Here is a 112,980-nt window from a genome sequence, read left to right on the forward strand (position 1 = left end):
CTTGTTGATGTTGCTGGCGGCGCTGGCGCTGGAGGCAGCGCCCGAAGACGGGGTGGCACTGGAGATCTGCATGCAGGCTTTATCGGCAATTCGGCGGCAATCTCAAGGGTTGCGCTGGCGCATTGTGTTTACCGGGTGCCATGGGGGCGTCATGCCCGTCGCTGCGCCGCAAACCAGTCCCGCAGGAAGTCTGCCAGCGCCCGCGTCTTGGCCGACAGGTCGCTGCGCGTGGGGTACACCAGCGTCACGTCGGCCGCAGGTGGGACCCACGCGGGCAGCACGCGCACAAGGCGGCCTGCGGCCAGGTGGGTCGCCACGTCCCATTCGGAGCGCATGAGCACGCCGTGGCCTTCCAGGGCCCATGTGGTGGCGGCCGCGCCGTCGTTGGTGCTGAGCATGCCGCGCACCTTCACGGTCTCCTGCCGCGCGCCCTGGTGCAGGTGCCAGGTGCCGTAGGTCTCGTCGCTCTCGCGGATCACGATGCACTGGTGGGCCAGCAGGTCGGCCGGCTGGGCGGGCTCGCCGGCCTGGGCCAGATAGGTGGGCGATGCGCACAGCAGCCGCTGGTTGGCCATCAGCCGCCGTGCCGTGAGGCGCGAGTCCGGCAGGTCGCCAAAGCGCACGGCGGCGTCCAGGCCTTGCTCCACCAGGTTCACCGGCCGGTCCGTCAGGTGCAGTTGGACCTCCACCTCGGGGTAGGCCCGGGCGAACGCCGACAGCGCGGGCGCGATGTGCACACGGCCAAAGCCCAGCGTGGCCGCCAGCTTGATCAGCCCCCGGGGCGAGCTGCGAGCGCCGGCCACCGTGCGCTCCAGCGCCTCCAGGTCGCCAAGGATGCGGGCGCCGTCGAGCAGGTAGGTCTCGCCCTCGGGCGTGAGGCGGATGCGCCGGGTCGTGCGGTGCAGCAGGCGCACGCCCAGGCGGTGCTCCAGTTGCGCCAGGCGCCGGCTCACCGCCGGCGGGGTGATGCCCATTTGCTGCGCGGCCGCCGCCAGGCTGCCTTCCTTCATGAGGAGCGCAAAAAAGCGCAGGTCCGAAAAGCCGTCCATGGTGCTTGATTCATGCGTTGAATTTATGAATGAAGTAATTTTGACGGTATTTATGGCTTTGGACATCACTCCTAAGATCCAAACCACAACACATACCGCAGGAGACAAGCCCCATGACGACAGTTCCGACCCCCCGCCGCCGCCTGGCCAATGCCACCGTGGCCGCCGTGGCCGCCGCCACGCTCGCCCTGCTGGCGGCCCCCGCCGCCCTGGCCCAAGGCGCGGGCTACCCCGGCAAGGCCATCAAGCTGGTCGTGCCCTACGCCCCGGGCGGCAGCGCGGACATCGCTGCGCGCATGGTGACGGACGAATGGGGCAAGGCCTTGGGCGGCTCGCTGTTCATCGAGAACAAGGGCGGTGCGGGCGGCAACATCGGCGTGGACATGGTCGCCAAGGCGCAGCCCGACGGCTACACCATCGGCCTGCAGACCGTGTCGCTGGCCATCAACCCCGCCCTCACGGCCCGGATGCCCTACGACACCCTGAAGGACCTCGCGCCCATCGGCATGGTCGCCAGCTCTCAGCACGTGCTGGTGGTCAACAACGCGGTGCCGGCCAAGAACCTCAAGGAGCTGCTTGCGCTGCTCAAGGCCAAGCCGGGCCATTACTCCTACGGCTCGGCCGGGCCGGGCAGCACCTTTCACATGTCGGCCGAGCTGTTCAAGGCCGTGGCGGGCACGCCCATCGTCCATATTCCGTACCGTGGCGGCGGCCCGGCCATGATCGACACCATGTCGGGCCAGGTGGCGATGAGCTTCCCCGTGCTGTCGGCCGCGCAGCCGCACGTGCAGGTCGGCAAGCTGCGGGCTCTGGGCGTTACCGGCACGAAGCGCTCGGCGCTGATGCCCGATGTGCCCACCATTGCCGAGGCGGGCCTGCCGGGCTATGCGTTTGAAACCTGGTTCATCGTTTTCGCGCCCGCTGGCACGCCCCGCCCCATCATCGAGCGGCTCAACACAACACTGAACCAGGCACTGGGCACCCCCGCGCTCAAGGAGCGCATGGCCAAGGACGGCTTCGACCCCATCCCCTCGACCCCCGAGCAGGCCCGCGCCCGGCTGGAGACGGAGATGCCGCAATGGGCCAAGCTCATCAAGGAGCGCGGCATCACGGCCGAATAGACCACTGCGACGACACCATGACCACGACCCCGCTTTTCCCCGGCTTCAATGCCCACCGCCTGCCCACGCCCGACGGCCAGCACATCCATGCACTGGTCGGCGGCACGGGCCCGGCCTTGCTGCTGCTGCACGGCCACCCGCAGACATCGGCCATCTGGCACAAGGTGGCGCCCGTGCTGGCCCAGCACTTCACGCTGGTGCTGGCGGATTTGCGCGGGTATGGCGACTCGGCCAAGCCCGCCGGCGATGCCGAACATCTGCGCTACAGCAAGCGCACCATGGCCGCCGACATGCTGGCCGTGATGGCGCACCTGGGCCATGCGCGCTTTGCCGTGCTGGCCCATGACCGGGGTGCCCGCGTGGCGCACCGCCTGGCGGCCGACCACCCCGAGGCCGTGCAGCGCATGGTGCTGCTGGACATCGCGCCCACGCTGGCCATGTACGAGCAGACCAGCCAGGCATTCGCGCGCGCCTACTGGCACTGGTTCTTTTTGATCCAGCCCGCGCCGCTGCCCGAGCGCCTGATCGAGGCCGACCCCGCCGCCTACGTGCGCGACGTGATGGGCCGGCGCAGCGCCGGCCTGGCGCCGTTCGACGCACGGGCCCTGGCCGAGTACGTGCGCTGCCTGGGCCTGCCGGGCGCGGCCCACGGCTTGTGCGAGGACTACCGCGCCGCCGCCGGCATTGACCTGGTGCACGACAGGGCAGACCGCGATGCGGACCGCCAGCTCGCCATGCCGCTCCTGGCCCTGTGGGGCGAGCAGGGCGTGGTGCACCAGTGCTTCAAGCCGCTTGCAGAGTGGCAGCGCGTGGCGGCCGACGTGCGCGGCCACCCGCTGCCCTGCGGCCACTACATCGCCGAAGAGGCGCCCGAGGCGCTGCTCGGCGCCGCCTTGCCGTTCCTTCTCGCTGGCCAGTAGCAGCACACAAAAACACACACCACGATGACCATGACCACCCCCACCACGCTCTACCAGAAGCTGGTCGCATCGCACACCGTGGCCGTTCTCGATGAACAGAACGTGCTGCTCTTTTGCGACCTGCACCTGATGAACGAATACACCAGCCCCCAGGCCTTCGCCGGCTTGCACGAGGCCGGGCGCGGCGTGCCTGTGCCGGGGCAGAACGTGGCGGTGGTGAGCCACATCATCCCCACCCACCCCGTGCGCTGGCGCACCATCCAGGACCCGCCCTCGGCCCTGCAGGCCAGCAACCTCAAGGCCAACTGCGACCGCCACCACATCCCGCTGTTCGACACCAACGACCCGCTGCAGGGCATCGAGCACGTGATCGCGCCCGAGCACGGCATGGTGCGCCCGGGCATGGTCATCATCTGCGGCGACAGCCACACCACCACCTACGGCGCGCTGGGGGCGCTGGGCTTCGGCATCGGCACGTCCGAGGTGGAGCATGTGCTGGCCACCCAGACCCTCGTCTACCGTCTCGCCAAGGACATGCGCATCCGCGTGGACGGCGCGCTGCCCACCGGCACCACGTCCAAGGACCTGATCCTCCTCATCATCAGCCGCATCGGCGCGCAGGGCGCGCGCGGCTTTGTCGTCGAATTCAGCGGCAGCGCCATCAGCGCCTTGTCGGTGGAGGCGCGCTTCACGCTGTGCAACATGGCAGTGGAAGCGGGTGCACGCGGCGCGCTGATCGCCCCTGACGCCACCGCCATCGACTACGTGCTGGCCAAGGCCCCCGACATCACCGGCGGCGTGCGCGCGCAGGCCCTGGCCCACTGGGCCACGCTGCACAGCGACGAAGATGCCGTGTTCGACGTGGAGCATGTGTTCGACGCGGCCGAGGTGGCCCCCTTCGTCACCTGGGGCACCAGCCCCGACCAGGCCATGGCCGTCAACGCCACCGTGCCCCGGCCTGAGGACATCACCGACGACGTGCAGCGCGGCAGTGCCGAGCAGGCCCTGCGCTACACGGCCCTGTCCGCCGGCCAGCCGCTGGCGGGCGTACCGGTGCAGCACGTGTTCATCGGCTCGTGCACCAACGCCCGCATCGAAGACCTGCGCGAGGTGGACCGCATCGTCGGCAGCCGCCGCGTGGCCCCGGGCGTGCGCGCGATGGTCGTGCCCGGCTCGGGCGCGGTGAAGGCCCAGGCCGAGGCCGAAGGCATCGCCGCGCGCCTGGTGGCGGCCGGCTTCGAATGGCGCCAGCCTGGCTGTTCGATGTGCCTGGCCATGAACGACGACGTGCTGGCCCCGGGCCAGCGCTGCGCATCCACCACCAACCGCAATTTCGAAGGCCGCCAGGGCAGGGGGGCGATCACGCACCTGATGAGCCCGGCCATGGCCGCCGCCGCGGCCGTCACGGGCTGCATCACGGACGTCAGAACCCTGGAGGTGACCGCATGACCGCCGACCACAACCACGCCGCCGTGCGCGGCCACGCTGCCGTGCTCGACATCGCCAACCTCGACACCGACCAGATCATGCCCAAGCAGTTCCTGCGCGGCATCGACAAGTCGGGCCTGGCGCCGGGCCTGCTGTACGACCTGCGCTTTGACGGCGCCGGACAGCCGCGCGAAGACTTCGTGCTCAACCAGCCAGCCTTTGCCCGCACCGACGTGCTGCTGGCCGGCAGCAACTACGGCTGCGGCTCCAGCCGCGAGCATGCGGTGTGGGGCATGCAGCAGTACGGCTTCAAGGCTGTGGTGGCGTCGAGCTTTGGCGAGATCTTCTACTCCAACGCCATGAACAACCGCCTGCTGCTGGCGATGGTGAGCGAGGCCGATGCCCAGGCCTTCATGCGCGAGGCTCGCGGCGCCGCCGGCCCGCTCGCCGTGGAGATCGATGTGGAGCAGCGCCAGGTGCGCACGGCAGGGCACAGCGCGCCCTTCACCATCTCCGAGCGGCACAGGCGCATGTTCCTCGACGGGCTGGATGTGATCGGCGCGTCGCTCACCTACCGGGACCAGGTCACGGCGTTTGCCCAGCGCCACTGGGAGGCCCAGCCCTGGGTGAAGGATGTCGCGCTGCGCACGCGCGAGCGTCTTGCTGCGGCGGCCGGCCCGGCTTGAGCGGCCCAGGTGCCCGGGCCGTGCGGCCCGCGTGCCTGGCTACCTGGCTACCCGGTGGCAGGCTTGGCCGCCTGCTGTTTACCTGGCGGCAGGCTTGGCCGCCTGCGCAGCCTTCTGGGTCTTGTTGTAGACCTCCATCACGGTGGCGAAGTCACGCTCGAAGTTGATGGGCAAAAAGGTGTCGTTGCCCGGCAGCAGCTGGCGCAGCTTGGGCGAGAAGCTGTAGCTGTACGAGCACTTCTTCACGCGCGCCTGCAGCTCGGGCGACACGTCCTTGCCCAGGGTCCAGGTCTCGGTCATGAAGGGCGGGCTTTCCCACAGCGTGCGAATGCTCGACCCCTTCACATCGCCCTTCACCACCATGCGCTGGTACAGGTCGCTGGCCACCGCAGCGGCGGGGTAGAAGCCGTGCATCACCCCGGTCACCGAGCGCTCGTGGCCGTTGGAGAACACCACCTCGTAGTTCTGGTCCGGCACCAGGCCAATGGCCGGGAACAGCGCGCGCGGTGCCAGGTTGCCCGAGTTGGACGTGGGCGTGGTGTGCGCGATCTTCTTGCCCACCAGGTCCTGCGGCTTGGTGAACGGGCTGTCCACCCGCGCGATCAGGATCAGCTTGTACGAATTGCGCTGCCCGCTGGCCTTGTTGCCCGGCACGCCGAACGGCGCGGGCTGGCCGGCTGCGATGAGCTGCGGCACCAGGCCCGGGTTGACCTGGGCCAGTTGGGCCTTGCCCGCGATCAGGTTGTCTATGAGGTCCTTTTCGGGCAGCACGTCGATGTTGGTGCTGCGCTCCAGCGACTCGCCCTGCAGGTTCTGCAGGTCGATGTTGCCGCAGCGCGCCAGGTGGTTGAAGTAGTCGCCCCACAGCAGCATCGTCTCGCTCTTGGCATAGGTCTTGGGCATGGCCACCACCAGCTTTTCGCGCGGGCCGCTGAAGGCGGGTGCCGGGGCCGCCGCGGCGCGTGCCGCAGCGGCGCGGGCCTGAGGGGTGGCGGCTGCATCCGTCTGTGCCAGCGCGGCCACCGGGCCGAGCGTGAGCGTGGTGCAGATCAAAAGTGCGCCGGAACGGGCATGGCAACGCATGGTGTGTCTCCCTCAGGTGTGTGGTGGTGCTGCTGCCCGCGCGCGTGAATCGCCGGCCAGCCGGAGCCCGCCCTCTCTGGCGGGTTGTGCACTGCCGGTCCGACGGGCTGGCCCGATGGCTGGCGCGGCCGGCATGCAGCCACCGAGTATGCATGAAGCCTTCGCTTACAAATGCGCACGGCCATGGGCCGGGGTAACACGCGCGACTTGGGGCTCCGTGCGCGAGGGCGGTGCTCGGCAGCGTGGTTGACACCGCGTCAAGCGTCCTCGAGCGCGCTCTGGACAGGGTCGCGGGGGACAGTGCAGTGCAGGGCGGTAACAATTCGTGTACTCCAACGCACCGCTTGTTTTCTTTCAGCCATGTCGCAAAACACCCATACCCTGCACCTCTTCTTTCAGGACCCCATCAAGCTCAAGACCGCCCAGCTGGTCTACCAGTACCTGAGCGCGGACAACACCGAAGAGGCGCAGCGCTGGGCGGACAAGCTGGGCGTGACGGACCTGGAGGCACTGTGGGACACGCAGTGGTTCAACCAGCAGGTGTCGGTGGCGCCCACCCATCTTCTGCTGTGCTTTGATACCGGCACGCATGACGACCTGCCCCTGCGCGCCCTGGAGGCCCTGTTCGTCCATGGCCTGCAGGCCGCCGTGCTGGAGGTCTTCTACGACCAGGTCGGCGAGACCGAGCGCCTGCACTTCGACCAGGGCCGCTGGGTGTCGCGCAAGGACTTCTTCGCCACCCACCCACAGTGGCGCGCCGTGGTGGAGCCCGCGCAAGAGCGCCACACCGCTGCCGAGGGTGGCGGGCGTGACGATGAGGGTGATGAGGACGACCGCTACGGCTGCTCGAGGGACCCCAAAAAGCCCGTCGCGGTAGGCCAGATGCGCAAGGAAGCGGCCCAGCGCAAGAAAGAAGCCGAAGAAGCCGCGCAGGCCTTCATCGACATGGCCCGCGCCATGGGCAAGAGCGGCAAGTCGCCCGTGCAGGGTCTGATCGGGGTGCTGCTGCTGCGCGCAGCGTTCAAGGGCCTGCTGCAGGCGATGGCCTTCACGGTAGTCACCATCCTGCTTTTCAAGGGCATCTGGCTGTGGCTGGGCCTGGGCCTGGTACTGGCCATTGCGCTGCCGCTGTACTACGTGATGAGCGAATACAAGGACATCCACGGCGATGAGGATGAGGATGACGATGACAACGACGCCGAGGGAGGTGGCGGCGACGCGCCGCAGACCCTGTTGTCCGCTGGCGACGACACAGCCAGCACTCCCAGGCGCGCGCACTGAACACGACGACTGACGACGAGGGAGCGATTCAAAGATGCTGACACAAATCGAATGGTGGGGCGGGCTGATCTTCGTGCTGGGCGCGGTCACGTACAAGCTCGTGATGGGCGCGCTCGAAAAGAAGGAAGAGGGCATCGACTGGTATCGCTGGCTGATGCACGCGTTCTTCCTGATGCCTGCGGTGGTGCTGGCCGGGTACTTCTATCCGCTGGAGCAGACGGGGCTGCAGTATGGCTACCTGGGGGTGCTGGCGGCTTCGCTGGCCGTGGTGCTGGCTATGCTGGTGCAGGAGATCACCGGGGACGGACCTGAGGATGCGCACGACAAGGCCGACGGGGTCGAGAGGGAGGGAGAAGAAGAAAAAGAAAAAGAGAAGGAGCCGCAGCCGTCCGAAGAAGATGAAGAAACCGGCTGGCTGATGACGGTGGTGGGCGCACTGGTGCTCTACAGCCCGGTGCTGGTGGCCTGCGGTCTGGGCAGCCACAAGGCCTGGCCCATGGTGCAGCGGCTGCTGTGAGACAGCGCTGAGCGTGTCCCTGGAGGGCCGGGCGGCTGTGGCGCAGATCACAATCAGCGGTTGCCGGCCGGCCTTCTTTTTTTTCACATCTCCGATGCCCGGCGCTTGCGCGCCGACACCCCAGCCCATGGCCCAAGATTCCTTTTCCGACCTGCTATCGCTGTACATGCGGCGTATTCGCGCCAGCGCCTCCGGCGTGGCCACCGAGATCGGCCTGAGCCGCGAGGCCGTGAACAACTGGCGCAACGGCCTCTCGGCGCCCAACCCGCGCTCGCGTGACAAGCTGGTGGCCTGTACGCGCTACCTGCGCCTGACCGAGACCGAAGCCAACCGCTTGCTCAGCGCGGCGGGCCTGGCGCCCGAGTTTCCGCTGCAGGCCGAATCGGCGGGCGCGGCCCAGCCCTTCGCTGCCTTCCTGGACCGGCTGTTCGCGCAGTTGGCGCAGGCCGTGCCGTACCCCATCTCGCTGCTGTTGTCGCCCGCGCACTGGGGCCAGCCGCCGTTTCGGGTGGAGCTGCTGCAGCGCGCCCGGGCACAGTACGGCGAAGGTGCGGTGCTGCACATCCAGCCGCCCTACAGCGTGAGCACCGTGCCGGCCGAATACTTTGCCGCCATCGGCCGCCAGTGCGGGCTGGGCGACGTGGCCTCCGACTATGAGTTCGAGTCCGCACTGGAGCGCCGCCTGGTCGCGGGCGAGCGGCTGTTCTGCCTGGTCAGCCGCTTCGAGCAGGGCACGCCGCAGCTGCGCGAGACGCTGGCCGGCATCCTGCGCAGCCTGAGCGAGATGCACAGCGGCCGCCTGCACTTGCTGCTGTGTGGCGGCGAGGCGCTGGCCGACCTCAAGTACCGCAGCGGCGACCTGTCGCTGCTCAACATCGCGCAGGTCAACCACTGGCCCGATCCGACGCTCGAAGACCTCGCGCAGCTGGCCCGCCAGCGCTGGCCCGGGCAGGCCTGGCCGCAGCCCGTCATCGCAGCCCTGCAGGCGCTCAGCGGCGGCCACCCCGCGCTGTTCGAGGAAGGCCTGCAATGGCTGGTGGAGCAAGGCGTGGACGAGGGGCAGGCTTGCTGCGCCGCATTGCGCAGCCACCTGGCTGGCAGCCCTCGTCTGTGGCAGACCCTGTTGCCGCTGGTCCAGTCCCCTGCCACGCGCCAGCGCCTGGCGCAGCTGTTGCAGGCCGACGAGCTGGGCCGCGCGCGCCCCTATCTGCAGGACGATGAGCTGCGGCGCCTGTTCTGGGGCAACCTGCTGCAGGTGCGCGGCGTGGGGGACGCGGCGCGGCTGCATTGGCGCAGCCCAGCCATCCGGGACGCGGGCCTGATGGTGCTCGAATCCTCCACGTCCCTGTCATGAGCATGCGGCCTTCCAGGACTCTGGTTCGTGCCCTCGTGATCGGGGCCATCACCTTGTTCGTGGGCAGCGCATTGCTCACGCCCCAGCTCAACCCGGTCACGCGCAGCGCGGTGCTGGGCGCCGAGAATGCGGGCATCGTCTGGGACGAGCTGGTGCGGTGGCGCGTGGCGATGGTGCAGGCCCACAATGAGCTGGACGGGTGGCCCGAGGACATCCGCAAGTACGCTCCGCCCATCGCCAATCCGCAGTTGCGCGTCACCTCGCCCCGGCCTTACGTGCTGCAGGCCGACATTGCCGAGAACCCCGAGCTGGGCAAACTCGCCGGCACCCAGGTCGTGGTGCAGCTGCAGCCGGGCACCACCACCTGGAACTGCCGGCCCGGGCGCCCCCCGATGCCCGCAGGCTACCTGCCCATCAACTGCGGGGGAGGGCAGGCCGACGATTTCAAGCCGCCCCCCGTGCCGGAGTACGACCCCTTCGCGGGCCTGCGCAGGCTCATGTACTGGTGCGCGGCGATTTTCGTGGCTGGCGCCGTGGCGTGGGTGGTGAGGCACCCGCTGCTCGGTCCCGCGCAACTCAAGCCCGCGCGCCTGCGGCGCACGCCGCTCGCGCGGCTGCCCCGGCTGGACCGCCTGCTGGCGTGGACGGGGCGGCGTGAAGCCGCTTTGCTGGCGGCCGACATCCGCCTGGTGGACTGGCGCCGCGCAGTGCAATGCGCGCACCCTGGCGTGCGCGACGCGGCTGTTGAGCTGGTGAGTGCGCTGGCCGAGCGCGTGTCCGCCCGCAGCCAGACCAGCACGGGCTGGGCGCTTGAGGGTTCGGTGTTCGAATGGCAATTTCCGCCCGACCTGCCCGTGTCGCTGGACCGCTGCCTGGTCTTCGTGCCCGCGCCCGGCGTGGACGAGGCCACGGTGCTGCGCCAACTGCGCGCCGCGCAGACCGGCAGCGATGTGCTGTTGATACTGAGCGCGCACAGCGTGGACGCTCCCATGCCGCTGCTGCGGGCCCACGCGGACGACCGCGCCAACCTGCATGTGATGGTGGACAGCGCCAGCCAGACCGAATGGCTGGTGGGCGGCGAAGCCCTGCATGTGCTGCTGCGTCTCTTGGCCGCGCAACTGCGCATCACCCGCATCTCGCCATACCAGACCCGCGGCGGCATCACGCGCGAAGGTTCGTTCTTCGGCCGGTCCCAGCTGCTGGCCCGCGTGATCAGCCGCGAGAGCGCCAACTACCTGGTGGTGGGCGGCCGCCAGCTGGGCAAGAGCAGCCTGCTCAAGGCCGTGCAGCGCCGGCTGCAAGGCCACCCGCACACCGTGTGCCACTATGTGTCGCTGCGCGACCACCGCCTGGCCCCGCGCATGGCGCTGCAATTCGGCCTGCCGGCCGACACCCCGCTTGAAGCCATCGTGGACCACCTGCAGGCGCAGTACCAGGGCAAGCGCCTCGTGCTGCTGATCGACGAGGCCGACCTGTTCTTCCGCGACGAGTCGCACAGCGGCTACCCGCAGCTGTCCATCCTGCGCGCGCTCAGCGAGGAAGGGCGCTGCTGGTTCATGCTGGCGGGCTTCTGGGACCTGTACGCCGCCGCCGTGCTGGACTACCAGAGCCCCTTGCGCAATTTCGGCGAGGTGCTGGCCATCGGCGGACTGGAGCGCGCCGCCTGCCGCGAACTGGCCATCGAGCCCCTGCGCCGCCTGCGCCTGGGCTTTTCCAGCGAGACGCTGGTGGACAAGCTCGTGGACGCCAGCGGGCAGCGCGCCAACCTGGTGGCCATCCTGTGCCAGGAATGCCTGGAGGCCCTGCAGCCAGGCGAGCGAACCATCGAGGCGCGACACCTCACGCAGGCCCTGGGCTCGCAGGCCGTGCAGGATGCGCTGGCCGGCTGGGGCCGCCTGAGCCAGGACGATGCGGCCTGCCGGCTGGACCGCGTGGCCGTCTACCACACGGCGCAGGCCGGGAGCAGCAGCCTGGCAAGCCTGGCCCAGCTGCTGCAAAGCCACGGCATCACGGGCGATGCGCAGGCCCTTCGCCAGTCCCTGGCGCGCCTGCAACTGGCCTACGTGCTGCGCAAGCAGGACGCCGAGTACCGCTTCGCGATCCCTCTGCTGCAGGACCAGTTCGAGCCTGCGGAGGTGGAGTTGCTGCTGCATCAGGAATTGGCGGTGATGGCGCGCAGCGCAACGCAGGGTTGACGTCAAAGAATGCCGGATCGGCTGCATGCCCCGGATACTCCCTGTCCGTCCGGGCTGAGCCCGTCGAAGCCGGGGCTTGCCCCATCCGTGCAAGGCTTTGACAAGCTCAGCCTGAACGGTGGGAAGGCATCTGAAGCACGGGGTAAGCCGGCCATCAGCAAAAACGGCGCTGCCGCATACCCTTCAAGCGTTGACAGCTATGTTTTTCATAGTGCCAGTGCCAGTGCTACGCCGTGATCCTGCAGCCCGCAATCCTCACCGCTCGATCATCTCCTGCACCTTCGTGGCCAGCGCTGCCACGTCGAAGGGCTTGGTGATCACCTCCATCCCGAATGCCAGCAGGCCGTTGCCCACGGCGGCGTTCTCGGCGTAGCCCGTGATGAACAGAACTTTCAGGTCGGGCCGGGTCACGCGTCCGGCATCGGCCACCTGGCGGCCGTTGAGGCCGCCGGGCAGGCCCACATCGGTGAGCAGCAGGTCGATGCGGCGGTCGGACTGCAGCACGTGCAGGCCTGCAGGGCCGTCGCCCACCGAGATCACGTTGTAGCCCAGGTCTTCCAGCTCTTCAGCGATCAGGCCGCGGATGGTGGCCTCGTCCTCGATGAGCAGCACGACCTCGCCATCGGCACGGTGGTCGAAGCTCGGCGGCGTGTTGTCCACGGCCTGGTCCGCCTCGCCCATGTAGCGAGGCAGGTACAGGCACATGGTGGTTCCTTCGCCGGGAACAGAGTAGATGCGCACCTGGCCGCCCGACTGCCGAACGAAGCCGTACACCATGGACAGGCCCAGGCCCGTGCCCTGGCCCATGGGCTTGGTGGTGAAGAAGGGGTCGAAAGCGCGGGCCGCCACCTCGGGTTCCATGCCCACGCCCGTGTCGGTCACGCACAGCGATATGTACTGGCCCGGCGGCAGTTCGCGCTCGGCGGAAGCGCGGTCGTCCAGCCATTTGTTGGCGGTCTCGATGGTCAGGCGCCCGCCGTTGGGGGCCATGGCATCGCGCGCGTTGATGCACAGGTTGAGCACCGCGTTCTCCAGCTGCGACGGGTCCACCTGCGTGAGCCACAGCCCCCCGGCGCCGACCACCTCCACCTCGACGGAAGGGCCCACGGTGCGGCGCACCATCTCCTCGATGCCGCCCACCAGCCGGTTCACGTCGGTGGGGCGTGGGTCCAGCGTCTGGCGGCGCGAGAAGGCCAGCAGGCGTTGGGTGAGCGCGGCCGCACGGCGCACCGCACCCTGGGCCATGCCGACGTACCGCTCGGTGTTGTCGAAATTGCCCGCGTTCAGGCGCTTCTCCAGCACCTGCAGGCTGGCGCTCATTCCCGCCAGCAGGTTGTTGAAGTCGTGCGCGATGCCGCCGGTGAGCTGGCCGATGGCCTCCATCTTCTGCGACTGGCGGAATTTGGCTTCGACCTCCATCAGCTCCTGCGTGCGCTCGGTGACCTTGCGCTCCAGCGACTCGTTCATCTCGCGCAGTTCGGCCTCGTTGTCGCGCAGGGCGGCCTCTGTGCGAACGCGCTCTGTGGCGGTGCGCGTGCGGCCGGCGATCTCGCGCATGAACTCGATCTCTTCCTGTGCCCAGTGACGCACCTCGTAGCTCGCCACGAAGAGCATGGCCACCAGACGGCCCTGTTCCACCACAGGGGCGTTCATGAAAGAGCGGGCGTGCAGAGGCTCCAGGCGCTCTGCCTTGCCAGCCGTGCGTGGGTCGGCGCGCACGTCCGCAATGGCCACAAACTCATCGCGCTTGTGGTCGTCGACGAAGCTGCCGAAGTCCCGCAAGTGAAGCGTGCCCTGCAGCGAGGCCACGCCGGGGGAGGTCCAGTCGCATTCCACGCACAGGGTCTCGGCGTCGTGGTCGATGGTGCCGTATCCGGAACGGCAGGCCTTGAGGGTTTCGCCCAGGATGCGTGCGGCGGCCAGGCTGATGTCGTGCACGTTGGTGAGCACGCGCAGCTCGTTGGTGAACTCGATGAGCGCGTCGCGCTTGGTCTCTGCGGCCACGCGCTCGGTCACGTCCAGGCCCTCCACAAAGATGCCGGTGACCGTGCCCGCGGTGTCGCGCAGGGGCTGGTAGACGAAGTCGAGGTAGCGCTCGCTGATGGGCTCGTCGGCATGCTGGCGGATGTCAAAGCGCGCGCCGAACGCGGTTGCGGCCTTGCCGCTGGCGTACACACCGTCCAGCATGGCCACGTAGCCTTGCTCGGCCGCCTCGGGCAGCGCATCGGCGATGGCGCGGCCCAGGATGCTGCGGTCGCCCACCAGCTCCAGATACTTGGGGTTGGCCAGCTCGATGCGGTGCTGCGGCCCCTGCAGCAGCACCATGAAGCTGGGGGACTGCTCGAACAACTGAGCGAAGCGCTCGCGCTCCATCAGCAGGCGGCGGTCGGCCAGCACCTTGTCGGTTGTTTCCACCACCAGCGCCTGTGCGCCCACGGGGGTGCCGTGGTCGTCCACCAGGGGCGAATAGTTCAGGTCCACCCACAGCGGGCGGTAGGCCCCGTCACGGTTCAGGCTCAGTTCCTGATCGTCGTAGTGCAGCGTGCCGCCGGCCAGGCACACCTTGAGCACGCGGTCGTTCAGGTCGGCGGCTTCGGGCCATGCCTCGCGAATCTTCATGCCCAGAAGACCGGGGTGGCGCGCCCCGGAGAAGCCTGCATATGGGTCGTTGTAGATCAGCACGCCGGATTCGCCCCACAGCGTTGCGATGGGCATCGGGCAGCGCAGCATGTTGACCAGCGCTCCGGTGAGATATGCCGGCCATTGGTCGATGGGGCCCAGCTCGGTGGCGGCCCAGTCGAATCGGGCGATCAGGCCGGCCATTTCTCCGCCGGCCGACAGGATGAGAGAGGTCTGTGGTGTGGTTGTGCCGTTGGCCATGTGCCAGTTCCTGTGGGATGGTCGTGCCCGGGGCGATGGTGCGGCAACGTCGTGCTGCGATCATAGAGACAATTGGCTGCCTCCATGTAGGTGCGATGCCCGTGCCTTCATCGGATGTACCGGTCTTGCGCGCTCTGGGCGCCTACCGGGCGCAGGGGGCGCGGGCGGTGAACAGCGCGTGAAGTGCCTGCGCGGCCACGGACAGGCTCTCGTCCCGCCGCCGTACCAGGTAGATCTGCCGTGTGAGGCCGGGCAGCGCAAGCGCCCGCGTGACCAGGCCCGGCTGCTCGAAGTGAAACAGCGCAAGCGCCGGCACCACGCTGATGCCAAGGCCCGCCCGCACCATGCCCATCACGGTCGCAAGTTGTTCCACCTCCATGAGCGTGTGCATGGCCTGTGGGTGCAGGGCCGCCTCCAGGTACTGGCGCACGCTGCTGGTGCGGGCCAGGTGGATGAAGGGCCAGGCCGCCAGGTCCAGGGCTGTGACGGGCTTGCGGCGGCGTGCCAACGGGTGGCCTTCGGGGCAGACGAGGTGGAAACCGTCGCTGCAGAACGGCTCGGCCTGCAGGGTCGGCGTATCGGCGCGGATGGCGGCCAGCGCGAAGTCGGCATGGCCGCTGGCCACGCGCTCTATGCAGGGCTCCGACAGCACGTCGGCAATGTCGATCTCGATGCCCGGGTGCGCGGCACGGTACTGCGCCAGCACCCCCGGCAGCCAGCCAGCCGCCAGCGATGGCAGCAGCGCCACGGCCACGCGTCCGCGCTGGAGCGTGGCGGCGTCGCGCACGGCCGAGAGCGCGCTGGTGATCTCGGCGCGGATGCGCAAGGCCGATTCCAGGAAGTTCCGCCCCTCGGGCGTGAGGTCCACATGCCGCGTGCTGCGGTCGAACAAACGCACGCCCAGGCCGTCCTCCAGCGCGCGGATGAGGGCGCTGAACGCGGGCTGCGACAGGTGGCACAGCGTGGCGGCACGTGTGAAGCTGCGCTGCTCGGCCAGCGCGATGAAGGCGTCGATCTGGCGGCTGGAGAGGTGGGCTGAATTCATGGGCCTCGGCGGGTGGGGGACAAGCCGTGCGGGCGACTGCAGGCAATTTATCTGCAAAGCAGATGGATTCATTTCAAATATCGATTTCACAGAATACCGCAGTCTCTCTACAGTGGCACGAGGAGACAAGGAACCCATGGCGAACCCCGCTCACAACCTGCTGGTCGGCTGCGCCGCCGGCTTTTCAGGCGACCGCACCGACGCGGCCTTGCCCGTGGTGCAGGCGCTCATCGCCAGCGGCCAGCCCTCGGTGCTCATCTTCGAGACCCTGGCCGAACGCACCCTGGCCCTGGCGCAGCTGGCCCGCCGCACCGACCCCGATGCCGGCTACGAGCCGCTGCTGGCCGACCTTCTGCGCCCCGTGCTCGGGCTGTGCCTGGCGCACGGCGTGCGCATCGTCAGCAACTTCGGCGCGGCCAACCCGCACGGCGCCGCGCGCCGCATCCACGCGCTGGCGGCCGAGCTGGGCCTTGCCCGCCCGCGCATCGCCGTGCTGCAGGGCGACGACCTGAGCGGCCCCGCGCACCGCGCGCTGCTTCAGGATGCCCTGGGCGAAGCCATGCCTACGGAGCCCATCGTCAGCGCCAACGCCTATATCGGCGCGCAGGCCATTGCCGATGCCCTGCGTGCAGGCGCCGACATCGTGGTCTGCGGCCGCGTGGCCGACCCGTCCCTGGTGCTGGGCCCGGCGCTTGCCCACTACGGCTGGGCGGCGGACGACTGGGACCGCCTGGCGCGCGCCACCATGGCCGGTCACTTGCTCGAATGCGGCGCGCAGGTCACTGGCGGCTACTTCGCCGACCCCGGCTACAAGGACGTGGCGGGCCTGGCGCAACTGGGCTACCCCATCGCCGAGATCGACGCAGACGGCCACTGCACCATCACCAAGCCCCCGGGCACTGGCGGCTGCATTACCGAGCGCACGGTGAAGGAACAACTGCTGTACGAGCTGCACGACCCGGCGGCATACCTCACGCCCGACGTGGTGGCCGACATCACACAGGCCCGCGTGCAGGCCGTGGGCACCGACGCAGTGCGGCTTGGCGGCGTGCGGGGCCATGCGCGGCCTGCCACGCTCAAGGTCAACGTGTGCTTTGAGTCCGGCTGGTTCGCTGAAGGCGAAATCTCCTACGCCGGCCCGCGCGCCGAAGCCCGCGCCCGCCTGGCGGGCGAGGTGCTGCGCGAGCGCCTGCAGGGCCTGGGCCCGCTGCGCATCGACCTGATAGGGGTGACCAGTGTCTTTGGCGACGACACCAGCCGCTGGCTGAACGGCCCCGCAGCGGACGATGCCCGCCATGACCCCCGAGATGTGCGCCTGCGCGTGGCGCTGCAGCACCGCGACCAGGCCAGCGCCCAGCGCCTGCTGCGCGAGGTGACCGCGCTCTACACCTGCGGCCCCGCGGGCGGCGGCGGCGTGCGCACGGCGCTGCGGCCGCGCCTGGGCACCGTGTCGTGCCTGGTGCCGCGCGATGCGGTGGCGGTGCGCTTCGAGATGGTGGAGCCCATACCGCAGTCACTGGAGGTATCACCATGACCGATGCAAAGAATGCTTCGCTGAATCCGCTGCCTGCCAACATGGCGCAGACTCAGCCAGCGGCCGCCGTGCAAGGGCCGCCCCGCCGCACGGGCGGCGTCCCCCTGGGGGGGGATGACGCACAGCGTCTGAGGGGGGGCTTCCTTTCTGTTCCGCTTTATCGCCTGGCCCACAGCCGCACCGGCGACAAAGGCAACCGCTCCAACATCAGCGTCATCGCCTGGCACCCTGCGCTGTGGGACGTGCTGGTCGAGCAGGTCACCGAAGCCGCCGTGGCGCGCCAGTTCGCGCAGCGCCGCCCGCGCCAGGTCACGCGCTACCTGCTGCCGCAGCTGCAGGCCATGAACATCGTGCTGGACGACGTGCTCGACGGCGGCGTGAACGACGCGCTCAACCTCGACAGCCATGGCAAGGCGCTGAGCTACCTGCTGCTGGAGCTGCCCATCGAGGTGCCCGCATCGCTGCTGCCGCACCTGGCGGGTGCCGCCGCGTAGCGCCCGACTTTCCCTTTCTGTTTCGATTTCGCTTTCATACCTACACACAAGGAGACAAACATGAACCGATCCACTTCTTTGATGAACCTGGGCCGACGCCACGCCATGGCCGCTGCGGTGCTGGCGCTGGGCGCGATGCAGGGCGGTGCGGCCTTTGCGCAGGCCTACCCTGCCAAGGCCATCACCTTCGTGGTGCCATTTGCGGCCGGCAGCGCCACCGACCAACTGGCCCGCGCGCTCGGGCAGTCCATCACCACCGACACCAAGCAGCCCGTGGTCATCGACAACAAGGCCGGCGCCAGCGGCATGATCGCCGCGTCCGCCGTGGCCAAGGCACCGGCTGACGGCTACAGCGTGCTCATCACCACCAACACCACGCATGCGGCCAACGAGCATTTGTACAAGAAGCTCTCGTACGACCCGGTCAAGGACTTCGTGCCCGTGACGGGCCTGGGCAAGGGCGGGCAGGTGCTGGTGGTCAACGCCAGCGCGCCGTACAAGAACGTGGGCGAGCTGCTGGCCTTCGCGAAGAAGAGCCCCGGCAAGCTCAGTTTCGGCAGCGGCAGTTCATCCAGCCGCATGGCCGGAGAAATGCTCAAGCAGCTGGCGGGCGTCGACATCCTGCACGTGCCCTACAAGAGCAACCCGCTGGCCATCACCGACCTGCTGGGCGGGCAGATCGATTTGATGATCACCGACACCTCTACCGGTGTGCCGCAAGTCAAGGCGGGCAAGCTGCGTGCGCTGGGCTACTCCACGCAAAAGCGCAGCGCGCAATTGCCCGACGTGCCCACGCTGGACGAAGCGGGTGTGAAGGGCTACGACATGGGCTACTGGTTTGCGGCCTATGTGCCAGCAGGCACGCCAGCGCCGGTGGTGGCACGCCTCAATGAACTGCTAGGCGCCGCCACCAAGAGCGCTGCCGCCAAAAGCTTCTTCGACAACGCGGGCTCCGAGGCATGGACCACCACGCCCGATGAACTCGCCAAATTCCAGGCCGCCGAAACCCAGAAGTGGGGCAAGGTGATCAAGGCTGCGGGCATCGAGGCGGAGTAAGCTGCGGGCCAGGTAGCGGGGCTCTCAACACGCGCCGCCCCCGGCCTTCACTTCCTCTCCCGCAAGGGGAGAGGGGGCAAGAAGGCCCTGCGTGTCTCCGTGCGTTGCTGAGGGTTCAAGAAAAAAAGCCCGGAAAGCCCGTCCATAAAGCGCCAAAAGCTATCAAAAATATAGCTTTTGCCTTATCCGTACTCCCTTACCACGGCACCCCTTCAAACCGCTCCACCAAAAAATCCAGCAGTGCCCGCACCGCAGGCGACAAGTGCCTGCGCGACGGGTACAGCGCGTGGATCGTCATCACCGGCAAGTCCCACGTGGGCAGCACGGCCTGCAGCTCGCCGCTGTGCAGCAGGGGGTTGACCAGGTACGTGGGCTGCATCGCAATGCCGCCACCGGCCAGCGCCGCGCGCATCAGCGTGGTGGCCTCGTTGGCGCTGAAGTGGCCCGCCACGCCCACGCGCTCGGTCTCTGCGCCGCGCGTCAGCGCCCAGACGCTCTTGCCGAAGTTGGCATAGCTCAGGCAGCGGTGTGCGGCCAGGTCGGCGGGCACCTGGGGCGTACCGTGCGCGGCCAGGTAGGCGGGCGATGCCACCAGCACGGAATCACACCGCGCCAGCGGCCGGCCGATGAGCAGCGGGTCGGGCTCGGCGCTGATGCGGATGGCCAGGTCGATGCGTTTTTCCACCAGGTTCAGCGAGCCTTCGCTCGCGTCCAGATCAATCTTGAGCTGCGGGTGCAGCGCCAGAAAGTCCGCAATCGCCGCGCCCATCTGCGCGAACGCGAACGACACGCTGCAGGTCAGCCGCAACTGGCCGCGCAGTTCGCCCTCGGTGGTGCTGGCGGTCTCTTCCTCCAGGTCCTGCGACAGCGCCAGCATCTGCTGGCAGCGGCGCAGGCAGTGCTCGCCCGCGTCGGTCAGCGTCACGCTGCGGGTGGTGCGCTGCAACAGCCGCGCCTCAAGCCACTGCTCCATCTCGCCCACATAGCGCGTGACCATGGCGCGTGACATCTCCAGCCGCTCGGCGGTGGCGCTGAAGCTGCCGCTGGTGGCCACTTCCACAAACACGCGCATGGCGGTCAGACGGTCCATATTTGATCTATTGGTGCAACAAATATGCGCATTTTACGGGGTTTATTAGATCGATTGGCGCAAATAAACTTTGCTTTGACATCAACACCCACCCTCTCGAAACCCTGGAGAAAACGCCATGTTCCGCACCACACTCATCGCCGCCACCCTCGCCGTCGCCTACACCGGCGCACAGGCTGCCCAGCCCCTGCAAGTCAAGGTCTACAACGCCGACGGCAACAGCTTCAACGTCAACTCCACCCTGGTCTACGGCGAGAAGGAGGCCATGGTCATCGACGCCGGCTTCACCCGCGCCGACGCGCTGCGCATTGCCGCCAACGTGCTCGACACGGGCAAGGAGCTGAAAACCATCTACGTGAGCCAGGCCGACCCCGACTACTACTTCGGCGTGGAAACGCTGAAGGAGATCTTCCCCAGGGCCGATGTGGTGACCACGCCTGCCGTGCTGGAGAAGATCAACGCCAAGCTCGCAGGCAAGATCGCCTTCTGGAGTCCCAAGATGGGCGCGAATGCACCGCGCACCCCCGTGCTGCCCAAGGCCGTCACGGGCAACACGCTGAGCGTGGACGGCCAGCCTGTCGAGATCCGTGGCACCACAGGCTTGCTGGCCCACCGCCCGTATGCGTGGATCCCGTCGATCAAGGCCGTGGTGGGCACCATCGGCGTGTTCGGCACCAACACCCATGTGTGGACGGCCGACACCCAGACCGTGGCCGAGCGCAGCGCCTGGGTGGCCCAGCTCGACGAGATGGCTGCGCTGCAGCCCGCGCTGGTCGTGCCTGGCCACATGCCCGCTGGCGGCGCGCTGGATGCAGCCAACATCACCTACACCAAGGGCTACCTGCAGGCGTTCGAGAAGAATGCGGCAGCCACCAAGACCAGCGCCGAACTCATCGACGCGATGAAGAAGGCCTACCCCGCTGCGCCCATGGGCCTGTCGCTGGACATCGGCGCCAAGGTCAACAAGGGCGAGATGAAGTGGTAAACAGCTGACTTGCGGAAAGGTCAGCGATGACCTGCGTTCCATCCGTCACCTCCGTTCGGGCTCGCACAACCGTTCAGGCTGAGCTTGTCGAAGCCCCGCGTGGCGCTTCGACAAGCTCAGCGTGAACGGGTGGTGGGTGCTTGAGCGCAGATAGATATACAGACGGATAGATAAAAGACGTCGTTCCACAGAGCCAGCGCCTGCCATCCTTTTCCCAAGGAGCCCGCCATGTCCACGCACTCACTTCAGCAAGTCCTGCAGCACCTGCAAGCCGGGCGCTGGAACGCGGCGCACGACCTGGTGCAGCACGACGGCACCATGCTCGGCGCCTGGCTGCACGGCATCCTGCACCTGCAGGAAGGCGACCTCGAAGACGCCGAGAACTGGTACGACCGCGCGGGCCGCCGCTTTCGCAGCCGGGGCACGCTGGCCGAAGAGATCGCGCTGTTCGAAGCGGCACTTGCATCACCAACATCCCCTTCAGATTCTGAAAGCCCCTGACCCATGTCCACCTCGGTCACCTATCTTTTCGACCCCCTGTGCGGCTGGTGCTACGCCGCCGCGCCTGCGCTCCAGCACCTGCAGGGGGTTGACGGCATCCAGGTCACGCTGGCGCCCACGGGCCTGTTCGCGGGCGCGGGCGCACGGCCCATGGAAGCGGACTTCGCGGCGTATGCCTGGTCCAACGACCAGCGCATCCAGCAGCTCACCGGCCAGCCTTTCACGCAGGCCTATCGCGACAACATCCTGGGGGCCGCCAACGGCCGCTTCGACTCAGGCCCCGCCACGCTGGCCCTGACTGCCGTGGCCCGGACCGCGCCCGAGCGCGAGCTGGAGGCCCTGCACGCGTTGCAGCACGCACGCTACGTGGACGGGCGCGACACCGCAGAGCCCGCTGTCCTTGCGGATGTGCTCAACACGCTGGGCCTCGCCGACGCCGCCGTGCTCACCGTGGCGCCCGATGCGGCGCTGCGCCAACGGCTGGCCGAACGCGTGGCCCAGGCCCAGTCCACCTTGCGTGCCGTGGGTGCGCGCGGCGTGCCCCAGCTGGTGGTGGCAGGGCAGGGTGGCGCGCTGCGCCTGCTGGGCGGCGATGCGCTGCTGGGGCCGCGCGAGCAATTGGTGGCGCAGGTGCGCGCGGCGGCTTGACGAGAGCGCAGCGCGATCGTCTTCAGGCACCCAGCCCCCGTTCACGCTGAGCCCTTCGACAAGCTCAGGACAGGCTTGTCGAAGCGCGGTGCAAGGCTTCGACAGGCTCAGCCCGAACGGGTGGGGGTGGTCGCAGGTGGCGTCACAAACAACCGGTCACGCTGACCTTGTCAAAGCGCGGTGCAAGGCTTCGACAGGCTCAGCCCGAACGGGTTGGGGTGAGTGAAGATGGAACCCCAAATACCGTTCACGCTGAGCTAGTCGAAGCGCCGCGCAGAACGTCGAAAGGCTTTGCCGGAACGCCCAGCAGCTCACTCCATCGAAGGATCGATCAACACCTTCGCACCCGTGTTCCGCGCACCATAGAACGCAATCGCATCGGCGCTGAGCGCCCCGGCCAGCGACACCGTGCGCGCATAGTGGCTGGCGAACGTGGTCTTCAGTTCCGCCGCAACGCGCGCGCGCAGTGCCTGGGCTGCGGGCTCGCCGATCTTGGCGAGGAACGGAAACAGCAGCCAGCCGCCCACGCCCCAGGCCATGCCGAAGGTGCGCTGGATCTCGGTCGGGCGCGTGTCCAGGTGGCCGTACAGGTACACCTGCTTGTGCACGGCCGACCCGTACCGGCTGTACTCCTGCGCCTTGCGGTTGATGGCCGCTTCCATGCACTGCAGGATCTGCCCGGCCAGCGTACCGCCGCCCGTGGCGTCGAACGCGATGGTGGCGCCCGTGGCGGCCAGCGCTTCCGTCAGGTCGGCCATGAAGGTGGGCGCGCTGCTGTCGCACACATGTTGCGCGCCCATGCCCTTGAGCAGCGCTGCCTGCTCGGGCTTGCGCACGATGTTGACCAGGCCGATGCCGTCCTTCTGGCAGATCCTGACCAGCATCTGCCCCAGGTTGCTGGCTGCGGCGGTGTGCACCAGCGCGGTGTGGCCTTCGCGCTTCATGGCCTCCACCATGCTCAGCGCGGTCAGCGGGTTGACGAAGCACGACGCGCCTTCGGCCGCCGTCGTGCCCTCGGGGAGCGGCAGGCACTGCGCTGCCGGCATGGTGCGGTACTGCGCATACATGGCGCCACCGATCACGGCCACCGTGCGCCCCAGCAGCGCTTGCGCGGCGGGCGATGAGCCTGCGGCCACCACCAGGCCCGCGCCTTCGTTGCCTACCGGCATGCTCTGGCCCAGGCGGGCCGCCATGTTGGGCATGGCCCGCTCGGGAATGCGCGCCGTGGCCACGGGCCGCTCGGCACTGCCGGTCACCTGCACGGTGGACAGATCGGCCGGGCCCAGCAGCAGGCCGATGTCCGACGGGTTGATGGGCGTGGCCTGCACCCGGATCAGCACCTCGTCAGGGCCCGGCGTGGGCACGGGGGTGGGCTCCAGGCTGATCTGCAAGGTGCCGTCTGCGGTGACGAGCGAGCGCAGTTGCAGGGCGGATGTCGGGAGGGTGGTGGTCATGGATGGCTTTCAGTGGAAGGGGGTGCGCGCCGTTCGATGAGCGGCGCGGGCTGGTGCCGGGCATTAGAACGCGGCTGCGCCGCCAACGCGGTCGCGCAAGTGCCTTGCGGCGGCAGGGTTGCTGCGGCCGCCACAACGTTCCAGCGCGCCGCCAGCACGCCTTCAACTGCCCAGCGTCCGCACCATCTGCTCGTACATCGCGTCCACCGCCGGGGAGCGCTGCGACACCTTGCTGCGCAGCACCGCCACGTCCATCGAATCGAGCGGCGGCAGGTCGAACTCCGCCGGCAGGTCCTGCAGTATCTGCAGATGCGCGGGCACGCTGCAGCGCGTGAGCACCGCCACGGCCAGCCCGCTTTCCACGGCGGCCAGCTGCCCCGCCAGGCTGGAGCTGTGGTACACGATGCGGTGCGCCCGCCGCCGCGCGGCCAGGGCCTTCATCGTCGCCATGCGGGCCAGGCTGGCCGATTCATACACCGCAATCGGCAAGGGGTCGCGCCGCCACACTTCCAGCTGCGGCGAGCCCACCCACACCAGCGGCTCGTGGAACAAGAAGCGCCCGCGCTGCGGCTTGTCGCGCGAGACCAGGGCCAGGTCCAGCTCGCCGCGCCCCACGCGCGGGATCAGCGAGGTGGACTGCTCGCAGGTCAGCTCGATCTCCACCCCGTGGTAGCGGTGCGCAAAGCTGCGCAGCACCGGCGTAAGGTAGGCGCTGGCGTAGTCGTCCGGCACACCCAGACGCACCCGCCCCGCCAGCTGCGGGCCGAACAGCGCAGCATGCGCCTCGGCCTGCAGGTCGAGCACGCGGCGTGCGTATGACAGCAGCTCGGCCCCGGCCGGCGTCACCTCCAGGTGGCGCGGCCCGCGCAGCAGCACGGGGCGGCCCAGCGCGGCCTCCAGCTTCTTGATCTGCATGCTGACCGCCGACTGCGAGCGGTGCAGCAGCGGCGCCGCGCCCGAGAGAGAGCCTGCATCGACCACCGCCACAAAGGCGCGCAGCCAGTCGATCTGGAAGTCCGGGTGGTTCATGGGATGGGGCTGTGTGGAGCTGTGGGGGTGGCGGGCTTTGGCCGGCTCAGCCTGAGCGGGTTGCGGACATGGCGGACCACAAGGGTTGAACCGAGCCGATTTGTTGGGTATTCGATTATCGAATGCCAGTCGTTCGAATTATCCGTTTTACACCACAGCCTCAAAACACGAGCATCGGCACCATGAATCTCAAGGCCGAAGCCACCGTCTCCATCTCCCCCTCCGGGCCATCGCAGCCCGCCGCCCAGCGTGAGCGCGACGGGCAGTGGCTGCTCATCGCTGGCGGTGTGCTGCTGGGCACCATCGGCGTGTTCGTGGAAGAGGCGGGCCAGCACCCGCTGGTCACCGTGTGGTTCCGCTGCGCGTTCGGTGCGCTCGCATTGCTGGCCTGGTGCCTGGCCACGGGCCGGGGGCGTGAGCTGCTCTTGAGCGGCCGCGCCCGCTGGGTGGCCTGCGCCACGGGCGTGCTCATGGTGATGAACTGGGCGCTGTTCTTCGCGGCCATCCCGCGCACCTCCATCGCCGTGGCCACGGTGATCTTTCACATCCAGCCCATCTGGGTCATTGTGTTCGGCGCTGTGTTTCTGCGCGAGGCCGTCTCGCCCGCGCAGTGGCTGTCCACGCTGGCCGCGCTGGGCGGGCTGGTGCTGTCCACCGGCCTGCTGGACGGTACGGCCGCGTCGGCCAGCATGGCCCGTGGCGATGGCAGCTACCTGGCCGGCGTGCTGATGTGCCTGGGCGGCTCGCTTTGCTACGCGGGTGTGACGCTGCTGGCCAATACCCAGAAGGCCATCAGCCCCTTTGCCATGGCGCTGTGGCAGTGCCTGGTGGGCGCGGTGGCGCTGGTGTGGGCGCCCTTCGTGCTGGGCTGGCCGCAGCAGGGCGCCGCATGGGCCTGGCTGCTGGGCCTGGGCGTGCTGCACACGGGGCTGGCGTATGTGGTGCTGTTCGCCGGCATGGCCCGCCTGGCGCTGGGGCGCATCGCGGTGCTGCAGTTCGTGTACCCGCTCACGGCGGTGCTGGTGGACTGGGCGGTGTATGGCCGCACGCTCAGCCCCGTGCAACTGCTGGGGGTGGGCTTGATGGCGGCTGCGTTGTGGACGATCCGGCGGCCCGGCCTCGGACCTGACGCGGGGCGGTGAATCCTTCGTGAAGCGGGTGCTGAACTGTCCATCTGCGTTCATCGCGGGCACGCCAGCCGCCCGTGCCGACAACCGCTCAGGGAGCCTTGCCCGCCGTGTTGCCCACCGGAATGTGCCGCTGCAAGAACCCCACCACCTGCGCATTGAACACCTGGTGAAACGCCGCCCGGTCAAACCCTGCCGCATCGCGGCAAATGTCCGCCGCCACCTCGGCCAGTGCAGGCGAGCAGGGCGCCAGAAATGCATAGTGCCCCCCGTTGGCGGCCACATGCCATTCGGGCGGCCGGTGCAGGCCGTGGCGCACGGTCTCCACGCTCTGGGGCGTCACGCCGTCACCACCCAGGGCAGAGGCCCACAGCTGCACCGGTACGCCGACTTGCCCGAGGCCCTTGGCGTCGAACACGCTCAGCGGATCGACGATGACCGCCGCCTTGATGCGCGGATCCGGCGCGGGCGTGGCGGGGATCTCGTTGCGGCGGACCTCGCCGCACAGGGGGCGCGTGGATAGCGGCGGGCACAGGTCCGGGCGCAGCGTCCAGTCTGGCACCGCGCCCGCAGCCACCAGCCCCGTGTAGCCGCCGCGCGAAAAGCCGAAGAAACCGACCTTGCCAGCATCCAGCTGCGCGTGCTGGGGCCACGCGCCCAGCATGTAGTCCGTCAGCCGCTTCATGTCCACCGGCCGCGTGGCAAAGGCCGACAGGTGGCCCTGGCGGCTTGCGTCCTGAAAGTTGTCGCCCGGGTGGTTGATGGCCGCCACCACATAGCCCGCATCGGCCAGCGCGGCGGCTGTGTCGTGGTGCCCCAGGGCCGAGCCGCCCGCGCCGTGCGACACCACGATCAATGGCAGGCCCTGGCCGGCCAGGGGACAGTCGCGCGTGCCTTGCAGCACCAGCGGCGCCAGGTCGATGCGGCCCGGTGGCGTGCTGCAAGGCGACCACACGGCGCCGCGCAGCGCGGGCCCGTCCTTGTCCGCAGGCACCTGGATGAAGGCAAAGCCCGCAGCCTGGACCAGGGTGGTGGCGCAGCAGAGTGCTGCGGCGAGCAGCCAGCGAGGGCCCGCGCCGGTGCAGGCGCTGAAGAGATGGCGGGGGCGGAAACGAAGTACAGATGCGGTCATGGTGGTGTGCTGCTGCGGATGGGAGTCAACAGGTCGGTGTGCAGGCTGTCAACTTGCGCGGCGTTGCGGGGGGGGTTGTGATGGCGCTCCGGCTCATGGCCGCCCAGTGTGCAGCAGCCAGGCTGAAGAGCCCGTCACTGCCCGAACACCAGCGCCTGGTGCGCCCCCACGCCCGCCAGCACGCCTTCGGCAGACGCCAGCGTGGCGTTGTGCCGCATCAGCGTCAGGTCGCCCGCGGCATACACGCCGGGCACCGTGGTCATCTTGTTCGCATCCGTGCGCACGGCCGGCCCCATCGGGCCGTCGTCGAAAGCGCAGCCCAGCTGCTCGGCCAGCGGGCTGGCGGGGCGGGTGGTGGCGGCCACGTACAGGGCGTCCAGCGGCAGCAGGCGCGCGCCGCTGTCGCCATGGGCCTGCAGGCGCACGCCGTGCAGTGCCTGCCCCGGCCCCTCCAGCGCGGCAATGCGCGCAGGCTCCACCGCAATGCCCAGCGCCAGCAGACGCTCGTGCTCGGCGGGCTCCAGCGTGGTGTCGCCGTTCAGGAAGAGGGTGGTCGGGCCCCAGTCGGCAATCAGCTGCGCGTGCATCCCCGACTGCGGCGAGTGGTACAGCACGCCCAGGCGCTGGCCCGCAAACTCGTAGCCGTGGCAATAGGGGCAGTGCAGCACGCTGGCGCCCCAGCGCTCGCGCAGGCCCACAATGTCGGGCAGGCCGTCCTGCACGCCAAAGGCCAGTACCAGCTTGTGAGCCTCCAGGTGCGTGCCATCGTCCAGCACCACGGCAAAGCCGCTCTCCGGCGACCCCGCGCTTTGCTGCGCCGTGGCGGACACGGCCGTGCCCTGGCGCAGCGCCACCGTGGGGTAGGCCAGCAGCTTGCGGCGCGCCTGCTCGATCATCGCCAGCGGCGGCTCGCCGTCCTGCCCGAAGAAGCCGTGCGATGCGGCGGCAAACCGGTTGCGCGGCTGGCCCGCATCCACCACGCACACGCGCCGCCGGGCCCGCGCCAGCTGCATTGCGGCCGACAGGCCGGCAAAGCTGCCGCCTATCACGATCACCTCATACGCTTGGGTGGTTGTCATTGCTGCTGCCGCCATGAGAAATCTCCTTGTGACCGTGGCACCCTGCCACCATGCGTTGATGAAACTCGGCCGACAGCTGCGCCAGCGTCACCTCGCCCAGGCGTGCCAGCAGCACCTCTTCGGCGGCCTGGTACGCGTCGGTCAGCGCGCGGTTGACGGCCTGCTCGACGATGCAGCCCGGGCTCTCCACCCGGTTGCCCACCGCCAGCAGCGTGGGCGCGCCCAGCGCTTCGTGGATGTCGCGCAGGGTGACTTCGGACAGCGGGCACGACAGCACCCACCCCCCTCCATGCCCCTTGGCCGACGTGACGAACCCCGCATACCGCAGCCCCGCCATCAGGCGGCGCACGACGACGGGGTTGGTCTGCATGGCCTGCGCCAGGGATTCAGACGTGGCGGGGCCATCCATCTCTGCCATGTGCAGCAGGGCGTGGAGAACGGTGGAAAGTCGGCTGTCTCGTTTCATGCAACATTAAAAGTTGCGTGATGGTAGCATGTGCCCACAACCTGCGCTGGCGCACAGGCGGATAGCTACTGAATCGATAGCTATCAGCGCTTTGTGAATAAGCGCCAGAGGCTGATTTGGCTCGATTTTTGACACCCGCCGTTCACCCCCAACCGTTCGGGTTGAGCTTGTCGAAACCGCGCACAGCACACCCCATCCGATCGGGTTGAGCCTGTCGAAACCTTTCACAGCCGCATCCAACCCCCCGGCAGAGCCTGGCCTAAAACGCCGAACAAACACGACCGCACACACCCCATGACCCATCCCGCCACCACCCCCTTCACCGACCTCGCCGCCGTCGCCCGCTACGCCGAAGGCCCCCGCCGCAACGTGCCCGGCTACGACAGCGTGCTGCCCATGGTGCGCATCCTGCTGGCCGAGCGCGTGCCCGCCGACGGCCGGGTGCTGGTGGTGGGCGCAGGCGGCGGGCTGGAGCTGGAGGACATGGCACTGGCGCACCCCGGCTGGCGGTTTGACGGCGTGGACCCCAGCCAGCCCATGCTGGACCTGGCGGCGCAGCGGCTGCAGAGCGCGGGCGTGTCGGGCGACCGCGTGGCGCTGCACCACGGCTATGTGCACAGCGCGCCGGACGGGCCGTTCGATGGCGCGACGTGTCTGCTGACTTTTCACTTTGTGCCGCGTGAGGAGCGCGTGGCCATGGCCACGGAAATCCGGCGGCGATTGAAGCCCGGGGCACCGTTTGTCGCGGTGCACCTGAGCGTGGAAGACGGAGATGCTGGCGCTGGCTTTGGCGGCGAAGGCGGGGCAGGGGAGCGCGACCTGTGGCTGTCGCGCTATGCGGCGTTTCAGGTGGCGTCCGGCGTGGCGCCGGAGCATGCAGCCAGGGCGCGGGACAAGGTGGCTGCGGAGCTGGCTGTGCTGACACCCCAGGAAGACGAGGCGATCCTGCACGAGGCCGGGTTCGGCGACGTGCGGATGTTTTACATGGGGTTTGCGTTCCGGGGTTGGGTGGCAACGGCCGCTCGTCAAGGCGGCGCCCAATGACCCGGACACCGTTCACGCTGAGCCCTTCGACAGGCTCAGGACAGGCTTGTCGAAGCGCCGCGCAAGGCTTCGACAGGCTCAGCCCGAACGGTGGGTTGAGGTTTGGGCCTGCCTGTGTAGTGCTCAGCCCGCACGGCACGGGCGGTTCAGAATCAGCGCCGCCAAAATCCGTTCACGCTGAGCCCTTCGACAGGCTCAGGACAGGCTTGTCGAAGCGCCGCGCGAGGCTTCGACAGGCTCAGCCCGAACGGTTGTCCCAAAAAACCTCAACGCACAGGCGCCAGCGCCCATCGGTCCTTGGCCGCCTTCGCCAGAAAATCAATCACCGCCTTCACCCTGGCCGCATTGCGCCGGCCCGGTGACGACACCGCGTACAGCGTGTGCACCGTGCGGGACGCAAAAGGCGCCAATACCTCCACCAACCGGCCTTGCGCCACGTCGGCCGCCGCGAGCGGGCTGGACAGCATGCCGATGCCCGCGCCGTTCACCAGTGCGTGGTGCACCAGGGCCGAACTGCTGGCGGCCAGGCGCGAGCGCACGGTCACCTCCAGCGGCTTGCCTTGTGCATTGCGAAAAGCCCAGGTCACGGCAGGCCCCTGTGCGGTGTGCGTGACGGTGTGGTGCTGCGGCAGCTCGCTGGGGTCGGCGGGCGTGCCGTGCTGTTCCAAGTACGCAGGGGCCGCGTACAGGCGCCGCTCGAACCGGCCCAACTCGCGCGCCACCACCAGGTCGCTGTGGCCCACGGTGGTGCGCAGCCCCACGTCGATGCCTTCCGTCACCAGGTCGGCCACGCGGTCATCGGCCAGCAGTTCCACCCGCAGCGCGGGGTAGTGCGCCTGCAGGTCCGCCAGGTGGGGCAGCACCAGCGCTTCGCAGATCTCCTGGCTGGAGGCCAGGCGCAAGGTGCCCGCCACGCGGCTGTGCTGGTCCGACAGCGATGCAGAAATGTCCTCCAGCTGCGCCAGCAAGGCACGCGCTTCCTGCACCAGCTCTGCGCCCTCGGGCGTGGCCGACAGGCCGTGCGTGGACCGGCGCAGCAAGCGCACGCCGTAGCCGGCCTCCAGCCGGTCCACACCGCGCGCGACCACCGACACCGCCACATCCATCTCGCGCGCAGCCGCAGAAAACGAGCGCAGGTCGAGCGACCGCACCAGCCAGCGCAGGTCGGCCGGATCGGGGAGGAAGGAGCGGGGTTCTTTTTTCATCGTGCGCGCCTTTGCGTGCGGAGCAAAAGCCATTATCGCCACGGGCGGTTTCCGTGGCGGGGCGCAATTTCTACAGTGAAGGCTCCTTATCAACCAACGCATTCAACAGGAGTCCTCCATGCCCATCCTCAACGTCAAAGTGTCTGCCCAACGCACGCCCGAGCTGTCTGCCCGCATTGCAGAAACCCTGCTGGACCTGACCACCCGCGTGCTCGGCAAGCGGCGCGACCTGACCGCCGTGGTCATCACCTTTGTCGACCCCGCCGACTGGTACGTCGCCGGCCGGTCGCTGGCCGACCTGAAACAGTCGAGCTTCTACTTCGACGTCAAGGTGGTGGACGAGACCAACACCAAGGCCGAGAAGGCGCGCTACATCGCCGAGGCGTTCGCGGCCTTCGAGGGCCTGCTGGGCACGCTGCACCCCGAAAGCTACGTCTACGTGCAGGACGTGCGCGCCACCGCCTACGGCTTTGGCGGCCGCACGCAGGAATACCGCCACCAGCACCCCGAGCAATAAGCAGCCGAGCCATCAATCAATCAATCAATCAATCAATCAAGCAGCCCACCAATCCATCAACGGCTACCTACCCAGGAGCACCGACATGACGATGACAACAACGACGACGCACAACAACCATCTCGCAGATGTGATCGTGGCCCAGACGCTGGGGCGTGCAGGCCTGGCGGACTGGATTCCCGAAGGCGAAGGCAAGTGGTCCCTGCCCATTCAGTTCTTGCCCGACGATGCCGGCTGGGTGGAACTAATGCGCCTGTCGCCCGGCACGCGGCTGGGCCTGCACCGGCACACGGGCGAAGTGCACGCCCTGACGCTGGCAGGCGAGCGCCGCCTGAACGATGGCCGCGTGGTACGGCCGGGCGACTACATCCACGAGCCCGCTGGGAATGTGGATTGGTGGGAGGCGACGGGGACCGACGAGCTGCTGGTGCATGTGGTGGTCAAGGGCAGCGTGGAGTACCTGGGGCCGCACCATGTGGTGCTGCGGCGGATTACCACGGCTGATCGGCAAGCGGACTATCGCCGCTGGTGCGAAGCGGTGGGCGTGTCGGTGCGTGATCTTTGTTAGTCGCGTGCGCGCGTCCACGCGGGCGGGGCACTCTATGCAGCGCAAGCAAGCACATGCACTGCTGAAATATGAGTGAAAACAGGCTCTAGAGCTTATTTTTCAGACACTGAATGCTATTAGAAGTAGAGCAAGTCTTCCCGCCCACGGCTGTGTCTTGGGGGGCGGGCTCTTAAAGTTGGCAGATATGGCGCGGGCGCATCCCGGCTGAGGACTCAGTCCGAGAGGCCTGCATCGCCGATTAAGAACCAGCGAATCAATGATAGTGCCGCTTACTATGCCTCTTCATTTACCTCCGGTTCGCCTGCAGAATGGAATTGATCGGTCGGTCCGTTTTCAGTGTTTATTATCCCGCTCTCTGAAATTGCAGACATTTTCTTTTTGAGTAGATTTATTAAAACCTGAATGCGATCAATATTTTCAGAAATTGCTGTAGGCGGAACGATTACGCTTGGCTCATGAACCATATAGTTTCGTAGGCGCAGGAGATCCTGAACCTCTTTGCGCTGGTCACCTGAAAAGACCTTAAAATCCCTAGTTACTATGTTAACGAGGTTACGAACATTTGTTCCATTTGCTTTAACTAGTTCCTCTTTTCCTGCTGCTTTAGATAAGAGGGAGGTGATTTTGTAAAGCAACATGTGAAATTCATTCCATTTGCTAATAAAATCGCTATAGCTATCGCTCTTGGATGTTGCCACGTTCTCCGATACTAATTCTCTTTCATCTTCCGTTATTTTTAGCTGGTCGAGATTCTCGATTGCTTGGATGAATTTCGGATGCAGTTCATCTTTGAGGCGCGATATTTCTTCGTACTCTGACCTCCCGATGGGCCGATTGTGTGCAATTTGATTGCGGCGTTCATATAGTTTGTCCCAGCGTGATCGGAGATATTCATTGTCACAATTCACAACTTTCGAGAAGAAGCGATCCCAATTTGATTTTGGTATCGCTTTCTTAAGTTCATCAAGATCTAGGTCCTCGATTTTTTGAGCTTGGCGAAGACGATCTATGATCGTGTTTGGATTGGTTGTTGCGTACTCTTTGAAGAGGAAATTCGATAGCTGAATAAAATCTACTTCGTATAAATAATCGTGGTCTAGTTTGGCGTCTTTTGTTCTTACTGATTCCTGCACTTCTTTTGGTATGGCTTCGCGTGTCCAACCCAATCCAACATTGATAAGCATAAATTTGGTTATCAATTTTCTTAAGGTATTTTCAATTTCGTGCACTAAAGGGTAAGCACTTTTTGCGTAGTTTGAGCTAACGCCATCCCATAAGACCTGGGGAGGTCGCCCTCCCGCCTTAGACAAAACACCCCTAACGCTTCTTAGGAGTTCTTCAAACTTCTCAATTTTTTCATCATTGTTTAGAGTGAATTTGGCGTGAAAAAAACGTTGTTTATCTCGTTGTATTTCGCCATCCTGAACTTCATATTGAATGCTGAGGCCAGACCAAGTAAGATCGGTGTTTTGAATTGCCACGCCCTCAATCGTTTTAATTAAATTGTTAAAGCCAAGGATTGTTTTGCAAAACTGATCTTTTTGATCAACGGTTATTAAATATTCAACTCTATGTGCCACACGAGCTCCAAATTGAGAAAATTCAGCGTTGAAAAAAATAAGTATGAGCGTTGCATTTTCGAAGCACACATTGCTTAGGAGGCGATGATTAGTTCTTTAAAAATACACTGCATACCCGGGCAAACGTTGAGTACATGCTTATGTTTTCATCGAACGACAATTTTTGCAACATTTATCTGTCGCGGGATATTGGCTGCAAACAGTCGCACCGATGTGGTTGGCTGCTTGCCCCACGCAAGTGACCCACCAACTTTAAGCTTCTTAGGCTTAATTTAGGTCAAAGTTCAGTCTTGCCCGGCCAAAGTAGACCGCATAGCATCCCTGTCCAAGTACCCACCCCCATGAGGTGCTGCACAACAACGACAGGAGACAAGCCTTGCCATCCACCCGCTGGAGTCACTGCGGCGCCGAAGATCTGGGCGTCTTGCAGACCATCTTCTGGTCCGCAGGCGCGTCGCGCAATGCGCTCGCGCAGCGTCTGGCCTATTCCAAGAGCAAGGCCAACGCCATGGTGGCGGCCCTGCTGGACGAAGGCCTGCTCGACGAGGTGGGCCTGCAGGAGTCTTCTGGCGGCCGGCGGGCCGAAACCCTGCGATTGAGCGAAACCCTGGGCGTGGTGATTGGTGCCGACCTGGGCGCCACCAGCATGCAGGTGGCAGTGATGCGGCCCGATATGACGGTGCTGGCGCGGCACCGCGAGCCCATCGACGTGCGCCAGGGGCCGGGCGTGATCCTGGCGCGGGTGCGGGGGCTGATGCGCGAGTTGCTGGCGCGCTGCGGCATGCAGGCTTCGCAGGTCATCGCCATCGGCATGGGCGTGCCGGGGCCGGTGGATTTTGAAAGCGGCCAGTTGGTCAACCCGCCGCTGATGCCCGACTGGGACGGCTTTTCCATCCGCGACTACCTGCGCGAGGCATTTGCCGCGCCGGTGTTTGTCGACAACGACGTGAACCTGATGGCGCTGGGCGAGCTGTGGCGGCTGCAGCGCAATCTGCCTAACTTTTTGGTGATCAAGGTCGGCACGGGCATTGGCTGCGGCATAGTCTGCCACGGGCAGGTGTACCGGGGTGCCAATGGCTCGGCCGGTGACGTGGGCCACATCTGCGTGGACCAGAGCGGGCCGCGTTGCCACTGCGGCAACCAAGGCTGTGTAGAGGCGATGGCCGCCGCACCCGCCATGGCGCGCATGGCGATGGAGGCCGTGGAGCGTGGCGAGAGCGCCATGCTGGCCGAGCGCCTGCAGGCCACCGGCACGCTGACCACCGAGGACGTGGCCCAGGCCAGCCGTGCGGGCGATGTGGCGGCCAACGCCATCATCCAGCGCGCGGGCAGCCTGGTGGGGCAGATGCTGGCGTCCATCGTGAACTTCTTCAACCCGTCGCATGTGTTCATTGCGGGGCGGGTGACGGACATGGGGCCGCTGTTCCTGGCGTCGGTGCGGCAGAGCGTGTACCACCGGTCGCTGGCGCTCTCTACGCGGCACCTGGAGATTCAATACGCGCCGCTGGCCGACGATGCCGGTGTGGTGGGCGCGGGCGTGCTGGCCATGCAGCAGAGCCTGGCGCTGTCGCCGCGTTCACCTGTGCCTGCAACAGCGGGCAGTGCCGTGGGGGCCACACGATGAGCGTCGCTGTCGAGTTTCGCAATGTGACCAAGGAGTTCGGCCCGGTGCGCGTGCTGCACGGGGTGGGCTTTGCGCTGCAGCCGGGGCGTGTGTACGGCCTGCTGGGCGAGAACGGCGCGGGCAAGTCCACGCTGATGAAGATTCTGGCGGGATACGAGAGCCCGACCACCGGCGAGGTGGTGGTGGATGGCGCGGTGCGTGCCCCCGGCGGCGGCTCGCGCGCGGCCGAGGCGCAGGGCATTGTGCTGATCCACCAGGAGTTCAACCTGGCGGACGACCTGACGATTGCGCAGAACATCTTTCTGGGCCACGAGATCAAGCGCGGCCCCTTCCTGGACGACAAGGCGATGCGCGAGAAGACGCGCGAGGCGCTTGCGAAAGTCGGCCTGCCGCTGGACCCGGACACGCGGGTCAAGAAGCTCATCGTGGCCGAGAAGCAACTGGTGGAGATTGCCCGGGCGCTGGCCCGCAATGCGCGCCTGCTCATCATGGACGAGCCCACCGCCACGCTGACCCCGGGCGAGACGGAGCGCTTGTTCACGCTGATGGCCGGCCTGAAGGCGGCGGGCGTGACCATCATCTATATATCGCACAAGCTCGATGAGGTGGAACGCACCACCGACGAGGTGGTGGTGATGCGCGACGGCCTGCTGGTGGCGCGTGAGGCCACGGCCAGCGTGACGCGGCGGCAGATGGCCAACCTGATGGTGGGCCGCGAGCTGGCTGATCTGTTCCCGCCCAAGCTGCCCGCACCGCAGGATGGCGCGCCGGCCATCCAGGTGCGCGGCCTCACGGTGCCGGGCTGGGCCGAGGACGTGAGCTTTGAGGTGCGGCGCGGCGAGATTCTGGGCTTTGCCGGGCTGGTGGGCGCGGGGCGCACGGAGCTGTTCGAGGGCCTGCTGGGCCTGCGCCCGCGCTCTGCCGGCACGGTGGAGATTGCTGGCAAGCCGGTGAATTTGAAAAGCCCGCGCGATGCGGCGCGCCACGGCCTCACGTATCTGAGCGAAGACCGCAAGGGCAAGGGCCTGCACGTGCACTTCAGCCTGCGGCCCAACTTGACGCTGATGGCGCTGGAGCGCTATGCCAAGCCCTGGCTCGACCCGGCGGCCGAGCAGGCCGTGCTGCGCGATGCGGTGCAGGAGTTCGGCATCCGCACCGGCTCGCTGGAGGTGCGCGCGTCGTCGCTGTCGGGCGGTAACCAGCAGAAGCTGGCGCTGGCCAAGGTGCTGCACCCCGGCCCCAGCGTGGTGGTGCTCGACGAGCCCACGCGCGGCGTGGACGTGGGCGCCAAGCGCGAGATCTACCACCTGGTGCAGCGCCTTGCAGAGCAGGGCCTGGCGGTGGTGGTGATTTCGTCCGAACTGATGGAGCTGATCGGCCTGTGCCACCGCGTGGCGGTGATGCGCGCCGGGCGGCTGCAGACCACCCTGCAAGAGCCAAACTTGACCGAAGAGGAGTTGATCGCACATGCCACAGGCACCCGTTAACTTACCGGCTGAAAACACCGCTGCTCCCCAGGCCGGCGGCAGCCGCCACGCGGCGGCTGCGGCCACAGGTGCCAGCGCCTGGTGGGGCAAGCTGCACGGCCTGGGCCCGGTCATCGGCCTGGTGCTGCTGTGCATTGCGGGCACGCTGCTCAACAGCAACTTCGCCACCTACGACAACGTGATGAACGTGCTCACACGCACGGCCTTCATCGGCATCATCGCGGTGGGCATGTGCTTCGTCATCATCTCGGGCGGTATCGACCTGTCGGTGGGGTCGATGGCGGCGCTGATCGCGGGCTCGGTCATCCTGTTCATGAACGCGATGGCGCCCGTGCTGGGCTCGCCCATGGCGGCCGTGGTGGTGGGCATGCTGCTGGCGGTGGTGCTGGGCGCGGTGTTCGGGCTGGTGCACGGCCTCTTGATCACCAAGGGCCGCATCGAGCCTTTCATCGTCACTTTGGGCACGCTGGGCATCTTCCGCGCCTACCTCACGTATTTTTCGAACGGCGGGGCCATCACGCTCGAGAACGACCTGTCGGACATCTACAGCCCGGTGTACTACGCCAACCTGCTGGGTGTGCCCATCCCTGTGTGGATCTTTTTGCTGGTGGCGGTGGTGGGCGGCGTCATCCTGAACCGCACGGCCTATGGCCGCTATGTGCAGGCCATCGGCTCGAACGAGCAGGTGGCGCAGTACGCGGCGGTGGACGTGCACAAGATCAAGATCCTGACCTACATGCTGCTCGGGGTGTGCGTGGGCATCGCAACGCTGCTGTACGTGCCGCGCCTGGGGTCCGCATCGCCCACCACGGGGTTGCTGTGGGAGCTGGAGGCGATCGCCGCGGTGATCGTGGGCGGAACGGTGCTCAAGGGTGGGGCGGGCAGCATCACCGGCACGGTGGTGGGCGCGATCCTGCTGTCGGTGATCAGCAATATCTTGAACCTGACCAGCATCATCAGCGTGTATTTGAACGCGGCGGTGCAGGGGTTTGTGATCATCGCGGTGGCGTTCATGCAGCGTGGAAAGAGGTGATGGCCGTGTCGCCACTTCATTCCTTTCATTCGCCCCGCGAGGCCGCCCCGACCCCCGAACCGTTCGGGCTGAGCCCTTCGACGGGGCTCAGGACAGGCCTGTCGAAGCCTGGGCACTCGCGCCCCATGGTGGCAGCCCTTCGACAGGCTCAGGGCGAACGGGGCAGGGCGAGCGCACTGCGCTGGATTCCGGCAATCCCCCAACCGTTCGGGCTGAGCCCGTCGAAGCCTGGGCACTCGCGCCCCATCGTGACAGCCCTTCGACAGGCTCAGGGCGAACGGGGTAGTGGCGCAGGCCCAAGGTGCTTGCACCCGTTCCGAAGCGCTTCCACCGGTTTTTGATTTCGTCAGTGTTCCCCAGTCGGCCAGGCTTTCATGGCCATTTTCAGCAAAGCAACAGCAACAGCAACAGGAGACAACGCATCATGAACAGCAAGACATCTACTTCGTCCTTCACCCGCCGCCTGGCCCTCTCGGCCGTGGGCGCCGCCGCCGCTCTGGCGCTGGCCGGCCCTGCGATGGCGCAGGCCAACAAGACGGTGGTGGGCGTGGCCATTCCATCGGCCACGCACGGCTTCACGGGCGGCATCGTGTACTGGGCCAACCAGGCCAAGAAGGACCTGGAGAAGGCCCACCCCGGCCTGCAGGTCATCGTGAAGACGGCGGGCGGCGCGCCCGAGCAGGCCAACCAGCTGCAGGACCTGGTGACGGTGAACAAGATCAACGCCCTGGTGATCTTCCCGTTCGAATCGGCGGCGCTGACCAAGCCCGTGGCCCAGGTCAAGGCCAAGGGCGTGTACGTGACGGTGGTGGACCGGGGCCTGACCGACACCAGCGCGCAGGATGCGTACGTGGCCGGTGACAACACGGCCTTCGGCAAGATCCCGGCCGAGTACATTGCCAAGGCACTGAACGGCAAGGGCAACGTGGTGGCCATGCGCGGCATTGCGACCACGCTGGACAACGAACGCATGGACGCGTTCAACGCGGTGCTGAAGAACCACCCCGACATCAAGCTGCTGGACGCCAAGTACGCCAACTGGAACCGCGACGACGCCTTCAAGGTGATGCAGGACTACCTGACCCGCTTCCCGCAGATCGACGCGGTGTGGGCCGCCGACGACGACATGGCCGTGGGCGTGCTCAAGGCCATCGAGCAGGCCAAGCGCAAGGACATCAAGCTGGTGTTCGGCGGCGCGGGTGCCAAGGGCATGATCAAGACGCTGGCCGACGGCAGCAACCCGCTGATCCAGGCCAATGTGTCGTACAGCCCCAAGTTCATCTACGACTCGATCAAGCTCACGGCCGAGGCGCGCATCAAGGGCGAGAAGCTGCCTGCGACGACGATCATCCCGTCGGTGCTGATCACCAAAGAGAACGCGAAGAACTTCTACTTCCCCGACTCGCCGTTCTGATGGTGGTTTTGAGATAAAAAAGGCCTCTACCGCTTGTCTGGTAAGCGCAAGCAGCTACTAAAAATATAGCAGTAACTGCTTGCTGGGCAAGTGGAGGCCATGGCTCTCAACCCATCCAACCCGAACCCGAACCCGAATCCACCCCCGCCCGTTCGGGCTGAGCTTGTCGAAGCCGCACCCGGCGTGTCCGGCCTTCGACAAGCTCAGGCTGAACGGTTGGCAGGTTCGGAGGTTGGAATTCAACGATTGCCAGACAAAAGCCATGGCAGTCACTACGACCCGAATGGCTCAACACCACCCCCGCCCGTTCGGGCTGAGCCTGTCGAAGCCGGCGACCTATCGTGCCCGGCCTTCGACAAGCTCAGGCTGAACGGTGGGTGGACCGAATAACCAGGACGCACGCACCATGCCCAGACCCGTCACCCTTTTCACCGGCCAGTGGGCCGATATGCCGCTGGCAGAACTCGCGCCCCTGGCCAGGGGCATGGGCTATGACGGCCTGGAGCTGGCCTGCTGGGGCGACCATTTCAACGTGCAGGAGGCGCTGTCGTCGCCCCAGTACGTGAAGGACAAGCACGCGCTGCTGGCCCAGCACGGCCTTGCATGTTTTGCCATCGGCAACCACCTGGTGGGCCAGGCCGTGTGCGACTTGATCGACGAGCGCCACCATGCCATCTTGCCGCCCCACGTGTGGGGCAACGGCGAGCCCGAAGGCGTGCGCCAGCGCGCCGCCGCCGAACTGGCCGACACGGCGCGTGCGGCCGCAGCGTTCGGCGTGAAGACGGTCACGGGCTTCACGGGCTCGTCGGTGTGGCATTCGATCTACGCGTTTCCGCCCACCACGCAGGCGTATTGGGACAAGGGGTTCGTGGACTTCGCGGACCGCTTCGGCCCCATCCTCGATGTGTTCGAGGAGCACGACATCAACTTCGCGCTGGAGGTGCACCCCACCGAGATCGCGTTCGACATCGCCTCGGCCGAGCGGGCCATTGCGGCGGTCAACCAGCACCGGCGATTCGGCTTCAACTACGACCCGAGCCACCTGGCCTATCAGGGCGTGGACTACATCAAGTTCATCCGCCAGTTCGCTGACCGCATCTACAACGCCCACATGAAGGACGTGTGGTGGGGCAAGGGCGACGGCACGGTGGGCACCTTCGGCGGGCACACCAGCTTTGGCGACGCGCGGCGCACCTGGGACTTTCGCAGCGTGGGGCGCGGGATGATCGATTTCGAATCCATCATCGTCGCGCTCAACGAAATCGGCTACCAGGGCCCGCTCTCGGTGGAGTGGGAAGACAGCCGCATGGACCGCGTGCATGGCGCCACGGAGAGCGCGGCGTTCTGCAAGCGGCTGGATTTCAAGCCGGCGGCGGGTGCGTTCGATGCAGTGTTTGCGCGCGACCAGCAGAACGTGTGAATGCTCTCCCGCCATCTCCACCATTCAGCCGCCGTCCGCTCCCTCACCGTTCGGGCCGAGCCCGTCGAAGCCGGGGCAGGGTGTTTGACGGCCCTTCGACAAGCTCAGGGCGAACGGCCGGGTGGTGACGACAACAGCGAACCAAGAACAACAAACAAAGGCCTTCCATATGTCCAGTGAAGTCAGGAAGCTCCGCTACGCCATGGTGGGCGGCGGCCACGGCGCCTTCATCGGTGCGGTGCACCGCAAGGCCATGGCGCTCGACGGCCAGTTCGCGCTGGTGGCCGGTGCGCTCTCGTCATCGCCCGAGCGGGCCCGCGCATCCGGCGCCGAACTGGGTCTGGCGGACGACCGCAACCACGGCAGCTGGCAGGACCTGCTGGCCGACGAGCTGCGCCGCAGCCCCGATGAGCGCATCGACCTGGTGAGCATCGTCACCCCCAACCACGTGCACCACCCCGTGGCCCTGGCCTTTGTGCAGGCGGGCTTTCACGTGGTGTGCGACAAGCCGCTGGTGCACACCAGCGCGCAGGCCGAAGAGCTGGTGGCCGCCGTGAAGAAGGCGGGCACCGTGTTCGGCGTGACCTACAACTACACCGGCTACCCGATGGTGCGCGAGGCCCGCCACCTGGTGCAAAGCGGCGCCCTGGGCACGCTGCGCAAGGTCACCGTGGAATATAACCAGGGCTGGCTGGCCACGGCGGTGGAGCAGGGCGGCGGCAACAAGCAGGCCGACTGGCGGCTGGACCCTGCCCGCAGTGGCGCGGTGGGCACCATGGGCGACATCGGCTCGCATGCCGAGAACTTGGCCGCCACCGTTACCGGCCTGCGGCCCGAGGCGCTGTGCGCCGACCTCACCACCTTCGGCCCCGGCCGGCGGCTGGACGACGATGCGCAGCTGCTGCTGCGCTACGCGGGCGGTGCACGCGGCGTGATCGTGGCGTCGCAGGTGGCGGCGGGGCTGGAGAACGACGTGCGCCTGCAGATATCGGGCACGCTGGGCACCCTCGCTTGGCGCCAGGAAGACCCGAACCACCTGGTGCATTCGCCGGTGGACGGGCCGCGCCGCATCCTCACGCGCGGCTCGCCGTGGCTCAGCGAATCGGCCCTGCGCGCGGGACGCATTCCGGCGGGGCACCCCGAGGCGTTCATCGAAGCGTTTGCCAATGTCTACCTGGGCGTGGCGGCCGACATCCGCGCGCGCGCTGCAGGGCGCACCGCCAGCGCGCTGGAGGCCGACTACCCGAGTGTGGAAGACGGGGCCGAGGGCGTGCGCTTCATCGAGAAGGTGGTGGAGTCCGCCGCGAGCGAGCGCAAGTGGACGCCCTTGGGCTGACCCGTCCGGACTGGCGTGGCAGGGCTGGGACAATGGCCCATGACCTCTGAAAAATCCAAGATGATCGCCGGCAAGCTCTACAACGCCGCCGACCCCGAGCTGGCCGCCGACCGCCTGCGCGCGCGCCAGCTGTGCCACGACATCAACACCACCCGCCCCGACACGGCAGGCACGGTGAAGGCGCTGGTCGCGCAACTGGTGCCGGGCGTGCCGGCCAGCGTGGCCATCACGCCGCCTTTCCAGTGCGACTACGGCTACAACATCACGCTGGGCGAGGGCGTGTACTGCAACGTGAACTGCGTGGTGCTGGATGTGGCGCCGGTGCACATCGGCGCGCGCACGATGATGGGGCCGGGCGTGCAGATCTTCACCGCATCGCACCCCATGTCGCCCGAGGAGCGTGCGGGCGGGCTGGAGCTGGGCGTGGCGATCACGATTGGCGCGGACGTGTGGATCGGCGGCGGCGCCATCGTCTGCCCGGGTGTGACGATTGGCGATGGCGCGGTGATCGGCGCGGGCAGCGTGGTCACGCGCGATGTGCCGGCGCGGGTGTTTGCGGCGGGGAATCCGTGCCGGGTGGTGAAGTCGTTGGATCCGCTGGTGGTGTGAATGCGGTGGGGGGCGGGTGAGGCCGCGGTGCTTGCAAACCCGTGACGGTGATGGTCGGCGCGCTGCGCTTGCCTGACCCCGTTCGCCCTGAGCCTGTCGAAGGGCTGCCAATGGGGGGCGCGTGTGCCCTGGCTTCGACAAGCTCGGCCCGAACGGTCGGGGATTGAGAGATGGGGTGTGCAGGCGTTTGAGCGCTGCCCAGGTGTCACCGACGCGAACTCACGCATTCGCCAACTGAAACCGCTGGTCGAAATTCATCTTGCCCAGCACCCGCAGCGCCGCCGCACGCGTGGCGCTGTCCACCTTGCTGATGTCCAGGCTGTAGCGCTTGGCAGTGGACACCACATCCACGCACTTGTGGCCCCACTGCACGGCCACGAGCAGGGTGGCGCGCTGGCCAGCCTCCATCGGAGCGACCGAGACGCCCCGTTGTTCGGGCCGCAGCATGAACTCCAGGTGCGGCGTGCGCGTGAGCGTGAGGCGGCTGGCGCCCAGCGGGCCCAGTGCGAACGAGACAACCCAGTCATCTTCGTCTTCCACAGTCAGAAACGGGACATGCTGGGGTGTTGCCATGGTGGGGCGTGGGGTGGGTGGTGGGTGCTGGCGGTCACCAGGCTGGTAGCGCTGCCCAAGGTGGCGGGCGGGCGTCAGTATGCCGTTGCAAGAGCCATGCCGAGGGCGGGAGAACCCGAGGTTGGGCCTTTCCAACGCGGCAGCGTTTCGTCAGGTGGCTGCAAGCCAAGGCGTGCTGAGGGCGCAGGGGGCGGCACGCCTGGCAGGATTCAATCAATGGTTGATTTGGTTGTGAACAATGGATTGATTTTCCTGGTGAGCATCACCCGCTGGTGCGCCAGAAACCAGCGCTTTCGCCAGTGCCCCTACGGTTTGCAACGCGACCTCGAACCGGGCTTGTGCCGGGTGCCCGTAGTTGATGCGCACGCAGTGGGCAAACCGCCGGTCGGCCGAAAAGATCTGCCCCGGCGCCAGGCTGATGCCCTGCTGCAGCGCCAGGCGGTGCAGTTGCAGCGCATCGACCTGCACCGGCAGCTCCACCCACAGGAAGTACCCGCCCTCAGGCTGCGAGACGCGTGTGCCGGCCGGGAAGTGCCGGGCCACCGCAGCCAGCGCAATGGCCTGTTGCTGCGCCAGGCTGCGGCGCAGTTGGCGCAGGTGCCGGTCGTAGCCGCCCTGGGCCAGGTATTCGGACAGCGCTTGCTGCGACGGCGTGGCGGCCGAGAGCGTGGTCATGAGCTTGAGGCGCTGCACGGCCGTGGCGTGGCGGCCCGCCGCCACCCAGCCCACGCGGTAGCCGGGCGCGAGGCTTTTGCTGAACGAGCTGCAGTGCATCACCAGGCCTTCGGTGTCGAAGGCCTTGGCCGGAGGAGGCCGGTGCGGGGCGAAGTGCAGCTCGCCGTACACGTCGTCTTCGATCAGCGGCACCTGGTGGCGGGCCAGCAGGGCGACCAGCTCGCGCTTTTTGGCCTCGGGCATCAGGCTGCCCAGGGGGTTCTGAAAGCTGGGCATGAGCCAGCACGCCTTGATGCGCTGGTGGGACGGCTGGCGCTCCAGCGCCTCGGCCAGTGCGGCCAGGTCGATGCCGTCGCGCGGGTGGGTGGCTATCTCCAGTGCCTGCAGGTTCAGCCGCTCCAGCGCCTGCAGCGCGGCGTAGAAGGTGGGGGATTCGACCACCACCACGTCGCCGGGCTGCGTGACCGCCTCCAGGCACAGGTTCAGGGCCTCCATCGCGCCGTTGGTGATGATGATCTCTTCCACATCGACCGCGCTGCCGTGCAGGCCGTAGCGCAGCGCGATCTGCTGGCGCAGGCGTTCGTCGCCGGGCGGCAGGCTTTGAACGATGTTCCAGGGGTCGAGCTTGCGCATGCCGCTGGCCAGGCAGCGCGCCAGCCGCTCCAGCGGAAACAGCTCCAGCCCTGGAAAGGCCGAGCCCAGCGGCACCAGGTCGCGGTCGCGCGCCAGGCCCAGCACCTCGAACACCAGGTCGCTGATGGCCACGTCGGTGGAGGTGTGTGCGGGTTGCGAGGGCAGGGGCTCGGCGGGGCGCAGCCCTGCGGTAGGCAAGCGGTTGCTGACGTAGTAGCCCGAGCGCGGGCGGGCATGGATCAGGCCCTGGGCTTCCAGCAGGTAGTAGGCCTCGAACACGGTGGACGGGCTGATGCCGCGTGTGCGGCTGGCCTCGCGCACGGACGGCACGCGGTCGCCCGGGCGCAGGGCGCCGCTGTGGATGAGCTGCGCGATGGCGTCGGCGTGGCGTTCGTAGCGTTTCATGGGTGCGGGCTGACGGGCTGGGGCCTTGAGGCCTTGGGAGTGATGAGTGCAGCGCAATCTGATCCGTATTTTTAACTCGAAACTGAATCTGTACTGCTTTTGGGGTTGCGCGTAGAGTGCCGTGGTGCGCTGGTGCGTGCGTTGGTGAACGCTCCGCCCGGCTGGCGACCTGTCGATCCCCACACGAAAAAAATCCATGACTCATAGCCTGCGCAGCCTGCTGCGCCCCGTTTTTGGCTGGTCTGCTGCTACTGCGGTGGCGGCTTTGAGCGCCAGCGCGCTGGCCGCGCCCGCGGTGCCCACGGTGCCCGCCGCGGCCATGGCATCGCGCGTGCTGGCCTGCACCGCTTGCCACGGCAAGGAAGGGCGGGCCACGCAGGAGGGCTACTTCCCGCGCATCGCCGGCAAGCCGGCGGGCTACCTGGCCAACCAGTTGCTCAACTTTCGCGATGGGCGGCGCAGCTACCCGCAGATGACCTACCTCATCGAGCACCTGACCGACGACTACCTGCGTGAAATGGCCGATCACTTTGCCGCGCAAGACGTGCCGTACCCGCCGCCGCCCGCACCCCAGGCGCCTGCCGCCGCGCTGGAGCAGGGGCGAGTGCTGGTGCAGCAGGGCGATGCCGCGCGCCGCATCCCTGCCTGCGTGTCGTGCCACGGCAGTGCCATGACGGGCGTAGCGCCGTCCATCCCGGGTCTGCTGGGCCTGCCGCGCGACTACCTCAACAGCCAACTGGGTGCCTGGAAGACTGGTCAGCGCCGCGCCCATGCGCCCGACTGCATGGCCGACATCGCCCGCCAGCTCACGCCCGACGACGTGAGTGCCGTGTCGGCCTGGCTGGCCGCCCAGCCGGTGGTGGGAGGAGGCAAGCCTGCGCCCACCTTGCCCGCCGCCATGCCCGCCCGCTGCGGCGGCGTGGCGGATGTGCCGGTGACTGGCGCCACACGTTGAAAGGGAATGAGGTTTTCATGAAGCGCATCCTCTGGACACTGTCTTGCGTGCTGGCCGCCGTGGGCGTGGCGGCCGCTGCCGTCATCACCCTCAATCTGCGCGGCGAAGAGCCGCTGCCCGCCGCCGAGACGCTGCAGAGCACGCCCGCGCTGGTGGCGCGCGGCGAGTACCTGGCCCGTATCGGCAACTGCATGGCCTGCCACACCACGCAAGGCGGGGCGCCGTTTGCGGGCGGGCGGGGCATCGAGACGCCATTCGGCGTGGTGCACACCTCCAACCTTACGCCCGACAAGGCGCAGGGCATCGGCACCTGGACGTCCGCCGAGTTCTGGCGCGCCATGCACCATGGCCGCAGCAAGGACGGGCGCCTGCTGTACCCCGCCTTCCCGTACCCCAACTACACCCAGGTCACGCGCGCGGATTCGGACGCGATCTTTGCGTACCTGAAGAGCGTGCCCGCAGCGGGCGACGCCAACCGTGCGCATGCGCTGCGCTTTCCGTACAGCACGCAGTCGGCGCTGGCCGTGTGGCGCGCGCTGTTCTTCGCCCCGGGCGCTGCCAGCGCCGTTGCCGACGCGGCGCCCACACAGACGGCCGAGTACGACCGGGGCGCCTACCTGGTCAACGGCCTGGGCCACTGCACGGCCTGCCACACGCCGCGCAACGCGCTGGGCGCCACGGCCGACGCCAAGGCCTTCAACGGCGGGCTGATCCCGGTGCAGAACTGGTATGCGCCCGCGCTCAACGCAGCGGCCGAGGCGGGGGTCAAGGACTGGGCCACCGAGGACGTGGTGGCCTTGCTGAAGACCGGCGTGGCCCCGCACGGGTCGGTGCTGGGCCCCATGGCCGAGGTGGTGTTCCGCAGCACGCAGTACCTGAGCGATGCCGATGCGCGCGCCATGGCCGTCTACCTGCAGGCGCTGCCGCAGCAGGCAGAGCGCGCAGCGCCCCCCACATCCGCCGCGCCGCCCGCCGCCGCCATGGCGCGGGGCAGCAAGGTGTACGAGCAGCAGTGCGCGCAATGCCACGGCGAGCAGGGGCAGGGCCAGGCGGGCGCCTTCCCCGCGCTGGCCGGCAACCGCGCCGTGCTGCTGGCAGACCCGACCAACGTGGTGCGGGTGGTGCTGCAGGGCGGCTACCTGCCCGCCACGGCCGGCAACCCGCGCCCGCACGGCATGCCGCCCTTCCAGCAGCTGCTGGGCGACGAGGACGTGGCGGCGGTGGCCACCTTTGTGCGCAACAGCTGGGGCAACCGGGCGCCGGGTGTGGGTACCATCGAGGTTTATCGCGCCAGAGAGCGGCGCGGCATGTAGCGCGGGGCTGGTGCAGTGGCGAAGGAGCCTGCCGGCTGTGGTGCCCCGCCGCATGCAGACCACCCAGGAGCCCTGTTGATGCAAAGCCCGGCCTCGTTGCCCGAATCCACACCGTCCAGCCCGGCGGCCCCCGCGCCCGGCGGCTGGTGGGCCGTGTGCCTGTGCGCAGCCTGGTGCGGCACCTGTGGCGTGTACCGCCCCCTGTTCGACGAGCTGGCGCGTGCGCACCCCGGGGTGCGCTTCGAGTGGGTGGACATCGAGGATGAGTCCGAGCTGGCGGGCGACCTGGATGTGGAGACCTTCCCCACGCTGCTGGTCGCCGACGGCCAGCGCGCCCTGTTCCTGGGGCCGCTGCTGCCGCAGGCGCCCGTGCTGGCGCGGCTGCTGGCCAGTTTGCAGGCGGGCACCCCAGGCGCTGCCGGCGTGGGAGGCGAGGCGCAGGCGGTGTTCGAGCGCGTGCGCGCTGCGCGCCTTACGTAGCGCGGCACGCTGTGCGCTGTGCGCAAGAACCATCTTTCCGTGCTCTCCAGGGCGCTCCTGTTTTCATAGCTGCTGGCGCTTGCAGGTAAAGCGCTGCAGCCGTTTTTTGCATTGTTTGTGTCTCATTCCAGCTCTCCGTGGTTTCAAGCCAGCTCCTTGCAGGCGCAGTGCGACTCGGGCGCCTGGTCGCGCGGTCTTGCCCTGTTTCGGTCTGCGGAGGTGGTGCGGATCGCCGTGGCGCCTGCGGCGGGCGGCGCGTGGAGGATCGAGGGCGAAGTGCAAGGTAGCCAGTCCGTACCCTACGAGGTGGTGGTGAAGCTCGCCCTGGCGCCCAACGGCCAGGTCAAATCCTGGGCGGGCGACTGCACTTGTCCGGTAGGAGCCGATTGCAAGCACGCCGTCGCCTTGACGCTGGAAGCCGCGGAGCGAAACCCCGCCCATGCCGCTGCTTCCCCGCAGGCTGCGCAGGTGCTGCAGAGCATGCAGGAGCGCAAGAACGCGGCGGCGCGTGCGCAGGCCGATGCCCGGCTGGCGCATTGGCTGCAAGACTGGGACCGCGCCGTGGGTGCGTCCGGCCCGCCTGCGCCGGGTGCTCAGGGTGCGCGGCCCGAGCGGGCGGACAGGCCCGAGTGTTACCTCTACCTCGTCTCCACCGTGGGGCGGCCGCGCGGCACGGTGCCGCAGATGCAGCTGGAGGCCGTGGTGTCGTACCCCAAGGTCACCGGCGGCTGGGCCAAGCCCAAACAGATACGCACGCAGCCCGGGCCCGGCCAGGCCGTGTACGACAGCGCCAGCGACGCCGATCACCAGGTGCTTCAGCTGCTGCGGGCCATGCCGCGCAGCGTGGGGTATTACTCGGCCTACAGCGTGGCGCCCATCGGTCTGCTCGAAGGTGCGGTGGGCTTGCTGGCGCTGAAGCAGGCCGCCGCCACGTCCCGCCTGTTTGTCGATGCGGGCGGATCGACCGTCGGGCCGGCGCTGCGCTGGGGCGAGCCGCTGGCCATCGCCTGGGTCTGGAAGGAGTCCGTTCCCGCCATGGGCGCAGACAGCCTGTGGAGCCTGCAGGCCACGCTGCCCAGCCCCACCGCCACGCTGTGCGACAACCAGCCCGCGCTGTATGTGGACGCAACCCGTGGCGAGTGCGGCCCGGTGCACGCCGAGGGCCTGAGCCCCGCGCAGGTGGGCATGCTGCTCAAGGCGCCTGCGCTGAACGCCACGTCGCTGCAAAAGCGCCATGCCGAAGTGGCGAGCCGCCTGGGGGGCGTGCTGCCGCTGCCGCCGGTGCTGGGGCCGCTGACACGGGTGCAGGGGGTCAAGCCCGTGGCGCGCCTGCACCTGGCGCCGGTACAGGCCCAGAACGTTGCGCACCTGGGCCTGGTCGCCGCCCAATTGCAGTTTGACTACCAGGGCCATGTGGGCTGGTGGGGCGGACAGGATCCAGGTGTGCTGCTCACCGGGGCCGACGGCGGTCAGGTGCTGTTGCGGCGCGACGCCGCCGCAGAGCTTGATGCCATCGAGCGCCTGATGGCGCTGGGGCTGCTGGCCACGGACGAAGGCGTGTTCGGCATCCCGGGCGGACGCTCGCAGAACGACTGGATGCACTGGGCCGACAACGGCTTCGCAGTGCTGCGCGACGCCGGGTTCGCTGTGACGACGGATGCGGCGCTGGATGGCTGGATCTCCCACGCCGACATGCTGGACGTGTCGCTGCAGCCAGAGGGCGGGGATGACTCCACCTCGCCGTGGTTCGCGCTGTCGCTGGGGATCGACATCGACGGCGTGCGCCACAACATCCTGCCCTGGCTGCCGGATCTGATCGCCGCCGCCGCGGCACAACCGCCGGATCCCGCCTCGGGCCAGCCCCGGCTGCCATCGCATGTCTATCTCGCGTCGCTGACCGGCTCGGGCTTTGTGCGCCTGCCCACCACTGCCTTGCAGCCCTGGATGGCGGCGCTGCTCGATCTGGTGGGCGACCGCACGCATGACTTCCAGCGCGACAGCCTGAAACTTTCGCGCCTGGAAGTGCTGCGCACCACGGCGGCACTGGGCGAGGGCGTGCCGTGGGAGGGCGCCGCTGCATTGCGCGGCGTGGTGGCCCAGCTGCAGGGTGCGGGTGTGCTGCCCGAGGTGCCGCTGCCCGCCAGCGTGCACGCCACGCTGCGGCCCTACCAGCAACAAGGCCTGAACTGGCTGCAGTTCCTGCGCGCCCACGGCCTGGCCGGTGTGCTGGCCGACGATATGGGCCTGGGCAAGACGCTGCAGACGCTGGCGCACATCCAGGTCGAAAAGGATGCCGGGCGGCTGACCGAGCCCGCACTCGTCATCGCGCCCGTGAGCCTCTTGGGCAACTGGCAGCGCGAGGCCGCGCGGTTTTGCCCCGGCCTGCGCTGCCTGGTTCTGCACGGCGCAGGCCGCCACGACGCGGCCGACAGGCTGGCCGAGCACGACCTGGTCATTGCCCCTTATTCGCTGCTGCAGCGCGACCGCGAACGCTGGCTGGCGCAGGCCTGGCACCTTGTGGTGCTGGATGAGGCGCAGAACATCAAGAACGCCAGTTCCAAGGCTGCGCAGGTGGCGGGCGGCCTGAACGCGCGCCACCGGCTGTGCCTGTCGGGCACGCCGATGGAAAACCACCTGGGCGAGGTCTGGAGCCTTTTCCACTTTCTGATGCCGGGCTTTCTGGGCAGCGAGCAGCGCTTCAAGGCGCTGTTTCGCACGCCCATCGAAAAGCAGGGCGACACGGCCCGCATGGAGCAACTGCGCGCGCGCACCACGCCCTTCATGCTGCGCCGTACCAAGGCGCTGGTGGCCGGCGAGTTGCCGCCCAAGGTGGAATCGGTCATGCCGGTGCCGCTGGCGGGCCCGCAGGCCGACCTGTACGAAACCATCCGCCTGGGCATGGAGAAGAGCGTGCGCGAGGCCTTGCAGTCGCAGGGGCTGGCCAAATCGCAGATCACCATCCTGGATGCGCTGCTCAAGTTGCGCCAGGTCTGCTGCCACCCGCAACTGGTGCCCCTGGACGCGGCCAGGGCCGTCAGCACGTCGGCCAAGCTCGACCAGTTGATGGCCATGCTGCCCGAGATGCTGGCCGAGGGGCGGCGGGTGCTGCTGTTTTCGCAGTTCACCAGCATGCTCACGCTGATCGAGGCCGAGTTGAGGAGGCAGGGCCTGCCCTGGGCCAAGCTCACGGGGCAGAGCCAGAAGCGGGACGCGATCATCGAGAAGTTCACCAGCGGGCAGGTGCCGCTGTTCCTCATCAGCCTGAAAGCCGGCGGTGTGGGGTTGAACCTGCCGCAGGCCGACACCGTGATCCATTTCGACCCCTGGTGGAACCCGGCCGTCGAGAACCAGGCCACCGACCGCGCCCACCGCATTGGCCAGACGCAGAGCGTGTGGGTGATCAAGCTGGTGGCGCAGGGCACCATCGAGGAGCGCATCCTGGCGCTGCAGGAGAAGAAGGCGCAGCTGGCCGGCAGCCTGTACGGCGGCGCGGCAGCCCGCAAGGAGCCGCTGTTCACCCAGGGCGACCTGGACCACCTGCTGGCACCGCTATCGCCGTGATAGCGGGCTGCGCTTGTGGGGTGAGCGCCACAGGCCGATTGCAGTGCAACATGGCAGCAGCGTGCAGGGCAAGGGCGCGCACCGCGCCACAGGCCGCATGAACGCTTGGTTTCTGGCCTTTTCGGAGTGTGTTGACAACAGTTTTGCCCTTGCGCGGCTTTGCAGGTCAACAGTTTGCGCGCTACAATACGACTCTCACGACCAAACGGGCGGGTACCAACCGCCCGTTTTTTTTGGTCGAACGCTTTTGGAGCTCGAAGCTGTCGGAGAAGGGTCTCCGGGGGTTATCGGGTTTTTTGTTTTTCCGGGATTGAACTGAACACGTGGCATTGCAGCAAGTCGTTGAACAAATTGTGACGGGCCTGGGGTATGACCTGGTGGAGATCGAGCGCTCCGCCGGTGGTCTGCTGCGCGTCACCATCGACTTGCCCTGGGTGCAGCCGGCCGCCGATGCGCCCGCGCCCCTGGAGGATCAATTCGTCACGGTCGAGGACTGCGAGAAGGTCACCCGCCAGCTGCAGTTCGCGCTGGAGGTCGATGGCGTCGAGTACAAGCGCCTTGAGGTCTCATCCCCCGGCATCGACCGCCCCTTGCGCCACGAGCAGGACTTCGTGCGCTTTGAGGGCTCGGTCATCGACATCACCCTGAAGGCGCCCATTGGCGCAGCAGCAGCGGGCCAGGTCAATGCCACCCGCAAGAAATTTCGCGGCACGCTCGAGCGCGCCGAGGCCGGGGGCTGGCAGATCGTCTGGAGCGACGAGCCCCCTGTCAAGCCAGGTCAAAAGGTCAGCAAGAAGCGCGTACCCGCACCGCTGCAGGCGTTGGGTTTCGCCCTCGATGAACTCAGGGATGCCCGTCTGGCGCCCATCGTGGACTTCAAGGGGCGTGCGGGCAAGGCCGGGCCCGCGCCCGCTTGAGCCTGAGCGCTTGCTGAATGAATGGGGCGGGGCTGCTGTGTACGGCTGCCGCCCTCAGGTGATTGAAATAGGAGAGTCGTCGCATGAATCGCGAATTGTTGATGTTGGTTGAGGCCATTTCACGCGAGAAGAACGTGGAGCGTGATGTGGTCTTGGGCGCCGTGGAGTCGGCCCTGGCCCAGGCTACCAAGAAGCTGTACCAGGGCGAGGTGGACATTCGCGTGTCCGTCGATCGCGACAGCGGCAACTATGAGACTTTCCGTCGCTGGCTGGTGGTGCCCGACGATGCTGGCCTGCAAAATCCTGAAGCCGAAGAGCTGCTGATGGACGCGAAGGACCGCATTCCGGACATCGAAGTGGGCGAGTACATCGAAGAGGGCGTCGAATCCGTGCCCATCGGCCGCATCGGCGCCATGGCGGCCAAGCAGGTCATCCTGCAGAAGATCCGCGATGCAGAGCGCGAAATGCTGCTCAACGACTTCATGTCGCGTGGCGAGAAGATCTTCACGGGTACCGTCAAGCGCATGGACAAGGGCGACATCATCGTCGAGTCCGGCCGCGTTGAAGGCCGTCTGCGCCGTGGCGAGATGATCCCCAAGGAAAACCTGCGCAGCGGCGACCGCGTGCGGGCCATGATCATGGAGGTGGACCTCACGCTGCGTGGCGCGCCCATCATCCTGTCGCGCTCGGCGCCCGAATTCATGATCGAGCTCTTCCGCCAGGAAGTGCCCGAGATCGAGCAGGGCCTGCTCGAGATCAAGTCCTGCGCCCGCGACCCCGGCTCGCGCGCCAAGATCGCCGTGCTGTCGCACGACAAGCGCGTGGACCCCATCGGCACCTGCGTCGGCGTGCGCGGCACCCGCGTGAATGCGGTGACCAACGAGCTTGCCGGAGAGCGCGTGGACATCGTGCTGTGGTCCGAAGACCCGGCGCAGTTCGTGATCGGTGCGCTGGCACCTGCCAACGTGTCCTCCATCGTGGTCGATGAGGAAAAGCATGCCATGGACGTGGTGGTGGATGAGGAAAACCTCGCCATCGCCATCGGCCGCGGCGGCCAGAACGTGCGCCTGGCGTCCGATCTGACCGGCTGGAAGATCAACATCATGGACGCTGCCGAAAGCGCCCAGAAACAGGCCAACGAGACCGACACGGCTCGCAAGCTGTTCATGGAAAAGCTGGATGTGGACGAGGAAATCGCCGACATCCTGATCTCCGAAGGCTTCAACAGCCTGGAAGAAGTGGCCTACGTGCCGCTGCAGGAAATGCTGGAGATCGAGAGCTTTGACGAAGACACCGTCAACGAGCTGCGCGCCCGTGCCAAGGATGCGCTGCTCACGATGGAAATCGCCCGCGAGGAAAGCGTGGATGAGGTCTCCCAGGACCTGCGCGACCTCGAAGGCCTCACCCCCGAGCTGATTGCCAAACTGGCCGACGGTGGTGTGCACACACGTGACGACCTGGCCGATTTGGGCCTAGATGAACTGACCGACCTGACCGGACAGTCTGAAGAAGATGCCAAAGCCTTGATCCTGAAGGCGCGTGAACACTGGTTCGCGGGGCAGCAAGAGTAAAGGTCAGGGAGGCACGAACCATATATGTCCAGTAATACTGTCGCCGAGTTCGCCACCGAACTCAAGAAATCGCCTGAAACCCTGCTCGACCAGCTCAAGGCTGCCGGGGTGGGCAAGGCCGCACCTTCGGACGCGTTGACCGAGTCCGACAAGCAAAAGCTGCTGGCCTACCTGCAGGCCAGCCACGGCACGGCTTCGGCCGATCGCAAGAAGATCACGCTGGTCAAGAAGTCCACCAGCGAAATCAAGCAGGCCGACGCCACCGGCAAGGCGCGCACGATCCAGGTGGAAGTGCGCAAGAAGCGCACCTTCATCCAGCGCGATGAAGGGGCCGAGGCCACGGCTGAATCCACCGCGTCCGCAGTGGAAGAGGCTGCCGTCTCCAGCGAGGACATCGAGCTCGCACGCCGCGAGGAAGAAGCCCGCCGCCAGGCCGAGCTGATCCGTCGCCAGGAGGCCGAGCTGGCCGAAAAGCGTGCAGAGCGGGAAGCCCGCGAGACGCGTGAGCGCGAAGCCGAGGAGCGCGCCGCCGCCTACGCTGCCCAGGAAGCCGAGAAGAAGGCGCAGGCCTCTGCCGTCAAACAGGAAGCCACGCGCGAGCAGGCCGCCGAGGCTGCAGCCCGTGCTGCCGCCCAGAGCGAAGCCCGCGAGAAGGCTGCGGCCGAATCCAAGGCGCGAGCCGACGAGGAGTCCGCGCGCGCCGCCGATCTGGACGCACGCCGTCGCAAGGCCGAGGCTGAAGCCGCCGCGATCCGTTCCATGATGGCCACGCCCAAGAAGGCGGTCATGGTTGCCAAGAAGCCCGAAGAACCCAAGCCGGTGGCCAAACCCGCCGCTGTGGGCGACGCCAAGAAAGGCACGCTGCACAAGCCTGCCGTGGGTACGGGTGTTGCCCGTGCGGGTGCTCCTGCCGCCGCAGGTGCGGGTGCTCCGGGTGCTGGCAAGGAAGTCAAGTCGGCCAAGCTGTCTTCCAGCTGGGCCAACGACACGGCCAAGAAGAAGGAAATCAAGACCCGCGGCGACAGCAGCGGCGGTGTCGGCCGCAACAACTGGCGCGGTGGCCCGCGCGGCCGTCGTGGCGACAGCCGCGACCACCGTGACGACCACCAGCAGTCCGTGGCGGTGGAGGCGCGCATCATCGAAGTGCACGTGCCCGAAACCATCACCGTGGCCGAGCTGGCGCACAAGATGTCGATCAAGGCCAACGAGGTGATCAAGGCGCTGATGAAGATGGGCCAGATGGTCACCATCAACCAGCCCCTGGACCAGGACACCGCCATGATCGTGGTGGAAGAACTGGGCCACAAGGCCGTGGTGGCTGCGCTGGACGACCCGGAGGCCTTCACCGACGACGATGCTGCGCAGCAGAATGCCGAAGTGCTGCCGCGCGCGCCCGTCGTCACCGTCATGGGCCACGTCGACCACGGCAAGACCTCGCTGCTGGACTACATCCGCCGCTCCAAGGTGGCTGCGGGCGAAGCCGGCGGCATCACCCAGCACATCGGTGCCTACCACGTGGAAACTCCACGCGGCATGGTGTCGTTCCTCGACACTCCCGGCCACGAGGCCTTCACGGCCATGCGTGCCCGGGGTGCCCAGGCGACCGACATCGTGATCCTGGTGGTGGCGGCCGACGACGGCGTCATGCCGCAGACCAAGGAAGCCATCAAGCACGCCAAGGCGGCGGGTGTTCCCATCGTGGTGGCCATCACCAAGGCCGACAAGCCCGATGCCAACCCCGACCGCGTCAAGCAGGAGCTGGTGGTGGAAGAAGTGGTGCCCGAAGAGTACGGTGGCGATTCGCCGTTCGTGCCCGTGTCTTCCAAGACCGGCATGGGCATCGACACGCTGCTCGAGCAGGTGCTGCTGCAGGCTGAAGTGCTGGAGTTGAAGGCACCGGTCGACTCGCTGGCCAAGGGCCTCGTGATCGAAGCGCAGCTCGACAAGGGCCGCGGTCCCGTGGCCACCGTGCTGGTGCAGTCCGGTACGCTCAAGGTGGGCGACGTGGTGCTGGCCGGTCAGACCTTTGGCCGCGTGCGCGCCATGCTGGACGAAAACGGCAAGGCTGCCAAGACGGCGGGTCCGTCGATCCCGGTGGAAATCCAGGGTCTGACCGAAGTGCCGCAGGCTGGCGACGAGTTCATGGTGCTCACGGACGAGCGCCGTGCCCGTGAAATCGCGACCTACCGCGCCGGCAAGTTCCGCAACACGAAGCTGGCCAAGCAACAGGCCGCCAAGCTGGAAAACATGTTCGCCGACATGACGGCGGGCGAGGTCAAGTACCTGCCCATCATCGTCAAGGCCGACGTGCAGGGTTCGCAGGAAGCGCTGTCGCAGTCGCTGCTCAAGCTGTCCACGGACGAGATCAAGGTCCAGCTGGTGTATGCCGGCGTGGGTGGTATCAGCGAGTCCGACATCAACCTGGCGATCGCCTCCAAGGCCATCGTCATCGGCTTCAACGTGCGTGCCGATGCCGGCGCGCGCAAGACGGCCGAAGGCAATGGCGTCGACCTGCACTACTACAGCATCATCTATGACGCCGTGGACGAGCTCAAGGTCGCCATGTCCGGCATGCTGGCCCCAGAGCAGCGCGAGGAAGTCATCGGCACGGCCGAGATCCGCACGGTGTTCGTCGCGACGAAGATCGGCACGATTGCCGGTTCGTACATCACCTCGGGCATGGTCCATCGCAACGCACGTTTCCGCCTGCTGCGCGACAACGTGGTGGTCTACACGGGCGAAGTCGACTCGGTCAAGCGCCTCAAGGACGACGTCAAGGAAGTCAAGGAAGGCTTCGAGTGCGGTATCAAGCTCAAGAACTACAACGACATCAAGGAAGGCGATCAACTCGAATTCTTTGATATCAAGGAAATCGCCCGGACTCTATGAGACACCCCCTGAGTCGCTTCGCTCCCTGCCCCTCTCTCGCCTCGCGGCGCGAGGCGGGAGGGGGGCGCCCCCAGCGCACGCAAGCGCAGCGCCGCCTATGCGTCGGGGCGGCCCTTGCGCGGGGGTGCTGGTCTGCGCCGCGTGAAAACCACGTGATGCTGCAGCAGCGGCCGGCGAAGGTAAATTGACATGGCTGCAAAAAAATCTGCTACCCCGAACCGCGCCTTCAAGGTTGCCGATCAGATACAGCGCGATCTGACGGAGCTGATCGCGCGCGAGTTGAAAGACCCGCGCGTGGGCATGGTGACGCTGCAGGGCGTGGAGGTGACCCCCGACTACGCACACGCCAAGGTGTTCTTCAGCCTGCTGACGGGTGACCCTGTGGAGACACAGGCCGCACTCAACCAGGCTGCGGGCTTCCTGCGCAATGGCCTGTTCAAGCGCCTGCACATCCACACGGTGCCCACGCTGCACTTCGTGTTCGACCGCACCTCCGAGCGTGCGGCCGACATGAACGCCTTGATCGCCAAGGCCGTTTCTTCGCGCGCGAAAGAGGAGTAGCCCATGCACGCGCCTCGCACCAGGGTGCAGCGGCGCCCTGTGCACGGGGTGTTGCTGCTGGACAAACCGCTCGGGCTCTCGAGCAATGACGCCTTGCAAAAGGCGAAGTGGTTGCTGCGCGCTGAAAAAGCGGGCCACACGGGCACGCTCGATCCGCTGGCTACCGGCGTGCTGCCGCTGTGCTTTGGCGCAGCGACGAAGTTCAGCCAGTTGCAGCTCGACGCCCCCAAGACCTACGAGGCCGTTGCCTTGCTGGGCACCACCACCACCACCGGCGATGCCGAGGGTGAGGTGCTTCGGCACTGTGATGTCGATCAGGCGGCACTGACACCCGAGAATCTTGAAGCCGTGCAGAGGCAGTTCACAGGCCCCATCCAGCAGGTGCCGCCGATGCACAGCGCGCTCAAGAAGGACGGCAAGGCCCTGTACGAGTACGCGCGTGCCGGTGTGACCGTGGAGCGCGAAGCGCGCGACGTCGTCATCCATGCGCTGAATCTCACGGTGGTGCAGACGGAGCAAGGGCAATATGCTATCAAAATGGTAGTTAGGTGCAGCAAGGGCACCTACATCCGCACCCTGGGCGAGGACATCGGTGCCGCTCTGGGCTGCGGAGCGCATCTCACGTTCTTGCGCCGCATCGACACGGGGGGGATCGGCGTGGAGCGCTGCGTCACCCTTGCGCAACTGGAAGCCATGCCGGAGGCCGAGCGCCTGGCCAGCCTGGAAGCGCCCGAGTCGTTGCTGGCACAACACGTGCGTGTCACGCTGGACAGCGACAATGCGGCTCGCTTCCTGTCAGGCGTGCGCCGCCGCGGCACCTGGCCCGATGCCAGCGCCGTGTCGGTTTTTGGAGAAGAGCCTCCGGCACTGCTGGGGGTGGCCCACATCGTTGGCGGGGAGCTGGTGCCCGACAGGCTCCTGAGTCCGCTGGAAATACAACAAATCTTGGAAGCACGCCGCGCCTGACACCAGCCAGCGGCACATTGGAAAAACTATGACGAAACAAATCCGCAACATCGCCATCATTGCCCACGTTGACCATGGCAAGACCACCATGGTCGACCAACTGCTGCGCCAGTCCGGCACCTTCGCCGACCACGAAAAAGTGGTCGACACCGTGATGGACAACAACGCGATCGAAAAAGAGCGTGGCATCACCATTCTGGCCAAGAACTGCGCCGTGAGCTGGGAAGGCACGCACATCAACATCGTGGACACCCCCGGTCACGCGGACTTCGGCGGCGAAGTGGAGCGTGCCCTGTCCATGGTGGACAGCGTGGTGTTGTTGATCGATGCGCAGGAGGGCCCCATGCCCCAGACGCGTTTCGTGACCAAGAAGGCCCTGGCCCTGGGCCTGCGTCCCATCCTGGTGGTGAACAAGGTGGACAAGCCGGGTGCCAACCCCGACAAGGTCGTGAACGCCGCGTTCGATTTGTTCGACAAGCTGGGTGCCACCGACGAGCAGCTCGACTTCCCAGTGGTGTACGCCTCCGGGATCAATGGCTGGTCGTCGCTCGAAGAAGGCGCTCCGGGCGAGCAGTGGGGTCCCGACATGTCGGCCCTGTTCAACACCATCTTGAAGCACGTTCCTCCGAACTCGGGCGACGCCAATGCGCCACTGCAGCTGCAGATCTCCGCGCTGGATTTCTCCACCTTCGTGGGCCGCATCGGTGTGGGCCGCATCAGCCAGGGCACTCTGAAGCCCGCTCAGGACGTGCTGGTCATGGAAGGCCCGGATGGCAAGGCCGTCAAGGGCCGCGTGAACCAGGTGCTGACTTTCCAGGGTCTTGATCGCATGCAGACGCCCGTGGCTGGCCCCGGCGACATCGTGCTGATCAACGGCATCGAGGACATCGGCATCGGCGTGACCGTGACCGACCCTGCCAACCCCGCGCCGCTGCCCATGCTCAAGGTGGACGAGCCCACGCTGACCATGAACTTCTGCGTGAACACGTCGCCTCTGGCTGGACGTGAAGGCAAGTTCGTGACCAGCCGCCAGATCTGGGACCGACTGCAGAAGGAACTGCAGCACAACGTGGCCCTGCGCGTGAAGGAAACCGACGAAGAAGGCATCTTCGAAGTGATGGGCCGTGGCGAACTGCACCTGACCATCTTGCTTGAAAACATGCGCCGCGAAGGCTACGAGTTGGCCGTCTCCAAGCCCCGCGTGGTGTTCAAGGACGTCGATGGTGTCAAGCACGAGCCCATTGAGCTGGTCACGGCCGACATCGAAGAAGGCCATCAGGGCGGCGTGATGCAGGCCCTGGGCGAGCGCAAGGGCGAGTTGGTGAACATGGAGCCGGACGGCCGCGGCCGCGTGCGCCTGGAGTACCGCATTCCTGCGCGTGGCCTGATCGGCTTCACCAACGAATTCCTGAACCTGACGCGCGGCTCCGGCCTGATCAGCAACATCTTCGACAGCTACGAGCCGCACAAGGGTGCTATCGGCGGTCGCAAGAACGGCGTGCTGATTTCCATGGACGACGGTGAAATCTTCACCTACGCCTTGGGCAAGCTGGACGACCGCGGTCGCATGTTCGTCAAGGCCAACGACCCGGTGTACGAAGGCATGATCGTGGGCATCCACAGCCGCGACAACGACCTGGTGGTGAACGCCACGCGCACCAAGCAGCTCACCAACTTCCGCGTCTCCGGCAAGGAAGACGCGATCAAGATCACGCCGCCGATCGACGCCACGCTGGAGTACGCGGTGGAGTTCATCGAGGACGACGAGCTGGTCGAGATCACGCCCAAGTCGATCCGCATCCGCAAGCGCTTCCTGACCGAAAACGAGCGCAAGCGCGCAGGCCGCTCCTGATGTTCCGGCGCTGAGGCGCCGAGTTCTGTCGAGTGAGCGCACAGGGGGCCATGCCCCTGCCTGTCGCCCGAGGGCCACTGCCATGCCGTGGCCCTTTTTGCCATCTGACGCTGCCGCCGCAATACGCTGTACCCACTGCCGATGTTCCCGCCCAAGCTCACCCATTCCCGCGCCGTGGTCCTGATGGTGGCGGTCACCTTCATGTGGTCGATCGCGGGTGTGGTCACGCGCCACCTCGAAGCCGCCCGCAGTTTCGAAGTGACCTTCTGGCGCAGCCTGTTCACCTTGTTGGCGCTGTTGGTGATCCTTCCCATGCTGCAGGGGCGTGCGGTGTTCTCGTCCATGCGCAGGAGCGGGCGGGCCTTGTGGATATCGGGTGTGTGCTGGAGCGTGATGTTCACTGCCTTCATGGTGGCCATCCTGCTCATGCCCGTGGCGAACGTGCTGGTGACCATGGCCGCCGCACCGCTGATCACCGCATTGCTGGCGCGTATCTTCATAGGGCATCGCATTGCGCCGCGGACCTGGGTCGCCATCTGCGTGGCGGGGCTGGGCATAGGGTGGATGTATGGCTCTCAGGTGGCGGGACTGCCCCTGCTGGGTACCTTGGTAGCCTTGTGCGTGCCGGTGGCCGGCGCCGTGAACTGGACGGTAGTGCAGCATTCGCAGCGCCATGGCCACGCGGTCGATCTGGTGCCGGCCGTGCTGGTGGGAGCGGTGCTGTCCGTACTGGCCACGCTGCCGTTGGCGCTGCCATTTCAGGCGTCCGCGCACGACCTGTGGTTGCTGGCCTTGCTGGGCGTGGTGCAACTGGCCATACCCTGCGTGCTGGCCGTGCGTTGCGGACAGGTGCTCAAGGCACCGGAGATCGCCCTTTTGAGCCTTCTGGAGGTGATCTTTGGTATTTTGCTGGCATGGCTGGGTGCGGGCGAAGAGCCCGGCGCGGCCGTGCTGGGTGGTGGCGCGCTGGTGATCGGCGCGCTGGTTTTCAATGAGCTTTTGGGTTTGAAGGAAGAAAAATGACGGAGACAGTGGTTTTGGCGGAAGTTCTGAGCGAAGTGCGTGGCCAGGTCGGCTTCATCACCTTGAACCGCCCTCGTGCGCTCAATGCACTGTCGCTCGGGATGGTGCGCGACCTCATGGGCGTCCTGCTGGCATGGCAGAACGATGCACGGGTGCTGGCAGTGGCCATCCGTGGCAGCAACAAGGAGGGCCCTTTCGGCGCCTTCTGCGCCGGCGGCGACATCCGCTTCCTGCACCAGGCGGGCAGCCAGGGCAACCCGCAGCTGGAAGACTTCTTTACCGAGGAATACGCCCTCAACCACCTGATCCACAACTACGGCAAGCCTTACATCGCCTTCATGGACGGCATCGTGATGGGTGGCGGCATGGGCATCAGCCAGGGTGCCGCCCTGCGCGTGGTGACCGAACGCACGAAGATGGCCATGCCGGAGACGGCCATCGGTTTGTTCCCCGACGTGGGCGGGGGCTACTTTCTCAGCCGCTGCCCTGGCCGCGTGGGCGAGTGGCTGGCGCTGACGGGCGACACCATTGGTGCGAGCGACGCCATCGCCGGCAACCTGGCCGACGGCTGCCTGCCGTCGGACCAGCAGGCAGCCGTGTGGGACGCCCTGGCCTCGCAGACTTTTGCGGACGGCGCCGCGGTCAAGGCCTATGTTGCTTCCAAATTCATAGCTGCTGGCGCAGATGCATCAAGCGTCAGGGCCGAAATTGATCAGTATTTTGCGTTACCTGGCGTGGGCGACATCGTGCGTGCGCTGGAGTCAGCTGATAGCGAATGGGCGCGCGCCACAGCGGCCACCTTGCGCAAGCGCTCTCCGCTGATGCTGCACGTGGTGCTGGAGCAGGTCCGCCGAGCCCGCACCATGGGCCTGGCCGACGACCTGCGCATGGAACGCGACATGGTGCGCCACTGCTTCTACCTGCGCCCCGGTCAGAGCGAGACGGTGGAGGGCATTCGTGCGCTCGCCGTGGACAAGGACCACGCACCGAAGTGGAACCCCGCGCGCATCGAGGACGTGACGCCCGAGATGGTGGCGCCGTTTTTTGCCAGCCCCTGGCCCGCCCATTCGCATCCGCTGGCGGCGCTGGCCTGAGGACAATCCCGGCCCGGGCTTCACAGCTGCCGGTACACCGCCGATGCGAGCGTCAGCAGTTGCTGGCGTGAGAGCTGGCCGCTGAGCGCGTAACCAAAGCCCTGGTCCACCCAGTAGAAGCCGGGCACAGGGCCGTCGCTGGTGAACTGGAAGGCAGTCTCCCCCGCATCGGGGGCGGGGGGCACCGTCGCCACGCCGGGCCTCGCCGCTGGGGCGGGGCTGTTGGCCGCAGTGACTGCGCCCAGGTACAGGGTGATGCGCTCGCCCTGGCCGTTCTGGTACATGAACAGCGCGCGTGCGCCCGCATCGCCGGGCAGCAGGCGTCCGCCCACCAGCGCATAGCCTTCGTCGGCCAGCACGGGCAGCTTGAGCGGTCGGCCCAGCCGTTTGGAGAGCCACTGCACCAGGTGCTCCTGCTGCGCGGCGGTCACTTCCACTGGGTGGCGCACTTCGGTCTGGTACACCGCATGCGCCACGGCGGCCTGGTGTGCGAAGCGTTGTCCGTTGGCGGCCAGCGCCAGCGCCGGGCCGTCTGGGTGGGCCATGCCGGGCCACAGGCTTCGCCCGGTCCAGCCCAGTGCGAACGCCACCAGCACTGAAGCGGCCATGCCGCCCCAGCGCCACCATCTGTCCCGTCGCGCCCTGTGGGCGGAGGTGCGCAGTGCGGCAGCGAGCAGGGCTTCCGGCAGAGGCTCGGCCAGCATGTCCTGGTGCAGGGCCCGCAACTGCTGGCGCTGCTGTTGCCATTGCGCCAGGGTTTCATCGGCACCGGCCTGGCCTTCGAGCCGACGGCGCAGGGCCGCCTCATCCGCCGGCGGGAGGCGGCCGTCCGCCAGCGCATGCCATGCGGCTTCATCGTCGGCCGGTGGGGAGGGGTAGTGGTTGTGCGTGTCCATGGCGGGCTGGCGTGCGTGCGTCATGTCATTTGAGGCGGCGCAGGGTGGTGGGCTGGCCGATGGGTGCATCGGGGGCCGTGTGGTCGTCTGTGGCTGCGGGGCTTGGTGCGGCAGGCGCGCGCTCCATCAGCAGCCGCAGCCGGCTGCGCGCCCGCGACAGGCGCGACATCACCGTGCCCACGGGAATGTCCAGGATGCGCGCGGTGTCCTCGTAGCCCATGTCTTCCAGCGTCACCAGCAGCAGCACGGCGCGCTGTTCGGGCGGCAGGCGCTGCAGGCAGCGCTCCAGGTCCAGCGCGTCGTCCCCCATGCCTGCGCTGCCCTGCAAGGAGTCGCGCAACTCATCCACATCCAGGAGGGGCAGCGGTGGCTGGGCGCGCAACTGGTTGAGGTAGAGGTTGTGCATCAGCGTGAACAGCCAGGCGCGCAGGTCGCTGCCGGCGCGCCACAGCAACCATTTGCTGCACGCCCGCTCCAGGGTGTCCTGCACCAGGTCATCGGCCGCCCAGGCATCGCCCGTGAGCACGCGTGCGTAGCGGCGCAGTGCGGGCAACTGATCGATGACCTGGGAGCGGTTCATGCGGTCAGCGCACTGCGGCTGGAAAGCAGGTTCACACCTGCTTCAGGGTTTGGCCGTGCGCCATACCTGATTCACGCCATCGCCGGTCTTGTCGCCCGGCTTGGTGTCCTTGACCCAGTAGTACAGCGGCTTGCCCTTGTAGGCCAGTTGCTTCTTGCCATCGTCGCGCGTGACCACGCTGTAGTCGCCGCCAGGGGCCTTGTCGGCCATCAGCGGCGGCCAGTTGGTGGCGCAGGGGCCGTTGCACACCGACTTGCCGCTGCCGGCGGCGTCGCGGTCGAAGGTGTAAAGCGTCATGCCGCCCGCGCCGACCAGCACGCCATCCATGGTCTTCACGGGCCCATCGGCCGCCATGGTGGAACAGCCGGCAACGGCCAGGAACGCAGCGATGGACAGGATCTTTTTCATGGTTTCTCCAGGTGGAAGAAGAGGGATTGCAGGCAACGGTACATGCCGCCTTGCACGTCCACAAACACAGGGACGCGGTGGTTTATTCCATCGCGCATGAAAAAAGCGAACTTTGCGTACCAGGCACGGGCTGGGCAACTGGCGCTGCTCAAGCCAGCGCCCCCGTGCAAGGGCCGCCCCGCCGCACCGGGGCGTCCCCCTTGGGGGGAAGATGCGCAGCACCTCAGGGGGGCTACCTATTCCTGCTTTTCATGGCGCGCTCCACCTCGCGCTTGCCTTCGCGGTCCTTGATGGTGTCGCGCTTGTCGTGTTCTGCCTTGCCCTTGGCCAGAGCGATCTCGCACTTCACGTAGCCGTTCTTCCAGTGCAGGTTCAGCGGCACCAGGGTGTAGCCCTTTTGCTCGACCTTGACGATCAGGTGCTTGATATCGTCCTTCTTGAGCAGCAGCTTCTTGGTGCGGATGGCGTCCGGATTGACATGGGTCGAGGCGGTCTTGAGCGGGTTGATCTGGCAGCCCAGCAGAAACAGCTCGCCCTCGCGGATCAGCACATAGCCGTCGGTCAGCTGCACCTTGCCCTCGCGCAGCGCCTTCACTTCCCAGCCGTACAGGACCACGCCTGCCTCGTGGCGTTCTTCGAAGAAATAGTTGTAGGCCGCCTTTTTGTTATCGGCAATGCGGGCGGTGGGATCGGGTTTCTTGGCCATTGGGTTTAGATGCGGCGCAAATCGGGAGATAAAAGGCCTCCCTACAATGTTGTCGTCGCCACAGCGATTCTAATTTCTCCGGCTTGCGCGCTGCCGCTCAAGCTCCGTCTGCATGAAAACCGTTCACAAGTCCGTCCTCATCTGGTACAGCCCCGAAGAAATGTTTGCCCTGGTCACCGGGGTCGGGCAATACCCCGAGTTTTTGCCCTGGTGCGACCACGCGGCCATTCTGGAAACAACCAGCGACGGCATGACCGCCGAGGTGGGCATCTCGTTCGGCGGAATCCGCCAGACATTCGTCACCCGCAACACGCACGAGGCGGGCAAGCGCGTGCAGATGCACCTTGTCAAAGGGCCTTTTTCCCAACTGGAAGGCGACTGGCATTTCCACCCCGTGGGCGACGGGAGCCAGCGTGCGTGCAAGGTGGAGCTCCTGCTTCACTATGGCTTTGACAGCCCCGCCCTGGCTGCGCTGGTCGGACCAGTGTTCGACCGCATCGCCAGCAGCATGGTGGATGCGTTCGTCAAGCGAGCGGAGCAGGTGTATGGCTGAATCGCCGCCGCGCGATCAGCCGCCCCTCCAGATCGTGGTGGCGGCATGTCTGGCACCGCGTGAGGTTCGTGAATGGGTGCTGGAGCTGCCGGCGGGCGCCACCGTGCGGGATGCGCTGCAGGCATGCGGCCTGCCAGCTGAGGACGCGCCAGGTGCGGCAGGACCTGCAGCTGTGGGCATCTGGGGACGGGCTGCTGGGCTTGATGCAGAACTCGTCGGCCAGGACCGGGTGGAGGTCTATAGAGCCCTGAAGGTCGATCCCAAGGTGGCGCGGCGCGAACGCTTCGCGCGGCAGGGCGCCCGCACGACCGGGCTTTTCGCGCGGCAGCGCCCGGGTGGTAAATCGGGCTATTGACTCCGCAGTTGCAGCATGGGCCAGGGCCAGGGCCAGACGCCCATCGGCCGGATGCCGCGCAGGATCAACGCTTGCAGTCCGAGGCGATGATGCCGTCCAGGCGCTTGGTTTCTGCCGCGCGGCCTGCTTCGTCCAGGAAGATGCGCTCGCCTTGCGCATTGGGCTGGGTGATGGGCCTGCCGGTCTCGAAGGCTGCCCTGGCCTGGCGGGCTCGGTTGCAGTTGTCGGCCTTGATCTTGGCTACCTTGTCTTCTTCGGCCTTTTTCTTGGCGGCGTCGGCAGCTTCGGTTTGCGCTTTCTTTTCTTCGAGCGCCTTGTCCTTGCCGCTGGCCGCAGCGCTGGCGGTGGCCCGTGGGGCTGGAGCGGAAGATGCCGCATCTGCCGCAGCGGAAGGCGCGCCAGGTGCGCCATCTGCGGACGGGGCAACTGGCGCGGCTACCGCAGCGCGCCCACCACTGGGCTGCTTGAGAATGCTTTTGTCAGGGATTTCCTGAGGTGGGGGGCGGTCGCTGAAGACCTTGCGGCCGTCCTTGTCGATCCACTGCCATTGCGCGGCTGCGCCCACGGCCCAGGTGCAGGCGATGGCCAGCAGGAGAAGCTTGTGCGTTTTCATCATGCGAACAAGTTTAGCCGCCAGCCCCGGGCGCTGCCAATGCCATCGGACGGGCGGTGCGTCTGGCGCGACACGTTGCACGGGGGGAGGCTCTTTTCTGACGGATATGGTTTGCGCATTCGGCCCTTCCTGGCGCAGCGACCTGCAGGCCGCACTGGGCGCGGGTACAATCCGTTTTTTGGAGCTTTCTCATGCGCCTTCTTGGAAAAGCGCTCACCTTCGACGATGTGTTGCTGGTGCCAGCGTACTCCCAGGTCCTGCCCAAGGACACGTCCCTCGCGACGAAACTCTCCCGCAACATCCAGCTGAACCTGCCGCTCGTGTCCGCCGCGATGGACACCGTGACTGAGGCGCGCCTGGCCATCGCCATCGCCCAGGAGGGTGGCATCGGCATCGTGCACAAGAACCTCACAGCGCAAGAGCAGGCCGCCCATGTGGCCAAGGTCAAGCGCTATGAGTCCGGCGTGCTGCGCGACCCCGTGGTCATCACGCCAGAGCACACGGTGCTGCAGGTGCTGCAACTGTCCGAACAACTGGGCATCTCTGGCTTCCCTGTCTGCGACGGCGGCAAGGTGGTCGGCATCGTCACCGGCCGCGATCTGCGCTTTGAGACCCGCTACGACGTCAAGGTCCACCAGATCATGACCCCGCGCGAAAAGCTCATCACCGTCAACGAAAAAGACGGCACCACGCCTGCCGAAGCCAAGGCTCTGCTCAACAAGCACAAGCTCGAGCGCATCCTGGTCGTGAACGACGACTTCGAGCTCAAGGGCCTGATCACCGTCAAGGACATCACCAAGCAGACCAGCTTCCCCAATGCCGCGCGCGATCCCTCTGGCCGACTGCGCGTGGGCGCTGCCGTCGGGGTAGGCGAGGGCACGGAAGAGCGCGTCGAAGCCCTTGTCAAGGCGGGCGTTGACGCCATCGTGGTGGACACGGCCCACGGCCACAGCAAGGGCGTGATCGACCGCGTGCGCTGGGTCAAGCAGAACTATCCGCACATCGACGTGATCGGCGGCAACATCGCCACTGGCGCTGCAGCGTTGGCTCTGGTCGAGGCAGGCGCCGATGCTGTCAAGGTCGGTATCGGCCCGGGCTCCATCTGCACCACCCGCATCGTGGCTGGTGTGGGCGTGCCCCAGATCATGGCCATCGACAGCGTGGCCACGGCGCTCAAGGGCACCGGCGTGCCGCTGATCGCTGACGGCGGCATCCGCTACAGCGGCGACATCGCCAAGGCGCTTGCGGCTGGCGCCGGCACGGTGATGATGGGCGGCATGTTCGCGGGCACCGAAGAAGCCCCTGGCGAAGTCATCCTGTTCCAGGGCCGCAGCTACAAGAGCTACCGCGGCATGGGCAGCATTGGCGCCATGCAGCAGGGCAGCGCCGACCGCTACTTCCAGGAGTCGAGCACCGGCAACCCCAACGCCGACAAACTCGTACCCGAAGGCATCGAAGGCCGCGTGCCCTACAAGGGCTCCATGGTCAGCATCGTCTATCAGATGGCCGGCGGCGTGCGCGCCTCCATGGGGTACTGCGGCTGCGCCACCATCGAGGACATGAACAACAAGGCCGAATTCGTCGAGATCACCACCGCCGGTATCCGCGAGAGCCACGTGCACGACGTTCAAATTACCAAAGAAGCGCCGAACTACCGCGCTGACTGATCGTCGGCAATCCAATCTGGCCTGATTGAAAATATCTGGTCAGAATGATATAGTCTGGTCTGAATTAAACATTCAGGCCAGACTTTTTCTTTTTGGGAGTCCGTGCATCCATGCAGTCCGTCGGCATCTATGAAGCCAAGAGCAGGTTTTCTGCCCTGATCGAGCTCGTCGAGCAGGGCGAAGAAGTGCGCATCACGCGCCATGGCAAGGAAGTGGTGCGCCTGCTGCCCGTGCGCCGGCGTCCCGTCATCACCGACGAGCAGATCGCCCGCGAGCTGGGCCAGATCGACGCGCTGCATGCCAGCATCCGCCCCTTGGCCGAAGTGCCCAGCAGGCCTGATGCTTTGCGCCGCGAAGGCCGGGCCAGCGCATGACCGCCTTCGTGCTGGACGCCTCCGTCACCGCCGCCTGGCTGCTGCCCGATGCCGCCAACGAACACACGCGCCGGCTCTACACCCTGATCCGCCGCGACGAGGTCGAGCCCCAGGCTCCCAACCTCTGGCAGTGGGAGTGCAGCAACCTCATCAGCAGCGGCGTGCACAGCGGCCGCATACCCCCCGCATCGGTGGAAGGGCTGTGGGGTGTGCTAGAAGCCATCCGCCACCGCGTGGAGCTGCACGACCTGGCGCCCGCCCAGCACAAGGCCGTGATGGACGTGGCGCTGGATACCGGCCTTCCCACATTCGATGCCGCCTATCTGTGGCTCGCGCGCTCACTGCGCCTGCCCCTGGCCACGTTCGATCCCCAGCAGATGGCCGCTGCCAAGCGCAGTGGCGTGCCGCTTCTTGACCTTTCCTGCCTTTGAAGACCACCACCATGCAACACGACAAGATCCTCATTCTTGATTTCGGCTCCCAAGTCACGCAGCTCATCGCGCGCCGCGTGCGCGAAGCCCATGTCTACTGCGAAGTCCATCCCTGCGATGTGAGCAGCGACTGGGTGCGCGCATTCGCTGCGGATGGCCGCTTGAAGGGCGTCATCCTGTCGGGCAGCCACGCGAGTGTTTACGAGGTGGACGACCGCGCACCCGATGCCGTGTTTGAACTGGGCATTCCCGTCCTGGGCATCTGCTACGGCATGCAGACCATGGCCACCCAGCTGGGCGGCAAGGTCGAAGGTTCCAACAGCCGCGAGTTCGGCTACGCCGAAGTGCGTGCCCATGGTCACACCGAATTGCTCAAGGGCATCGAAGACTTCGCCACACCAGAAGGCCACGGCATGCTCAAGGTCTGGATGAGCCACGGCGACAAGGTCACCGAGCTGCCGCCAGGCTTCAAGGTCATGGCCTCCACACCGTCCTGCCCCATCGCGGGCATGGCCGATGAGGCGCGCAGGTTCTATGCGGTGCAGTTTCACCCGGAAGTCACGCACACGGTGCAGGGCCAGGCACTGCTCAACCGCTTTGTGATCGACATCTGCCGCACGCAGGCGGACTGGATCATGGGCGACTACATCGAGGAAGCCGTCGCCAAGATCCGTGAGCAGGTGGGTGACGAGGAAGTCATCCTGGGCCTGTCCGGTGGTGTGGACTCGTCGGTGGCTGCAGCCCTTATTCACCGCGCCATCGGTGACCAGCTCACCTGCGTGTTCGTCGACCATGGCCTGCTGCGCCTGAACGAAGGCGACATGGTCATGGAGATGTTCGAGGGCAAGCTGCACGCCCGCGTGATCCGCGTGGATGCCAGCGACCTGTTCCTCGGCAAGCTGGCCGGCGTGAGCGAGCCCGAAGCCAAGCGCAAGATCATTGGCGGCGAGTTCGTCACGGTGTTCAAGCAGGAGGCCGCCAAACTGAAGGCGGGGGACGGCGGCCACAAGGGCGCCACCTTCCTGGCCCAAGGCACGATCTACCCCGACGTCATCGAATCCGGCGGCGCCAAGAGCAAGAAGGCCGTCACCATCAAGAGCCACCACAACGTCGGCGGCCTGCCAGAGCAGTTGGGCCTCAAACTTCTGGAGCCTCTGCGCGACCTGTTCAAGGACGAAGTGCGCGAACTCGGCGTGGCCCTGGGCCTGCCGCCCGACATGGTCTACCGCCACCCCTTCCCGGGCCCTGGCCTGGGCGTGCGCATCCTGGGTGAAGTGAAAAAGGAATACGCCGACCTGCTGCGCCGCGCCGACGCGATCTTCATCGAAGAGTTGCGCAACTTCCGCGACGAAGCCACCGGCAAGACCTGGTATGACCTCACCAGCCAGGCCTTCACCGTGTTCCTGCCCGTCAAGAGCGTGGGCGTGATGGGCGATGGCCGCACCTACGACTACGTGGTCGCCCTGCGCGCCGTGCAGACCAGCGACTTCATGACCGCCGACTGGGCCGAGCTGCCCTACGCACTGCTCAAGAAGGTGTCGGGCCGCATCATCAACGAAGTGCGCGGCATCAACCGCGTGACCTACGACGTGAGCAGCAAGCCGCCAGCGACGATCGAGTGGGAGTGATCGGCTCGCCGTTCATCCCCGACGGGTCTGCCTGCGTTTCCAGCGAGATCGTGGACAGGCTCCAAACCTCGGCTCGGACATTCATGCGGATGGATGTCGGGGCAGTTGGTGGCGCGGAGCGTCAGCCCGTTCCGGGCTCCTGACCGGGAACCTTCAATAATTTGGTCTCAAGGCGTGCGCGCGGCCGTGCCCGCGCCGCCGCCTGCCTGTCAGGCCTTCGCCTTCGCCTCGCCCGTCTGCGGGTCGTAGGCCGCGCCATCCGGGCCGATGAGGTTGCCCGTGGCCGTGTCGAATCGGCTCAGGCGGTAAGTGCCTGCGCCTTTGCCGTCCAGGCCGATGTAGTCCCCGCTGGCGTAGGCCACCCGGTTGTTCTGGGCCACGATGCCGTCCTTGGTCCAGGTGTTGCTCATCAGCCATTCGGTCGCATCCGCGCCGGCCGGGGGGGAGATCTCTCCGCTCATGCGCATCTTGGCGAGCGTCGGGTCCATGCCGAAGCCTTCTGCTGCGAGCAGGGCGTCGGGATTGTTCCTGTAGTACGCCGCTGTTTCGCTCGACATCTTGGACAGGTCGCTCTTGACCAAGGTGGAGCCATCGGTCGGGAACCTGGACAGCTCGCCGCTGCGGATGGACGCGTAGTCTGCCGCGAAGTCGGGGTTGTTCTTGAAGAACATATAGCGGCCGACGACGGTGTCGTCGCCTCCACTCAGAGCGGTGGCAGTCAGCCGGATGTAGTCTGGTACTTCGTAGTCTGCCGCAAAGGTACTGCCCAGGCCTTTCTCCCACTGCTTGAACTCTTCCAGGTTGTTGAAAGGGGCCTTGGTGGCAGAGGCCTGCGATGACTCGGGGGCGGAGGTGCTGGAGCCGGCCTTGCCGTATCGGTCGGCCGTGGACTTGTAGGCGGGGTCGGCAGGCGAGGCGGCTGCGGCGGCCGGGGCCTTTGCATCGGTGGCGGGCACTTCGGCCGACAGCTCCTGCAGCGTGGCCCTGAGCTCCTTCAGAAAGGTCAGGGGGTCGGCGTCGGCATGGTTCTGCGCGGTGCGCTCTGCAGCGCGCGCGGCCAGAGCACCGGACACGCCCATGGATGTCAGCATGTTGGTGGCTTGGGAAACATCGAGCATCTTGTGACTCCTTCAGAGGCCGGGGCCGGTTGGTGGGAGGATGTCCTGCGCTTGCGCACAGGACGTTGCTCCTATGGTCCCCGAACCAGCGTTCCCCGGTCCCCGCGTAAGCGGTGCAAAGCACGGGCTTATCGCGCCACCGGTTTGCCCTTTCACCGGCGCTTCACCGGCGCTCAGCGGTGGCTTGTGTGCACACACCCCGGCGGGCCGCGATCGCGCTGGCCGATGAAGTGGCGGCGCGTTTTGACAGGACGATGCACCGGGGGAGCCGGGCCAGGAGTGCGCGGCGCCATGGTTTGCTACGAAAAAAATAGCTATTGGCGCTGATCCGGCAAGCGGTAGTGGCCATTTTCATTCAAAAAAAGCACCTCACTCCCTCTGCGCCACGCGCGGGCCGCCCGCGCAGGGGCGTCAAGCGCGCAACGGGGCCTCAGCCGATGGTCATCAGGCTGGCATTGCCTCCTGCGGCCGCGGTGTTCACGCTCAAGGCCCGTTCGATCAGCAGGCGTTCCAGCGGCACCTCGGTGCTGCCGGGTGGCAGTGCCGTGACGGCGACGATGGGGCCGGGTCGGTGTGCGAGCTTCTCGCACACGCTGCGCAGCGATTCAGTGCTGCCGTGGTGCAGCACTGCCACCATCTCGGTGCGCCCATCGGCCCAGGAGTCGCCTGTGGTCAGGACGCGTGCCTGCACGTCGGCCGGCAGGGTGGCGAGCAGTGGGGCTTGCACGTCCGGCCACACCGCCTTGCCGCCGCTGGCCAGCACGGCGGCCAGCTGGGTCAGCAGGTCGTCCTGCGTGGAGGCGATGCACAGCACCGTGGCCCGGGGCAGCAGGCTGTAGACATTGCGCTCGCCCGTGGGGCCGGGGAGGGTGCGTGCGGTGCCCGCCTGGCTTTCTGCGGCAAAGCGGCGGCAGATGGCGGCCAGGGCGCTGTGGCCCTGCATCTGCGCCCAGCGTTCGAGTGTGCGCAGGGGGGCGAGCAGGCCGTCGCGCGCTGACACGTCGGCGGGGGCGGTGCGGTCTGCGGCGGCAAAGGTCAGCGCCAGCGCGTTGGAGGGGCGTTCGGACAGCAGGCGCAGCAGGTACAGCGGGCCGCCGGCCTTGGGGCCCGTGCCCGACAGGCCTTCGCCACCGAAGGGTTGCACGCCGACCACGGCGCCCACCATGTTGCGGTTGACGTAGACGTTGCCGGCATGCGCGCGGTCCACCACGCGGGCGATGGTTTCGTCGATGCGGGTGTGCACGCCCTGCGTGAGGCCGTAGCCGGTGGCGTTGATCTGGTCGAGCAAGTGGTCCAGGTCCTTGCGGGCGTAGCGCACCAGGTGCAGTACGGGGCCGAAGACCTCGCGCTGCAGTTCGCTGATGCTGTTCAGCTCGATCAGCGTGGGCGTCACGAAGGTACCCTGCGCCACCTCGCCCGCCTCGCGGCGGCAGCGCTGGAACACGCGGTGGCCACGGCCCTTGAATGCCTCGATGTGCCGGTGGATGCCGCCCTGGGCCTCGGCATCGATCACCGGGCCCACGTCCACCGCCAGGGCGCCGGGGTTGCCCATGCGCAGCTCGCCCATGGCGCCCTCGAGCATCTCCACCACGCGGTCGGCGGCGTCCTCCTGCACGCACAGCACGCGCAGGGCCGAGCAGCGCTGGCCGGCGCTGTCGAAGGCCGAAGCGACCGCGTCGGTGACGACCTGCTCCACCAGGGCCGAGGAGTCCACGATCATCGCGTTCTGCCCACCGGTCTCGGCGATCAGCGGGATGGGGCGGCCCGCCGGGTCGAGCCGTCCTGCGACGGTGCGCTGCAGGATGCGCGCCACCTCGGTGGAGCCGGTGAACATGACGCCCATCACGCGCGCATCGCCGATCAGGCGGGCGCCCACGGTCTCGCCCTGGCCGGGCAGCAACTGCACGGCGGCGCGCGGCACGCCGGCACGCCAGAGCAGGCGCACGGCCTCGGCGGCGATCAGCGGGGTTTGCTCGGCCGGCTTGGCCAGCACCGGGTTGCCGGCGGCCAGGGCTGCGGCCACCTGGCCCATGAAGATGGCCAGCGGAAAGTTCCAGGGGCTGATGCAGGCCACGGGGCCCAGCGGGATGTGCGTGGCGTTGTCGAAGGTGGTTGTGACCTGGGCTGCGTAGTAGCGCAAGAAATCCACCGCCTCGCGCACCTCGGCAATCGCGTTGCTGGCGCTCTTGCCGGCCTCGCGCATCAACAGGCCCATCAGGGGCTGCAGGCGGTCTTCGAGCAGGTCGGCCGTGCGCCGCAGTGCCGCTGCGCGCTCTGAGGGTGCGATGGCGGCCCAGGCCGGGGCTGCCTGCTGCGCGTTCTGCAGCGCCTGATCCACATCGTCGGCCGTGGCCTCCTGCACCTGGCCTACCACGTCGCGCAGGTCGGCGGGGTTGCGCACGGGGGCCGTGGGGCCGGTGGCGGCATCGGCGGCCAGCATCGGGCCGGCCTTCCAGTCGTGCAGCGCGCTGGCCTGCAGCGTGGCGCTCAGTTGGGCCAGCACGGCGTCGCTCGCAATGTCCAGGCCCTGCGAATTGGGGCGGCCCGTGCCATACAGCGCGCCGGGCAGGGGGATGCGCGGGTGGGGCAGGGCGGCTTGGCCCTCTCGGGCGGCGGCTTCGTCCACCACCTGCACGGGGCTGTGCACCAGTTCGGCCAGCGGGATGGTCTCGTCGGCGATGCGGTTCACGAAGGAGGTGTTGGCGCCGTTCTCCAGCAGGCGGCGCACCAGGTAGGCCAGCAGCGTCTCGTGCGTGCCTACGGGGGCGTAGATGCGGCAGGGGCGGCCCAGCTTGCCGGCCGTGGTGGCGCCCACCACCTGTTCGTACAGCGGCTCGCCCATGCCGTGCAGGCACTGGAACTCGTACTGGCCCGCATAGTAGTTGCTGCCCGCCAGCTGGTAGATGGTGGCCAGGGTCTCTGCGTTGTGCGTGGCGAACTGCGGGTACACGGCCTCGGGCGCGGCCAGCAGCTTGCGCGCGCAGGCCACGTAGGAGATGTCGGTGTGCACCTTGCGGGTGTAGACCGGGTAGTCGGCCAGGCCGTCGATCTGTGCGCGCTTGATCTCGCTGTCCCAGTAGGCGCCCTTGACCAGGCGCACCATGAGGCGGCGGCCGGTGCGCCGGGCCAGGTCGATGACGAAGTCGATGACATACGGGCAGCGCTTCTGGTAGGCCTGGATCACGAAGCCGATCCCGTTCCAGCCGGCCAGGCTCTCTTCATGGCACAGCCGCTCCAGCAGATCGAGCGAGATCTCCAGCCGGTCGGCCTCTTCGGCGTCGATGTTGATGCCGATGTCGTAGCTTTTGGCCAGCTCGGTCAGGCGCACCACCTGCGGGTAGAGCTCGTCCATCACGCGGCCGAACTGCGCGCGGCTGTAGCGCGGGTGCAGGGCCGACAGCTTGATCGAGATGCCGGGGCCTTCGTAGATGCCGCGCCCGGCCGATGCCTTGCCGATGGCGTGGATGGCCTGCTCGTACGAGGCGTAGTAGCGCTCGGCGTCGGCCGTGGTCAGCGCGGCCTCGCCCAGCATGTCGTAGGAGTAGCGAAAGCCCTCGGCCTCCATGCGGCGGGCGTTGGAAAGCGCCTCGGCAATGGTCTCGCCGGTCACGAACTGCTCGCCCATCATGCGCATGGCCATGTCCACGCCCTTGCGGATCAGCGGCTCGCCGCCCTTGCCGATGAGGCGGCCCAGCGAGGCGCCCAGGCTGCCTTCGCTGTGCGTGGCCACCAGCTTGCCGGTGATGAGCAAGCCCCAGGTGGCGGCGTTGACGAAGAGCGAAGGGCTCTTGCCCAGGTGCGGCTCCCACTGGCCGTTGCTGATCTTGTCGCGGATCAGCGCGTCGCGCGTGGCCTTGTCGGGGATGCGCAGCAGCGCCTCGGCCAGGCACATCAGGGCCACGCCTTCCTGCGACGAGAGCGAGAACTCCTGCAGCAGGCCCTGCACGATGCCTGCGCGTCCCGTGCCCGCCTTGCGCTCGCGCAGGGCGCCCGCAATGCGCAGTGCCAGCTGCTGCGCTGCAGCGGCCACGCTCTGCGGCAGGCGGGCCTGCGCCAGCAGCGGCTCCAGGGCCGCGGGCTCGGGGCGGCGGCAGGCGGCGGTGATGGCGGCGCGCAGGGGGTTGGCCACCGGGGTGCGCGGGGCGAAGTCGGCGAAGGCGGCAGAGGCGGGCTGGGTCATGGTGAGTCTCGCAGGGAAAAATTCGGCCCCGACGGCGATCAGGACCTGCTGGAGGGGATCATCTCTGGACTCGCGGTGAATAAATGTTCGAAAATCAGCGTATCAAGCGAATGAATCACTAGAGTCAATGACCAACGATGCTGATCTGGACCGTATCGACCGCCGGATTCTGTCAATCCTGCAGGAAGACGGCCGCATTGCCAACCTCAAGCTGGCGGAGGCCGTGGCCCTGTCGCCCACTGCGGTGCTGGCGCGGGTGCAGCGGCTCACGCGCGACGGCTTCATCCTGGGATACGAGGCTCGGCTGAACCCGCTCAAGCTGGGGGCGGGCATGCTCGTCTTCGTGGAGGTGCTGCTGGACCGCACGACGCCCAATGTGTTCGACCAGTTCAAGGCGGCCGTCCAGGTGCACCCCGAGATCATGGAATGCCACATGGTGGCCGGGGGCTTCGACTACCTGCTCAAGACCCGCTCGGCCGACATGAATGCCTACCGCGTGTTCGCGGGCGCCGTGCTGTGGCAGCTGCCGGGCGTGCGCGAGACGCGCACCTACGCGGTGATGGAAGAGGTCAAGCACACCAACCACCTGCATCTGCGCGCTGCATGACGCGGGCCCGCAAGCGGCTGCCTGCTTTCCTGCCACAGCCGCGTTGGCTGCGCATGCCAAAGCCCGCATAATGTCCGGCAGTTACGTCTGATCGAGGAGAAAAAACATGAAGGCCTTTGCCTATGCTGCGGCAGCCCTGGCGGCTGCGTTTTTCAGCCAGTCCGCCGCCGCTTCCTGCTATGTGGTGTACGGCCCCGACCAGGACATCGTGTACCGTGCGCCCGAGCCGCCGATCGACATGTCGCGCCAGATCCACGAAACCCTGCCCCTGGTGGCGCCCAACTCGACGCTGGTGTTCAGCCCGGACAACTACAACTGCGAGGTGACCATCAACAAGCTGCCCCTGGCTGCCGCCTCGATGCGCGTTGCTCCTGGCGCACGTGCGGCGCGCGCCGACCGCGGCTGAGCGTCTGCAGGCAACCAGGTCCGGACAGGCGCAGTCCCGGGCCTGAGACAATCGGGGGATGAGCGAACCGAAAGAACTATCCCCCTCGTTTGAACCTTGCGCGCAAGAAGCCTCCGACCTGCCCGAAGGCTGGCTGCAGGTGCAGTCCATGGACCTCGACGCCCAGGGCGTGGCCCGCAAGCCCGACGGCAAGGTCGTCTTCATCGATGGTGCCCTGCCGTTCGAGCTGGTCACCGCCAACACCCACCGCAAGAAGAACAACTGGGAACAGGCCAGCCTGACGGCGATCCACCGTGAATCGTCGCAGCGGGTGCGCCCCGGCTGCCAGCATTTCGGGCTGCATGGCGGTGCGTGCGGGGGCTGCAAGATGCAGCACCTGCACGTGGGCGCACAAGTGGCCGTCAAGCAGCGGGTGCTGGAAGACAACCTCTGGCATCTGGGCAAGGTCAAGGCCGAAACCGTGATGCGCCCCATCGAAGGGCCCGCCTGGGGCTACCGCTACCGCGCACGCCTGGCGGTGCGCCATGTGATCAAGAAAGGCACGGTGCTCGTGGGCTTTCATGAGCGCAAGAGCCGCTACATCGCGGACATGCAGACCTGCAAGATCCTGCCGCCGCACGTGGATGCCATGCTGATGCCCCTGCGCTCGCTGATCGCGGGCATGGATGCCCGGGACACCTGCCCGCAGATCGAACTGGCCTGCGGCGACACCGTCACCGCCATGGTGCTGCGGCACCTGGAGCCGCTGAGCGTCGGCGACCTGGCGCGGCTGCGCGCGTTTGCCGCCGAACATGGCGTTCAATGGTGGCTGCAGCCCAAGGGCCCGGACACGGTGAAGCTGCTGGACGAGGGCGGCGAGCAACTGTCGTATGCGCTGCCCGACTTTGGCATCACGATGCCCTTCAAGCCCACGGACTTCACGCAGGTGAACCCGCACATCAACCGCGTGCTGGTAAGCCGGGCGCTGCGACTGCTGGACGTGCAGCCGCATGAGCGCGTCATCGACTGGTTCTGCGGCCTGGGCAACTTCACGCTGCCCCTGGCCACGCAGGCCCGCGAGGTACTGGGCATCGAAGGCAGCGAGGCCCTGGTGGCCCGCTCCCGTGAAAACTATGCATTGAATCAGCGTGCATCCCTTGATGGTAAAGCGCTGGCAGCTACTGATTTTGTAGCGCGCAACCTTTTCGAGATGACGCCCGAAATGCTGGTGGCCGATGGATCGGCAGACAAGTGGCTGGTGGATCCGCCGCGCGAAGGCGCGTTTGCGCTGGCCAAGGCGCTGGCCGACATCGAGCAATCACGCATCGGCGCCGACGGCGCGGGCCCGCTGCCCGCCGGGGCCGAGAACTGGACGCCGCCCCAGCGCATCGTCTACGTGAGCTGCAACCCCGCCACGCTGGCGCGGGACGCGGGCCTGCTGGTGCACCTGGGGGGCTACAAGTGCACGGCGGCAGGCATGGTCAACATGTTCCCGCACACGGCGCACGTGGAAAGCATGGCGGTGTTCGAGCGGGCTTGATGGGGCGTGGGGGGGCAGGGCACAGTCCTGCCATGGCCCCCTGCGCGCACCGGGGCTTCAGCGCCTGGCCGTCAGCTGCGGCTGCGGCTGGCTGCGGGGTCGCGCGTTTCGGTTTCGATGTCGGCGCTGCTGCCCTTGCGCTCGGGCTTCTTGACCTCGCCCAGCACTGACGGCGTGCCTTCGATCTTGTTTTCGCGCATATAGGCGTCCATGTCCTTCCAGCCTGCAAACACAGATGCCTTGGCGGCCTTGGGGTTGAGCGTGTAGCAGTCTTCCAGCCCGCGCAGCGCATGGCGGCAGGCGCCACCGATGGCCTTGGCCTCGGCATCGCGCTGCGCAATGCGCGGGTCAGGCCCCAGTCCGGGGATCTTGTCGCAGCCAGCCAGCAGCAGCGCAAGGGCTGCCACGGCCAGCAGGCGCAGCGAGGTGGAGGGCAGGTTGCGATACATGTACTTGCATTATCGGCAGGACTTCGCCGCGATTGAGGCTTGACCTTGGCGCAAGCTCAACAAAAAGAAAAAGGCTCCCGAAGGAGCCCTGTGGCGCGCGCGGCAACGGCGGCGGTCGAAACTGGCGCAGTACCATCCCAGTGCACCCGTGGAACCGGCTTCGCCGGGCCACCGGGTGCGTCCCCCTTGGGGGAAGCTGCGCAGCCGCTCAGGGGGTTACTCGCGCTCTCCACCCATGATGCCCAGCAGTGCCAGCAGGCTCTGGAACACGTTGAAGACGTCCAGGTACAGGGCCAGGGTGGCGCTGATGTAGTTGGTCTCGCCACCGTCCAGGATCTGCTTGATGTCGTACAGCATGTAGGCACTGAAGATGCCGATGGCCGCCATCGAGATCGCCATCATGCCCACGCTGGAGCCGACGAACACGTTGATGATGCCGCCCACCATGAGCACCATCGCGCCCACGAAAAGCCACTTGCCCATGCCTGACAGATCGCGCTTGATCACGCTGGCCAGGCTGGCCATCACGAAGAACACGCCTGCGGTGCCGGCAAACGCCGTCATGATGAGGTCGGTACCGTTCTTGAAGCCCAGCACCATGCCGATCAGGCGCGAGAGCATCAGGCCCATGAAGAACGTGAAGGCCAGCAGCACGGGCACGCCAGCCGCAGAGCGCTTGGTCTTTTCGATCGCGAACATGAAGGCGAACGCGCCGCCCAGGAACACGATCAGGCCCACGCCGCCGCGCAGCGACTGGGTGATGCCGGTGGCCACGCCGACCCAGGCGCCCAGCACCGTGGGGATCATGCTCAGCGCGAGCAGCCAGTAGGTATTGCGAAGCACCCGGTGGCGGTCTTCCTGCGAGATGCCATAGCCCGCAGAGTGGCCCAGGGTGGTGACTTGGTCGTTCAACATCTTGTGTCTCTCCTTGTTGGCCTGCACAGCGCAGACATTGCAAATTCTAGGTGGAGGCGGTTTTTTGCCCTGCAATGGCCATGGCCGGTTACCTACTTTTGGTAAGGGTACTTTCACCCTGCGTAGGGGTGAGGGGCCCGTGCGATGCCGCTATGCTTGCTGGCTCTGCGCTCGCGGCCTGCACAAGGCGCATGCGAGCGGCCTCTTTTTCCACATTCCTGTTCCCTTTTCTCCCCTACCCGGACACACCATGAAGACCAAGCACGAACTCGAACTCGCCGACGTCAAGGCCATTGCCGCAGCAGCCGAAGCCGAAGCCCTGAAGAACAACTGGGCCGTGACCATTGCCATCGTGGACGACGGCGGCCACCTGCTGTGGCTGCAGCGCCTGGACGGCGCGGCAGCCGTGTCTTCGCACATTGCCCCCTCGAAGGCCCGCACGGCCGCCATGGGCCGCCGCGAGAGCAAGGTGTATGAGGACATCGTCAACGGCGGCCGCACTGCGTTCCTGAGCGCGCCTGGCATCGACGGCCTGCTCGAAGGCGGCGTGCCGATCCTCAAGGACGGCCAGTGCCTGGGCGCGGTGGGGGTGAGCGGCGTGAAATCCACCGAAGACGCGCAGATCGCACGTGCAGGCATCGCCGCGCTGGGTTTGTGATATTGCTCTTAAATGTATAGCTACTGGCGCTTGTCCATCAGGCGCCAGGGCTGTTTTTAGCGATTGATTTTCAGGGGCAATGCAAGCGTTGCCCACAAAAAAACCGGCCCACAGGCCGGTTTTTGCATTGGAGAACCCTGGGGCAGAAAAAAAGCCTGGCTACGCGGGCGAACCCGTTGGCTGGCAAAAACGACCCTTGCGAGCTTGTTGCAAGCCCGGGAGTCGCCCCACGATGAAACTAGGTGCCTTGGCCGCTGCGCCGGAGGTGGTCTCCACTGGTGCGCATGCGGTGGGCGCGGTTGACTGTGTTACAGGGATGCGGCGCGGCGTGGTGTCATTTGGTCAGGATCAGCTTGCCCAGCTTGGTCGCCTGCAGGCGGTACACCGACCCGTTGTGGCTGATGGCCACGGCCTTCTGGCCCTGCAGCAGGGAGCTGCTGTCGACCGCAGCTGCGGTAGGTTCTGTGCGTTGGCTTGCTTGCCCGTCGGCGTGCGAGACCCCCTTGCTGGCAGAAGCGGGGCGCAGGATCGAAGCGGCGGTCAAAGTGGCTTGCATGGGTTTTTCCTGGTGCGTTTGATTGCGTTTTGCTAATGATAACGATTCGCAATTACAAGTCAAGCGACTGGAGTGTTTCTTTTTGTTCTTTTGCTTGCCGGGCAGAATCTGACCACAGCGGTCATTCAGATCAAGGATTCCGAACATGATGAAGATTGACGGTGCGTGCTACTGCGGTTCGATCGCCTACGAGGCCGAGGTGCAGCCGGGCACCATCACGGTCTGCCACTGCGATGATTGCCAGGGCCACTCAGGCTCTGCCTTCCGGGCCAACATCGCGGCTCCTGCGTCCAGCTTTCGGCTGACCCGGGGCACGCCCCGCACCTACATCAAGACTGCCGCCAGCGGCAACCAGCGCGCTCTGGCGTTCTGCGAGGTGTGCGGCAGCTCGCTCTATGCCTGCGCTGTGAGCGATCCCGCCACTTATTCACTGCGGATCGGCACGATCGAACAACGGCACGAGCTCGGCTCGCCGCAGCGGCAGATCTGGACATGTAGGCGACATGACTGGGTGGGGTTGCCGGAAGGCACGGCGTCGTTTGAGGAGCAGCCGTAAACGCGAGCGATAGGGGAACCAGAGTAGCTGTTGCGGGCCTGAGCCGACGATTGGCATCATGCTTCAAAGCGGGCCATTGTTATACGATGCGCTTGCTCGCAGTTTAGGCGTCACCACGTATGCAAAGCGTTAACACAATGGTCGATCGATGGCAAAAGGAGGGGCTAGTCTTACTTCCCCCAGAGACCGAATCGGCCGTCCGCGAGGCCTTTGAGACTGTCGGGAGGGTCGCCACATCTGACGTGCTCTCAATGTATGCCGTTCTTGGTGGCATGGAGCAGATGGATCGTGAGTATTGGCGACTGTGGCCATTGACTGAGCTGGTGAGCGAGAACTCAGACCAATCCTTGCAAGGCGTCTTGTTCTCTGACTACCTTATCAATTGCTGGAGCTATAGACTCGTCCCAAATGCAAACGACACGAGTTCGGTATTTTTAGATTACTTTGACGGCAAGCAGCCCATTCAAGTCGCCAGCAGCGTTGACGAATTTTTCAAAAAGTATGTGCTGGACCCATTCAGTTTGCTGGAAGGGCCTTACCCAGGTTCGTCAGCCGGCTGTAATGCGTAGTGTTCGTTCGAGCAGAACTGCCTACGGCAGGCCGCATAGGTCAAACGTTGAGTGTCCGCTTTTCCTAAGAGTCACCGCTTGATTTTGGCCGGAAGCCGGTATCGTATCAATAATAATATCCGGCTAGAAAGACTCCAGCCGGTGCCAGAAAACGCTTCCGGAGCAATGCTGAATATGGGTCTGTTTGATTTTTCTGCGTGGCTGAACGACGAATACCTTAAGCCTCTACGGATGAGGCCCGCGTCAAAATAAAAGCAACGCGAAGATCCAAAAGAAACCCAGCGCGCCCTCTGCAGGCAAAGCATGCAGCTGGCGGGCCGGGTGGCAGGGGCAGGGCTAAGGGCTGTCTCGCAGCCCCTGAATCAAGGCGCCGGGTCGGTCACAAACCCGATCTTGCGCACGCCCGCCCGCTGTGCCGCCGCCATGGCCTGGGCCACGCGTTCGTAGCGCACTTCCTTGTCGCCGCGGATGTGCAGGTCGGGCTGGGGCTGCTTGGCGGCTTCGGCCTGCAGGCGGGGGAAGAGTTCTTCTTCCGTGACCTGCGTCTCGTTCCAGAAGTACTTGCCGTCGGCCGACACGGACAGGCGCACGGTCTCGGGCTTGACGTCCTCGGGCTGGTTCGTGGCGCGGGGCAGGTCCACGTTGACCGAGTGCTTCATCACCGGCACGGTGATGATGAAGATGATGAGCAGAACCAGCATGACGTCCACCAGGGGCGTCATGTTGATCTCGTTCATCACGTCATCGGCATCGTCTTGGGTTCCGAAGGCCATGGCTTAGTTGCCTTTCTTGATGGGCAGGACCTTGGCCTGTTCGCCGCCGGCAGACACGCGGGCGCCGGTCACGAAGTAGGCGTGCAGGTCGTGCGCGAAGCTGTTGAGGCCGCCCAGGATGGACTTGTTGCCGCGCACCAGGGCGTTGTAGCCCAGCACGGCGGGGATGGCCACGGCCAGGCCCAGGGCGGTCATGATCAGCGCTTCGCCGATGGGGCCCGCCACCTTGTCGATGGTGGACTGGCCCGACGTGCCGATGGCGACCAGCGCGTGGTAGATGCCCCAGACGGTGCCGAACAGGCCGATGAAAGGGGCGGTGGAGCCGACCGAGGCCAGGATGGCCAGACCCGATTGCAGGCGGGCGGTGAATTCGTCGATGCAGTTGCGCAGGCAGCGGGTCACCCAGTCGCTGACGTCCAGGCTGTCGTGCAGGTGGGCCTTGGTGTTGCGGTGGTGGGCCGTGGCTTCGCGGCCTTCCAGCGCCAGGTGGCGAAAGGGGTTGGTATTGTCGGTGCCCAGCTTGGACAGGCCGGCGGCGAAGTCCTCGCTGTGCCAGAAGTCCTGTGCGGCACGGGTGTGCTTCTTGAACTTGATGATGTCCAGGGCCTTGATGAGGATGACGATCCACGAGGCCAGCGACATGGCGAGCAGGATGACTGCGACCGCGCGGGTGACGAAGTCACCCTGGATCCATACGTTGGCGATGCCGAATTGCGATTCCATGAAAAACTCCCTGAAGCTGTGATCTGAAGCGTTGATTGACTGGTTATTCGAGAACGAAGTTGACAGGGACCAGATTCCACATGGTCTCGGCCACGCCGTTGCGTTTGCCTGGCACGAAGCGCCAGCGCATGACAGCCTCCTGGGCCTGCTTGTCCAGGCGCTCGAAGCCGCTGGACTTGTTGATTTCCACCTTCTGGGGCAGGCCGTCGGTGCCGATGAGCACGCGCAGCACCACCTTGCCCTGCTCGCCCATGCGCTTGCTGATGGCGGGGTAGCTGGGCTTGGGGTTGTTCAGGTAGGCCGCGTCGCTGGACGGCAGCTCGATCTTGGGCGGTGCCGGCGGCGCGGGTGGCGCGGGGGGAGCCGGGGGCGCGACCGGGGCCTCGATGGGCGGGGCGGGGGGCTGCGGCGTGGTCACGCCCACGGGGGCGTTGGGCGCTGGCGTCGGGTCCGGGATGGCCACGGGCATGGGGGCCGGGCGTGGCGCCACCTTGGGGGCCGGTCGGGGTGGCGGCGGTGGTGCGGGTGGCGGGGGGGTGATCTTGGGAGGGGCGGGCGGCGCGATGAACTCGCTCAGGAGCTCGGCCGGCACGATGACTTCGGCCGCGCGGCGCAGAAGCCCCGATTGCAGGGCCCAGATGCCTGCGACGTGCAGTGCAATGACGGAGCCCACGATCACGGTGTTGCGACTGACACCCCCGGGGGTGGCAAAACGATCAGGGTGAGACATAAAAATGATAGCAGCCAGCGCTTGCGCAGCAAGCGCTAGAGCCCTAAGACACCTTTGTTATTTGCGAAAGATCCACCAGGCCGAGCCTGCGACGAGGATCAGGCTGCCAGCGAGTGTTGAGAGGAGTTCCATGACTTGCTTTCCAGGATGGAGCTGGCAAGCTGGATCGTCTGCGGCGCGGCCTCATTGTGCAGGGCGGCCACAGGGTTCGAAACACTGCACTGTGCCACCACGTCGCGTGCGCAGCTTTCGCAGCACCCGCATTGGGTGGCCACGCCCAGCTCGAACTGGATTTCGTCAAAGCTCATGCCGGCACGTGCGTGGCGGGCGATCTCACGGTCCGAAATCCGGCGGCATACACAGACGATCATGGCGGCAGGCAGTGTGGCTGGCTGTTGAAGGTGTCGCTATTATAAATAAGAATCTATCGCATTTGCAATAAACCATTTCTGCCGGGAGGGAGAAACGGCGAGGCGGCGTCGCCGCCGCGGGCTCAGCCGGGCGGGCTCTCGCCGGTCAGCAGGGCCTGTGTGGCATCGGCCAGCGTTGCGCAGCCGGTCAGGGCCATGGCGATTTCCAGTTCGTCGCGCAGCAGCCGCAGCACGTGGGCCACGCCGGTGGCGCCTGCGTTGGCCAGGCCCCAGACTGCGGGGCGGCCCACCAGTACGGCGGACGCGCCCAGGGCCATGGCCTTGAGGACGTCCGTGCCCCGGCGGATTCCTCCGTCCACCAGCACCGGTACGGCGCCGCCCACGGCCTGCACCACGCGCGGCAGGGCGGTGGCCGTGGCGGGGGCGGTGTCGAGCGTGCGCCCTCCGTGGTTGGAGACAATGACTCCGGCCACGTCTGCGGCAACGGCCTGGCGCGCATCTGCGGGGTGCAGCACGCCTTTGAGCAGCACCGGCAGCCGCGTGACGGACCGCAGCCATGCGATGTCGTCCCAGGTGGGCGCGTGGTGCAGCAGGTTGTCGAACAGCGCGCTGTGGTCCGGGCCCAGTGCAGCGGCAGGCGGGGGCTGCATTCCGGCCAGGTTGACGGGACCGATGCCGGCGGGCAGCCGAAAGCCCGCACGGCGCTCCCGGTCGCGTGCACCGCTGGTGGGTGCATCGACGGTCAGCACCAGCGCTTCGTAGCCTGCGGCCTCGGCCCGCTGCACCAGCGCACGGGTAAAGCCGCGGTCCGGTTGCAAGTACAGCTGAAACCACAGCGGGCCGCGCCCGGCGTCGGGCAGCACTGCCTGGGCCACGGCCTCGAGCGGCACGCTCGCCTGTGTGCTGAGCACCACCCCCGCGCCCAGCGCCGCCGCTGCATAGGCCATGGCCACTTCGCCGTCGGCGTGCGCCAGGCGCTGAAAAGCGATGGGGGCCAGCAGGATGGGGTGGGCAAGCGTGCGGCCCAGCAGGGTGACGCGGGTGTGCCCGCCCGCCAGCGGACGCAGCACACGCGGCCACAGGGGCAGGGCATCCCAGGCGGTGCGGTTGCTGCGCAGACTGATCTCGTCGGCCGCGCCTCCGCTGAAGTACGCCCAGGCGTTGTCGTCCAGGTGCTGCCGAGCGTGCTGCTCGTGGTCCGCCAGGCTCACGAGGCCTGGCGGAAGCTGTTGGCGTGCGGGGGCGTGGGTCATGGCAATGAAAAAAGCACCTGGCGCTTGCTGGGTCAGCGCGAGATGCTATTGATATAGGAGCAACGGGATGTCGGCGCCTGTGGCGTGGGCTTGTGCCCGCAACGCGATAGGCGCCCGGTGGTGGCGTTCACACGTCGGCCCACATGCGCAGCAGGTTGTGGTATGTGCCCGACAGCGCGATGACCGACGGGTCCTTCTCGCCCACGCTCTGGCGAAGGCGCAGCAGGGCCATGTCCATGTCGAACAGCAGCTGGCGCTGCTCGAGCCCGCGCACCATGCTCTCCACCCAGAAGAAGCTGCTGATGCGGTGGCCGCACGTGACGGGGGAGACCTGGTGCACGGTGCTGCTGGGGTACAGGATCATGTCGCCGGCCGGCAGCTTGATGCGTTTTTCGCCCCAGGCTTCGGTGGCCACGAGCTCGCCGCCTTCGTATTCGTCGGGCGGTGTCAGGAAGAGGGTGCACGAGAGGTCGCTGCGCACCCAGCAGTTGTCGGCCTTGGAGTGCATGACGGCGCTGTCCACATGGCTGCCATAGAAGTTGGCGCCGTCGCCGTAGTTGTTGAAAAGGGGGTTGTAGATGCGCCGGGGCAGGGCGGCCGAGAAGAAGAGCGCGTTGCGGGCCAGCGCGGCCTTGACGATGCCTTGCAGCTGGGCCGACAGCTCGCTGCCCTGCGCGAGCTGCAGGTTGTTCTTCTGGTGCACGGCCTGGCCGCCGGCGCTGCGCGCGCCATCGACCCAGGGTGTGTCCGGCGCCCAGAGCTTTTGCCGGAAGAGGGCGGCCTCTTCGGCCGTCAGGACGTCTTTGATGTGCAGGAACATGGGGTCCGATTGTGACTCCGCCCCAATGAAGGGGCGGAGTCGTTTCGTCAAAACATCGGCACTTTCCGTGCGTCAGGGACGCGCCTCAAGCGCATCGCATGCGCATCAGAAGCGCGTCTTGAGCGACAGCTGCACGGAGCGCGCCGTGCCCGGCGTGTAGAAGCCGCGGTACAGGCCATCGGCGTACGTACGGTCGAACAGGTTGTTGACGTTGAGCTTGAGCGAGGTCTTGTCGTCGAAGGCGTACTCGACCATGGCGTCCATCACCGCGAAGCCGCTGGCGTACACGGCGCGCGAGCCTTCGGGGTTCTGCTTGCTGCGGTAGGTCACGCCGGCACCGACGCGGATCTTGGAGTTGACGGCGTAGGTCGTCCACACGCTGCCGCTGTGCTTGGGCGTGAGGCCGGGGCGGTCGCCCTGCGCCTGGGCGCCACCTCCGTTGGCTGGCACCACCACATTGCTGTGGTCGATCTTGGCCGATGGGATCCAGGTGTGGTTGGCGAACAGTTCCCACTGGGGCGTCAGGCGGCCGGCCAGGTTGAATTCCATGCCGGTGGCGTGGCGCTTGCCGGACAGCAGCTCTTGCTGGGCTGCGGTGTCGGGGTCGGTGTTGCGCTCGTTGTACTTCTGGCTGTAGAAGGCGGCCACACCCAGCAGGGCGCGGCGTTCGAACAGCTCGAACTTGCTGCCGATCTCGAAGTTGCGGCTCTTCTCGGGGTCGGTGTTGGCCGTGCGCGCCGTGGTCGTGCCGGGGTTGCCGAACTGGTAGGTGTCGCCCGACGTGTTGTACGAAGTGCCATACGAGACGTAGTACGAGGTCAGCTCGGTGGGCTGGAACAGCACGCCCACGCGGGGGCTGACCAGGCTGTCGGAGCGGGAGTTGCTCAGCGCGCCTGTGGCGTTGCGGTAGGACGCCTTGAAGTTGTCATAGCGCAGGCCGCCTACGAGCTTGAGCGTGTCGTTCAGCGAGACCGTGTCCTGGAAGTACAGGCCCAGGTTGCGCGAGCTGAAGGTGTTCCACTGCACCGGTGCGCGGCCATCGGCCACCCACGCGCCATCGTTGGGCGAGCCGACGGTGGTGTTGGGGCGCGGCGTGGTGTTGGCGTAGTTCTGGTTGCGCTTGGCATCGTCGTCGTAGTAGTCGACACCGGCCAGCACCGCGTGCTTGCGGCCACCCCAGTTGAAGGTGTTGTTGTAGTCGCTTTGGACCTGCAGCACTTCGCTCTCGCCCAGGCGGCCCTTGGAGCCACGGGTCAGCGCGGTGTTGCCATTGATCTGGTCCAGCGTGATGCTCCCGTTCTGGAAGCCGATGGTGCTGGCCAGCAGGTCGCGCTCGTACTTGCCATAGCGCAGGCGCGTGGTCAGCTCGCCGTTGTCGTCGAAGCGGTGGATGTGGCCCAGCGTGAGGTACTGCGACGTCGTGTTGTTGTGGTCGCTGGCCAGGCCGTAGTAGTTGCGGGCTTCGAGCGGCGTGTTGATCTTGCCGTCGACCAGGCGCCAGGGGTGGTTGTACAGCGGACGGCCCTTGGACTCAAGGTAGTACAGCCCGATGGAGAACTCGTCACGCGTGCCGATACCCCAGGCGAACGTGGGAGCGATGCCGCGCTTGTCCTGCTTGGCGCCGTAGTTGTCGTACTCCTGGACCATGGCGTTCAGGCGGAAGGCCGCGTTTTCGCCGGTCTTCCAGTTGAAGTCGCCCGTGGCGCGGTGGAACTTGCCGGTGCCGAAGGTGTAGCTGGCCTCGTGCTGGTCGATCAGCAGCGGGTACTTGTTGACCTGGTTGACCACGCCGCCGGTCGAGCCCTTGCCGAACAGCATGGAGGCAGAACCCTTGAGCACTTCGATGCGGTCGTTGTTGAACGTGTCGCGTTCGATCAGCGGAGCGTCCTTCATGCCGTCCACATAGATGTCGCCGGCCAGGCCCAGCGAGAAGCCGCGCATGCGCACGTCTTCCTCGCCCGTTTCGCCCGACTGGAAGGTCACGCCCGCTGTGGTGCGCAGCACTTCGCGGAAGTCGTCCTGGTTGCGGTCGTTCATCAGCTTTTCGGTGAACACCGTCACGGACTGGGGAATGTCCTTGATGTCCTGGCTGCCCTTGCCGACCGTGGTCTTCTTGAGCAGCACGGTGTCCTTGCCTTGCACTTCGGCCGCTTCCTGCACCGTCACGGTGGACATGGTGGCTTCCTTGGCGGCGGTCTGGGCCATGGTGCCCATGGAGGCGGCCAGCATCAGGGCGCCCAGGGGCAGCAGGGCCATGTCGGAGGACACGCCGGTCGAAGCGGAAACAGGGGATGCGTTGTTACGCAGCGCGGTGCTGCGGCGCTGAGCGCGGGATTTTGCCAAGATGGCCTCCGTCAATGGGGATGTGCAGATCGGTGTCCGGTGGACACGCAAAGCGAGCCGGATGCAATGACGCTTGTGAGAAATACTTCACAAAGTCATGCTTCTTCGTGCATCTTTATGTTACATCGAATGAGGGTCATTCTCATTTGCATTGATGTTCACACGCCACACTTTTGGAGTGTACGGGCGAAAAAAAAGCCGGCAGAGCCGGCTTTTCTCGGGGCGTGAAGCGCTTACTTGACGTGCTTGCCGATCAGGCCAGCCAGTTCGAACATCGACACCTGGGGCTTGCCGAACAGCTCCTTGAGCTTGGCATCGGCGTTGATGTTGCGCTTGTTGGTGGCGTCCTGCAGGTTGTTGGCCTTGATGTAGACCCACAGCTTGCTGATGATCTCCGTGCGTGGCAGCGGCGCCGAGCCCACCACGGCAGCCAGCGCGGGGCTGGGCGTGAGCGCCTTCATGAAGGCGGCGTTGGGGGTGCGCTTCTTGGCGGGGGCGGCGGCCTTGGTGGCGGGAGCCTTCTTGGCCGCAGGGGCTGTTTTTGCCGGAGCTTTTTTTGCAGTTGCCATGTTGGGTTTTCCTAGTTGGACGTCAATCTTTACCAGCGAAAACGGAGGGCGTCCCACTGGCAGGCCGATGCTACTGGGAAAAAAACGCGTTTCCAAGGGAGAAACCGCTTTTTTTGCCTCGATTTGTAGCTGTGGAGCCCTCTGGCGGCCACAAATCGGCTCGCCGCCCCGCCGCTGCTGGCGCCGAGGGGTTGTGAAGGGCGCCTCGGCTGGTCTGCGCGGCAGGGCAGGGCCTATGGTGGGCCCGCCTTGTTCCTGCGTCCTGTGGCGCCGCCGCGCAGCGCCCCGGCGCTGGGGCCTGCGCAACAATGGCGGGGCTTCCTCTTCATCCAACCCTGGCCTGAACGAAAGGTTTTCCGCCATGTCCAACGCCCATCCGCCTGCTTTCAGCACCTGCGACTTCTGCGATGCCCACAAAGGGGACACCACCGGGTCGTTTCGCGTGCTGCCGCCCGTGTTCCAGTCGTTCGGCGGCGTGGCGCAATTCAGTGGGCCGGTGAGCACCGTCAAATGCCATGAGGACAACACCCCCGTGAAGGCGGCGGTCGAGTCGCCCGGCCAGGGGCGTGTGCTGGTGGTGGACGGCGGGGGCTCCCTGCGCCGCGCCCTGGTGGGCGGCAACCTGGCCGCCGCCGCGGCGCGCAACGGCTGGGCGGCGCTGGTGGTGGACGGCTGCGTGCGCGACGTGGCCGAGCTCAACGCCGCCGCCGTGGGCATCCGCGCGCTGGCGCTCATGCCGCTGCCGACCGAGCGCCGCAGCGAAGGCCAGCGCGACGTGCCGGTTCTGATCCAGGGCGTCTGGGTGCGGCCCGGCGACTGGCTGTATGCCGATGCCGACGGCATCGTCGTCGGCGCCACGCAGCTCCACGCCTGACCGCTGCTTCTCGCCCCATCCTTCTTTCGATCGGGCTGCCGGCGCGTCAACCGCGCCGGCCCATGCGCAGGGCTGCGCGCGAGGGCAGGGTGGCCAGCAGCACGCTGGCCAGCGCGATGCCGAAGGCCAACAGCTGCAGCCCCGTGAGCGACTCGCCCAGCACCAGCACCCCCACCAGTGCCGCGCTCACCGGCAGCAGGACCGAAAACACCCCGCCTTGCGCCGCAGGCACGGCCTTGAGCCCGGTCATCCACAACCACACCGTCCACATGCAGGCGGCCAGCGCGTAAAAAACTAGCAGCACCCAGGTGCCCCAGCCCACTGCGGCGAAGTCAAAGCGCAGCGCCATGTACAGCCCCACGGGCGTGGTCAGCGCAAAACCCCACAGGTTGATGAGCGAGGTGATGCGCTTGGGCCCCAGGCTCCCCGTGAGTTTCTTGCCGATGACGGTGTAGGCGGCCTCGCAAAGCACCGCGCCGACCAGCAGCAGTTGTCCAAGCCAAGCCAGATTTTGGCTGTTTTCGCCGCCTGAGGCTGAGCCGGCGTGCGCTGCGTGCTCTGGTTTTGATAGTGAAAACAACGCAATGCCGATGACCGCGCACACCACGGCGATCCAGGTGCGCGGTGCCACACGCTCGCGCAGGAAGGCCCAACCCATCACCGCGACCGCGGCCGGTATGGCTGCCAGCGTCACGCCGGCCGAGATCGCATCGGTCAGGCTCACGCCGTACAGCATGCAGATGCTGAACAAGACATTGCCCAGGAAGGATTCCAGAAACAGCAGGCGCCTGGTCTGCGGGGTCAGGGGTGGTTCGCCGGCCGGCTTGCGCAGCCAGTGCAGCATGGCAATGCCCCCGATGCCGAATCGCATCCAAGCGAGCAGGAACACCGGCAGCACCGCCGCCAGCGGCTTGGACAAGGCCACATAGCTGCCCACCAGCGCCATGCTGAGGGCCAGGCACAAATAGGCGAAAGGGCGGCTGGGTGTCGTCACTAAACTGGCGTCTGATCAACAAAAAAAGAGTGCGCATCATGCCCGACGAAAGCAGTGCCCCGCAGGCGTCCCGCTGGGTTTTTGTCTACGGCACCCTGCGAAAGGGCGGCAGCAATGACATCACCCGGCTACAGCCCGCACCGCAGTTTGTGGGGCGTGGGCGCATCGCCGGCACCCTGTACCACCTGGGCGCGTACCCGGGTGTCACGCTCGGCGGGCCGCAGTGGGTGCAAGGCGAGGTCTATGCCATCGAGGCGGCGCTGGAGGCCGTGCTCGACGAGATCGAGTCCCTGGGCGAGAACCCGACGGACGAGTACATCAAGCGTGAGCTCGACGTCGATGTGGAGGGCACCGTCCTGCCCTGTCTCGTCTATGAAATCAACCCGCGCTACGTGCTGGACGCGCCGCGCGTCCCAGAAGGCGACTGGGTGAAGTTCCTTTGACGCCACCCTGCTGCGCAGCCTGCGGCCTGCCGCGGCGCGGTCCGCAGGCAAGCTCTACCATCCGACGGGAATCATTATTTTTGCAATATGGAATTTTGATTCCATATCGCGGAACGTGATAGATGTTGCATTGCGGCAATTTTTCTCGATATGAGAAATCAATTTCTGTATTGAGAAATTGCGTGTTTAAGTTGTTGTTTTGGAAGGAGAAAATTTATCTCTTGTATAAGACATAAGAGCTTGCTCAAGTCTTATAGAAGACTTAAAGTTGTCTCCAAGGGCGGCACCAGCAGCCCGGCGTTTTCAACCAACCTCTGGAGTGACCCCATGCCCCAATCCCTGAACGAACAACTGAGCCGCGAACAGCAAATTGCCGCCCTGGAAAAAGACTGGGCCCAGAACCCCCGCTGGAAGGGCGTTAAGCGCGGTTACTCCGCCGCCGACGTGGTGCGCCTGCGCGGCTCGCTGCCCATCGAGCACACGCTGGCCAAGCGCGGCGCTGAAAAGCTGTGGGACAAGATCAACGGCGGCGCCAAGAAGGGCTACGTGAACGCCTTCGGCGCCATTTCCGCCGGTCAGGCCATGCAGCAGGCCAAGGCCGGTCTGGAAGCCGTGTACCTGTCGGGCTGGCAAGTGGCCGCCGACGGCAACACCAGCGAAACCATGTACCCCGACCAGTCGCTGTACGCCTACGACTCGGTGCCCACCATGGTCCGCCGCATCAACAACACCTTCAAGCGTGCTGACGAAATCCAGTGGGGCCGTGGCATCAACCCCGGCGACAAGGAATTCATCGACTACTTCCTGCCCATCGTGGCCGACGCGGAAGCCGGTTTCGGCGGCGTGCTCAACGCCTTCGAACTGATGAAGAACATGATCCAGTCGGGCGCTGCCGGCGTTCACTTCGAAGACCAGCTGGCTGCCGTGAAGAAGTGCGGCCACATGGGTGGCAAGGTGCTGGTGCCCACGCAGGAAGCCTGCGAAAAGCTGATCTCCGCACGCTTTGCCGCTGACGTGATGGGCGTGCCCACCATCGTGCTGGCCCGCACCGATGCGGAAGCCGCCAACCTGATCACGTCCGACCACGACGCCAACGACAAGCCCTTCCTGACCGGCGAGCGTACGCAAGAAGGCTTCTACCGCGTGAAGAACGGCCTGGAGCAAGCCATCAGCCGCGGTGTCGCCTACGCCCCCTACGCCGACCTGGTGTGGTGCGAAACCGGCGTGCCGGACATCGGCTTTGCCCGGGAATTCGCCCAGGCCGTGCACGCCGCCTGCCCCGGCAAGCTGCTGTCGTACAACTGCTCGCCATCGTTCAACTGGAAGAAGAACCTGAACGACAAGCAGATCGCTTCGTTCCAGGAAGACCTGTCTGCGCTGGGCTACAAGTACCAGTTCATCACGCTGGCCGGCATCCACATCAACTGGTTCAACACCTTCCAGTTCGCCCATGCATACGCCCAGGGCGAAGGCATGAAGCACTACACCGAGATGGTGCAGGAACCTGAATTCGCAGCACGCGAGAAGGGCTACACCTTTGTGTCGCACCAGCAGGAAGTGGGCGCAGGCTACTTCGACGACGTGACCACGGTGATCCAGGGCGGCTCGTCCTCTGTGAAGGCCCTGACGGGTTCGACGGAAGAAGAGCAGTTCCACTGATCTGATAGCCGATAGACCTTGGCGCTCGGCAGGGCGCTGAGGTCGGGTTGATGCAAAACCACCGGGTGCTTCGGCATCGCGGTGGTTTTTTGTTTTGAAGGGCTTGGCTCGAGCTATTGCGGCTGCATGGCCGCCCCGAGTCATGCCGGGCGGAAATCGATGGGCGTCGGTGTTTCAAACGCTCATATTCGGCATCGTGTTGCCACGCCACGACGGTGCAGTAGTGTGCTGCGCCTTGCGGGTTCCTAGGAGGTGCCTTTGGTAACAATTTTCATGCACGAGGCTTATGCGTGAGTTCTTGCTTCCCTTCTAGACTGCATCGCCAAAATGTAGATGGGCTGGATCTAAGTCGAGGCCACATGTGCTCCGAAACAGTAAATTTTTATAGCTGCGCATTTTTTGTGCTGAAGTAAAATTTTTGAGTGCAGTACTGAGATTAAATTAAATACTGAGAGGGCAGGGGGATGATTAAGAAGTTGCTGGCTGTGTTGCGTCGGGTTGCTGTGTTTTTGGTTATGGTCGCTGGGTTAATGTCGCAAAGCAGCATGGCGGGATTACTTCAGGATGATTCCCGTCCCAACAGCCCGGGAAATACTACTCATTGGTATCAGCAGCAGTTCTACTCCACTTGGGAGGAGGCTCGTGACGCCTGTTTTGGATTCGTGGAGCAAATCCGCGGTGAGCGCAGATGTCACTTCAGGGGTAATTACGGAGGAACCTACTTGTTTGAGCATGGGTGGGACGGGTGCGCAGGCTATGACCGCTGCACATTCACTCCGCGGTATGACATGGTTTATTTGTCGATATTCGGGTGCATGGATGGATATCACGCGGTGCAGACGCCCTCCGGGAAAGTGGGCTGCGAGCCAATCAGGCAGCCCCCCATTGAGTGTGCTTCTTGCAGGGGTGATCAAAATAAAGATGGTGGGGGGACGCCGAATCCCATTGCGCTCTATATGCAAGAGAAATACCGGTGGGAGACAGACTGGGAAGGCCACGGGCCGGCCGCCTTGTCCATCGCACGCATTTACCGAAGCAACCGCGGCTTTGAGGCTGATAAAGGCTCAGCTCGGGTGGGGCTGTCGTGGACTCACAGCCACCATTGGCGCTTGAAGACTGCGCCGAAAGATGATGGCGAGAAGGCGCAAATCATCACTCCTGAGGGATATAGCCGACTTTTCTCTCGCGCTTGGAGTGAGTCTGAGTGGACGCCGATTAACAGCACAGATAAGCTTGTTGGCCAAAATGGGCTGTTTTTATATTCCAGTGCAGATGATAATGAAATCCTGAAATTTGATTCCTCCGGCAAATTGATTGAGAGAGCTCTCCTGCATGGCTGGAAATACTCGTACTACTATGAAGGGGACCGTCTGGTCAGCGTCCGAAACAACTTCGGCGATTCGATGTTCTTCATCTACACCGGCGAGCAGCTGACAGAGGTTAAAGTCCCCGGAAATCTCAGTATTTTTTATGCTTATGATGGCATTGGGCACTTGGTAGGAGTTGTTTATCCCGATGGCAAGTCGCGCCATTTTTTATATGAAAACCCCGGTTTCTCGCACGCACTGACGGGAATCATTGACGAAACCGGCACCCGCTGGGGCACCTTCGGATATGACGTGAAGGGCCGCGCCATCAGCTCCGAACTGGCTGGAGGGGTGGGGCGTTACCAGGTGAGCTATCCATCGGCCGCAGCTGCCGTGGTCACCGACCCTTTGAATACCGTGCGCTCCTACACCTACGCTGTTGCGAAAGACAGGCTGATCGTGACGTCAGGGTCATTGCCTTCTGGCGAAGGCAAACCCGATGCGTACAGTCGCAACTACGACCAGTATGGGCGCGTGACCAGCGAGGACGACTTCAAAGGAGCCCGTACGAATGTTGTATGGGACACCACCCGCCGGCTGCCCGCATCCGTCACCCAGGCCGCAGGCCGGCCCGACGAGCGCACCACCAACACCACCTGGCACTCCCAGTGGCGCCTGCCCTTGACGGTCACAGAGGCTGGCCGCACCACCACCTACACCTACGACGGCTTGGGCAACCGACTGAGCCAGAGCATCTCGGGCACTGGCGCAAGCGCTGGCAGCCCCGCGCACACCACCAGCTGGACCTACCACCCCTCGGGCCTGGTGGCTACAGAAACCGCGCCCGACGGCGGCGTGACCAGCTTCCAGTACAGCAGTGCAGGCCACCTCACCAGCACCACCAACGCCCTGGGCCACACCGACACCTACACCCACGACGCCGCAGGCCGCGTGCTCACCCACACCGCCCCCACAGGCCTCGTGACCAGCTACACCTACGACCTGCGGGGCAGGCTGCTCACCGCCCAGGTCGGTGGGCTGACCAGCACCTTCACCTACCGCCCCAGCGGCCAGATCGTCACCGCCACGCTGCCCAGCGGACACGTCACCACGTACACCTACGACGCTGCCCAGCGCCTAACGGGCTGGAGCGACAACCGGGGCCAATCCGGCGTCTACACCCTGGACGCCATGGGCAACCGCATCCAGGAAGCTGTGCACAACACACAAGGAAACACCGCCTGGCAGCTGGTGCGCAGCATCAACAACATCAATCGCACCCAGTCGGTCACTGTCGGCGGCCAGCAGACCACCAGCTACGGCTATGACGCCAACGGTGAAGGCTCCAGCGCCACCAACGGACTGAACCAGAGCACCCAGTTGGGCCTGGATTCGCTGCGCCGCGTCAAGACCATCACCAACCCTGAGAACGCCACAGCGTCCCTCACCTACAACGCCCTGGATGCCACCACCCAGGCCAGCGACTTCAAGGGCGTGCCCACCACCTACACCCGTGACGCGCTGGGCAACGCCACCAGCGAGAGCAGCCCGGACACCGGTACGGAGACCGCCCAGTACGACGCGCTGGGCTTGGCTGCCACGATCACAGACGCCCTGGGCCAAACCACCAGCATTGAGCGAGACCGGCTCGGCCGCCCGACCCTGGTCACCTACGCCGACGGCCGCACCACCACCCTGCGCTACGACCTCACGCCCACCAGCAAGGGATACCTGAGCGAGATCGTGGACGCCAGCGGCACCACCACCTACCAGCGGGACAGCCACGGCCGGGTGACCACCAAGACCCAGACCCTGATCAACGGCGACACCCGCAGCGTCAGCTACGGCTACAACGCCCAGGGCCTGCTGGCCAGCACCACCTACCCCGGCGGCCAGGTCCTGCAGTACGTCTACGACAGCACCGGCCTGCTCAGCGGCCTTACCTGGGCCGGCCAAAGCCTGGTCAGCGGCATCACCTGGAATCCATTGGGCCAGCCCACCGGCTGGAGCTGGAACCTGCCCGGCGGCGGCACGGCCATCCCCGCCAGCCGCACCTACAACACCGCAGGCCAGCTCACCGACACCGAGTTCAGCAGCTACCAATACGACGCGGCCGGCCGCATCCACACGCTGATCCAGCACCTGTGGCAGCCTGCCAGCACCACGGCGCAGGACAGCACCGTGACCCAGGTAGCCCGCGCGTGGACCGTGCAATACAGCCCTGCCGGCCGCATCACCGGCTTCACCAAGAACACGGGTGCCAACACCCCCGCAGACAGCGCCAGCTTCCAGTACGACGCCAACGGCAACCGCACGGCCAGCACCCGGGATGTGGCGGGTACCACCACCAGCCGCACCTACAGCGGCGACGCCGCCCACAACCGCCTGCTGGGCTTTGCGCAAACCACCAGCCAAGGGGGCAATACCGCCACCAGCAACGTCACCTACCAGTACAACAACGCAGGTGATTTGCTGGGCGACGGCCTCATCAGCTACCAGTACGACAGCGAAGGGCGCATGGAAAGCGCCACCACCGGGCAAGGCGCAGACGCCCCCCAGACCAAATACGCCCACAACGGCCTGGGCCAGCGCGTGTTCAAGACCGAGCCGCTGTACAGCAGCGCAGCGGCCAAGCCCGCCAGCACCAAGACCCTGGCCAACCTGCTGGCCGATGACGATGAAAACGATGGCAAAAACGGCCAGGAACCACCCGGCTTCATCGAACAGCTCAAGGCCTTCCTCTCCAAACTCTGGAGCCCGGCCACCAGCGATGCAGAAAAACTCGGCTGGAGCTACGTGTACGGCGAAGACGGCACCCTCTTGGGTGAATACGGCTCGGGCGGCGCCAACAGCGCAGGCACGGCCCAATACCTGTACCTGCCCACCGCCTCAGGCCCCATGCCCATTGCGGCAGTGATCAAGGGTCAGACCTATGCCATCCACAGCGACCACCTGAACACCCCCAGAAAGCTGACCCAGGCGGATGGGCAGGCGGCATGGCAGTGGGAGTACAGCGCGTTTGGGGACGAGCAACCCACCACTGCGGCCAAGCGCTTCACCAGCGAAACAACCACCCCGACCACGGGCAGCACCAGCGTGCCTGAGGTGACCTTCAACCTGCGGTATCCGGGGCAGTACTTTGACGCGGAGACCAAGCTGCACTACAACTACTTCAGGAGCTATGACAGCAGGACGGGGCGGTATACGCAGGGGGATCCGATTGGGTTGGATGGGGGGTGGAATCGGTTTAGCTATGTGGGAGGAGATCCGCTGGGTCTTGTGGATCCATATGGCCTTGATCCCTCGATATTGCCCAGAAGAAGTTATGACGCGAATGATGTTCGTGGTGGCTTTGATATTGGCGGTAGAAGCCTTGTTTACAACCCTAAGCATTATGATCCTGCGAAGGCTTCTCAGGTTTTACTCACAGGAGCAATACTCGTTGCACCAGAGTTCTTGGCCGCTGGGCGAGCTGCTTGTACGGCAGCGGAGACGATTTCACTGTATCGAGCGGTTGGGCCAGAAGAATTTTATAGTCTTATAAATGGAGGTAGGTTCGCATTTGGCCCCAATGGAGCAACTATGAAGCAATTTGGTTTTAAGTTGGATGAAACCTTAAAGTATGCAAATTGGAGTACTGACTATGCTGCAATTATTCGTGCGGACATACCAAGAAGCGCGCTAAAAGATCTGAGTGTCAGTTTTGGACAAATCGATGCATATATCTTTCGTAATGGCGTTGTCACTGTAGAGGGGCAGAGAGCTCTTGATGCATTGAATAGGGCGGTTATAACCATAAAACATGCTTATTGAAGATATTATGTATAATATTACTGCACTCATCAAACTATCTGAAAATATTCCACGTCCGCATACAGGTGGGGGGGTGAAGAGTGGCTATGCTCCGCATCACAAGTTCTCTAATATTCATGGGTTGGTTAGTGGGTTTCATAAATATTCGGATGAGAATTATCATTTTTTCGGTGAGGAGTTGATCGCGGAGATCGCATTTCCAGGTTGGGAAAATTTTTGTGAATTGGTGAGGATTGGTGATTCTTTTGAAATTAGAGAGTTGAATACACTGGTGGGATATGGCAAGGTCTTAACTGTAAATGGATGATGTGCGGGAGTGGAGTCACTGCGGGGCTGGGGTCAGGTCTTGCCTTTTGCCTAAATGGTGCAACCGCAGCACTCATGCTGGCCCTCAGCTATTGAAAAATCCTAAATTAATAGCTGGCAGCGCTTGTATATCAAGCGCTAGCGGCCAATTTGGCCCCAAACCCGGCAAGTCCAGCAGGCTCCACACCCTGCTGGCCTTAGCCCTCGTCTTTGCCGGGGCCACATCCCACGCCATCAGCCTCCCCAGCATTCCCCCGGCCAGCCACAACCACCCGCGCCTGCTGGGCGACGGCCTTGTCAGCTACCAGTACGACAGCGAAGGGCGCATGGAAAGCGCCACCACCGGGCAGGGCGCAGACGCCCCCCAGACCAAGTACGCCCATAACGGCCTGGGCCAGCGCGTGTTCAAGACCGAGCCGCTGTACAGCAGCGCAGCGGCCAAGCCCGCCAGCACCAAGACCCTGGCCAACCTGCTGGCCGATGACGATGAAGGTGGGCAGACCGAACAACCCGGCTTCATCGAACAGTTCAAGGCCTTCCTGTCCAAACTCTGGAGCCCGGCCACCAGCGATGCAGAAAAGCTCGGCTGGAGCTACGTGTACGGCGAAGACGGCACCCTGCTGGGTGAATACGGCTCGGGCGGCGCCAACAGCGCAGGCACGGCCCAATACCTGTACCTGCCCACCGCGTCAGGCCCCATGCCCATTGCGGCAGTCATCAAGGGCCAGACGTATGCCATCCACAGCGATCACCTGAACACCCCCAGAAAGCTCACGCAGGCAGACGGGCAGGCGGCATGGCAGTGGGAATACAGCGCCTTCGGAGACGAGCAACCCACCACGGCGGCCAAACGCTTCACCAGTGAGACCACCACCCCGACGACGGGCGCCACCAGCGTGCCCGAGGTGACCTTCAACCTGCGGTATCCGGGGCAGTACTTTGACGCGGAGACCAAGCTGCACTACAACTACTTCAGGAGCTATGACAGCAGGACGGGGCGGTATACGCAGGGGGATCCGATTGGGTTGGATGGGGGATTCAATCGGTTTGGGTATGTGGGGGGGAATCCGCTTTCCTTTGTTGATCCAAATGGGCTAGAAAAAATAATTCTCTTCAATCCAAATTCAATTGGAAATCATCAGAAAGCTCTTAATTTGATGGCAATTGCTTTCCTGGATAAATCCAATGAGCTTCTCATATTTGGTCATTCAAATAGTGAAGCAATCGCTGATGATCGCGATGGCGGAATGTTTTGGACTAATCGGAGGGTCCTGGGTGCGAATGAGTTGGTGGAATTAATAATTCAAAGTGGAAAATGGAAGGTGGGTATGCCAATTACTCTGTATGGCTGCGAATCTGGGCAAGGAAAGGACTCCATTGCTAAAAAAATAAGTGGCATATTGAAAACTCGAGTTACAGGGTTTCCCGATAAAATTACGTATGATCCTGTTAATGCAAGAGCCAGGCCCCATCGCCCCATTATTTTTGAGGGAAATTAATGATAAATAGACCAATTTTTGCATTTCTATTGCATATTTTGATGATGGATTTTGCTCATTCTTGTGATGATTTTCAGCGTGTTGTCAAGTCGGAAATATTTCCAGATGGCGGCTCAATTGGTTTGAAGTTGGAGTCCGGCTGTAAATCGGTTCATTTTGTGAAATATGTCAAGCCGCTGCGGGGTGATGAGGTCTTGTCTTTGAATGGGGTCGCTGTGTTACCGGGTACCAAGGACGAAGTGCTATTGATTCAGCGATTGGATAATTTGGTGAAGAAAGCTGCAAAAAATAAATCTTTGCAAAATTTTCAAAATGCGGAAATGAAGCGCTTTGTCGGGGGGGGCAGAATACGCTTACGCCGCTATTTGCTTTGGTGGAAGGCTTATGCGCCAACGATCAGACACGGCGTTTTAATGGGCCTGTTTGTAAGAAATATGTGCCAAGGAGTTAATTGAGGTTGGAGAAACTCTTAGGCTGTGCATCCAGATGAGCAATTTGTGGTGATTCACCTGTGCCAATGAATTAGTGATCATGAAAAATTCTGAGCCACGGGTTAAAAAAGAAAAATTCGCTCGGTCGTTTGTGGATAAATCTAAGGTCTGCTCTGTTTCTTTTGGCCCTTTCTTGGGCTCGGTATTTTTAAAAATTTCTTGGTCGTTGCCTGCGCGCTGGATTTTCTGAAGCGCCAGCTCGCATTGCCGGTCTCCACAATGTGGCGGTGGTGCGTCAGCCGGTCCAGCAGTGCTGTGGTCATCTTGGAATCGCCAAACACGGCGGCCCATTCCGCGAAGCTCAGGTTCGTGGTGATGACCATGTTGGTCCTCTCGTAGAGCTTGGACAGCAGGTGGAACAGCAAGGCCGCACGGGCTGAGTGAACGGCAGGCATCGCTGCTGCCCCCTCCCGCTGAGAAGTTCAGCAGAATACGTGCTCGATGTGGCTCAAATTTTCTTGTGAATGTGGTGTTAAGCGGCTCAGTATTCGATGTAAATTAAATTTCTTGCAGGTAGCAATTAATTTCATGCGGCTGGAGACTGCTCAGATAATGTGTGATTAAGTCGTGCGTAACCAAGAAATTTAATCTATTTATGCTCAGGCAATGAAAAAAATCGAAAAAATCTTTGCTGTACTAATATTGCTTTTATTGCTGGGGTTTTTTGCAAAGCTGACTACCTCGCCCGATAAGAATGATTTGGAAAAAATAGTTTTAAACATGCTAAATAACCCGGTCACCTGCGAAAAATCTAGCCCAGAGCAATTTATTCGCATGATCAAGCTTGATTGGAAAAATTCAGCGATGCGACTGAAATTGAAAGCCAATCACCTGCCAAAGAGAATCGATTATTTTGCAGTAAACTCAACTGGTGAGGTGGTTGCAGAAATAGCGTATAGGGTGAATGCAAAATGTCAGGGGGTATTTATTGAGCTTTTTGATTCACCAGTACAAATGAACCATTGATCACGAAGAATTGTGAGCCACTGGTTAAAAACGAATTCTCTCAGTCGCTTGTGGACAAGGCTCAGGTTTGATCTGGCCCTATTTGGGGTTTGGTCTCTAAAGCCTGCGCGCTGGATTTTCTGAGGCGCCAGCTCGCATTGCCGGTCTCCACGATGTGGCGCTGGTGCGTCAAACGTTCCAGCAGTGCCGTGGTCATCTTGGCATCGCCAAACACGGCAGCCCATTCCGCAAAGCTCAGGTTCATGGCAACGCTGGTCTCTCGTAGAGCTTGGACAGCTGGTGGAACAGCAAGGCCTCACAGATTGGGTGAACGGCAGGCATCGCTGCTGCCCCCTCCCGCTGAAAAATTCAGCAGAATAGGTGCTCGATCTAGCTCAAATTTGCTTGTGAATGTGGTTTTAAGCGGCTCAGTATTCAGCATGAATTAACACCCTGCTGACTTTTTGCAGGCAAAGAAAAGCCACCTTGCGGGTGGCTTTTTCTTTTGGAGCTCGGCCTCTTCACCGGCAGGGGCAGAGGTCGCGGGGGTATGGCTGCCGGGTTGAGTTAATTCCTGCAAGCGCTTTGGGCGTTTTTTGCTTCTTCAGAGCTGCCCGGGGTGTATGCGCATATCGACCACGGCCCTTCTGGAAGGGGACATGTCCAGGTCGCATTCGTAGACCACATTGGTCAGGACTCCTTTGTCGTTCCTGTACTTCAACCTGTCGCCCACGTAGGTGACGATGTAGGCGCTGCGGTCGCGCCACTCGAAATGGTGGAACCTGGGGTTCTGCGAGTTGTCGGTCCAGACGACCAGGTTGTTCGCCATCTTCTCCATGACGTTCCCGCACATCAGGCCGGCGGCAAAGATGCCTCGCGTTCCAAGGCACTGCAAGTCAGCCCTGCAAGCAGCTTCCGTGCGCTGGGTCTCTGCGGCCACGGCTGCAATCTGTTCTGAATCTGGGCCGTAGGCGGCAAAGAGCGCGCCACAAACTGTCGCGAGGGCCAGCGGGCCGAGCCACCCGGCGTTCGCTCGCAATTTGGCGACGGCAGATCCATGGCGGCCGTGGTCTGCAGTTGCATGTCGGGCATGGCCCATCTGCCTTGCGTAAATTGCTTCAGTCATGGGGCAATCTTCCGAATGGACATGGAGATGCATCCCGCAACTGTGCACAGGCGTCATCATGCGCAGATGTCAGACAAAGGCATGGTTTCAATTTGTTGCATTTGCGGCGATGGTGCGTGAAGGGCCTTTGCCGCGAGTGAAAGGCTGTCCAAGGCGTAGGCTCGTCCATCGGCCTCATACATTCCATGCTGCTGCATACCCCGTCCACCCGATGGCTTGCAGGGCGAGATGGCCGGGCGCATTGCGTCCTACCCATGGCACGCACGCTCACTGCGCTCGCCCGGCCAATGGCCCCTGAGCCTCAAGAACGCTCTGGTGTTGTTGCTGGAGTGCAAGCTGCCGATGTATCTGGCCTGGAGTCCTGGGCTGACGCAGCTCTATAACGACGCGTATCGCCCGATCCTGGGTGATAAGCATGAGGGCGCGCTGGGTGGTTCGGCCCGCACTACCTGGAGTGACATCTGGCCCACCATCGGCCCGATGTGGCAGGCGGTTCTGCGCGGCGAGGCGATCGGGTTCGACGATTTCAAGCTCACCATCGAGCGGTACGGCGTCCCGGAAGACCGCTGCTTCAATTTTTCATACAGCCCGGTGCGGCTGGGGCAGCCGAATGCGCGGCGGCCTTGGTCTATGGGTGGGTGTGGCGTAAAACGCATCGAATCCGTCCGCCGGCCGCGTTCGGTGGGCGCATTTGGGGTGCCAAGTGCCCTGAAGGGTTAAAATGGCGACAAATTCACTGCACAAGAGCGAGAAAGGCAATCTGGTTATGACACCGCGAACTACATCGGAGATGTCTACCGGCCGCTAAGGCTGGCTGTTCGCGCCTGCACGAGATTGCACACATCCCTCCAAAGCGCGGACCTGTTCCGCGCTTTTTTGTTTTGGGCCTGGCGCGTGCCCGCACTCCACACCCTTTCATATTGATTGAAAAGAAAGAGCAGTCGTCCCATGATTCACATCACGCTTCCCGATGGTTCGCAGCGCGAGTTCCCTGGCCCGGTCACGGTTGCCGAAGTGGCCGCGTCGATCGGCGCCGGCCTTGCCAAAGCCGCCCTGGCTGGCAAGATTGGTGACAAGGTGGTGGACACCAGCTATCAGATCACGGCCGATAGTCCACTGTCCATCGTCACGGCCAAGGACGCCGATGGCCTGGAGGTCATCCGCCATTCCACAGCGCACTTGCTGGCCTACGCTGTCAAGGAGCTGTTCCCCGATGCACAAGTGACCATCGGCCCGGTGATCGAGAACGGCTTTTTCTACGACTTTTCGTACAAGCGCCCGTTCACGCCCGAAGACCTGGTAGCCATCGAAAAACGCATGGCCGAACTGGCCGCGAAGGATGAGCCCGTGGTGCGCCGCGTGCTGCCGCGCGACGAGGCCGTGGCTTACTTCAAGAGCCTGGGTGAGAACTACAAGGCCGAGATCATCGCCAGCATTCCCAGCAACGAGGACGTGAGCCTGTACCGTGAAGGCAACTTCGAGGACCTGTGCCGCGGCCCGCACGTGCCCAGCACCGGCAAACTCAAGTTCTTCAAGCTCATGAAGGTGGCCGGCGCCTACTGGCGCGGCGACCACCGCAATGAGATGCTGCAGCGCATCTACGGCACGGCCTGGTCCACCAAGGACGAGTTGCAGCAGTACCTCACGATGCTGGAGGAGGCTGAAAAGCGCGACCACCGCAAGCTCGGCCGCGAACTCGACCTGTTCCACATGGACGAGCACTCGCCGGGCACCGTGTTCTGGCATCCCAAGGGCTGGGCCCTGTGGCAGGAGGTGGAGCAGTACATGCGCCGCGTGTACCGCAACAACGGCTACCAGGAAGTCAAGGGTCCGCAGATCCTGGACAAGCACCTGTGGGAGAAGACCGGGCACTGGGACAAGTACCACGAGAACATGTTCACGACCGAGTCGGAAAAGCGTGAGTACGCTCTCAAGCCGATGAACTGCCCGGGCCACATCCTGATCTACAAGCAGGGCATCAAGAGCTACCGCGACCTGCCGTTGCGGTACGGTGAATTCGGTGCCTGCCACCGCAACGAACCCACCGGCGGCCTGCATGGCATCATGCGCGTTCGTGGCTTCACGCAGGACGATGGCCACATCTTCTGCACCGAAGAGCAGGTGCTGGAGGAGTGCGCCAACTACACGGCACTGGTGCAGAAGGTCTACAAGGACTTCGGCTTTACCAACATCATCTACAAGGTGGCTACGCGGCCGGCCGCGCGCATCGGGACGGATGAATCATGGGACCGCGCCGAAAAGGCGCTGATGGACGGCCTGCGCCATTCGGGCTGCGAGTTCGAGATCGCGGAAGGCGAGGGTGCCTTCTATGGCCCCAAGATCGAGTACACGCTGAAAGACGCGCTGGGCCGCCAGTGGCAATGCGGCACCATGCAGATCGACCCCAATCTGCCCGAGCGCCTGGATGCCGAGTACGTGGCCGAGGATGGCAGCCGCAAGCGCCCCCTGATGCTGCACCGCGCCACGGTGGGCAGCATGGAGCGCTTCATCGGCATGCTGATCGAGCATTACGCAGGAGCTTTCCCTGTGTGGCTGGCTCCGGTGCAGGTTGCGGTGCTCAATATCACCGACGCGCAGGCCGACTACTGTCGCGAAATTGCCGCAAAGCTTGAAAAAGCACTGCCGAATCAAGACCTTAGGGTCGCGGTGGATCTGCGCAATGAGAAGATTACGTATAAAATACGGGAGCATTCGTTGCAAAAGCTGCCGTACATCCTTGTCGCGGGCGACAAGGAAAAGGCCGCAGGAGCCGTCGCAGTGCGCGCCCGGGGTAATCGTGACCTCGGCGTGATGTCCATCGAAGCGTTCGCTGATCTGATCGCCAAAGACATCGCCACCAAAGCCTGAATTTGATTCAACAACGTGCTTGGGTTGCTCGCCAGCTGTACGGTTGTAGCTACACTTTTTGTAGTATTTTGATTGAAGGAAGATAGCCATCGCTACTGAATTTCGTGATCGTCGCCACCGTGAAGAGCGCAAGCACCGCCTGAACCGTGAAATCATGGCCCCTGAAGTTCGTCTGTCCGGCCCGGACAACGAGCCTTTGGGCGTGGTCAGTCTCATGGAAGCCTTGCGCATGGCGGGCGAACTGGATGTGGACCTGGTGGAAATCGCTGCCACGGCGAACCCGCCGGTGTGCCGCCTGATGGACTACGGCAAGTTCAAGTATCAGGAACAAAAGCGTGCTGCCGAGGCGAAAGCCAAGCAGACGGTCATCGAGATCAAGGAAGTCAAGTTCCGTCCCGGTACGGACGATGGCGACTACAACATCAAGATGCGTAACATCCGCCGCTTTCTGGCCGATGGTGACAAGTGCAAGATCACGCTGCGGTTTCGCGGCCGTGAAATCACCCACCAGGAGTTGGGATTGGCGTTGCTCAATCGCATTCGCGACGAACTGGCCGATTCCATCGTCATCGAGCAGTTTCCCAAGCTGGAAGGCCGCCAGATGATCATGATGATCGCACCGGGCAAGAAGAAGCCCGCTGCCGCCAAGCCAGCGGCTGCGGAAAGCGCTCCTTCGGGCAGTGTTGCCTGACGGTCGGCGAAGCAGGTAGCCTGAGAGGGCAAGCCAGGAATGGCGATACAGGCAGGATTTGCCGGATTTGGTCCGCAAGGAGCAAGTCCGGTGATAGGCAGCGTTTACGCGCTGCCGCACAGCAGGTGAAAGCCGGCTGAAAAAGTGGCTCGGGGCCAACAAGTTTGCAGATCGGTTTGCAAACGCCTCACGAGCACAACGAAGAAGGAGCATTCACATGCCCAAAATGAAGACCAAGAGCAGCGCGAAAAAACGTTTCCGCGTTCGTCCCGGTGGCACCGTCAAGCGCGGTCAAGCCTTCAAGCGTCACATCTTGACCAAGAAGACCACCAAGAACAAGCGCCACCTGCGTGGTTCGGTTGCTGTGCATGAGACCAACATGGGTCACATCGCACAAATGCTGCCCAGCGCTGGCCTGTAATAACTGACGAACAAGGAGTACTCACATGCCTCGCGTCAAACGTGGTGTAACGGCCCGTGCCCGTCACAAGAAAGTTCTCGCCCTTGCCAAGGGCTTCCGTGGTCGCCGCGGTAACGTCTTCCGTATCGCCAAACAGGCGGTAATGAAGGCTGGGCAATATGCCTACCGTGACCGCCGCAACAAGAAGCGCGTGTTCCGCCAGCTGTGGATCGCCCGTATCAACGCCGCTGCCCGTGAACTGGGCCTGACCTACAGCCAGTTCGCCAACGGCCTGAAGAAGGCTTCCATCGAGATCGACCGCAAGATGCTGGCCGACCTCGCAGTGCACGACAAGGCTGCGTTTGGCAGCATCGTTAGCCAAGTCAAGGCCAAACTGGCTGCTTGAGTTCACGATGGGCAGCTATCTTTTTGATAGCTGCTCGCGCTATAACAGCAAGGGCTAGGGCTTGAAAAAGCGCTAGCCCTTGTTCATTTTCAAGAGTCGATATGAACGAGTTGGATTCCCTGGTCGAAAGCGCGACGCAACTGTTTGGCCAAAGCACCACCCCTGCTGATCTGGAAAACGCCAAGGCGCAGTTTCTGGGCAAGTCGGGTCGCGTGACCGAGCTCATGAAGGGCATGGCGCAGCTGTCCGTAGAGGAGAAGAAATCCCGCGGTGCTGCCATCAACGTTGCCAAGCAGGCCATCGAAGCCGCTCTCACGGCGCGGCGCCAGGCGCTGGCCGATGCCGAGTTGCAGGTGCAGCTCAAGGCCGAAGCCCTGGATGTGAGCTTGCCTGGCCGCCAGCGCGGGCAGGGGGGGCTGCACCCTGTGTCGCTCACGCTCGAGCGCATCGAAGGCATCTTCGGCTCCATGGGGTTCGACGTGGCTCAGGGCCCCGAGATCGAGACTGACTGGTTCAATTTCACTGCACTGAACACGCCGGAAGACCATCCTGCGCGATCCATGCACGACACCTTCTACGTAGAGGGCGGCACTGACACCGCCCCCAACCTTCTGCGCACGCACACCAGCCCCATGCAGATCCGCCATGCTGTCCAGCATGTGAAGAAGCACCGCGCGCTGCTGGACGCCGGTCAGGCCATGCCCGAGATTCGTGTGATCGCGCCGGGCCGCACCTACCGCGTGGACAGCGACGCCACGCACTCGCCCATGTTCCACCAGTGCGAAGGCCTGTGGGTCGGCGAGAACGTGAGCTTCAAGGACCTGAAGGTGATCTTCACGGGGTTTTGCCGCACCTTCTTCGAAAGCGACGATCTGGTACTGCGCTTTCGCCCCAGCTTTTTCCCCTTCACCGAGCCCAGCGCCGAGATCGACATCCAGTTCCAGACCGGCCCGCTGGCCGGCCGCTGGCTGGAAGTGGCGGGCTCCGGCCAGGTGCACCCGAATGTGGTGCGCAACATGGGCCTCGATCCCGAAAAGTACATCGGCTTTGCCTTTGGCATGGGCCCCGACCGCCTGACCATGCTGCGCTACGGTGTGAACGATCTGCGCTTGTTCTTTGACGGCGACATCCGCTTCCTGTCGCAGTTCCAGTAAGCCACGCCCGCCATTTCGTGACGCGCGCTGCCTGTGGGCGGCGCGCCGACCCCTTAGAACAAGAGTCCGACTATGCAATTTCCTGAATCCTGGTTGCGCGAGTTCTGCAACCCGCCCCTTTCGACGGCCGAGTTGGCCGAGACGCTGACCATGGCCGGTCTGGAAGTCGAAGAGCTGCGCCCCGTGGCGCCTCCCTTCACCAAGATCGTTGTGGGAGAGATCAAGGAAGCTGTGCAGCACCCCGACGCGGACCGCCTGCGCGTGTGCCAGGTGGATGTGGGGCAGGGCGCCTTGCTCAACATCGTGTGCGGCGCGCCCAATGCCCGCGTGGGCATCAAGGTGCCGTGCGCCCTGGTGGGCGCCGAGCTGCCGCCTGGCGATGATGGCAAGCCGTTCCTCATCAAGGTCGGCAAGCTGCGCGGGGTGGAAAGCCAGGGCATGCTGTGCTCGGCCCGCGAACTCAAGCTGTCCGAGGACCATGGAGGTCTCCTGGAGCTGGACGCTGCCGCGCCCGTCGGCCAGGACATCCGCACCCATCTGAACCTTGACGACACGCTGTTCACGCTCAAGCTCACGCCCAACCTGGCGCATTGCCTCAGCGTGTACGGCATTGCGCGCGAAGTGTCGGCCCTCACCGGCGTGCCGCTGCAGCAGCCGTCGTTCCCCGCCGTGCCCGCAAAGCTGTCTGACAAGCTGGCCGTGAAGGTGAGCGCCCCCGACCTGTGCGGCCGCTTTTCCGGCCGCATCGTGCGCAACGTGAACACTCGCGCTGCCACGCCCCAGTGGATGCTGGACCGCCTGGCGCGCTGCGGCCAGCGTGGCGTGTCGCCGTTGGTGGACATCTCCAACTATGTGATGTTCGAGCTGGGCCGGCCGTCGCACATTTTTGATCTGGACAAGATCCACGGCGGCCTGGATGTGCGCTGGGGCAAGCCGGGCGAGCCGCTCAAGCTGCTCAACGGCAACACCATCACCGTGGACGACAAGGTGGGCGTGATCGCCGATGACCAGCAGGTCGAGTCGCTTGCCGGCATCATGGGTGGCGACGCCACGGCGGTGTCAGACGACACGAAGCACATCTACATCGAGGCTGCCTTCTGGTGGCCCAAGGCCGTGGCAGGGCGCTCGCGCCGCTTCAACTTCTCCACCGATGCCGGCCACCGCTTCGAACGCGGCGTGGACCCGAGCCTGACGGTCGAACACATCGAACGCATCACCCAGTTGGTCATCGACATCTGCGGTACGCCAGATACCGTGTGCGGCCCCATGGACGACCAGTCCGTGAACCTGCCGGTGCCCCAGCCTGTCACGCTGCGCGTGGCGCGTGCTTCGAAGGTCATCGGCATGCCGCTCACGCAGGCGCAGTGCGCCGACGCGTTGTCGCGCCTGGGCCTGCCGGTGGTGCAGGGCGAAGGCACGCTCACCGTCACGCCGCCCGCCTACCGCTTCGACATCACCATCGAGGAAGACCTGATCGAAGAAGTGGCGCGGATGGTGGGCTACAACAACTTGCCCACCACGCCGCCCCTGGCACCCATCACGCCCAAGCTGCCGCCCGAAGCCACGCGCAGCCCGTTTGCCGTGCGCCGCGCGCTCGCGGCGCAGGGGTACCAGGAGACCATCAATTTCAGCTTCGTTGAAGAGAGCTGGGAGCACGAGTTGGCTGGCAATGCGCAGCCTATCAAGCTGCTCAACCCTATCGCGAGCCAGATGAGCGTCATGCGCTCGACCCTGCTTGGTTCGCTGCTGCAGGTCTTGAAGTTCAACCTGGACCGCAAGGCCCAGCGAGTGCGCGTGTTCGAGCTCGGCCGGGTGTTCCTGCGCGATGCATCCGTGCGCAACACCGACACCACCGTCGAAGGGTTTGATCAGCCCATGCGGGTGTCCGGCTTGGCCTATGGCCCCGCCGACACTTTGCAATGGGGCCGCGAAAAGCAGTCCATCGACTTCTTCGATGTGAAGGGCGACGTCGAGGCCCTGCTGGCCCCGCTGCAGGCCAGCTTCGAGCCCGCTTCCCACCCCGCCATGCACCCCGGCCGCTGCGCGCGCGTGGTGGTGGGCGGGCGTGCCATCGGCTTCGTGGGCGAACTGCATCCGCAATGGCGCCAGTCCTGGGACCTGCCGCTCGCGCCCGTGATGTTCGAGCTCGAGCTTGATGCCGTGCTGCAGCGTGTAGTGCCGCAGTTCAGGTCTGTGGCCAAACACCAGGCCGTCGAGCGCGACCTGGCCGTGGTGGTGGCCGAACGCGTGACGCATGCCGACATCATGGCAGCGGTGCAGCAGGGAGCGCCCGGTGGGCTGCTGCGCTCGGCCGTGCTGTTCGACGTGTACCGTCCCAAGCCCCTGCGCGCAGGCGAAGAGGCTCCGGCCGGTGGCCTGGCTCAGGGCGAGAAGAGCCTGGCTGTGCGCCTGACCTTGGCGCGCGACGAAGCTACCCTGACCGAGGCCGAGATCGAGGCAGCCGTGCAGGCCATTGTCGGCCAATTGACCGAGCGCACCGGTGCGCGTCTGCGCGTGTAATGACAATGATGACATTGACCGAGAGAGGGAGTGACACCATGATCGAGTTCGCCGTCGAAAGCCTGGAGACACCGGCCCTGACCAAGGCACAGCTTGCAGATCTGCTGTTCGACCAGATCGGCCTGAACAAGCGCGAATCCAAGGACATGATCGACGCGTTCTTCGACCTCATCGCGCAAAGTCTGGTGGAGGGCAAGGACGTCAAGCTCTCGGGCTTTGGCAACTTCCAGATCCGCACCAAGGCGCCGCGCCCGGGCCGCAACCCCCGCACGGGGGAGGCCATTCCGATCAAGGCGCGCCGCGTGGTGACGTTCCACGCCAGCAGCAAGCTCAAGGAGCAGATTCAGACTGCACCCGTGGCGCCCTGAGTTAATTTGTACGGTTTTTGTGACCGGAATGTTGCTGCTCACTGGCGGTCTTTGCGTCTCTGCAGTACGCTACGCGGCTCCGTGGTCTGAATCCCTTCTTTCATGGGCACACTCCTTCCTTCCATACCCGCCAAGCGCTACTTCACCATCGGTGAGGTGGCGGAGCTGTGTGGCGTCAAGCCTCATGTGCTGCGATACTGGGAGCAGGAATTCACGCAGCTGCGGCCCATGAAGCGGCGCGGCAATCGCCGCTATTACCAACACCACGAAGTGCTGATGATCCGCCGGATCCGTGACCTGCTGTACGACCAGGGGTTCACAATCAGCGGCGCACGCAACCGGCTCCAGGAGTTGGCGCATCCATCACGCGATGGCGCAAGCGACAGCGTCAATGCAGCAGAGGCGGATTCCGAATTGCCGAGCATGCTGATCGACACCGCGCAGACCTTGTCCATCGATGCCGTGGGTTACTCCCTGGACTCGAATGCCGTGCGCAAAGAATTATTTGAGATTCGTGCGCTACTTTCGCCGAACTAGTGTTTTTTCTGCATATAATCTAAGTCTTGTCGGCGTGTAGCGCAGCCTGGTAGCGCACTTGCATGGGGTGCAAGGGGTCGCGAGTTCGAATCCCGCCACGCCGACCATTGATAGCAAAAGCCCAGAATCGAAAGGTTCTGGGCTTTTTTGCTGGCGCGCTCGTTCGGAATGTACGTTCGGCACGCAGCACCCGCGTCACGGTGCCGCTACCTGCGCGGGTTGTGCAATAGCGCAGTGGCACTCCACGCCACCGCCTGCTGCGGCTGACGCCATTGCAAGCCGAAAAAACAAATGCCCGTGTGCGCACCTTGAGGTGGTGGCGGGTCAAGGATTCACATGATCGATGGGCTGGTGGCAGGGCGTCTGTATGGCGATCCCGAACAGCGGACGGACAAGGCCGGAAAACTCTTCAGTGTGGCGCGGGTACGCGCCGCGACGGCCGATGGCGAGACCTTGTTCGTGAATGTCATCGCCTTCGATGGCGGCGTGCGGGCGGCGCTGCATCGGCTGCATGACGGCGACGCGCTTGCGTTGGCCGGGAGTCTTGCGCCGAAGGTCTGGACCGACAAGCAGGGCAATGCGCGGCCCGCGCTGGACATGGTGGCCCATCGGGTTGTCACGATGGGTTTGCCGGAAGATCTGTAGGGCGTGTACTCCCCCGGGGCCTTGGAGGGGCCTTGAGCGCCGAAGATGACACGCTGCGCGCGGGCTTGGTGCGTGCGCCCGGGCATCGTCGAGGCATCTTCAACCCATCTCCGACATATGTGGTCGTATGTGTTGCGCGGGCGCAGTGCCGAGTGTGGCGTGGCCCTGCGATCACGGTGTCGGCAAGCGGCGCCAGCTCAGCCCTGTTTTTTGGGGATGGAGTCTTCCTGCGCGAACCCGAGTGCCCGCAGTTCATCTTCGCTCAAGTGCAATTCGGTCAATTCGGGCTGCCGGGCTTCCACTGTACGGCGCCGCTCATAATTGGTGGGCGGGCCCTTTTCTTCCTGCCTGCGGTCCTTGCCGCTGCGCCTGTCTGTGGTGGTTCTGCGTTCAGTCATGGCGATGTCCCGGGTCGACGTTTTTTATACTGCGGCTAGTGCTTTTGGCGCAAGTTTGCGCTGTGTGAGCGGGTTTGAAAACGAAAAAATGGCAACAGTGCCGCAAACCACGCCGAGCCGCGCGGGGCGGGCTCACATCAGCCAACGTTTTGAAGCCGGCCATCGGCGTACCCTTGCCCGCTTCCTCGGGCCGCCGTGCCATGCCAAGGTCCATCACCTGTATTCGCCCTATGTTGGGGATGCGATGCACCGCATTGATGCGACTTCGCCCGCGCCACGATGTGTCTGTGCCACGGCTGCTCGCAAGCCGAGTGCATGCGTTGACCGGCATGGCCAATCAGTCTTGGCATGGATATTGCGAATTCGACCGTACCCCGTCGGTGATGCTGCCTGCGGACTGATAACAACCCTCCGCTAATGATGGCGGAACCCAGGCGATCCTCGGCCCCGAAGCCTTCGCCTGGCTGTTCCAAACCACACCCGTGCAACCGCGGAGGGTGAGGTGCGTGGTCCGCCATACCGGCCCCGCACATGGCACCCTGCTTCGAGCCCTCCAGGCTGCCCGGGTCATTGCAGGACCACGATCATGAAAATTGTTCTCATCGGCCACGGAATGGTGGGCCACAAGTTCCTCGAAAGCCTGGCCGAGACCGGGATGACCGGCGTTGACGTCACCGTGCTGTGCGAGGAACCCCGCGCCGCTTACGACCGGGTGCACCTGTCTGCCTTTTTCAGCGGCACCACGGCCGAG

At 65.2% G+C, this 112,980-nt stretch carries 104 protein-coding genes, 1 tRNA gene and 2 pseudogenes (2 of these 107 cut by a window edge); 69 read left to right on the top strand and 38 right to left on the bottom strand.

All coding sequences use genetic code 11. The features are described 5' to 3' along the window. Positions 1 to 72, bottom strand: partial view of a FlxA-like family protein gene (locus tag KW835_RS11980; RefSeq protein ID WP_218382606.1) — the start only. It extends 306 nt beyond the left edge of the window; only the first 72 of its 378 coding nucleotides appear in the window; the start codon lies at positions 70 to 72; its stop codon lies beyond the left edge, outside the window. Positions 73 to 149: 77 nt separating this feature from the next. Beyond that, positions 150 to 1,049, bottom strand: a complete 900-nt coding sequence (locus KW835_RS11985) for a LysR family transcriptional regulator (protein WP_218382607.1) — start codon at positions 1,047 to 1,049, stop codon at positions 150 to 152. A 113-nt stretch (positions 1,050 to 1,162) separates the two neighbouring features. Between KW835_RS11985 and KW835_RS11990 the strand changes: the two genes are divergently transcribed. The 4 genes from KW835_RS11990 to leuD are packed head-to-tail and all read left to right on the top strand — an operon-like array spanning position 1,163 to position 5,204. Then, complete coding sequence (locus tag KW835_RS11990) at positions 1,163 to 2,170, top strand: tripartite tricarboxylate transporter substrate binding protein (protein WP_218382608.1); 1,008 nt, start codon at positions 1,163 to 1,165, stop codon at positions 2,168 to 2,170. 17 nt (positions 2,171 to 2,187) lie between these two features. After that, on the top strand, positions 2,188 to 3,090 hold the full coding sequence (locus tag KW835_RS11995; RefSeq protein ID WP_218382609.1) for an alpha/beta fold hydrolase: 903 nt from the start codon (positions 2,188 to 2,190) through the stop codon (positions 3,088 to 3,090). A gap of 30 nt (positions 3,091 to 3,120) precedes the next feature. Further along, positions 3,121 to 4,539, top strand: coding sequence for a 3-isopropylmalate dehydratase large subunit (gene leuC, locus KW835_RS12000; protein ID WP_218382785.1), 1,419 nt, complete (start codon positions 3,121 to 3,123; stop codon positions 4,537 to 4,539). Further along, entirely contained in the window at positions 4,536 to 5,204 is a 669-nt protein-coding gene (leuD, locus tag KW835_RS12005) for a 3-isopropylmalate dehydratase small subunit (RefSeq protein ID WP_218382610.1), read from the top strand. Before leuC ends, leuD begins: the two co-directional genes overlap by 4 nt. A gap of 78 nt (positions 5,205 to 5,282) precedes the next feature. Here leuD and KW835_RS12010 read toward each other — a convergent pair whose 3' ends face one another. Next, the gene (locus tag KW835_RS12010; protein ID WP_218382611.1) at positions 5,283 to 6,287 is read right to left on the bottom strand and encodes a PhnD/SsuA/transferrin family substrate-binding protein; all 1,005 of its coding nucleotides are present in this window, start codon (positions 6,285 to 6,287) and stop codon (positions 5,283 to 5,285) included. A gap of 360 nt (positions 6,288 to 6,647) precedes the next feature. On the opposite strand from KW835_RS12010, the gene KW835_RS12015 reads away from it, so the two are divergent. The 4 genes from KW835_RS12015 to KW835_RS12030 all read left to right on the top strand — a co-directional run bounded on the left by KW835_RS12015 (position 6,648) and on the right by KW835_RS12030 (position 11,634). Then, positions 6,648 to 7,568, top strand: coding sequence for a hypothetical protein (locus KW835_RS12015; RefSeq protein ID WP_218382612.1), 921 nt, complete (start codon positions 6,648 to 6,650; stop codon positions 7,566 to 7,568). Between the two features lie 34 nt (positions 7,569 to 7,602). Beyond that, a complete protein-coding gene (locus KW835_RS12020) occupies positions 7,603 to 8,085 on the top strand; it encodes a hypothetical protein (protein WP_218382613.1) in 483 nt (160 codons plus the stop codon). A 127-nt stretch (positions 8,086 to 8,212) separates the two neighbouring features. Continuing rightward, on the top strand, positions 8,213 to 9,439 hold the full coding sequence (locus tag KW835_RS12025; RefSeq protein WP_218382614.1) for a hypothetical protein: 1,227 nt from the start codon (positions 8,213 to 8,215) through the stop codon (positions 9,437 to 9,439). Further along, the gene (locus KW835_RS12030) at positions 9,436 to 11,634 is read left to right on the top strand and encodes an ATP-binding protein (protein ID WP_218382615.1); all 2,199 of its coding nucleotides are present in this window, start codon (positions 9,436 to 9,438) and stop codon (positions 11,632 to 11,634) included. The genes KW835_RS12025 and KW835_RS12030 overlap by 4 nt, the downstream gene beginning before the upstream one ends. Positions 11,635 to 11,889: 255 nt before the next feature. Here the strand turns inward: KW835_RS12030 and KW835_RS12035 are convergent, their stop codons facing one another. Next, positions 11,890 to 14,514, bottom strand: coding sequence for an ATP-binding protein (locus KW835_RS12035; RefSeq protein ID WP_218382616.1), 2,625 nt, complete (start codon positions 14,512 to 14,514; stop codon positions 11,890 to 11,892). Between the two features lie 142 nt (positions 14,515 to 14,656). Continuing rightward, positions 14,657 to 15,559, bottom strand: a complete 903-nt coding sequence (locus tag KW835_RS12040; RefSeq protein WP_218382617.1) for a LysR family transcriptional regulator — start codon at positions 15,557 to 15,559, stop codon at positions 14,657 to 14,659. A 136-nt stretch (positions 15,560 to 15,695) separates the two neighbouring features. Here KW835_RS12040 and KW835_RS12045 point away from each other — a divergent pair, with 136 nt between their 5' ends. From KW835_RS12045 to KW835_RS12055, 3 genes are all read left to right on the top strand, one after another. After that, positions 15,696 to 17,093 carry an acyclic terpene utilization AtuA family protein gene (locus tag KW835_RS12045; RefSeq protein ID WP_218382618.1) on the top strand — a complete coding sequence of 466 codons (1,398 nt, stop codon included), beginning with the start codon at positions 15,696 to 15,698 and terminating at the stop codon, positions 17,091 to 17,093. A 128-nt stretch (positions 17,094 to 17,221) separates the two neighbouring features. Further along, positions 17,222 to 17,587, top strand: coding sequence for a hypothetical protein (locus KW835_RS12050; protein WP_218382787.1), 366 nt, complete (start codon positions 17,222 to 17,224; stop codon positions 17,585 to 17,587). Between the two features lie 60 nt (positions 17,588 to 17,647). Beyond that, positions 17,648 to 18,643 carry a tripartite tricarboxylate transporter substrate binding protein gene (locus KW835_RS12055; RefSeq protein WP_218382619.1) on the top strand — a complete coding sequence of 332 codons (996 nt, stop codon included), beginning with the start codon at positions 17,648 to 17,650 and terminating at the stop codon, positions 18,641 to 18,643. A gap of 196 nt (positions 18,644 to 18,839) precedes the next feature. On the opposite strand, the gene KW835_RS12060 is transcribed toward KW835_RS12055, so the two are convergent. Beyond that, on the bottom strand, positions 18,840 to 19,733 hold the full coding sequence (locus KW835_RS12060) for a LysR family transcriptional regulator (RefSeq protein WP_218382620.1): 894 nt from the start codon (positions 19,731 to 19,733) through the stop codon (positions 18,840 to 18,842). Between the two features lie 118 nt (positions 19,734 to 19,851). Between KW835_RS12060 and KW835_RS12065 the strand changes: the two genes are divergently transcribed. From KW835_RS12065 to KW835_RS12075, 3 genes are all read left to right on the top strand, one after another. Further along, positions 19,852 to 20,718 carry an MBL fold metallo-hydrolase gene (locus tag KW835_RS12065; RefSeq protein WP_218382621.1) on the top strand — a complete coding sequence of 289 codons (867 nt, stop codon included), beginning with the start codon at positions 19,852 to 19,854 and terminating at the stop codon, positions 20,716 to 20,718. A gap of 228 nt (positions 20,719 to 20,946) precedes the next feature. Then, positions 20,947 to 21,219, top strand: a complete 273-nt coding sequence (locus KW835_RS12070; RefSeq protein WP_218382622.1) for a hypothetical protein — start codon at positions 20,947 to 20,949, stop codon at positions 21,217 to 21,219. A gap of 3 nt (positions 21,220 to 21,222) precedes the next feature. Continuing rightward, positions 21,223 to 21,867, top strand: a complete 645-nt coding sequence (locus KW835_RS12075) for a DsbA family protein (protein ID WP_218382623.1) — start codon at positions 21,223 to 21,225, stop codon at positions 21,865 to 21,867. 311 nt (positions 21,868 to 22,178) lie between these two features. On the opposite strand, the gene KW835_RS12080 is transcribed toward KW835_RS12075, so the two are convergent. Both KW835_RS12080 and KW835_RS12085 read right to left on the bottom strand, forming a co-directional pair. Next, positions 22,179 to 23,321: a zinc-binding dehydrogenase gene (locus KW835_RS12080; RefSeq protein WP_218382624.1), complete on the bottom strand. Its 1,143-nt coding sequence runs from the start codon at positions 23,319 to 23,321 to the stop codon at positions 22,179 to 22,181. Positions 23,322 to 23,483: 162 nt separating this feature from the next. Next, on the bottom strand, positions 23,484 to 24,350 hold the full coding sequence (locus KW835_RS12085; protein WP_218382625.1) for a LysR family transcriptional regulator: 867 nt from the start codon (positions 24,348 to 24,350) through the stop codon (positions 23,484 to 23,486). 182 nt (positions 24,351 to 24,532) lie between these two features. Between KW835_RS12085 and KW835_RS12090 the strand changes: the two genes are divergently transcribed. Then, positions 24,533 to 25,492: a DMT family transporter gene (locus KW835_RS12090; RefSeq protein ID WP_218382626.1), complete on the top strand. Its 960-nt coding sequence runs from the start codon at positions 24,533 to 24,535 to the stop codon at positions 25,490 to 25,492. A gap of 76 nt (positions 25,493 to 25,568) precedes the next feature. Here KW835_RS12090 and KW835_RS12095 read toward each other — a convergent pair whose 3' ends face one another. The 3 genes from KW835_RS12095 to KW835_RS12105 form a co-directional block, all read right to left on the bottom strand. Then, positions 25,569 to 26,609: a dienelactone hydrolase gene (locus tag KW835_RS12095; RefSeq protein ID WP_255593487.1), complete on the bottom strand. Its 1,041-nt coding sequence runs from the start codon at positions 26,607 to 26,609 to the stop codon at positions 25,569 to 25,571. A gap of 134 nt (positions 26,610 to 26,743) precedes the next feature. Then, on the bottom strand, positions 26,744 to 27,688 hold the full coding sequence (locus KW835_RS12100) for an NAD(P)/FAD-dependent oxidoreductase (protein ID WP_218382627.1): 945 nt from the start codon (positions 27,686 to 27,688) through the stop codon (positions 26,744 to 26,746). Beyond that, positions 27,666 to 28,154, bottom strand: a complete 489-nt coding sequence (locus KW835_RS12105) for an Rrf2 family transcriptional regulator (protein ID WP_218382628.1) — start codon at positions 28,152 to 28,154, stop codon at positions 27,666 to 27,668. The genes KW835_RS12100 and KW835_RS12105 overlap by 23 nt, the downstream gene beginning before the upstream one ends. A 294-nt stretch (positions 28,155 to 28,448) precedes the next feature. Here KW835_RS12105 and KW835_RS12110 point away from each other — a divergent pair, with 294 nt between their 5' ends. Further along, positions 28,449 to 29,198, top strand: coding sequence for a class I SAM-dependent methyltransferase (locus KW835_RS12110; protein WP_255593488.1), 750 nt, complete (start codon positions 28,449 to 28,451; stop codon positions 29,196 to 29,198). A 266-nt stretch (positions 29,199 to 29,464) separates the two neighbouring features. On the opposite strand, the gene KW835_RS12115 is transcribed toward KW835_RS12110, so the two are convergent. Continuing rightward, positions 29,465 to 30,403, bottom strand: a complete 939-nt coding sequence (locus KW835_RS12115) for a LysR family transcriptional regulator (protein WP_218382629.1) — start codon at positions 30,401 to 30,403, stop codon at positions 29,465 to 29,467. A gap of 118 nt (positions 30,404 to 30,521) precedes the next feature. Here KW835_RS12115 and KW835_RS12120 point away from each other — a divergent pair, with 118 nt between their 5' ends. Further along, on the top strand, positions 30,522 to 30,920 hold the full coding sequence (locus KW835_RS12120) for a 4-oxalocrotonate tautomerase family protein (RefSeq protein ID WP_121942668.1): 399 nt from the start codon (positions 30,522 to 30,524) through the stop codon (positions 30,918 to 30,920). A gap of 85 nt (positions 30,921 to 31,005) precedes the next feature. Then, positions 31,006 to 31,488 carry a cupin domain-containing protein gene (locus KW835_RS12125; protein WP_218382630.1) on the top strand — a complete coding sequence of 161 codons (483 nt, stop codon included), beginning with the start codon at positions 31,006 to 31,008 and terminating at the stop codon, positions 31,486 to 31,488. 272 nt (positions 31,489 to 31,760) lie between these two features. Here the strand turns inward: KW835_RS12125 and KW835_RS12130 are convergent, their stop codons facing one another. Continuing rightward, positions 31,761 to 33,068, bottom strand: coding sequence for a HEPN domain-containing protein (locus tag KW835_RS12130; RefSeq protein WP_218382631.1), 1,308 nt, complete (start codon positions 33,066 to 33,068; stop codon positions 31,761 to 31,763). 376 nt (positions 33,069 to 33,444) lie between these two features. Here KW835_RS12130 and KW835_RS12135 point away from each other — a divergent pair, with 376 nt between their 5' ends. The 7 genes from KW835_RS12135 (at position 33,445) to KW835_RS12165 (ending at position 41,991) form a co-directional block, all read left to right on the top strand. Continuing rightward, complete coding sequence (locus KW835_RS12135; protein WP_370633619.1) at positions 33,445 to 34,692, top strand: ROK family transcriptional regulator; 1,248 nt, start codon at positions 33,445 to 33,447, stop codon at positions 34,690 to 34,692. Then, a complete protein-coding gene (locus tag KW835_RS12140; RefSeq protein WP_218382632.1) occupies positions 34,689 to 36,179 on the top strand; it encodes a sugar ABC transporter ATP-binding protein in 1,491 nt (496 codons plus the stop codon). Before KW835_RS12135 ends, KW835_RS12140 begins: the two co-directional genes overlap by 4 nt. Further along, positions 36,160 to 37,212: an ABC transporter permease gene (locus KW835_RS12145; protein ID WP_218382633.1), complete on the top strand. Its 1,053-nt coding sequence runs from the start codon at positions 36,160 to 36,162 to the stop codon at positions 37,210 to 37,212. Before KW835_RS12140 ends, KW835_RS12145 begins: the two co-directional genes overlap by 20 nt. A 424-nt stretch (positions 37,213 to 37,636) precedes the next feature. Beyond that, a complete protein-coding gene (locus KW835_RS12150) occupies positions 37,637 to 38,626 on the top strand; it encodes a substrate-binding domain-containing protein (protein WP_056172273.1) in 990 nt (329 codons plus the stop codon). Between the two features lie 406 nt (positions 38,627 to 39,032). After that, positions 39,033 to 40,046 (top strand): sugar phosphate isomerase/epimerase, encoded by a 1,014-nt coding sequence (locus KW835_RS12155; RefSeq protein ID WP_218382634.1) that lies wholly within the window; start codon positions 39,033 to 39,035, stop codon positions 40,044 to 40,046. A gap of 169 nt (positions 40,047 to 40,215) precedes the next feature. Next, on the top strand, positions 40,216 to 41,382 hold the full coding sequence (locus KW835_RS12160; protein ID WP_218382635.1) for a Gfo/Idh/MocA family protein: 1,167 nt from the start codon (positions 40,216 to 40,218) through the stop codon (positions 41,380 to 41,382). 39 nt (positions 41,383 to 41,421) lie between these two features. After that, positions 41,422 to 41,991, top strand: a complete 570-nt coding sequence (locus tag KW835_RS12165; protein WP_218382636.1) for a sugar O-acetyltransferase — start codon at positions 41,422 to 41,424, stop codon at positions 41,989 to 41,991. Between the two features lie 219 nt (positions 41,992 to 42,210). Here the strand turns inward: KW835_RS12165 and KW835_RS12170 are convergent, their stop codons facing one another. Together KW835_RS12170 and KW835_RS12175 are read right to left on the bottom strand one after the other, a co-directional pair. Next, positions 42,211 to 42,564 (bottom strand): hypothetical protein, encoded by a 354-nt coding sequence (locus KW835_RS12170; protein ID WP_218382637.1) that lies wholly within the window; start codon positions 42,562 to 42,564, stop codon positions 42,211 to 42,213. 213 nt (positions 42,565 to 42,777) lie between these two features. Then, positions 42,778 to 44,277 carry a PLP-dependent aminotransferase family protein gene (locus KW835_RS12175; RefSeq protein WP_218382638.1) on the bottom strand — a complete coding sequence of 500 codons (1,500 nt, stop codon included), beginning with the start codon at positions 44,275 to 44,277 and terminating at the stop codon, positions 42,778 to 42,780. A 196-nt stretch (positions 44,278 to 44,473) separates the two neighbouring features. On the opposite strand from KW835_RS12175, the gene KW835_RS12180 reads away from it, so the two are divergent. From KW835_RS12180 to KW835_RS12235, 12 genes are all read left to right on the top strand, one after another. Next, on the top strand, positions 44,474 to 45,232 hold the full coding sequence (locus tag KW835_RS12180) for a c-type cytochrome (protein ID WP_218382639.1): 759 nt from the start codon (positions 44,474 to 44,476) through the stop codon (positions 45,230 to 45,232). A 17-nt stretch (positions 45,233 to 45,249) separates the two neighbouring features. Beyond that, positions 45,250 to 46,545 carry a cytochrome c gene (locus KW835_RS12185; protein ID WP_218382640.1) on the top strand — a complete coding sequence of 432 codons (1,296 nt, stop codon included), beginning with the start codon at positions 45,250 to 45,252 and terminating at the stop codon, positions 46,543 to 46,545. Between the two features lie 78 nt (positions 46,546 to 46,623). Next, a complete protein-coding gene (locus tag KW835_RS12190; RefSeq protein WP_218382641.1) occupies positions 46,624 to 47,025 on the top strand; it encodes a thioredoxin family protein in 402 nt (133 codons plus the stop codon). 117 nt (positions 47,026 to 47,142) lie between these two features. Next, complete coding sequence (locus tag KW835_RS12195; RefSeq protein WP_370633620.1) at positions 47,143 to 50,586, top strand: SNF2-related protein; 3,444 nt, start codon at positions 47,143 to 47,145, stop codon at positions 50,584 to 50,586. A 323-nt stretch (positions 50,587 to 50,909) separates the two neighbouring features. Continuing rightward, complete coding sequence (gene rimP, locus KW835_RS12200) at positions 50,910 to 51,503, top strand: ribosome maturation factor RimP (RefSeq protein WP_218382642.1); 594 nt, start codon at positions 50,910 to 50,912, stop codon at positions 51,501 to 51,503. An 83-nt stretch (positions 51,504 to 51,586) separates the two neighbouring features. Continuing rightward, positions 51,587 to 53,074: a transcription termination factor NusA gene (nusA, locus tag KW835_RS12205; protein WP_218382643.1), complete on the top strand. Its 1,488-nt coding sequence runs from the start codon at positions 51,587 to 51,589 to the stop codon at positions 53,072 to 53,074. Between the two features lie 24 nt (positions 53,075 to 53,098). Continuing rightward, entirely contained in the window at positions 53,099 to 55,963 is a 2,865-nt protein-coding gene (gene infB, locus KW835_RS12210; protein WP_218382644.1) for a translation initiation factor IF-2, read from the top strand. A 189-nt stretch (positions 55,964 to 56,152) separates the two neighbouring features. Then, the gene (gene rbfA / locus KW835_RS12215; protein ID WP_218382645.1) at positions 56,153 to 56,524 is read left to right on the top strand and encodes a 30S ribosome-binding factor RbfA; all 372 of its coding nucleotides are present in this window, start codon (positions 56,153 to 56,155) and stop codon (positions 56,522 to 56,524) included. Between the two features lie 3 nt (positions 56,525 to 56,527). Next, complete coding sequence (gene truB / locus KW835_RS12220) at positions 56,528 to 57,490, top strand: tRNA pseudouridine(55) synthase TruB (protein ID WP_218382646.1); 963 nt, start codon at positions 56,528 to 56,530, stop codon at positions 57,488 to 57,490. A gap of 28 nt (positions 57,491 to 57,518) precedes the next feature. Next, complete coding sequence (gene typA, locus KW835_RS12225) at positions 57,519 to 59,342, top strand: translational GTPase TypA (protein WP_218382647.1); 1,824 nt, start codon at positions 57,519 to 57,521, stop codon at positions 59,340 to 59,342. A gap of 141 nt (positions 59,343 to 59,483) precedes the next feature. Beyond that, a complete protein-coding gene (locus tag KW835_RS12230) occupies positions 59,484 to 60,365 on the top strand; it encodes a DMT family transporter (RefSeq protein ID WP_255593490.1) in 882 nt (293 codons plus the stop codon). After that, entirely contained in the window at positions 60,362 to 61,459 is a 1,098-nt protein-coding gene (locus KW835_RS12235; RefSeq protein ID WP_218382648.1) for an enoyl-CoA hydratase/isomerase family protein, read from the top strand. The genes KW835_RS12230 and KW835_RS12235 overlap by 4 nt, the downstream gene beginning before the upstream one ends. 20 nt (positions 61,460 to 61,479) lie before the next feature. On the opposite strand, the gene KW835_RS12240 is transcribed toward KW835_RS12235, so the two are convergent. The 4 genes from KW835_RS12240 to smpB all read right to left on the bottom strand — a co-directional run bounded on the left by KW835_RS12240 (position 61,480) and on the right by smpB (position 64,049). Then, positions 61,480 to 62,379 carry an anti-sigma factor gene (locus KW835_RS12240; RefSeq protein ID WP_218382649.1) on the bottom strand — a complete coding sequence of 300 codons (900 nt, stop codon included), beginning with the start codon at positions 62,377 to 62,379 and terminating at the stop codon, positions 61,480 to 61,482. Position 62,380: 1 nt separating this feature from the next. Continuing rightward, complete coding sequence (locus KW835_RS12245; protein WP_218382650.1) at positions 62,381 to 62,935, bottom strand: RNA polymerase sigma factor; 555 nt, start codon at positions 62,933 to 62,935, stop codon at positions 62,381 to 62,383. A gap of 42 nt (positions 62,936 to 62,977) precedes the next feature. Continuing rightward, positions 62,978 to 63,343 (bottom strand): hypothetical protein, encoded by a 366-nt coding sequence (locus KW835_RS12250; RefSeq protein ID WP_218382651.1) that lies wholly within the window; start codon positions 63,341 to 63,343, stop codon positions 62,978 to 62,980. Between the two features lie 232 nt (positions 63,344 to 63,575). Further along, positions 63,576 to 64,049, bottom strand: coding sequence for an SsrA-binding protein SmpB (gene smpB, locus KW835_RS12255; RefSeq protein ID WP_218382652.1), 474 nt, complete (start codon positions 64,047 to 64,049; stop codon positions 63,576 to 63,578). A 112-nt stretch (positions 64,050 to 64,161) separates the two neighbouring features. On the opposite strand from smpB, the gene KW835_RS12260 reads away from it, so the two are divergent. Together KW835_RS12260 and KW835_RS12265 are read left to right on the top strand one after the other, a co-directional pair. Beyond that, the gene (locus KW835_RS12260; RefSeq protein WP_218382653.1) at positions 64,162 to 64,602 is read left to right on the top strand and encodes a type II toxin-antitoxin system RatA family toxin; all 441 of its coding nucleotides are present in this window, start codon (positions 64,162 to 64,164) and stop codon (positions 64,600 to 64,602) included. Then, positions 64,595 to 64,957 carry an RnfH family protein gene (locus KW835_RS12265; protein ID WP_218382654.1) on the top strand — a complete coding sequence of 121 codons (363 nt, stop codon included), beginning with the start codon at positions 64,595 to 64,597 and terminating at the stop codon, positions 64,955 to 64,957. The genes KW835_RS12260 and KW835_RS12265 overlap by 8 nt, the downstream gene beginning before the upstream one ends. 64 nt (positions 64,958 to 65,021) lie before the next feature. Here the strand turns inward: KW835_RS12265 and KW835_RS12270 are convergent, their stop codons facing one another. Beyond that, the gene (locus tag KW835_RS12270; RefSeq protein WP_218382798.1) at positions 65,022 to 65,570 is read right to left on the bottom strand and encodes a DUF4124 domain-containing protein; all 549 of its coding nucleotides are present in this window, start codon (positions 65,568 to 65,570) and stop codon (positions 65,022 to 65,024) included. A gap of 191 nt (positions 65,571 to 65,761) precedes the next feature. Between KW835_RS12270 and guaB the strand changes: the two genes are divergently transcribed. The 4 genes from guaB to guaA all read left to right on the top strand — a co-directional run bounded on the left by guaB (position 65,762) and on the right by guaA (position 69,670). Then, positions 65,762 to 67,237, top strand: coding sequence for an IMP dehydrogenase (gene guaB / locus KW835_RS12275; RefSeq protein WP_218382655.1), 1,476 nt, complete (start codon positions 65,762 to 65,764; stop codon positions 67,235 to 67,237). A 110-nt stretch (positions 67,238 to 67,347) separates the two neighbouring features. Then, positions 67,348 to 67,611, top strand: coding sequence for a type II toxin-antitoxin system Phd/YefM family antitoxin (locus tag KW835_RS12280; RefSeq protein WP_218382656.1), 264 nt, complete (start codon positions 67,348 to 67,350; stop codon positions 67,609 to 67,611). Further along, entirely contained in the window at positions 67,608 to 68,042 is a 435-nt protein-coding gene (locus KW835_RS12285) for a type II toxin-antitoxin system VapC family toxin (protein WP_218382657.1), read from the top strand. Before KW835_RS12280 ends, KW835_RS12285 begins: the two co-directional genes overlap by 4 nt. An 11-nt stretch (positions 68,043 to 68,053) precedes the next feature. After that, positions 68,054 to 69,670, top strand: coding sequence for a glutamine-hydrolyzing GMP synthase (gene guaA, locus KW835_RS12290; protein WP_218382658.1), 1,617 nt, complete (start codon positions 68,054 to 68,056; stop codon positions 69,668 to 69,670). A gap of 209 nt (positions 69,671 to 69,879) precedes the next feature. On the opposite strand, the gene KW835_RS12295 is transcribed toward guaA, so the two are convergent. Next, positions 69,880 to 70,788 (bottom strand): hypothetical protein, encoded by a 909-nt coding sequence (locus tag KW835_RS12295; protein WP_218382659.1) that lies wholly within the window; start codon positions 70,786 to 70,788, stop codon positions 69,880 to 69,882. Between the two features lie 430 nt (positions 70,789 to 71,218). Next, the gene (putA, locus tag KW835_RS12300; protein ID WP_218382660.1) at positions 71,219 to 74,968 is read right to left on the bottom strand and encodes a trifunctional transcriptional regulator/proline dehydrogenase/L-glutamate gamma-semialdehyde dehydrogenase; all 3,750 of its coding nucleotides are present in this window, start codon (positions 74,966 to 74,968) and stop codon (positions 71,219 to 71,221) included. A 127-nt stretch (positions 74,969 to 75,095) separates the two neighbouring features. Here putA and KW835_RS12305 point away from each other — a divergent pair, with 127 nt between their 5' ends. From KW835_RS12305 to rlmD, 3 genes are all read left to right on the top strand, one after another. Further along, a complete protein-coding gene (locus KW835_RS12305) occupies positions 75,096 to 75,575 on the top strand; it encodes an Lrp/AsnC ligand binding domain-containing protein (RefSeq protein ID WP_218382661.1) in 480 nt (159 codons plus the stop codon). A 106-nt stretch (positions 75,576 to 75,681) separates the two neighbouring features. Continuing rightward, a complete protein-coding gene (locus tag KW835_RS12310) occupies positions 75,682 to 75,981 on the top strand; it encodes a hypothetical protein (RefSeq protein WP_218382662.1) in 300 nt (99 codons plus the stop codon). A 58-nt stretch (positions 75,982 to 76,039) separates the two neighbouring features. After that, the gene (gene rlmD / locus KW835_RS12315; RefSeq protein WP_218382663.1) at positions 76,040 to 77,500 is read left to right on the top strand and encodes a 23S rRNA (uracil(1939)-C(5))-methyltransferase RlmD; all 1,461 of its coding nucleotides are present in this window, start codon (positions 76,040 to 76,042) and stop codon (positions 77,498 to 77,500) included. Between the two features lie 71 nt (positions 77,501 to 77,571). Here the strand turns inward: rlmD and KW835_RS12320 are convergent, their stop codons facing one another. Both KW835_RS12320 and KW835_RS12325 read right to left on the bottom strand, forming a co-directional pair. Further along, entirely contained in the window at positions 77,572 to 77,949 is a 378-nt protein-coding gene (locus tag KW835_RS12320; RefSeq protein WP_218382664.1) for a hypothetical protein, read from the bottom strand. 216 nt (positions 77,950 to 78,165) lie between these two features. Then, complete coding sequence (locus tag KW835_RS12325; protein ID WP_218382800.1) at positions 78,166 to 78,861, bottom strand: Bax inhibitor-1/YccA family protein; 696 nt, start codon at positions 78,859 to 78,861, stop codon at positions 78,166 to 78,168. A gap of 253 nt (positions 78,862 to 79,114) precedes the next feature. Between KW835_RS12325 and KW835_RS12330 the strand changes: the two genes are divergently transcribed. Continuing rightward, entirely contained in the window at positions 79,115 to 79,522 is a 408-nt protein-coding gene (locus KW835_RS12330; RefSeq protein WP_218382665.1) for a heme-binding protein, read from the top strand. Between the two features lie 334 nt (positions 79,523 to 79,856). On the opposite strand, the gene hemP is transcribed toward KW835_RS12330, so the two are convergent. Then, entirely contained in the window at positions 79,857 to 80,078 is a 222-nt protein-coding gene (hemP, locus tag KW835_RS12335; protein ID WP_056413745.1) for a hemin uptake protein HemP, read from the bottom strand. A gap of 145 nt (positions 80,079 to 80,223) precedes the next feature. Here hemP and KW835_RS12340 point away from each other — a divergent pair, with 145 nt between their 5' ends. Together KW835_RS12340 and KW835_RS12345 are read left to right on the top strand one after the other, a co-directional pair. After that, a complete protein-coding gene (locus tag KW835_RS12340) occupies positions 80,224 to 80,634 on the top strand; it encodes a GFA family protein (RefSeq protein WP_255593493.1) in 411 nt (136 codons plus the stop codon). 251 nt (positions 80,635 to 80,885) lie between these two features. Continuing rightward, a complete protein-coding gene (locus tag KW835_RS12345) occupies positions 80,886 to 81,203 on the top strand; it encodes a hypothetical protein (RefSeq protein WP_218382666.1) in 318 nt (105 codons plus the stop codon). Between the two features lie 362 nt (positions 81,204 to 81,565). Here KW835_RS12345 and KW835_RS12350 read toward each other — a convergent pair whose 3' ends face one another. From KW835_RS12350 to KW835_RS12385, 8 genes are all read right to left on the bottom strand, one after another. Beyond that, complete coding sequence (locus KW835_RS12350) at positions 81,566 to 81,976, bottom strand: biopolymer transporter ExbD (protein WP_056171957.1); 411 nt, start codon at positions 81,974 to 81,976, stop codon at positions 81,566 to 81,568. A 3-nt stretch (positions 81,977 to 81,979) separates the two neighbouring features. Then, positions 81,980 to 82,699, bottom strand: a complete 720-nt coding sequence (locus KW835_RS12355) for a MotA/TolQ/ExbB proton channel family protein (RefSeq protein ID WP_218382667.1) — start codon at positions 82,697 to 82,699, stop codon at positions 81,980 to 81,982. Between the two features lie 43 nt (positions 82,700 to 82,742). Continuing rightward, a complete protein-coding gene (locus KW835_RS12360) occupies positions 82,743 to 83,429 on the bottom strand; it encodes an energy transducer TonB (protein ID WP_218382668.1) in 687 nt (228 codons plus the stop codon). A gap of 98 nt (positions 83,430 to 83,527) precedes the next feature. Beyond that, on the bottom strand, positions 83,528 to 83,800 hold the full coding sequence (locus tag KW835_RS12365) for a bacterioferritin-associated ferredoxin (RefSeq protein WP_218382669.1): 273 nt from the start codon (positions 83,798 to 83,800) through the stop codon (positions 83,528 to 83,530). Between the two features lie 122 nt (positions 83,801 to 83,922). After that, the gene (locus tag KW835_RS12370; protein ID WP_218382670.1) at positions 83,923 to 85,053 is read right to left on the bottom strand and encodes an alpha-hydroxy acid oxidase; all 1,131 of its coding nucleotides are present in this window, start codon (positions 85,051 to 85,053) and stop codon (positions 83,923 to 83,925) included. A gap of 127 nt (positions 85,054 to 85,180) precedes the next feature. Further along, positions 85,181 to 85,873, bottom strand: a complete 693-nt coding sequence (locus tag KW835_RS12375; protein WP_218382671.1) for a Fe2+-dependent dioxygenase — start codon at positions 85,871 to 85,873, stop codon at positions 85,181 to 85,183. A 105-nt stretch (positions 85,874 to 85,978) separates the two neighbouring features. Further along, complete coding sequence (locus tag KW835_RS12380; protein WP_370633621.1) at positions 85,979 to 88,216, bottom strand: TonB-dependent receptor; 2,238 nt, start codon at positions 88,214 to 88,216, stop codon at positions 85,979 to 85,981. Between the two features lie 233 nt (positions 88,217 to 88,449). Then, positions 88,450 to 88,785 carry an SWIB/MDM2 domain-containing protein gene (locus KW835_RS12385; protein WP_218382672.1) on the bottom strand — a complete coding sequence of 112 codons (336 nt, stop codon included), beginning with the start codon at positions 88,783 to 88,785 and terminating at the stop codon, positions 88,450 to 88,452. A 361-nt stretch (positions 88,786 to 89,146) separates the two neighbouring features. Here KW835_RS12385 and rraA point away from each other — a divergent pair, with 361 nt between their 5' ends. Continuing rightward, positions 89,147 to 89,659 carry a ribonuclease E activity regulator RraA gene (rraA, locus tag KW835_RS12390; protein ID WP_218382673.1) on the top strand — a complete coding sequence of 171 codons (513 nt, stop codon included), beginning with the start codon at positions 89,147 to 89,149 and terminating at the stop codon, positions 89,657 to 89,659. 46 nt (positions 89,660 to 89,705) lie between these two features. On the opposite strand, the gene KW835_RS12395 is transcribed toward rraA, so the two are convergent. Further along, positions 89,706 to 90,653: a DMT family transporter gene (locus tag KW835_RS12395; RefSeq protein WP_339385538.1), complete on the bottom strand. Its 948-nt coding sequence runs from the start codon at positions 90,651 to 90,653 to the stop codon at positions 89,706 to 89,708. Between the two features lie 38 nt (positions 90,654 to 90,691). On the opposite strand from KW835_RS12395, the gene KW835_RS12400 reads away from it, so the two are divergent. The 6 genes from KW835_RS12400 to KW835_RS12425 all read left to right on the top strand — a co-directional run bounded on the left by KW835_RS12400 (position 90,692) and on the right by KW835_RS12425 (position 100,135). Then, a complete protein-coding gene (locus KW835_RS12400; protein WP_218382674.1) occupies positions 90,692 to 91,096 on the top strand; it encodes a gamma-glutamylcyclotransferase in 405 nt (134 codons plus the stop codon). Positions 91,097 to 91,423: 327 nt separating this feature from the next. Continuing rightward, a complete protein-coding gene (gene aceA / locus KW835_RS12405) occupies positions 91,424 to 92,755 on the top strand; it encodes an isocitrate lyase (protein WP_218382675.1) in 1,332 nt (443 codons plus the stop codon). Between the two features lie 815 nt (positions 92,756 to 93,570). Next, positions 93,571 to 97,875 carry an RHS repeat-associated core domain-containing protein gene (locus tag KW835_RS12410; protein ID WP_255593505.1) on the top strand — a complete coding sequence of 1,435 codons (4,305 nt, stop codon included), beginning with the start codon at positions 93,571 to 93,573 and terminating at the stop codon, positions 97,873 to 97,875. Next, on the top strand, positions 97,865 to 98,182 hold the full coding sequence (locus tag KW835_RS12415; RefSeq protein ID WP_218382677.1) for a hypothetical protein: 318 nt from the start codon (positions 97,865 to 97,867) through the stop codon (positions 98,180 to 98,182). Before KW835_RS12410 ends, KW835_RS12415 begins: the two co-directional genes overlap by 11 nt. Before the next feature lie 91 nt (positions 98,183 to 98,273). Next, a complete protein-coding gene (locus KW835_RS12420) occupies positions 98,274 to 99,680 on the top strand; it encodes an RHS repeat domain-containing protein (RefSeq protein ID WP_218382678.1) in 1,407 nt (468 codons plus the stop codon). A 41-nt stretch (positions 99,681 to 99,721) separates the two neighbouring features. Next, positions 99,722 to 100,135 (top strand): hypothetical protein, encoded by a 414-nt coding sequence (locus KW835_RS12425; protein WP_218382679.1) that lies wholly within the window; start codon positions 99,722 to 99,724, stop codon positions 100,133 to 100,135. A gap of 137 nt (positions 100,136 to 100,272) precedes the next feature. On the opposite strand, the pseudogene KW835_RS12430 reads toward KW835_RS12425, so the two are convergent. Continuing rightward, a pseudogene (locus KW835_RS12430) lies at positions 100,273 to 100,539 on the bottom strand (ATP-binding protein); the annotation flags it as partial. A 238-nt stretch (positions 100,540 to 100,777) separates the two neighbouring features. Here KW835_RS12430 and KW835_RS12435 point away from each other — a divergent pair. Then, a complete protein-coding gene (locus KW835_RS12435) occupies positions 100,778 to 101,137 on the top strand; it encodes a hypothetical protein (RefSeq protein WP_218382681.1) in 360 nt (119 codons plus the stop codon). Between the two features lie 61 nt (positions 101,138 to 101,198). Here KW835_RS12435 and KW835_RS12440 read toward each other — a convergent pair. After that, positions 101,199 to 101,431, bottom strand: a pseudogene (locus KW835_RS12440) (ATP-binding protein); the annotation flags it as partial. A gap of 289 nt (positions 101,432 to 101,720) precedes the next feature. Continuing rightward, positions 101,721 to 102,242: a hypothetical protein gene (locus tag KW835_RS12445; protein ID WP_218382690.1), complete on the bottom strand. Its 522-nt coding sequence runs from the start codon at positions 102,240 to 102,242 to the stop codon at positions 101,721 to 101,723. 228 nt (positions 102,243 to 102,470) lie between these two features. Between KW835_RS12445 and KW835_RS12450 the strand changes: the two genes are divergently transcribed. The 11 genes from KW835_RS12450 to KW835_RS12500 all read left to right on the top strand — a co-directional run bounded on the left by KW835_RS12450 (position 102,471) and on the right by KW835_RS12500 (position 111,831). Next, positions 102,471 to 102,962, top strand: a complete 492-nt coding sequence (locus KW835_RS12450) for a hypothetical protein (RefSeq protein WP_218382692.1) — start codon at positions 102,471 to 102,473, stop codon at positions 102,960 to 102,962. 228 nt (positions 102,963 to 103,190) lie between these two features. Beyond that, a complete protein-coding gene (thrS, locus tag KW835_RS12455) occupies positions 103,191 to 105,110 on the top strand; it encodes a threonine--tRNA ligase (protein ID WP_218382694.1) in 1,920 nt (639 codons plus the stop codon). Positions 105,111 to 105,192: 82 nt separating this feature from the next. Further along, positions 105,193 to 105,801 carry a translation initiation factor IF-3 gene (gene infC / locus KW835_RS12460; protein ID WP_370633622.1) on the top strand — a complete coding sequence of 203 codons (609 nt, stop codon included), beginning with the start codon at positions 105,193 to 105,195 and terminating at the stop codon, positions 105,799 to 105,801. Between the two features lie 217 nt (positions 105,802 to 106,018). Next, positions 106,019 to 106,222 (top strand): 50S ribosomal protein L35, encoded by a 204-nt coding sequence (rpmI, locus tag KW835_RS12465; RefSeq protein WP_218382696.1) that lies wholly within the window; start codon positions 106,019 to 106,021, stop codon positions 106,220 to 106,222. Positions 106,223 to 106,247: 25 nt separating this feature from the next. Further along, entirely contained in the window at positions 106,248 to 106,607 is a 360-nt protein-coding gene (gene rplT / locus KW835_RS12470) for a 50S ribosomal protein L20 (protein ID WP_218382698.1), read from the top strand. A gap of 101 nt (positions 106,608 to 106,708) precedes the next feature. Further along, positions 106,709 to 107,761: a phenylalanine--tRNA ligase subunit alpha gene (gene pheS / locus KW835_RS12475; protein ID WP_218382713.1), complete on the top strand. Its 1,053-nt coding sequence runs from the start codon at positions 106,709 to 106,711 to the stop codon at positions 107,759 to 107,761. A 72-nt stretch (positions 107,762 to 107,833) separates the two neighbouring features. Then, complete coding sequence (pheT, locus tag KW835_RS12480) at positions 107,834 to 110,281, top strand: phenylalanine--tRNA ligase subunit beta (RefSeq protein WP_218382715.1); 2,448 nt, start codon at positions 107,834 to 107,836, stop codon at positions 110,279 to 110,281. Between the two features lie 38 nt (positions 110,282 to 110,319). Beyond that, positions 110,320 to 110,649 (top strand): integration host factor subunit alpha, encoded by a 330-nt coding sequence (locus tag KW835_RS12485; protein WP_218382717.1) that lies wholly within the window; start codon positions 110,320 to 110,322, stop codon positions 110,647 to 110,649. A 102-nt stretch (positions 110,650 to 110,751) separates the two neighbouring features. Next, entirely contained in the window at positions 110,752 to 111,186 is a 435-nt protein-coding gene (locus KW835_RS12490; RefSeq protein WP_218382719.1) for a MerR family transcriptional regulator, read from the top strand. Positions 111,187 to 111,216: 30 nt separating this feature from the next. Continuing rightward, a tRNA-Pro gene (locus KW835_RS12495) sits at positions 111,217 to 111,293 on the top strand. A 229-nt stretch (positions 111,294 to 111,522) separates the two neighbouring features. Further along, the gene (locus tag KW835_RS12500) at positions 111,523 to 111,831 is read left to right on the top strand and encodes a single-stranded DNA-binding protein (protein WP_218382721.1); all 309 of its coding nucleotides are present in this window, start codon (positions 111,523 to 111,525) and stop codon (positions 111,829 to 111,831) included. 197 nt (positions 111,832 to 112,028) lie between these two features. On the opposite strand, the gene KW835_RS12505 is transcribed toward KW835_RS12500, so the two are convergent. Further along, positions 112,029 to 112,229, bottom strand: a complete 201-nt coding sequence (locus KW835_RS12505; RefSeq protein WP_218382723.1) for a hypothetical protein — start codon at positions 112,227 to 112,229, stop codon at positions 112,029 to 112,031. 586 nt (positions 112,230 to 112,815) lie between these two features. Between KW835_RS12505 and nirB the strand changes: the two genes are divergently transcribed. Then, positions 112,816 to 112,980 carry the 5' end (the start) of a nitrite reductase large subunit NirB gene (gene nirB / locus KW835_RS12510; RefSeq protein ID WP_218382725.1) on the top strand. 2,379 nt of this gene lie beyond the right edge of the window, so 165 of the gene's 2,544 nt are visible here — the first part of the coding sequence; the start codon lies at positions 112,816 to 112,818; the stop codon falls past the right edge of the window.

The sequence above is a fragment of the Acidovorax sp. sic0104 genome, from assembly GCF_019219095.1.
Taxonomy (GTDB): Bacteria; Pseudomonadota; Gammaproteobacteria; order Burkholderiales; family Burkholderiaceae_C; genus Acidovorax.

Bases quoted from the DNA above. Each gene is read 5' to 3' on its own strand.
- KW835_RS12370 (WP_218382670.1), bottom strand. From the start codon at position 85,053: ATGACCCACGCCCCCGCACGCCAACAGCTTCCGCCAGGCCTCGTGAGC.
- KW835_RS12070 (WP_218382622.1), top strand. From the start codon at position 20,947: ATGTCCACGCACTCACTTCAGCAAGTCCTGCAGCACCTGCAAGCCGGG.
- KW835_RS12270 (WP_218382798.1), bottom strand. From the start codon at position 65,570: ATGAAAACGCACAAGCTTCTCCTGCTGGCCATCGCCTGCACCTGGGCC.
- KW835_RS12260 (WP_218382653.1), top strand. From the start codon at position 64,162: ATGAAAACCGTTCACAAGTCCGTCCTCATCTGGTACAGCCCCGAAGAA.
- KW835_RS12410 (WP_255593505.1), top strand. From the start codon at position 93,571: ATGGATGGATATCACGCGGTGCAGACGCCCTCCGGGAAAGTGGGCTGC.
- rplT (WP_218382698.1), top strand. From the start codon at position 106,248: ATGCCTCGCGTCAAACGTGGTGTAACGGCCCGTGCCCGTCACAAGAAA.
- leuC (WP_218382785.1), top strand. From the start codon at position 3,121: ATGACCACCCCCACCACGCTCTACCAGAAGCTGGTCGCATCGCACACC.
- putA (WP_218382660.1), bottom strand. From the start codon at position 74,968: ATGACCCAGCCCGCCTCTGCCGCCTTCGCCGACTTCGCCCCGCGCACC.
- KW835_RS12160 (WP_218382635.1), top strand. From the start codon at position 40,216: ATGTCCAGTGAAGTCAGGAAGCTCCGCTACGCCATGGTGGGCGGCGGC.
- KW835_RS12115 (WP_218382629.1), bottom strand. From the start codon at position 30,403: ATGAAAAAAGAACCCCGCTCCTTCCTCCCCGATCCGGCCGACCTGCGC.
- KW835_RS12445 (WP_218382690.1), bottom strand. From the start codon at position 102,242: ATGACTGAAGCAATTTACGCAAGGCAGATGGGCCATGCCCGACATGCA.
- rbfA (WP_218382645.1), top strand. From the start codon at position 56,153: ATGGCTGCAAAAAAATCTGCTACCCCGAACCGCGCCTTCAAGGTTGCC.
- KW835_RS12120 (WP_121942668.1), top strand. From the start codon at position 30,522: ATGCCCATCCTCAACGTCAAAGTGTCTGCCCAACGCACGCCCGAGCTG.
- KW835_RS12400 (WP_218382674.1), top strand. From the start codon at position 90,692: ATGCCCGACGAAAGCAGTGCCCCGCAGGCGTCCCGCTGGGTTTTTGTC.
- KW835_RS12250 (WP_218382651.1), bottom strand. From the start codon at position 63,343: ATGAAAAAGATCCTGTCCATCGCTGCGTTCCTGGCCGTTGCCGGCTGT.
- KW835_RS12165 (WP_218382636.1), top strand. From the start codon at position 41,422: ATGACCTCTGAAAAATCCAAGATGATCGCCGGCAAGCTCTACAACGCC.
- KW835_RS12415 (WP_218382677.1), top strand. From the start codon at position 97,865: ATGCTTATTGAAGATATTATGTATAATATTACTGCACTCATCAAACTA.
- pheS (WP_218382713.1), top strand. From the start codon at position 106,709: ATGAACGAGTTGGATTCCCTGGTCGAAAGCGCGACGCAACTGTTTGGC.
- KW835_RS12485 (WP_218382717.1), top strand. From the start codon at position 110,320: ATGATCGAGTTCGCCGTCGAAAGCCTGGAGACACCGGCCCTGACCAAG.
- KW835_RS12450 (WP_218382692.1), top strand. From the start codon at position 102,471: ATGGCCGGGCGCATTGCGTCCTACCCATGGCACGCACGCTCACTGCGC.
- KW835_RS12230 (WP_255593490.1), top strand. From the start codon at position 59,484: ATGTTCCCGCCCAAGCTCACCCATTCCCGCGCCGTGGTCCTGATGGTG.
- KW835_RS12105 (WP_218382628.1), bottom strand. From the start codon at position 28,154: ATGAAACGAGACAGCCGACTTTCCACCGTTCTCCACGCCCTGCTGCAC.
- KW835_RS12125 (WP_218382630.1), top strand. From the start codon at position 31,006: ATGACGATGACAACAACGACGACGCACAACAACCATCTCGCAGATGTG.
- KW835_RS12025 (WP_218382614.1), top strand. From the start codon at position 8,213: ATGGCCCAAGATTCCTTTTCCGACCTGCTATCGCTGTACATGCGGCGT.
- KW835_RS12140 (WP_218382632.1), top strand. From the start codon at position 34,689: ATGAGCGTCGCTGTCGAGTTTCGCAATGTGACCAAGGAGTTCGGCCCG.
- KW835_RS12055 (WP_218382619.1), top strand. From the start codon at position 17,648: ATGAACCGATCCACTTCTTTGATGAACCTGGGCCGACGCCACGCCATG.
- KW835_RS12360 (WP_218382668.1), bottom strand. From the start codon at position 83,429: ATGTCTCACCCTGATCGTTTTGCCACCCCCGGGGGTGTCAGTCGCAAC.
- KW835_RS12345 (WP_218382666.1), top strand. From the start codon at position 80,886: ATGTATGCCGTTCTTGGTGGCATGGAGCAGATGGATCGTGAGTATTGG.
- KW835_RS12035 (WP_218382616.1), bottom strand. From the start codon at position 14,514: ATGGCCAACGGCACAACCACACCACAGACCTCTCTCATCCTGTCGGCC.
- KW835_RS12425 (WP_218382679.1), top strand. From the start codon at position 99,722: ATGATGGATTTTGCTCATTCTTGTGATGATTTTCAGCGTGTTGTCAAG.
- KW835_RS12435 (WP_218382681.1), top strand. From the start codon at position 100,778: ATGAAAAAAATCGAAAAAATCTTTGCTGTACTAATATTGCTTTTATTG.
- KW835_RS12245 (WP_218382650.1), bottom strand. From the start codon at position 62,935: ATGAACCGCTCCCAGGTCATCGATCAGTTGCCCGCACTGCGCCGCTAC.
- KW835_RS12150 (WP_056172273.1), top strand. From the start codon at position 37,637: ATGAACAGCAAGACATCTACTTCGTCCTTCACCCGCCGCCTGGCCCTC.
- KW835_RS12075 (WP_218382623.1), top strand. From the start codon at position 21,223: ATGTCCACCTCGGTCACCTATCTTTTCGACCCCCTGTGCGGCTGGTGC.
- leuD (WP_218382610.1), top strand. From the start codon at position 4,536: ATGACCGCCGACCACAACCACGCCGCCGTGCGCGGCCACGCTGCCGTG.
- KW835_RS12040 (WP_218382617.1), bottom strand. From the start codon at position 15,559: ATGAATTCAGCCCACCTCTCCAGCCGCCAGATCGACGCCTTCATCGCG.
- KW835_RS12065 (WP_218382621.1), top strand. From the start codon at position 19,852: ATGTTCCGCACCACACTCATCGCCGCCACCCTCGCCGTCGCCTACACC.
- KW835_RS12350 (WP_056171957.1), bottom strand. From the start codon at position 81,976: ATGGCCTTCGGAACCCAAGACGATGCCGATGACGTGATGAACGAGATC.
- KW835_RS12240 (WP_218382649.1), bottom strand. From the start codon at position 62,379: ATGACGCACGCACGCCAGCCCGCCATGGACACGCACAACCACTACCCC.
- KW835_RS12235 (WP_218382648.1), top strand. From the start codon at position 60,362: ATGACGGAGACAGTGGTTTTGGCGGAAGTTCTGAGCGAAGTGCGTGGC.
- truB (WP_218382646.1), top strand. From the start codon at position 56,528: ATGCACGCGCCTCGCACCAGGGTGCAGCGGCGCCCTGTGCACGGGGTG.
- KW835_RS12490 (WP_218382719.1), top strand. From the start codon at position 110,752: ATGGGCACACTCCTTCCTTCCATACCCGCCAAGCGCTACTTCACCATC.
- KW835_RS12385 (WP_218382672.1), bottom strand. From the start codon at position 88,785: ATGGCAACTGCAAAAAAAGCTCCGGCAAAAACAGCCCCTGCGGCCAAG.
- KW835_RS12080 (WP_218382624.1), bottom strand. From the start codon at position 23,321: ATGACCACCACCCTCCCGACATCCGCCCTGCAACTGCGCTCGCTCGTC.
- KW835_RS12280 (WP_218382656.1), top strand. From the start codon at position 67,348: ATGCAGTCCGTCGGCATCTATGAAGCCAAGAGCAGGTTTTCTGCCCTG.
- pheT (WP_218382715.1), top strand. From the start codon at position 107,834: ATGCAATTTCCTGAATCCTGGTTGCGCGAGTTCTGCAACCCGCCCCTT.
- KW835_RS11995 (WP_218382609.1), top strand. From the start codon at position 2,188: ATGACCACGACCCCGCTTTTCCCCGGCTTCAATGCCCACCGCCTGCCC.
- KW835_RS12030 (WP_218382615.1), top strand. From the start codon at position 9,436: ATGAGCATGCGGCCTTCCAGGACTCTGGTTCGTGCCCTCGTGATCGGG.
- smpB (WP_218382652.1), bottom strand. From the start codon at position 64,049: ATGGCCAAGAAACCCGATCCCACCGCCCGCATTGCCGATAACAAAAAG.
- KW835_RS11985 (WP_218382607.1), bottom strand. From the start codon at position 1,049: ATGGACGGCTTTTCGGACCTGCGCTTTTTTGCGCTCCTCATGAAGGAA.
- KW835_RS12285 (WP_218382657.1), top strand. From the start codon at position 67,608: ATGACCGCCTTCGTGCTGGACGCCTCCGTCACCGCCGCCTGGCTGCTG.
- KW835_RS12175 (WP_218382638.1), bottom strand. From the start codon at position 44,277: ATGAAACGCTACGAACGCCACGCCGACGCCATCGCGCAGCTCATCCAC.
- aceA (WP_218382675.1), top strand. From the start codon at position 91,424: ATGCCCCAATCCCTGAACGAACAACTGAGCCGCGAACAGCAAATTGCC.
- KW835_RS12090 (WP_218382626.1), top strand. From the start codon at position 24,533: ATGAATCTCAAGGCCGAAGCCACCGTCTCCATCTCCCCCTCCGGGCCA.
- KW835_RS12375 (WP_218382671.1), bottom strand. From the start codon at position 85,873: ATGTTCCTGCACATCAAAGACGTCCTGACGGCCGAAGAGGCCGCCCTC.
- KW835_RS12145 (WP_218382633.1), top strand. From the start codon at position 36,160: ATGCCACAGGCACCCGTTAACTTACCGGCTGAAAACACCGCTGCTCCC.
- KW835_RS12265 (WP_218382654.1), top strand. From the start codon at position 64,595: ATGGCTGAATCGCCGCCGCGCGATCAGCCGCCCCTCCAGATCGTGGTG.
- KW835_RS12020 (WP_218382613.1), top strand. From the start codon at position 7,603: ATGCTGACACAAATCGAATGGTGGGGCGGGCTGATCTTCGTGCTGGGC.
- guaB (WP_218382655.1), top strand. From the start codon at position 65,762: ATGCGCCTTCTTGGAAAAGCGCTCACCTTCGACGATGTGTTGCTGGTG.
- KW835_RS12295 (WP_218382659.1), bottom strand. From the start codon at position 70,788: ATGCTCGATGTTTCCCAAGCCACCAACATGCTGACATCCATGGGCGTG.
- KW835_RS12060 (WP_218382620.1), bottom strand. From the start codon at position 19,733: ATGGACCGTCTGACCGCCATGCGCGTGTTTGTGGAAGTGGCCACCAGC.
- KW835_RS12015 (WP_218382612.1), top strand. From the start codon at position 6,648: ATGTCGCAAAACACCCATACCCTGCACCTCTTCTTTCAGGACCCCATC.
- KW835_RS12190 (WP_218382641.1), top strand. From the start codon at position 46,624: ATGCAAAGCCCGGCCTCGTTGCCCGAATCCACACCGTCCAGCCCGGCG.
- typA (WP_218382647.1), top strand. From the start codon at position 57,519: ATGACGAAACAAATCCGCAACATCGCCATCATTGCCCACGTTGACCAT.
- infB (WP_218382644.1), top strand. From the start codon at position 53,099: ATGTCCAGTAATACTGTCGCCGAGTTCGCCACCGAACTCAAGAAATCG.
- KW835_RS12355 (WP_218382667.1), bottom strand. From the start codon at position 82,699: ATGGAATCGCAATTCGGCATCGCCAACGTATGGATCCAGGGTGACTTC.
- hemP (WP_056413745.1), bottom strand. From the start codon at position 80,078: ATGCAAGCCACTTTGACCGCCGCTTCGATCCTGCGCCCCGCTTCTGCC.
- KW835_RS12110 (WP_255593488.1), top strand. From the start codon at position 28,449: ATGACCCATCCCGCCACCACCCCCTTCACCGACCTCGCCGCCGTCGCC.
- thrS (WP_218382694.1), top strand. From the start codon at position 103,191: ATGATTCACATCACGCTTCCCGATGGTTCGCAGCGCGAGTTCCCTGGC.
- KW835_RS12085 (WP_218382625.1), bottom strand. From the start codon at position 24,350: ATGAACCACCCGGACTTCCAGATCGACTGGCTGCGCGCCTTTGTGGCG.
- KW835_RS12100 (WP_218382627.1), bottom strand. From the start codon at position 27,688: ATGACAACCACCCAAGCGTATGAGGTGATCGTGATAGGCGGCAGCTTT.
- KW835_RS12095 (WP_255593487.1), bottom strand. From the start codon at position 26,609: ATGACCGCATCTGTACTTCGTTTCCGCCCCCGCCATCTCTTCAGCGCC.
- KW835_RS12305 (WP_218382661.1), top strand. From the start codon at position 75,096: ATGACCAACGATGCTGATCTGGACCGTATCGACCGCCGGATTCTGTCA.
- KW835_RS12330 (WP_218382665.1), top strand. From the start codon at position 79,115: ATGAAGACCAAGCACGAACTCGAACTCGCCGACGTCAAGGCCATTGCC.
- rraA (WP_218382673.1), top strand. From the start codon at position 89,147: ATGTCCAACGCCCATCCGCCTGCTTTCAGCACCTGCGACTTCTGCGAT.
- KW835_RS12180 (WP_218382639.1), top strand. From the start codon at position 44,474: ATGACTCATAGCCTGCGCAGCCTGCTGCGCCCCGTTTTTGGCTGGTCT.
- KW835_RS12170 (WP_218382637.1), bottom strand. From the start codon at position 42,564: ATGGCAACACCCCAGCATGTCCCGTTTCTGACTGTGGAAGACGAAGAT.
- KW835_RS12505 (WP_218382723.1), bottom strand. From the start codon at position 112,229: ATGACTGAACGCAGAACCACCACAGACAGGCGCAGCGGCAAGGACCGC.
- KW835_RS12010 (WP_218382611.1), bottom strand. From the start codon at position 6,287: ATGCGTTGCCATGCCCGTTCCGGCGCACTTTTGATCTGCACCACGCTC.
- rpmI (WP_218382696.1), top strand. From the start codon at position 106,019: ATGCCCAAAATGAAGACCAAGAGCAGCGCGAAAAAACGTTTCCGCGTT.
- KW835_RS12185 (WP_218382640.1), top strand. From the start codon at position 45,250: ATGAAGCGCATCCTCTGGACACTGTCTTGCGTGCTGGCCGCCGTGGGC.
- KW835_RS12500 (WP_218382721.1), top strand. From the start codon at position 111,523: ATGATCGATGGGCTGGTGGCAGGGCGTCTGTATGGCGATCCCGAACAG.
- nusA (WP_218382643.1), top strand. From the start codon at position 51,587: ATGAATCGCGAATTGTTGATGTTGGTTGAGGCCATTTCACGCGAGAAG.
- KW835_RS12310 (WP_218382662.1), top strand. From the start codon at position 75,682: ATGAAGGCCTTTGCCTATGCTGCGGCAGCCCTGGCGGCTGCGTTTTTC.
- KW835_RS12320 (WP_218382664.1), bottom strand. From the start codon at position 77,949: ATGTATCGCAACCTGCCCTCCACCTCGCTGCGCCTGCTGGCCGTGGCA.
- KW835_RS11990 (WP_218382608.1), top strand. From the start codon at position 1,163: ATGACGACAGTTCCGACCCCCCGCCGCCGCCTGGCCAATGCCACCGTG.
- KW835_RS12340 (WP_255593493.1), top strand. From the start codon at position 80,224: ATGATGAAGATTGACGGTGCGTGCTACTGCGGTTCGATCGCCTACGAG.
- KW835_RS12045 (WP_218382618.1), top strand. From the start codon at position 15,696: ATGGCGAACCCCGCTCACAACCTGCTGGTCGGCTGCGCCGCCGGCTTT.
- KW835_RS12155 (WP_218382634.1), top strand. From the start codon at position 39,033: ATGCCCAGACCCGTCACCCTTTTCACCGGCCAGTGGGCCGATATGCCG.
- KW835_RS12365 (WP_218382669.1), bottom strand. From the start codon at position 83,800: ATGATCGTCTGTGTATGCCGCCGGATTTCGGACCGTGAGATCGCCCGC.
- guaA (WP_218382658.1), top strand. From the start codon at position 68,054: ATGCAACACGACAAGATCCTCATTCTTGATTTCGGCTCCCAAGTCACG.
- rlmD (WP_218382663.1), top strand. From the start codon at position 76,040: ATGAGCGAACCGAAAGAACTATCCCCCTCGTTTGAACCTTGCGCGCAA.